This window comes from Bacteroides ovatus (assembly GCF_001314995.1).
Taxonomy (GTDB): Bacteria; Bacteroidota; Bacteroidia; order Bacteroidales; family Bacteroidaceae; genus Bacteroides; species Bacteroides ovatus.
This window is the reverse complement of the sequence record NZ_CP012938.1, coordinates 4033428-4148770: the sequence shown is the minus strand read 5'-3', so window position 1 is coordinate 4148770 and position 115343 is coordinate 4033428. Positions and strand designations below refer to the sequence as shown.

Sequence of the window (115343 nt, the reverse complement as noted above, 5' to 3'; positions counted from 1 at the left end):
GTTCGTCGTAAAACTCATCACTGGCAGGGATATAATATCCTTTTCCGGCATAGATGTACGACAGCGTTTCTACCAATGTGGCAAAAGCGGCATCACCTTCCCGTTTCATGACACGACGCACTATACGGTCGTGCATGAAACTGGTGCTCATGGGGAAATAATCCAACCCCTGTTTTATTCTTCCCATAGTGCGCGTAGTTTTTCCTTTTCCTGCTTCCGGCGGATACTGTCCGACACCACTTGCCGGGCATGGCGGATAAGGAACATTCGCAAAGCGTAGTCCTTCACCTCGGTTATCACCGGATAGGAAACAGATTTGTTTTCAAATAATGTACTTTTATCCTGATTGCGATGTCTGCGTGCGTTTGCCTTACGACATTCTTTGCAGTAACTATCCGTAGTACGGGTACGCTGATTCATATAAAAGGCTTCCTGTGGAAGCTCCCGCTTGCAACATCCGCAGATGCATAGAGATTTGTTCATAATGGTTTCCATATTGCTTTTCCATTTTTATAGTTTTCATATTTAAATATTTGTTTGTATATTGAAGATATATCGCTGGCGCGCAGGACATATAGTTGCTGTATATTGGAGATATATCGGCTGCACATTGGGTATATAGATGCTACACGCAGGATATATAGATCTTATATGCAAGATATATAGACGCTGCAAGCAGACTTACTATTACTTTCGCGCGTCCGGCACGGTTTCCTTAAAAAGGCGGTGAATGAGGTATTTTGCAACCTTTCGTAAACTTTTTGCTGTTTCTCATGGTTTTCCTATTTAATATTTATATTTTTGAAACATATTTGTGATTTCGTTGCTACAAATATAAAATAGTTTTCATAAAGAAAACAAAAGATTTTGGAAATTAACTTTCAAAAAGTAGATAACAGATTATCAATGAGCAATTAACGAGTTTATGAATTTTTACATCAAAAATAAACGATCATAGAATGGATACATTTTTAGATGTCACAGGAATCGTGAAGCGTGCCAAACAGGTGCTAAACTTCAAGAACGACAGCGAATTAGCTGAATATTTAGGAGTCTCACGTGCCACAGTATCCAACTGGGGTGCACGAAACAGCATTGATTTCCGCCTGTTACTCGACAAATTCGGGGACAAGGTGGACTACAACTGGCTATTATTAGGAAAAGGGAATCCGAAACATCAGCCGAGACATTGCGAAAGCGAACTGGTAAAAGGAGAAGTGGAGATTATACACAATCCGAAAACAGCGGAACCGACAGATGACCGCAGCGTCATGTTGTACGATATCACAGCGGCAGCCAATCTGAAAACATTATTCACCAACAAACAGCAGTATGCACTGGGGAAGATATTGATTCCCAATATATCCGTCTGCGACGGGGCGGTCTACGTCAACGGAGACAGCATGTACCCTATATTGAAATCGGGAGACATTATCGGATATAAAGAAATCAGCAGTTTCGACAACGTCATTTACGGGGAAATATACCTGGTGTCGTTTATGATTGACGGAGACGAGTATCTGGCAGTAAAATACGTAAACCGTTCGGAGCAAGAAGGTCATCTCAAACTGGTGAGTTACAACACACACCACGAACCGATGGATATTCCATTCGCGTCCATCAACGCAATGGCGATTGTGAAGTTCTCCATCAGGAGACACATGATGATGTAAGTTTCACCACCGAGGACGCAGAGGACACAGAGGAACACTGTTTTTTTATATTAATCCTCAAAGCCCCCACAGGATGTGTTGTATAAGCGCAGTTGCCACATACCGTACAGGCAGTCACAACTACAAGACAGCCACGACTATGAGAATAAGACCTCTGCGTCCTCTGTGGTGAATCAGATTTCTTCCCCTTTCAGCGTAGCCGAACTAGCCTCCGTGACACGCACATTGACGAAATCACCGACACGATGCGTACCTCTGTCGAACACCACCACACGGTTTTGTTCCGTACGGCCGAACAGTTGATCGCGCGAACGCTTGGAAACACCTTCCACAAGCACTTCATACGTCTTTCCGATGCAACGCTGGTTGGATTCGGCAGACAGACGGTTCTGTAAAGCGATAATCTCATTCAGGCGGCGGACTTTCACCTCTTCGGGCACATTATCTTCAAGATGTTTGGAAGCATACGTTCCCGGACGCTCGGAATATTTAAACATGAAAGCAGCATCGTACCCACACGCTTCCATCAGCGAAAGCGACATGGCATGATCTTCTTCCGTTTCAGAATGAAAACCGGAGAAAATATCGGTAGTCAGTCCGCAATCGGGGATGATGCGTTTGATAGCTGCCACCCGGTCCAGATACCATTCACGGGTATACTTACGGTTCATCAGTTTCAGGATGCGGGAACTACCGCTCTGCACAGGCAGATGAATATGTTTACATACATTCGGCACTTGCGCAATCACCTCCAACGTTTCGTCACTCATATCCTTCGGATGGGAAGTCGTGAAACGAATACGTACCCCCGGAGCGGCTTCGGCCACTGTTCGGAGCAACATCGGGAAGGTAACCACTTCTCCTGTCGGTCTCTCAAAACGGTATGAGTTGACATTTTGCCCCAACAGGGTGACTTCTTTATAACCTTTTGCCACCAAGTCCGCCACTTCATTGAGGATGCTTTCCACGTCACGGCTACGCTCACGTCCGCGAGTATAGGGAACGATGCAATAAGTGCAGAAATTGTTGCAACCACGCATAATGGACACAAAGCCGGAAATATGATTGCCACAGATACGCGACGGAATCACATCCCGATAAGTTTCGGTAGTAGAAAGCTCCACATTGATTGCTTTCTCGCCAGTCTCTACGGCAGCAATCAAATCGGGCAACGTCAGGTAAGCATCCGGACCGACTACCAGATCGACATGATGATTCGTTATCAGATCATCCTTTACCCGTTCGGCCATACAGCCCAGTACACCCACAATCAGGCGCTTTTTCTTTTTCTTCAGCGAGTGGAAAAACTCCAGGCGGTTCAGGATCTTCTGCTCCGCATTGTCGCGGATAGAACAAGTGTTCATAAACACAGCGTCAGCCTCTTCCAGCGTTTCAGCTACGGAATATCCCGCCATTTGCATCACCGATGCAATCACCTCACTGTCGGCCACATTCATCTGGCAGCCGTATGTTTCGATAAACAACTTCTTGTTGTCATCAGTCATTTCAGTTGCGGATTTAAAGTCCGCTCCCGTTAATTCGTTCATACTCAAATCTTAGTTTAAAAATTCGGATGCAAAGATACGGCTTCACTTTCAATAAGTAGTTAATTGACACAGAAATAACGCAAAAATTGATGATTTGGCAAGCAAATTTGTAATTTATGTTAAGAGGATAAACATTTTCCATCCATATACTTGGCAAATTTAAATTTATTTTTCACATTTGTGCAATGAAAGAAACATTAGATTTTTTCATAGTTAAGGTTTAGGTTAAAAAAATTAAGGGGAGCTGTGAAGCTGCCCTTTTTTCATGCCCAAATGTTAGTTCAAACCAGATAAAATGCCTACCTTTGGCGGATAACTATTTAGATGTGAAGCACAATGGAAGATTTTTTGAAATTTCTCTTGATAGCAGGCGTCATTCTTGTGGGAATATTCAAAGAGGTGAATAAAAACAGCAAGGCAAAAAAGGCTAAAGCCAAGCACCCCGTTCCCCCAATGCCATCTCCGGTTGAAGTAAACCCCGATACCACTCCTATGCCCGAAGCTTGGGGCAGGCCCAAATCCCTGGAAGAACTGTTCCAGCCGATTCTTCGCGAGCAACCGGTCGCCAAACAACCTTCCAAACAGCAAACTTCGAAACAGAAAAAGAAAAAAGAAGAAGTATCCGTGGCTGCATCCCTCGCGAACAGTGTCGCACAGGATGAACAAAACAGTCGGCAAGGTGCTCACTATAATACTCCTCACGATTCACCCGACAATAAAGAAGACTTTACGATTCATTCGGCAGAAGAAGCACGCCGAGCCATTATCTGGGGAGAAATACTTCAACGGAAATACTGACCGACAGTCGGAGGAGACTTCTTTTAAGTATTAAGTATTAAACATGGAGTATCAGGTGTCAACCTGTATACATACATTTTGAGCGAATTTTCAACTAATTAGATATCAACTGTATTTAACACGAAATTTACTATTTATGTCACTCAATCGTATTTCGGCAGCGGAAGCTGCAAGCCTGATTAAACATGGCTACAACATCGGCCTAAGCGGATTTACTCCCGCCGGAACGGCCAAGGCTGTAACAGCCGAACTCGCAAAAATTGCTGAAGCAGAACATGCGAAAGGAAACCCGTTTCAAGTAGGAATTTTTACAGGAGCATCGACAGGAGAGTCCTGCGACGGCGTACTGTCACGTGCCAAAGCGATCCGCTACCGCGCCCCTTATACTACCAACTCTGATTTCCGCAAAGCTGTGAACAACGGAGAGATTGCCTACAACGACATACACCTCTCACAAATGGCACAGGAAGTACGCTACGGATTCATGGGCAAAGTGAACGTAGCCATCATCGAAGCCTGTGAAGTGACTCCGGACGGAAAGATTTATCTGACTGCTGCCGGTGGTATCGCTCCGACCATCTGCCGTCTGGCCGACCAGATCATCGTAGAGTTGAACAGCGCACACAGCAAATCCTGTATGGGTCTGCATGACGTGTACGAACCGCTCGACCCGCCTTACCGCCGCGAGATCCCTATCTATAAACCGAGTGACCGCATCGGACTGCCTTACGTTCAGGTAGACCCGAAAAAGATTATTGGCGTAGTAGAAACCAACTGGCCGGACGAAGCCCGTTCTTTCGCCGCTGCCGATCCGTTGACCGACAAAATCGGACAGAATGTTGCCGACTTCCTCGCTGCCGACATGAAACGCGGCATCATTCCGTCTACTTTCTTACCCTTGCAATCGGGTGTAGGAAACATCGCCAACGCCGTACTCGGTGCATTGGGACGTGATAAAACGATTCCTCCATTCGAAATGTACACAGAGGTAATACAGAACTCCGTGATCGGACTGATTCGCGAAGGACGTATCAAATTTGGTAGTGCCTGCTCACTGACTGTAACAAACGACTGTCTGGAAGGCATTTACAACGATATGGATTTCTTCCGCGATAAATTGGTTCTCCGTCCGTCGGAAATCTCAAACAGCCCGGAAATAGTACGTCGTCTCGGTATCATTTCTATCAATACAGCCATCGAAGTCGACCTGTACGGCAACGTAAACTCTACCCATATCGGCGGAACAAAAATGATGAACGGTATCGGTGGTTCGGGAGACTTTACCCGCAACGCTTACATTTCTATCTTCACTTGTCCGTCTGTGGCTAAGGAAGGTAAGATCAGTGCAATCGTACCGATGGTATCCCACCACGACCACACGGAGCACGATGTTAACATCGTTATCACCGAGCAAGGTGTTGCCGATCTTCGTGGCAAGAGTCCGAAAGAACGTGCACAAGCCATCATCGAAAACTGTGCTCATCCTGACTACAAAGAGCTTCTTTGGGATTACCTCAAACTGGCCGGCAACCGCGCGCAGACTCCACACGCTATTCAGGCTGCACTTGGTATGCACGCAGAGTTGGCTAAAAGCGGCGATATGAAGAATACCAATTGGGCTGAATACGCCAAGTAAATAGAATATAGGATTTACAATATTCGATTCTAAACAAGTATAATTGTATTCTCTGGTAAACAAAATCCAACGATTTTTGCTTATTAGAGAATACAATTATCTTTTTATAGAAAAATCAATAAGTTATAGAAGAATCAATAAGCCCTCCATAAAGAGTAGAAACTTAACCTATGACAACATAGAAATCGGATTCAACAACGAAATTCCACTTGGGTTGTTTTTGGGGGTGTCAAAACTCTTTTCTTTAGGAAAGTGCTTCTGCTGTACATAGCTGTAGCAGGGGTAAGTCTTTCAATTTGGGTATTATGACACCATCTATTTCCCGATAATCACCTCACACACCTTATCCTGAAACGCCCGTGCCTTAGCTGCCGAAAGCACATTCTGGTTCATAATGGCAAAGGCTACTTCATGTCCGTTTTTCATCTTCAGATAGCCCGCGAGCGCATTTATTGCCGTAAACGAGCCTGTTTTGGCATGAACATTCCGGAAGGCAGGAGTACCTTTCATCCGGAATTTCAATGTTCCGTCCACCCCGCCAACGGGAAGAGATTTATATAACATCTGAAACACCTCTGTTTGCGAGTACGCATATTTCAGAAAGTCCACCAGCAGGGCAGGAGAGAGGTAATTATAATTGGACAGTCCGCAACCGTCGGCAATCTTATAGTCTTTCGGGTCATGCCCCAGGCGACGGATCAATTTCATAATCTCGACAATACCATCTTCGGCAGCTACCTGCTTCTTTCCCGTAGCCTGCGCCCCTAAGCGACAGAGCAATGCTTCCGCATTGAGATTATCACTCTCTTTCATCAACTGGTTCAGCGCTTTCTGCACGGGAGTATTCCAGCAAGCCATCCGTTCTACAGTCACACTATCACGAGGCAATTCGGCAAAGCCATACGACTGGGGAGTCGTGATTCCTTTCCCACGAAGACGCTCCAGGAAAGTATGCATAAAGAAACGGGGAGAGTCATAGATGTTTACATCGTCCTTTCTGATCGAAGTGACATTGCCCGAAACGAGGAGATTATTGCCATTCGTCAGCCAGTCTCTCGTGAAAGAGAATCTTCCGGCAGAAGAGGTACGTGTTTTCGTCTGATTCGTCACTGTATAATAGGAGGATACAGGTTGACAGGAAACACTCGCGGTATCTCCCTGCACCGTAGAGGGAACAACAGAAACCTGTACAGTCCCCTTGCAAAACATCAGTGGAGACAAATAGGGCTGATAGCCCGCAGGAGTATCGTCCCATGCCCATCCACTACCCCAATAAAGGGAGTCTTTCATCGAAACGTCACCATATACCTGTCCGTTAATCACCGAAAAAGGGAAAGTGATTACCTCTTCTATCAATGAATCCATCGACTGGCTGTTAAATTCAGGATCGAATCCGCCCACTACATACAGGTTGCCTTGCAAGGTATCATGCTCTATCACGCCATCGTGCCATACTTCCGTGCGGAAAGGCTCGTTGGCTTCGGGGCGGGAGAGTGCGGTAATAGCCGTCAGCAGCTTCATGGTAGAGGCAGGACGGGAAAGTTTCTCCGCACGATAGTTATAAAGCGATTTCTTAGCCGTCAGATCGTAGACGGATATGCCGACCTCGGATGCTTCGGGGAGCATCTTCTTGATAAGCGAATCTATCCGGGAGAAATTTTGTTGTCCCCAAAGTGGCAACAAACAAACTGAAAGGGCGACCAACAAAAGACTTTTTTTCATACAATACAGTTTATGACATCAACAAATGATAGTATCTTACCTCTATATCTATTTCAAGTTTTTCTCTACCTGTCCAAAAAGCGAACCGGAGCCATAGCCGGACCATACATCCTGAATTTTTCCATCAGGGGCAATCAATACATAATGAGGGATACCCCGTACCTGATAGTTTAGGGCAAGACCGGTGCGTCCTTTACGAAGTTCGTTCCACTGGTTACCGCCCATTCCTTTCGTCTTGATATACTCTTTCCAACGTGCTTTCGGGTCCTCACTAATACTAATTACAGTCATTTTATCCTTATACAGATCCATCACCTTCTCCATTTCGGGTATCGACTCCACGCAAGGACCACACCCGCTACTCCAGAAATCGAGTAAGATGAATTTTCCTTTGAATTCGGAAATATGACGGAGAGAATCATTCGCATCATACAAGTCTCCATCCACCATCATATCTCCAACTCCTACGGTAGTGGGAGGATAAACATAGGCTGTAATCTCCTGTCCGTCATCTGTTTGTTTATCGGATTCGGACATTCGAGCATAGAGGTTTTTCACCTCTTCTTTATAAGGCATGATGGTTTTATATTTCATCATGGAAGCAAAAAACAATAATCTATCCATCCACACCGGGGAGACGGGAGCTTCTTCCATGTATTCCATTTCCTTTTTCCAGATTTCCTGCTGCAACGGCATTGACAGTTTCCGGATAGAATCTATTTTGGCCCAGGCCTGACTTTCAAACTCCCGGTCGCCCGGATGGTCTATGAACATCATCCGTTGCCAGTCATATTCCGCTGCCATGTATTGCATCAGTTCTTTCTGTTGAGCCATCGTACAAGCCGTAAAGCGGTTTTCTTCCTGCTGTTCCGGCACATCGCTTACTACTTCCCATGTTTTCACTAGTTTGTCCTGTCCCTTGATTTCGATGTATTCTCCCGGTGCGATCCACACTTCCAGCCATGTACCCGGGAAGCCCCGATTATCAGACATTATCAGCATTTTCCGTGTGGTAGAAACCGTGTCGCGAAAAGAGAACTGTCCATTCATAAGCGTATCTCTCAAGACACAGTTAAGAATATTTCCGTCTTCTTCATACAGGCCGATCACAATGCTGTCGGGAAGATTGGCCAATTCGCCCTGAATCAAATATTCATTGGCGGCAACTGACGCTTTACGATTAAATGTACAATGACACATCACCATACAAACTATTGCCAATAAGACCGGAGTGATTATATATTTTCTCATCATATATTTGATTTTATCAGTAAGATACCCACATCAATGAACGATCGCAGATATCAGAATCCGTTTATAACACTTCCCGGAAAATCTCTCCTACCGTAGGATGTGGGAAAACAATCTTTTTCCATTGCGCTGCCGTCAATCCGAGCTCAATGGCAGTGCCCGCAAGAGTGATAATCTCCGAAGCCGGATTGCCCAATACATGAGCGCCAATCACCCGCTGCTGTTCATCCAGCAATACTTTGCAGACTCCGTTCACGCCTTCATTCTCCGCCACAAAACGGCCGGAGTAAGCCATCGGAAGTTTGATAACCTGATAATTGATTCCTTTCGTTGAGGCCGACTCCTCCGTTTCACCCACTCCGGCAATCTCCGGATTGGTATAGACTACGCCCGGAATAGCCCGATAACTCATGGCATCTTCCTTTCCCAAGATGGAATGTACGGCAACTTCCGCTTCACGAACAGCCGTATGGGCGAGCAAAGAGAATCCTGTCAGGTCACCACAAACATACACGTCCGGCACAGAAGTCTGCATCTTTTCATTAACTCTGATAGCACCACGCTCCGTCTGCTCCAAATTCAGGTTTTCGAGCCCGAAACCTTTCGTCACAGGACGGCGACCGACGCTCATCAACAGCTTTTCTGCAATGACACTGCCGTTTCCCTCCGCGTTCTCATAAGAAACAACAGCCCCTTCTCCCGTTTGCGACAAGTCGACCACTTTCGTACCAAGCAGGAATTTAATACCTCGTTTTGCATATTCCGCACGGAGCAAAGCGGAAAGCTCTTTATCCATTCCACCCAGGATTTCGTCCATCATCTCAACCACCGCCACTTGTACTCCCAAACTGTTGAAGAACGATGCAAACTCCATCCCGATCACTCCGCCACCTACAATAGCCAGAGAGGCCGGCAATTCTTTACTGTCCAAAGCATCCCTGTGCGTCCAGTAGTTCACCGCATCCACTCCCGGAATAGGGGGAATGAAAGTTTCCGAGCCTGTACAAAGTATCAGGTTCTCCCCTTCGTAAATTTCCTCCCCGCAGCGAACCGTATTTTTATCAATGATCTGCGCTTCTCCCGATACGATTGTAACATTGTTGGCAGTCAGCTTCGCTTTCACTCCCAGCACCAGTTTACGCACTACCTTACTCTTACGAGCTATTATCTTAGGCAAATCGAAAGAGACTTCCGGGATATTGACTGCATACTTTGATGCATGTTTTGCACTGTCATAAGTCTTTGCCGAATACAGCAACGTTTTCGTAGGAATACAGCCTTCATTCAGGCAGACGCCACCCAGACTATTCTTTTCGATAAGCAATACGCTCAAACCGCCTTTACCAGCAGCTTCGGCAGCCGTATATCCCGCAGGACCGCCACCGATGATAATCACTTGATATTTCATAGTATATAATCAGTTACTCTTTTATCTTCTTTTCAAACATTCTCTTTTCGAGTAGTTCTGCAAATTCCTGTTCCTTGACAGGCATCACCGAAACAAACTTCCCTTTTCCGTATTCTATCAAGATATAATCCGTCACCGAGAAACTACCGAACTTCATGGAATGGTATTTCCTGACTGTGGTGATTTCGGAAAGCGGAATAACCTTCTTACGAATAAAACGGCCGCGTGAAACCTCCAGGTTACCGTCTGTAGTCAACGTATAAGTAGTATGTATAATCTGTTCGATCACTACAATCAGCATCAGCATAAACAGTACCGCTACCAAGATATATTTGCACCACAATGCGCCAACAGCATTTACAGTAAGCACCACCAACAGGAAATATTGGTACCAGGCGATGCGGGCATGAAAAATTCGATTCATTTTGTCAGATTTTTGCCTGCAAGGTAGCAATTTTATGAATTAGTGACAACGAAAAGTACAACGAAGTAACTTATTTTGTAGCTTTGCGGTGAGAAATAACAAGATTATGGTAAGAAAATTCGATTTCCTCGTTATCGGTTCCGGAATTGCCGGTATGAGTTTTGCGCTGAAAGTGGCGCACAAAGGTAAAGTTGCTCTTATCTGTAAAAGCGGGCTGGAAGAAGCCAATACGTACTTCGCCCAGGGAGGTGTAGCCTCCGTCACCAACCTTCTGGTGGATAATTTCGACAAGCACATTGAAGACACAATGATTGCCGGCGACTGGATCAGTAACCGTGCCGCAGTAGAAAAAGTAGTGCGCGAAGCTCCCGCACAAATTGAAGAACTGATTAAGTGGGGAGTGGATTTTGACAAGAACGAGAAAGGCGAATTTGACTTGCACCGCGAAGGCGGACACTCGGAGTTCCGTATTCTTCACCATAAAGATAATACGGGAGCGGAAATTCAGGACAGTCTGATTAAAGCCGTACAACGCCATCCGAATATCACGGTCATCGAAAACCAGTTTGCCATTGAAATCCTGACACAGCATCATTTGGGTGTAACCGTAACCCGCCAGACACCGGACATCAAATGTTATGGTGCTTATATCCTCGATCCGAAAACGGGAAAAGTAGATACCTATCTTGCTAAAGTGACGCTAATGGCTACCGGTGGAGTAGGAGCCGTTTATAAAACAACCACTAACCCGCTAGTCGCTACCGGAGACGGTATCGCCATGGTTTACCGTGCCAAAGGTACGGTGAAGGATATGGAGTTTGTACAATTCCACCCTACCGCCCTGTATCATCCGGGAGACCGCCCTTCTTTCCTGATAACAGAAGCGATGCGCGGCTACGGAGGCGTACTGCGTACAATGGACGGCAAAGAGTTCATGCAGAAATATGATCCCCGTCTTTCACTCGCTCCCCGTGACATCGTGGCACGCGCCATCGACAACGAGATGAAGAACCGTGGAGACGACCATGTATATCTGGACGTCACCCACAAAGATCCCGAAGAAACAAAGAAACACTTCCCCAATATCTACGAGAAATGTCTTAGCCTGGGCATCGACATCACGAAAGATTATATCCCGGTAGCCCCGGCCGCCCATTATCTCTGCGGAGGTATCCTTGTCGACCTGGACGGACAATCTTCCATCGAACGTCTTTATGCCGTGGGAGAATGTTCCTGCACAGGATTGCATGGAGGCAATCGTCTGGCTTCCAACTCACTGATAGAAGCAGTCGTATATGCCGACGCTGCCGCCAAGCACAGTCTACAAGTGGTCGATCAGTATTCTTATAATGAAGATATTCCCGAATGGAATGACGAAGGAACCCGTTCGCCGGAAGAAATGGTGCTCATTACGCAAAGTATGAAGGAAGTGAACCAGATTATGAGTACGTATGTAGGTATTGTCCGCAGCGACCTCCGTCTGAAACGTGCTTGGGACAGACTCGATATTATCTACGAAGAGACTGAAAGCCTGTTCAAACGTAGCGTAGCGTCCAGAGAAATCTGCGAATTGCGTAATATGGTGAATGTGGGTTATCTGATTATGCGCCAAGCAATGGAGCGTAAGGAAAGCCGCGGATTACATTATACGATAGATTATCCGCACGTGAAGAAATAGGATTTACAGTATTATTCTTATTAAAAAGAAAAAACAAGAGGCTTCCTCAAATTATATTTTTGAGTTTGGCCTCTTATTTTTTTATCTTTATATGTTTCTTTTGCACTCCTCAAAGAAACTATACTATACACTTATGAGAATATAATACACTTCAACGAAGTGCACATCCATCTATAAATCAAGCTTTTAAATAGTACAGCATATAAATACGAATATCTCTGCCTCTTCTAAAATCATTCCCTAATATCATCCTCTTAAAAACATGTTCTTGAGCATGTGTACACCTCTTTGAGAATATAGTAAACGCTTTCCTGTCTTTCATCTCATACTTTTGTTCACAGAAATAATCACTAATCGAAATATTATGGATATAGCTAAAAGATGTGAGCAGAACCCCCTACTGGCTCCAAAAGATTTAAAAGCGGGAATCAACGGAATGGAAATTACATGTTTGTTAAATCCCGGAGTTTTCAAATATCAAGGCAAAATTTGGTTACTTTTGCGCGTCGCAGAGAGACCTATACAGAAAGAAGGAATTATCAGTTTTCCTATATATAATGAAAAAGGAAAAATAGAAGTGGTTTCGTTTTTAAAGAATGATCCCGATTTAGATGCTTCAGACCCACGCGTTATCGGTTACAAAGGAAAGAATTATCTGACTACGATGTCTTACTTACGATTGGTTTCAAGTACCGACGGTATTCACTTCAAAGATGAACCGGAATTTCCACCTATTTTCGGAAAAGGAGAGCTGGAAGCATTCGGCATTGAGGATTGCCGTGTTGCAACAACCGAAGATGGTTTTTACCTTACTTTCACAGAAGTATCGTCGGTAGCTGTAGGGGTTGGACTGATTCACACCAATGATTGGAAAAACTATACACGGCATGGAATGATATTCCCACCGCATAATAAAGATTGTGCATTGTTCGAACAGAAGATAGGTGACAAGTATTTCGCTCTTCATCGCCCGAGCAGTCCCGAACTTGGCGGCAATTATATATGGTTGGCAGAATCGCCCGACCGCTTGCATTGGGGAAACCACAAATGTGTGGCAACCACTCGTGACGGAATGTGGGATTGCGCACGTGTAGGGGCAGGGGCAGCTCCAATAAAGACAGAAGAAGGCTGGCTGGAGATTTATCATGGAGCCGATTTTAATCACCGTTATTGCTTGGGGGCTTTATTACTCGATTTAAATGACCCGTCGAAAGTCATTGCAAGAAGCGAAGAACCTATCATGGAACCTATCGCCGCTTATGAGCAAACAGGTTTCTTCGGAAATGTAGTTTTCACTAATGGGCATTTAGTGGACGGCGATACGATAACCATGTATTATGGAGCAAGCGATGAAGTGATTTGTAAGGCAGAGCTTTCCATTTCAGAGATATTAAACGTATTAAAACAGACACAAGAGAAGTAATGAATAAACTGAAAAAAGAATATCTGTTCTTTAAGCAACAGGAACCTAACATGAGAACACTGTTGGTTACCAATATGCTTTATGCATTGGTACTACCGATAGTAGAAATCTTTGTGGGAGCCTATATCATGAGAAACACGAGTGACCCCGTGATGGTTGCTTTTTATCAGCTGGCAATGTATATAGGCATCATTACTACCTCTCTTGTTAACGGTTATCTGCTAAAGAAATACAGTGTGAAGACACTTTATTCGGTAGGAATCCTGGTAAGTGGCATTTCCATGTTCGGTATGATGACTATCAAGTCACTTGGCTTCGTCGAACTTGGTCTGGCCGGCTTTTTAATGGGAGCAGCTTCTGGTTTCTTCTGGACCAACCGATACCTACTGGCTCTCTATAATACCAACGACAACAGCCGTAACTATTTCTTCGGACTAGAGTCTTTCTTCTTTTCTATTACCTCCATCGGTGTTCCTTTAATTATAGGCGCATTTATCAGCCAGATAGATGGAAAAGAAGTTTTCGGATTCCTCTTCAATATCAATACCTCTTACTGTGTAGTTACGATGGCAGCAGTAGTCATTACCGTTATCGCCTGCATGACACTGTGGAAAGGTAAATTCGAGAACCCCAAAGAAACGAACTTCCTCTATTTCCGCTTCAACATACTTTGGAAAAAGATGCTTTGGCTAGCCGGATTGAAAGGAATGGTTCAAGGTTTTTTAGTAACGGCACCGGCTATATTAGTATTGAAGCTGGTAGGAGATGAAGGAGCGTTAGGATTGATTCAGGGAGTTAGCGGGGCACTGACTGCTGTCCTGGTGTATGTATTAGGACGTATGGCCCGCCCGCAAGACCGTTTGAAAATATTTGTAGGAGGACTAATCGTATTCTTTGTCGGTACACTATTCAACGGTATTCTCTTCTCTGCTACAGGAGTGATCCTTTTCGTCCTTTGCAAAGTGATATTCCAGCCTTTGTTCGACCTGGCTTACTTCCCCATTATGATGAGAACAATTGATGCAGTTGCAAAGATTGAGAATAGAAACGAATATGCATATATCCTAAGCCATGAGTTCGGCCTTTTCCTTGGAAGAGCTTTCGGTTTACTACTGTTTATCTTCCTTGCTTATTGTGTATCGCAGGATTTTGCATTGAAATATGCGCTGGTGATTGTTGCCGGATTACAATTAGCGGCATATCCTTTAGCTAAGAATATTACTAATCAAACTGATACTATTGAACATGAAAATGACAAGTAAAGGTGTTTTTGTACTTATGACCGTTTGTCTCCTGGCATCTTGCTCGGGCAACGAAAATAACTTTGGTGAAAAGGTAAAGCAGGTTTCCATCCATAGGGTAGACTCTATGCCTGATATGCCTGAAACTTATAAAATGCTGGACTGGAAGCAAAAAGCCCAAAAGTATGACCAGTTTATCTTTGACTGGAATAATAAAAGCGAAGTCGGACCATTAATCTGGTTAGATGACGCCCGCAGAAATATGGACCAGACTACATTTGGCTTATATACTGCCATTAAAGATATTCGTCAGGGAAAAAATGCCAATAACGGAGAGTTCCATGAAAGTCTGAACTCATTGGCAGCTATTCTTGGTGCCGGCCTTGTAGGGATTGACAAGACGAATCAAGACGGATATAACTATGTAAAAATGGTGCAGAATTATTTCAACTCTGATAACGGCTGGAATATAGTCATGAACAATACGACTCCGTCAGTAGCCCTTTTAGGAGGAGGCTATGGCCGCGACTGGTGGTATGATGTATTACCCAATGCCTTATATTATGCTATTTGCGATGTTTTCCCCAATGTAGACGGGGCAGAGAAGATACAAAAAAGTATTGCGGAGCAGTTTGTTAAAGCAGATTCTGTATTGAATGGAAATTACGACTATTCTTATTTTGACTATGCACAAATGAAAGGAATGGTTAATAATATTCCATTGCAACAAGACGCCGCCGGTGGGCATGCTTATGTATTGTTGTGTGCTTATCATAAGTTTGGTGATCCACGTTATCTGCAACATAGTAAAAGTGCCATCGAAGCCCTGCTTGCCCAAAAAGAAAGCCGTTTTTACGAGGCCCTTTTACCACTCGGAGTTTATACGGCAGCCTATTTGAATGCAGTAGAAGGAGCCAACTATGATGTAGCCAAACTTCTTGATTGGGTATTTGACGGATGTAAAAGCCCTACAGGAAGAACCGGTTGGGGAATTATTGTAGGAAAATGGGGTGACTATGATGTAAGTGGTCTGCAAGGAAGTATCACAGACGGCGGAGGATATGCATTCCTCATGAACAGTATCAAACCTGCCTGGCCTTTCATTCCGATGGTGAAATATCAGCCTCAATATGCAAAAGCTATCGGCAAGTGGATGTTGAACAATGCAAGTGCATGTCGTTTGTTCTATCCGGGGGAAATAGATGAAACACATCAATGGGCTCCTGAATTGAAGGACATTACTTATGATAATGTTTCTTATGAAGGTTTACGAAAAACGGATGACTATGGAAAAGCATCATTAAAAGGGGTTAATCCGGTTGCAATCGGCGATGGTCCCAAATGGATAAAAGGTAATCCGACGGAGAGCATGTTCAGCGTTTACAGTTCTTCTCCTGTTGGTATTTTAGGGGCCATTGTTTGTCAAACGAATGTGGAGGGTATCCTCCGGCTGGATTGTAATGTCACAGACTTCTATACAGAGAAACCTTATCCGGTCTATCTCTATTATAACCCTCATAAAGAGACCAAAACCATTACTTATCAAGCTACCCAACCATGCGATTTGTTTGATATTGTTGCCAAAGAATATATAGCAAAAAATATAAAGACAAATGGCTCCGTTGAGATCCCGGCCAACGACGCAAGAGTAATTGTGGAACTTCCCGCCGGAACAGAATTAGAACTGAAAGATGGTAAGATTATTGCGAATAAACAAAATATCATTTCATATAATTAAATCTAAGTGTATAAACTATGAGTAAGCATTTATTATTCATTCTTATTCTTGCTGTTTGCACAAATGTCTTTGCACAGCAAACCAAGAGTATTTCGGGTGTGGTATACGACAGTAATACCGGAGAGGCTTTAATTGGAGTTTCTGTTCTTGAAGTGGGAACGACCAATGGTACTATCACTGATTTTGACGGTAAATATACATTAAAAGTATCGTCAAATAAAGTTTCATTCTCGTATGTAGGTTTTAAAACAGAAATTGTAAACGTAACAAATAGCGGAACGTACAATGTAAATCTAGTGTCCGATAATGAATTGGATGAGGTTGTAGTTATTGGTTACGGTACTCAAAGAAAGAGTGACCTTACCGGTGCTTTGGCTTCTATAAGTAGTAAGGATATTAAGAACTATGCAGTATCCAATGCATCCGAACTACTTACAGGTAAGGCAGCCGGCGTATTTGTTGCCGCCAGTTCCGGCCAGCCAGGATCGGATGCAGTGATCCGCGTGAGAGGTTTAGGGACCGTCAATGACAACAACCCATTGTACGTGGTTGATGGACAGTTCATGGATAACATCAGCAGCCTGAATCCATCTGATATTGAACGTATGGAAGTATTAAAAGATGCTTCAGCCTGCGCTATCTATGGTTCGAGAGGTTCTAATGGAGTAATCCTCATTACTACCAAGGGAGGGGTGAAAGGTGAAACGACTGTAACATTGGATGCTTATGTAGGTGTAAAAAACAGTTATAAAGCATTGAACATGATGAACAGCGACCAATACTACAACTTCATCATGAAAGCGTATGAAAATGATGCAAGCTTTCAAAACTCAATGAAGGATAAGTTTACCAATCAGTATCAGAAAGGTTATAATACCAACTGGTGGAATGAAGTAACCCGTACAGCTTTCAACCAGAACTATAATCTAAGCATCCGTAAGGGGACAGATAATTCGAGATCTTCTTTAAGTTTAGGATATGTAGACGATCAGGGTGCAATCATCACTACTGAATTCAAGAGACTTTCACTTAAAGCGAATCTTGAATATGATATTAACAAATTTATCACTGTTGGCGCCAATGTCAATCTGGCAAAGATAAGAAAACGTGACGCAGGAGCAATTCCTTCATTCGATTTCATTCAAAAAGCTGATCCTTTTACCCCTGTTATCAGCCCGTTGGTAGATCCGTCTTCTGAAAATTACGAATATAACAAATATGCGCCTACCGAGTGGTCTTACGACCCTAATCCGGTAGCCATGCTCGAACTTCCTAATAGATACAATGACATATTCAATGTATTTGGTAATGTGTTTGCCCAAATCAAATTGTATAAAGGATTGAGCTATCGGGTACAGTATAGCTTCGAAAGATACCATGATACTTTCAAAGACTTCCGCCCTGTCTATTCGTCTACTTTTTCGGAAGATAACTTAGCGAATCAGGAAAGTAAATATAATAAAGAAACTCAATTGAATAATAATAGCGCTGTTACTTCTAATTATCAAGTGGAACAACGCCTTAACTACAACACGACAATAGGCAGGCATAAACTGGATGCAATGGTTGCCATGACTTATGAGAAGAACAGCAGCGAAGGCATTAATGCATTTAAGAGAAAGGCTTTAGGTAACGATGAAATCTATCAGATACTTGATGCACAAACAGCCGGAGATAACACCTCGGGAGGTAAAGAAACATCTTCTATGTTGTCATACCTGGGACGTATCAACTATGTATATGATGATAGATACCTTGCTACAGTCAATTTCCGTGCCGACGGTTCTTCAAGATTTGCCAAACGTAACCGTTGGGGCTATTTCCCATCAGTCTCATTAGGTTGGAGAGTGAGCAATGAAGAATTCTTTAAGAACCTGAACATTGAAAATACAATTTCCAATTTAAAACTGCGTGTAGGTTGGGGACAGAATGGTAACCAACGAATCGACAGAGACGCACCTCTTACGTTGATTGGTACCAATAATGAAAATCAATGGTACTTTGGAAACGGGTACTCACAAGGTTACGTTCCGACTTATGTGGGAAATGCAGATATTAAATGGGAAACCAGCCAGCAAACCAATGTCGGTTTAGATATGTCTTTCTTTAAAAACAGCCTTGATGTAAGTATGGACTTTTATGTAAAGAAAACAAGTGACATGTTGCTGAATATGCCTATTCCTTCTTTTGGCGCCTTCCCTAACAGCCCCTTCTTTAATGCGGGAGACTTGAAGAATACCGGTTTTGAAATAGTAGTCAACTACCGTAACCAGATAGGAAAAGACTTTAATTACAATGTAGGGCTGAACATGTCTACTTATAAGACAGAGGTAACCAAACTTACATCGGAATATTTGAGTGGAAATACTAGCCGTACGTATGTAGGAGGTCCTATCGGACGTTTCTGGGGGTACAAACAAATAGGAATATTCCAGAATCAGGAAGAGATAGACAATTATGTGGATAAGAATGGTACCAAGATTCAGCCTAATGCACAACCGGGTGATTTTAAGTTTGCCAAATTAGGAGAATCAGGCGAATTGAATGATGATGATGACCGTACTTTTATCGGTGATCCTAATCCGGACCTCATTTATGGTTTCAACTTAGGATTCAGTTATAAGAACTTTGATGTAAGTATGGCATTCCAGGGAACTATTGGAAATGACATCTGGAACGTTGCTAAAGGAAGCCTTGCTTCAGCAGGACGCCAGAATGCGTTGGCGGATGCTTACACAAAAGCATGGACAAAAGACGGGGATTTGGATGCTGTATATCCACGCATAACCAACTCTGACTCTAACAATAATATGAGAGGTTCTTCTTTCTATGTGGAGAACGGTTCTTACCTGCGTTTGCAGAATATGCAAATAGGTTATACACTGCCGAGTCACATTTGCCAGAAGAGCAAACTGTTTTCAAGTTGTAGATTCTATGTGAGCGGTCAGAATATATTTACTTTAACCGGTTATTCCGGACTTGATCCGGAACTGGGTATCAATAACCCATTGGATATGGGAGTGGATACTACACGTTATCCGTCTTCACGTACATTCACTTTTGGAGTTAATTTGCAATTTTAAATCTAGCTAAAAAGACATTACATTATGAGAAAAATATTATTTATAATATGCTGGGCTCTTGCCGGAGTGGGGTTGTATAGCTGCTCTCTCGACGAACCAAGTTATGGTAAAACCACAAGCGATAATTATTATCAGAAGGAAAGCGATATTGAACAAGCCTTGACAGGAGCTTATCTTCAATTACGTACAACTTGGAATGAATATGCATTAAATCATTATTTTGTGGGTGATTGCAGCACTGATGATGCTCTAAAAGGAGGAGGAAATGACGGTGACCGTGCCGAAGTACGCGACTTGTCCGACTTTACGATCTACACAACCAATGGTGAAGTAGGACGTCGTTGGGAGATTCTGTACAGATTAATCAATCGCTGTAACGATGTGATTTATTATGCTCCTGATGCAATAGGAAACGAAGAACTATTGAAACGTTATGCAAACGAGGCAAAAGCATTGAGAGCATTCGGGTACTATTGTCTGGTCACTACATTCGGAGAAGTGCCTCTAATCACTACGCCGATGCAACCCGCTGAAATACTGCAAATACCCCGCTCCCCATTGGAGAAGGTATATGAATGTATTGTGAATGATTTAACCGATGCCTCCGCACTTCCTGCAAAAGGAGATTACTCTGAAGATGATGCTTATCGTGTAACACGCGGCTTTGCAAAAACAATGCTTGCTAAAACATATATGTTCAAAGGTGATTTTACCTCTGCCGAAACGGTACTTCATGATATTATTGAAGTGGACAAAGACTATGCGTTGTTGAGTGATTACGGCATGAACTGGCGCACTGAATATGAAAACAGTTCGGAATCAGTATTTGAGATTGCCAACAAAGTATATGACAAAAACATAGCCACAGGTACCAATGTCCCTCACTTCTTCACAAGCAGACGCATCTCCGGTTATCAGGGATATGGATTTCACGTACCGACCCAAGATCTCCATGATGCCTTTGACGCAGATGACCCACGTATTACTTATGTATTCACACAAACTGGTGATAGATATAAAGGTGATACTGAAGCGCAGGACAATGCTGAATCTCCAAGCGGTTATCATGATTACAAGATGACTGTGCCAGCAGTAGAAAAAACTGGTTTCGACGTCTGGATGATTAGTTACAACATTCGTTTGATCCGTTATTCCGATGTTCTCTTGATGTATGCCGAAGTATTAAACGAAAATGGAAAACCAGGGCTTGCACTTCCTTACCTGAATGATGTAAGAGAAAGAGCCCGCAAAACTAATCCGATAGATCCGAGAAGAGATCAACAGGCGTATATTCCTGCTACAACAACTAATACACTGCCCGACATAACAGAAACCGACCAAGAGCGCCTGAAAGAAATCATCTGGAAGGAACGTCGTTGTGAATTGGCAATGGAAGGATGGAGACGGGATGACCTGATGAGACAAAAACGTTTCGGAACCGTTATGCGTGCTTATGCAACCAAATATAATACATCGAAAGGTGCCAATTTTAGGGACGACAGAGATTATCTGTTTCCGATACCGCAAGGTGAAAGGGATAAGAGCAACAATATTCTTTCCCAAAATCCGGGTTTTTAATATGAATAAAATGAGGGGGCGGATTTTATAATCCGCCCTTTTTTAACAACCAACTGACCATGAAAAAGACATTATTATTTCTCGTAGCAGGTTTTTTCTTTCTCAACAACCTGCCGGCACAAAAGCCGATAGAACAAAAAGAGATCCGCTTAGTACAGTATATGCCCAATATACCTTTCCCCTATAAAATGAAAAACTGGAAAGATATAACTACGAAGCAGGATAAACTATTTTACGATTTCAACGCCAAAGGACAGAACTTACCTCTTATCTGGTGGGACGACTCTCAAGTAAACTTTCCATTCCGCACTTTCGGACTTCCAAGCTACGTAGATAAAAGACGTTTAGGAGGAAACTCTTATGAGTCTCTTCCCACTATGGGATCACTCATTAGTGCAAGTCTGATAGGAGTAGACAAAAGCAATGATGACGGAAAAGATTATGTATCAATGATACGACAATTCTTCAACAAGAAGAATGGAACCAATCTTATATTGAACGGACTCGACAGGAAAGCCGGAGAAAGTTTCTGGTATGAAATATGGCCGGCAATGGCTTATTCGATGCTAGTAGATTTATATCCTCAAAAAACAGAGATGCAGGAGCCGATGAAGATCACTGTCGACAATTGGTATACTGCTATCCAGGACCTGAGTGAAGGTAGAGAATATCCGGACTTCAACTTCACCGCCTTCAACTTTAAGAACCGTAAAGGGTACCATAATAAAGTATGGCGTGAACCGGATGCAGCCGCAGGACTTGCTTGGTTGCAATACATCTCCTGGATTAAATACGGAGATAAAAAGTATCTGAATGCTACACGCCAATGCATGGCATTCTTGCAAAACCGTCCCCAGAAAGAAGGTACTTTCTATGAGATAATGATGCCCTATGGGGCTTATCTGGCAGTGCGCATGAATGCAGAACTTGGAACTGCTTATGATGAGCTGAAAATGCTGAACTGGTGCTTCGACGGTAATAATTCAGACCGTGACGGATGGGGAGTGATGTGTGAGCGTTGGAACAAATACGACGTACACGGATTGGTAGGACAAAAAAAGGATGAACAATATGCTTTTGCCATGAACACCTTTTCACAAGCTGCCGCACTTGTCCCAATTGTAAAATACAACCCGGCTTATGCTTCCACAATAGGCAAGTGGATGCTGAACCTGGCAAACGCCTGCCGCTTATTTTATGCAGACGAGCACCCCCGCAACCGTCAGTCAAGTTCTATCTGGGAAGGTGATCCTCAACACGTCATTTGTTATGAAGGATTGAGGAAGGATTTGTATCATGGCAATCACTTTGAACCGTTCCAGGGATTATTGTCCGATGAGGGTCCCTATGCTATTGGGGATCAAGTAAAAACCATGTCTTCAGCTACAGATATTTGCTTGTATGGCTCGGCCTGGGTGGGTATGCTAGCCTCTATTGTAGATACTACTAATGTGGAATGTATTCTTCAATTGGATTGTAATGCCACAGACTTTTATTCCACAAGAAAATATCCTACTTATCTTTTATTCAATCCTTATTTTGAAGCCAAAGAGGTAACTTTGAATCAACACTTTACGGAACCGACGGACTTGTACGATCTGGTATCCAAAAAATACATAAAGAAAAATTGTACCGGCGAAACAAGCATTATCCTGAACCCGGACAATGCCGTAACTATTGTTTGTATTCCTGCTTCCGCTAAAAAGACAAAGAAACATGGTAAATTGATTGTTGACGGTGAAATCGTAGATTATCGTTTGTAATTTTGACTATTCCACAATTGTATAAGTCCTCCGTTACCGATGAAAATATGCGCGGAATAAAATAAATTCCTTATATTTGCTATTATCCTAACCGTATAAATAACATTCATTTACATGAGAAACATCTTATACGCACAATTATTTTTTATTCTGATTATTGCATTTGTCACTTCCACAAAGTCTTATGCTTTTAATGTGGCAAAACACATATCAAATGTTAACGGACTGACAAATAATTCAGTAAACTGTATTTTGGAAGATGCAGAACATACAATCTGGATTGGGACATGGGATGGACTGAATGCATATAATGGAAGAGAAATTACGACATTCAGATATAGCAAAAACAATCCGAATTCTATAAGTAATAACGTTATCCGCCAGATTATCGAATGTAAGGGCAGTTTATGGATAGCAACAGATAATGGAATCAATCGGTTAGATAAACGAACCCGTCAGATAACAAGGTATTATTTAAGAACAGATAATAAAGTACCCAATCAGGAAAAGTCTTTTATTTTAGGAAAGAGTGCGGCAGGAGATATTATCTGCCTCATAAAGGGGCTGGGGTTCTTTGTCTACAATGATTCTGAAGATGAGTTTAATCCGATTAACACAGACTTTGCAAGTCATATAAAGGATTATTCCGTGAGTGATTCCGATCGTATGCTTTTCCTTTTAAATAATGGAAATACCGTGCATCTGACTTACAATCTACTCGTTAACGGAGGAAAACAGAGTGATTTACGCACAGTCGACATACAGACGCCTGTAGATAAGATATTTCTGTCGAAAGACAGATTTATCTTAAACAAAGACAACAAACTTTTCCTTTTAAATCCCGACTTTACAGTTTCCCAATGCATTGAGCTGGATAGTAGCAAACCTGTATCGCAGGTTATTTTAGCAGAGAACAAGATGTACGTCAGCTTTATAGAAGGGGGATGTATTCATTATGATTTAAAAAAGAATACTTTTACCTACCTGAACGAACTATCCAGTCAGTTATCAGTCTTCACTCTTTATTCCGGTAGTCAGAACATATTGTGGATAGGAACGGACGGACAAGGATTAATTCAACTTTATCATTACGACTCTTTATTTGAAACCGTTCACACCAGTCACCCTGTGAGATGTTTTTGTGAAGATGAAGATGGTAATATTCTGATAGGAACAAAAGGAAGCGGAATAAAACTGTTGAATCCTGCAACGAAAGAATTGACAGATTATCTGAATGAGAGTAAAGGATTGATTTCCAATTCTGTCTATGCCTTGAGGAGAAATAAAGCGAATGACATTTTTATCGGAACGGAAGGAACCGGAATCAATATATTGAATGCTGCTACGGGACGATTGGAAAAGCTAGAGATACCTGACAAATACCCGCCTTTCAAGGCTGTGTACAACATTTATTTTACGAACAATGATTCTCTTTTATGGGTGGGAACATCAGGATATGGTTTAATCAAAATAAATATTTCCAGAGAGCAAGGTCGTTATCACGTTAAAGGATTCAGGCAATATAATTCGTCGGATAAGAATATCTCATTGAATAACGATGTTGTTTATGCCATTACATCCGATCCGGAAAACAATATGTTATGGTTTGGCACACGTGGCGGAGGCTTGAACTGTATCAACATGAAAGATAACAGCATAAAATCATTGGAGGATATGGACAGTCGGATTTTACTGACCAATAATGATGTATTGTGCTTACTGCGTGATGATGCCAATATATGGATAGGAACAAGTTATGGACTGAACGAATTGAAAAAGGAGGAGAATGATTTTCGCCTGATACAATATGCCGACGAGAAATTGAATAATAAAACAATTCATGGAATATTAAAAGACCACGAAGAAAAGATATGGATCAGTACCAACCAGGGATTGTCTAGCCTGAATGTAAAAAACAATAAAATAGATAATTATACCTTGAATGACGGATTGCAGAATGATGAATTCTCGGATGGAGCTTTCTTCAAGGATCATCGTGATTTCTTGTACTTTGGAGGAGTAAGCGGGTTTAGTTATTTCAATCCTCGAAATATACATTTGCGCAAGTTTAATCCTCCACTTATATTAAGTAGTTTGAAGATATATAATACGGTACAGGACATTAATGAACGTATCAGAAAAGGAGTGTTAAAACTTAGCTATGAAGAAAGATTCATGACTTTCAATTTCATAGCCAAAGACTTTATTAATAATGAAAACTGTGAATATGCTTATCGCTTGAAAAACCACTCGGATGATTGGGTGGGGATGGGTAATAACCCGAATATTATCTTTACCCAACTTCCTCCGGGTGAGTACCAGCTTGAAGTGAAGAGCACGAATGGCGACAAAGTATGGGGAAATAACATTTATCGCTTAACTATAAAAGTAGGTTATCCGTGGTGGCTTAGTGTTCCTGCATTGATTATCTATGCCATATTGTGCATTATTATCTTCTACATCACAAAGTCTGTTATCAAAAATCGCATACGGTTAAGCCGCCAGGTTCTTATAGCCCAGGTAGAGAAACGGCATGAACAGAAGATTTATGAATCCCGGCTCAATTTCTTCACCAATGTGGCACATGAATTCTTTACCCCCCTAACTTTGATTTATACACCTGCACAGCACTTGTTGGAACAGGACGGTGTAGATGGTAGTACAAAGAAATATCTCCAAATAATAAAGAATAATGCCGAAAGGATGCAGAAGCTGATTAGTGAGTTGATGGAGTTTCGTAAAACTAAATCGAGCAATATGGATTTGCATCCTGAAAATGTGAACGTAAAATCATTGATGGAATATGCTTCCAACAATTATGTGGATATCCTGAAAGAGAATAAAATAGACTTCAAGGTAGAGACTCATGATACGTCAGAGATCTATTCCGACCGCAATGCTTTGGAAAAAATTATATTCAATTTACTGTCGAATGCGTTCAAATATACTCCTCGTTATGGATATATTCATGTTGAAATATCACAAAATGAGCCTGATAAAACCTTATACTTGCTCGTAAGAAATTCCGGCAAGGGGTTAACCGAGCAACAGATGGCAGAGATATTTGATAAGTATAAGATATTTGATACTCCCAAATTGGGTAACTCTGTAAGCAATGGCATAGGTTTAAATCTAACCAAGAGTCTGGTTGAATTATTAGGCGGGCAGATAAGTGTAAATAGTGAACTGGGAAAAAGTGTTGAATTTTCAGTCGTGATTCCTTCTCTACCATCCGATCATTCACTTGTTGTAACGGATGAAAAAGATTCGTTGCAGAAAGAAAAGAACGGGCAGGATCACTTATCCCCTCGCAAAGATACTGTCATACTGATAGTGGAAGATGAAAAGAATATCAGAGACCTGCTGAAAGATGTCCTCTTTGATTATGTGATACACGAAGCAAAAGACGGCGTGGAGGCTTTGAAAGAGATAGAACATAATCATCCTGATATTATTATAAGTGATATTGTCATGCCCAATATGGACGGCTTGAGCTTGATTAATAAATTGAAATCCGATTTGAAAACAAGTTATATTCCGATCATAGGAATATCGGCAAAGGCTTCTGTAGAAGACCAGATTAATGCCTTTAACCATGGTGCGGATGCTTATATCGTCAAACCATTTCACCCGAGGCAGGTGATATCCACCATAGAGAATCTGCTGTCGAGACAAATGCTTTTAAAGGACTATTTCAATTCCAGCATGTCTTCTGTGAAAGTGAAAGACGGGATTGTTCTTCATCCGGAAGACGAAGAGTTAATACAGAATGTAACAGACTTCATAAAGAATAATATAGATGATGAGTTATTAAGCCCTTCTTCTATTGCCGAATTTGTAGGAGTGAGCAAAGCTACCTTATATCGGAAGTTCAAAGAAATAATAGATAAGACTCCGAGTGAATTTGTACGAGGCATCAGACTGGAATATGCAGCCAAGTTATTAAGGACAACCAAGTTGACCGTATCCGAGATTATGTTTAAATGTGGATTCTCTAATAAATCTTATTTCTATCGGGAGTTTTTAAAGCAATACGGTGTATCTCCCAAAGATTACCGGAATCAATAGATAATACAAAAAAGGCTATCCGAAAAATAGGTAGGGATATTCCTAAAATAAGAAAATTTAAGGCAACTAACTCATTGCAAGTCAGTTGCCTTTTTTGTATCTTTAAGCAGGGATATTCAGTAAATGTACCTTTTCCATATAAGAACTATCCATCCTATTTATTTTTCTAATATTGTAAATTCAAGTATTTTACTTCAATTTTATTTATCTTCTAAAGAGATAGCATGAACATTAATGCTGTAAATCCTAGAAAGAAAATCTGCACGAACCTTAGGAAAATCCAAGTCTTTTCTCCGTAGAATACTAAGTTCAAGGTACTTTTGTTCAATATCAATACCAAGAAATCGACGTTTCAAAAGATTAGCCGTGACACCAGTAGTACTACTACCGGCAAAAGGATCTAATATCCATGCCCCAGGCCTAGTACTAGCTGCAATAACCCTAGCTAATAAATTTATCGGTTTTTGAGTAGGATGTTTACCGTGTATCTTTTCCCATCCCTCAATAGCAGACAAATTCCAAACATCTGTCATCTGATGATTAGCATTACTCATTTTCATAAAATCATAATTATAATAATGAGAAACATTATTATTTTTACGAGCCCAAATAATGTATTCTGCCGAGTATGTAAAATAACGACACGAGATATTAGGAGGAGGGTTAGTTTTCACCCACGTAATGCAGTTAAGAATTTTAAACCCAAGTTCAGTTAACTGATTAGCTACAGAAAAAATATTATGATAAGTCCCTGATATCCAAATTGTACCATTATCTTTAAGTTTGTCACGACAATCAGCAATCCATTTATAATTAAAATTATCAATGGATTCTTTGCCAAAACTACGATCCCAATCTCCTTTATCTACACAAACAATTTTACCAGATTGTACAGAAATCCCTCCATTCGAAAGAAAATAAGGAGGATCAGCAAAAATCATATCAAATTGAAAATCAAACTGTGACAAAAGTTGTCGACAATCGCCAAGTAAAAGAGTAAATGCTCCATCCGATGATTTATAATATGATTTTAAGGGCATTATACGAATTTATTCAGTACGTAAATTAAGTACCCAATTTATCCAACTAATCACTGTACTGGAACGGCGATAATATAAATTTTCAGACATGCGGTAAAGTTCGCAATGCCTCATGATATCTATTACCTCCTCTTTAGATGGGATATTAGCATTATCAATATAACTCTTCAATGTCTGTCTAAAAGGACTATGGCTAAGAATCAATTCTGCCACCCGAAGATGTCGGCTTCGCAATGGCAATTTAAAAATTTGTTTCCCTAAATTCGATAGTTTATAATTGTAGATACTCCCTTTTTTATACCGCTGAATTAAACCCAAATAAACACCTGCATTCGCATAATAATCTGACTGGCGCTCATCAAAACTATATATTTTTGCTATACCATATTTATTAAACGCTTTATTATCCGAATTCATAATTTCACAAAGGTTGATAATGCGTTCCAACGAATCTGCTTGTGGGAATTGAATTTGCGGTTCCTTGACAACTGGAATACGCTTTGGTATCTCAAGTATATCCTGTAAGGTTATCACATCGTTCTCAATACGATATTTTTTATATTGCACTCTCTTTAAGGAATTATAATTACCTATTTCTTCAAAAGCATATTCAAATAAATAATATGTACCATTACTATACAATAAAAATACAGGTCTGATAGGCTTAGTTATCTTATTAGTCCATAATCTAAAAGGATAGTAAAGTTGGCGTACCAAAAAATCTGTAGAAAGAGAACTTTTAGCTTCAATCAAACACAAAGAATTTGTTCCTTCATAACCTCCATCAATCTCTATCTGTGAGTTACTTACATCCACTAAAAGAGAAGTATCTTCACCTGACAAACAATTGACACTAAATGAGAAACTTCCAGCTCCCATTCGCCCATTTACCGTAGGCAACAAGGTCGGTTCATTCAAGAAATCCCTGAGAATATCCGAAACATATATGCTATTAATAGCCGTAGCCTCACTTGTGATATTATTAAAATCAATAGACTCAATAAATGCAGGTGAAGAAACAGGCATACTATCTGTACTATCAAAGACTTTCTCTCTATCAGATAATGCAAAATCATGATACAAGTCCATTGCACCAATAATATAGCTTCCTCGTGTAATTGGCAAAATAGACAAAGAATTATCTATAAATATCTGGGGTCTATTGACACTATGATCGTGTTTAGTCATCAAACGAGGCTCCCAAAATTCTTTAATTTGTTGTGCTGTTATAATATACTTTCCTTCATCTTTTATAGTTTGCAGAATAGGATATTTATTAAAAATTTTCGTCCAATTAGTGTCTATCTTACTTGCATTATTCATAATTTCTTATTAATACTTCAGAGACCTGTCCCCTCTTTTCAGCATCTGAATTGATGGATCGAATGGCCTTTATTTCAGTTATGTTATAGTTCTTATATAAATCAAGAATCAAATCAGTACATGAGTTTGATAAGAGAAACTTTGCCTTCTTTGCATGCAGCCAATCACAAACATTTCTCAACCGTTCTTGTTCTGTACGATCAAATCCTCCCTGAGTATATCCCGTAAATGAAGAACTGTTTGATAACGGATCATAAGGAGGATCGAGATAAACGAAATCACCTTTAGAAACGTTATGTAAAGCCTCCTCGAAATCACCATTCATTATTAAGACATTGGAATTATTCAAATATAAGGAGACAGCTTTTATAGTTATCTCATTGACTATATTAGGATTCTTATATCTACCAAAAGGAGTATTAAATTCCCCAGAGCTATTCACTCGAAATAAACCATTATAACAAGTTTTATTTAGAAATATAATTCGCGAAGCTCTTTCTATGTTTGTTAATGCCGAAAATTTCTCTCTATCTCTATCCAGACTCCGAATCTCATAAAAATAGTCTGCTTCATTTTTATGTTTTTTCAAATCCGCTATCAGTTCTAATGGATTTTCTTTTATTACAGTATAAAGGTTTATTAATTCAGCATTAAAATCATTGATAATGGCATTTTTTGGCTGTATATGAAAAAGTAACGCTCCTCCACCAATAAAAGGCTCGTAGTAAGTTGCAAATTTTGAAGGCAAATACTTTTCAATTTCTGAAAGTATCTGCCTCTTTCCTCCAACCCACTTTACAAAGGGAACTACAAGTTTATTAGTTCTTCTTGATGACATACAACTGCAATTTGTAGCAAAGATAGATAATCCATTTGAAACTTGGAGAGTTTTAATCTTTTTATTTCTGAATCGTATAATATGATTTCCATAGTAACATATAAAGAGGATATACCTAATGGATATATCCCCTCTATCTAATTCATCCGTAGATTAATAGTTTTCCTTCTTCACCTCGAAATAAGCCTGTGGATGCAGACATGCCGGGCAAACTTCAGGAGCTTCCTTACCGATTTCAATGTAACCGCAGTTACGGCATTGCCATACCACTTCGCCTTCTTTAGCGAATACAGTCATATTTTCGATGTTATTTACGAAGGCAAGATATCTTTCTTCGTGACCTTTTTCTGCGATGGAGATATTGCGGTACATAGCAGCAATCATCGGGAAACCTTCCTGTTCTGCCACGTCGGCAAAGTGAGGATAATCCAGTGACCATTCTTCATGTTCACCCGCTGCGGCAGCGCGAAGATTTTCAAGTGTATTACCAATTACACCGGCCGGATAGCTGGCAGTGATTTCTACCATACCGCCTTCGAGGAACTTAAACATACGTTTTGCATGTTCTTTTTCCTGATCGGCAGTTTCAGTGAAAATAGCCGCAATTTGTTCGTAGCCTTCTTTTTTAGCTGCACTTGCGAAATAAGTGTAACGCATTCTAGCCTGTGATTCTCCTGCGAATGAAGTCAACAGATTTTTCTCTGTTTGAGTTCCTTTAATACTCTTAGCCATAATTCTATATATATTTTAAATTGGTTGATTACCAAACGTAACTTGTCGTACTATTTATAACGCAAATATAAACGATTTGTTCACAATAAACCACCTTTTCTTAATGAATAAAAACTATCACCTCATTGATGAAATCTATCAACAGACAAATAGTATGTTCAAAAACATACTTATTTCGATTATTTTATCTAATTTTGCAACCTCTACTTTGCAAAAAAGTACAGAGTACACGTATAATAACATCTAAAAATGAAGCTATTTGAATTTAAACCCAAACTGGTTTCTTGTCTAAAGAATTATTCGAAAGAAACGTTTATGGCGGACCTGATGGCCGGCATCATCGTAGGTATCGTAGCGCTTCCACTGGCTATCGCTTTCGGTATCGCTTCGGGAGTTTCGCCCGAAAAAGGTATTATCACCGCTATCATTGCGGGATTCATCATTTCCCTGTTGGGAGGCAGCAAAGTCCAGATCGGCGGTCCTACGGGAGCATTTATCGTCATTATCTATGGCATCATACAACAATACGGCGAGGCCGGACTGATTGTAGCCACGCTAATGGCGGGCGTACTCCTTGTATTATTAGGAGTGTTCAAGCTGGGAGCTGTCATCAAATTCATTCCTTATCCTATCATCGTCGGATTTACCAGCGGTATCGCCGTCACTATTTTCACGACCCAGATTGCCGATATTTTCGGTTTATCTTTCGGAGACGAGAAAGTGCCGGGAGACTTCGTCGGGAAGTGGCTGATTTATTTCCGACACTTCGACACGATCAACTGGTGGAATACCATCGTTAGTATTGTCAGCATTATTATTATCGCCATCACTCCGAAGTTCTCAAAGAAAATTCCCGGCTCGCTGATTGCCATCATCGTAGTCACGGTAGCCGTTTACCTGATGAAAACTTTCGGAGGGATCGACTGCATCCAGACAATCGGCGACCGCTTCACCATCAAATCGGAGTTGCCCGATGCCGTTGTGCCTGCGTTGGATTGGGAAGCTATCAGGGAACTGTTTCCGGTGGCTATCACCATTGCCGTATTGGGAGCTATCGAGTCGCTGCTGTCTGCCACGGTAGCCGACGGTGTGATAGGCGACCGCCACGATTCCAATACAGAACTGATTGCACAGGGAGCTGCCAATATCATAGCTCCTCTGTTCGGAGGTATTCCTGCCACCGGAGCTATCGCCCGTACCATGACGAATATCAACAACGGAGGTAAGACACCGATAGCCGGAATCATTCATGCAGTAGTATTACTGTTGATTCTGCTCTTCCTGATGCCACTCGCACAATATATCCCGATGGCATGCCTTGCCGGAGTACTGGTCATCGTATCTTACAACATGAGCGGATGGCGTGTATTCAGAGCTTTACTGAAGAATCCGAAATCGGACGTTACCGTACTGCTTATCACGTTCTTCCTGACCGTTATCTTCGACCTGACTGTCGCTATCGAGGTAGGATTGGTGATTGCCTGCGTCCTCTTTATGAAACGTGTCATGGAGACTACCGAAATCTCGGTGATTACCGATGAGATTGACCCGAACAAAGAATCGGATATTACCGTACACGAAGAAAACCTGATGATTCCCAAAGGTATAGAGGTATACGAAATCAACGGCCCTTATTTCTTCGGCATCGCTACCAAGTTTGAAGAAACAATGACACAACTGGGAGACCGCCCGAAAGTACGTATCATCCGTATGCGCAAAGTTCCGTTTATCGACTCCACAGGTATTCATAACCTGACTGCTCTCTGCGAAATGTCGCAGAAGGAAAAGACTACCATTATTCTTTCGGGAGTCAACGAGAACGTGCATAATGTACTGGAAAAAGCCGGATTCTACGAGTTGCTGGGAAAAGAGAATATCTGCCCGAATATCAACGTAGCATTGGAAAGAGCGAAAAGTCTGGTAGAATAACGCTGTTTATCAGCTACTTGCAAGCTATATATACCGTGTGTATTGGACATATAGATTCAATGTGTTGGGCATATATGACCAACAAACGGGCTGCCACAGAATCACTTCTCCGGCAGCCCTTCTTTCATTAAATTAGAAAACAGAGAGTATGATACAGTTTATTCCTGACCTCCTCCTAAAGCACGGTATAGGTTAATTAAACTTTGTATTTCAGTAAAATGATTGGCCGTCTGCGACAGTTGCGCACTAAGCAACGACTGCCGGGAGGTAAGCACTTCCAGATAGGTTGTATTACCATGCTCCATCAACAGAGTAGTGCTTCGCAGAGCCGTTTGCAGGGAAGTGATCTGTTTATCCAGCAAGATTCTTTTTCCCTGACTGGTTTGATAGGCAATCAACGCATCATTCACCTCACTACCGGCATTGAGCAACGTTTGCTGAAAACCGAGCGCCGCTTCTTCCTGTTGCGCACGGGCAATGCGGTATTGTGCCACCACCTGTCCTCTGTTAAAGAGCGGCTGCGTAAGCGAACCTACCGCCGACGCGAGAAACTTGCCCGGATTGATAATCATCGCCCCGGCGGAGTTTGTCCATCCGGCACTCCCGCTCAAAGTGATGGAAGGATAGAAAGCCGAACGTGCCGCATTGGTGCCATAGAACGCCGCTTCCAGCGTCCGCTCTGCCGAGCGGACGTCCGGACGGGAAGAAAGCATCCGGACAGGAATCCCTATCGAGAAGTCAGCAGGAAACTGTTGCTTTGCCAATATACCGCGCTCATAGTTGCGTGGCGTCTCCGCCAATAATAAGGCAAGACTATTCTCCACCTGACTGATCTGCTGCTGCAAATCGAGGATCGAACCCTGCACCTGATAATAGGCCGCCTCCATCTGCGACACAGCCGATTCGTTTGCCAGTCCCGCATTCATCAATGCACGGGTAGACGCAACGGTTTCTTTCCATGCCTCTTCCGTCTGACGGGAGATGTCGAGTTGTTCGTCCAGCATCAACAGGGTATAATAGGTATTGGCTATACCTGCTATCAACTGTGTACGGACTGCCTGACGGTAATCTTCGCTTTGAGCATAAAGTGCTTTCGCCTGTTTCTTGGAGTTGCGCATACGCCCGAAAACGTCCAACTCCCAACTGGCAGTAACGGGCAACGAATAAGCCTGCGTAGCCTTCTGCGTATCAAAACTGCTCACTGTTCCCTGCGGAGCAAGAGCAAAAGCGGGCAGAAAAGCAAGTTTGGCGGACATCAGTACGGCCTGTGCTTCTTCCACACGGAGCTGGGCGGACTGATAATCGGTATTGGTCTGCAATCCCACTTCGATGAGGGATTGCAGATAAGGATCGGTGAAGAGTTCCCGCCAGTCCATATTACCCAGACCGGCAGTGTCTTCGGTCACCACTTCCCCGCCGTAAAGATCGTCGGGAACGACAGTGGCAGGTTCGTATTTGGTATAAATGCCACAACCGCTCAACGACAGACTGATGGCAACTAATGTGATGATATTCTTCTTCATTCTTTCTTTCATTTATTTACGTTCGCGTTCAACTTCACTCTTTTCTTTCTCTAAAAGCACCTGCACATCTGGTTCCTCTTCCATCGGTTTGCGGATTTTCTCCTGCAAAAACTCAAAGATGATGTAGAAAACCGGAACGACAAAGAGCAATGCCAGTGTCCCGACTGCCATACCGCCCACAACACCCGTACCCAGCGAACTGTTACCATTGGCACCTGCACCGGAGGAGAACATCAGCGGAAGCATACCGAAGATCATCGTCAACACCGTCATCAGGATAGGACGCAAGCGGACTTGTGCGGCAGAGTAGGCAGACTCCACAATACCCATTCCCTTGCGACGACGTTCTATGGCGTACTCCGTAATCAGGATGGCCGTCTTAGCCAGCAAACCGATCAACATAATCACACCTGTCTGCAAATAGATATTATTCTCCAACCCGAGTATTTTGGCGAAAAGGAACGACCCCATCAGCCCGAACGGCACGGAGAAGATAACGGCAAACGGCACGAGGAAACTCTCGTAAAGACAGGCCAGAATCAGATAGATAAGGAAGATACAGATGGCGTAAATGAAAACCGTCTGCGCACCGCCGCTACTTGCTTCTTCGCGTGCCATACCACCATATTCATATCCGTAACCTGCCGGCAAAGACTGCGCAGCCACTTCTTCAATCACTTTCTGCACCTCGCCGGAGGAGTAACCGTCGGCAGGATTTACATTGGCGGTGATAGTGCTGTAAAGATTGAAACGGTTGGCCGTTTCCGGTCCCAGCACTTGCTTCAGCGTCACGAACTGGCTCACCGGAGCCATCTGCGTACCATTGCGTACAAACATATTATTCAGCGCCTGCTCGTCGAGACGATATTCAGGCGAAGCCTGCATCATCACACGATATACTTTACCATACTGGTTATAGTTGGAGATATACGCGCCACCGCAATAACTGCCCACCGCATCGAGCACCGCACTCGGCGAAATTCCCGCACGCTTACATTTGGCAGCGTCCACTTCCACCGATATCTGCGGGAAGTTGATAGCATACGATGTATACGCCATTGCTACCTCCGGACGCTCGTTCAAAGCACCGAGGAACTGTATAGCCGCCTCATAGAACGTAGCCAGTTCTCCACCCGTCATGTCCTGAAGGTTCAGTTCGAGGGAGTTACCCATACCGTAACCCGGAATCATGGCAGGCTGGAAGCTGAATATCTGTGCTTCCTTTATAGACTGGAATTGTCCGTTGAGGCGGGACACCACAGCATCCGAGCTATGCTCCTTGCCCTTTCGTTCGCTCCAGTCTTTCAGGCGGATAATCATCGTACCGTACGAAGTTCCCTGACCGGATATCAGTCCGTATCCTGCTACGCGGGCATAGTGTTCTATTTCGGGCGTATCTTTCAGGATATTTTCCAGGCGGTCCATCACTTTCGTGGTTTCTTCGAGCGTGCTTCCCGGTGAAATGCTGACATTCACCATAATGACACCCTGGTCTTCCTGCGGCACAAGTCCCGTTTTAGTGGTACTCATCAGGTAAACCAACAAGGCAACGGCAACAGCCAGTGAAGTCCACACCATCCAGCGATGGCGGATGAAGAACATCACACCTCTCTTATATTTACCCAATACGGCATTGAACGAAGCATTGTAAGCTGCACGTACCCGTCCGTTGATGCTCTTGGCACTCTTCGTTCCGTCCGACGGACGCATCATGATGGCGCACAAAGCGGGACAGAGCGTCAAAGCCGAAATCATCGAAATACCTACGGCAGTTGCCATCGTGATACCGAATTGTGTATAGAACACACCCGAAGTACCTCCCATGAAGGTTACAGGAATAAACACAGCCATAAATACACAGGTACAGGAGACAATAGCCATCGTCACGTCGCCCATTGCATCTTTCGTGGCAAGGTAAGGAGACTTATACCCGGCATCGAACTTGGATTGCACGGCTTCCACCACCACAATGGCATCATCCACCACCGTACCGATGGCAAGCACCAGCGCAAACAGTGTCAGGATGTTCAGACTGAAGCCCGCAGCTACCAGACAGGCAAACGTACCCACCAACGACACAATGATAGAGATGGAGGGAATCAGCGTACTCTTCAGATCCTGCAAGAAGAAATAGACCACGAGGATGACTAGAATGATGGCGATAATCAGCGTCTCCACCACGTTGTGTATGGAAGCGAAAAGGAAGTCATTGGAACTCATCATCGTGACGAACTCCGTTCCTGCCGGCAGATTCTTCTCCATCCGCTCTATCTGCGCAGTGATTTCTTTGTTGACAGCGGTAGCATTGGAACCAGCTGTCTGGAATATCATATAAAGAACGGCCGGCTGACTGTCCATTTCACTGCGGAAACTATACGTCATCGTACCCAACTCCACCTCTGCCACATCTTGCAGGCGAAGTATGGAACCGTCTTCCCGCGAACGGACAACCGTGTTCCGGAATTCTTCCACGCTTTTGAGGCGTCCGCGATATTTCATTGTAAACTGGAAAACATTCTTCGAACTCTCGCCCAGTGAACCGGTAGGAGCTTCGATGTTCTGCTCACCCAATATGGCGGTAATGTCCGACGGAACCAGTCCGTATTGCGCCATCCGTTCCGGTTTCAGCCAGATACGCATACTGTATGTATCGCCCAGCTCCATCACGTCTCCCACTCCCTCGATACGTTTAATCTGGGGAATGACATTGATGTCCAGATAATTGGCAAGGAACGTCTGATCGTATCGACCGTCCGTGCAGACCAAAGCGCCAATCTGCAAGAAGCTGGTCTGCCGCTTCATTGTGCTGACGCCGACTTTCGTTACTTCAGCCGGAAGCAATCCCTGTGCTTTAGCCACACGGTTTTGCACGTTGACTGCCGCCATATCGGGGTCTGTGCCCTGCTTAAAATAAACTTGTATAATAGCCAGACCTGCATTGGAAGCACTGGAACTGATATACATCATGTCTTCCACACCGTTGATACTCTCCTCCAGTGGCATGATGACACTGTTCATCACTGCCTCGGCATCGGCACCCGTATAACTGGCAGTTACATATACCGTTGGAGGCGCAATGTCAGGATATTGCTCCACCGGCAGCGTGAAGAGCGAAATAAGCCCTATGGCCAGAATCAGGACAGAGATGGAAATAGCCATCACCGGCCGTTTTATAAACACATTTCCTTTCATAATCAATCTCCTTCTTATTTAACTTGCGTGCCTTCACGCACCAGTCCGGCGCCTTCCGATACGATTTCATCACCTGCTTTCAGTCCGTCCAGCACCACATATTCGCGTCCGTCATTGTTTTCGGCCACTGTTATCAGGGTAGAGACAGCCTTCCCGTCCACTACCTTATATACAATCGTCTTATCCTGCATCTTCACGGTGGCCGTCTGCGGAATGGCGATACAGTCTTTATAAATGCTTGGCACTACCACCGTGCCCGAGGCTCCGCTATGAAGCAACCGCGATTCGTTGGGAAACACCACGCGCGCCACCACAGTACCCGTTTGCCGGTCGATGACGCCGCTGATGGATTCGATGACACCTTTCTTATTATAAACCGAATTATCATTGAGGCGCAATTCCACTTCCGGCATGTTCTTCAAAGCTTCGTCCATGTCGCCATACTGGCGGGTGAGGGCAAGCAACTGATTCTCGGTCATGGAGAAATAGACATACATATCCGAATTGTCGCTGACCGTAGTAAGCGGATAAGGCATATTGGCACTTACCAATGCGCCTGCACGATAAGGCAATGCACCTACGACTCCGTCACTGGGACTTTTCACTTCGGTATAAGAGAGATTGTTGCGGGCACTGATCTCCTGGGCTTCGGCCTGCGACAGTTGAGCTTTGGCGGTGAGATAAGAATTCTCGGCCGTTTTCAGACTGAATTCCGAAACTACTTTCTGCGCATACAGTTCTTTGTTGCTCTTGTAGGTCAGTTCGGCAGTACCCAGCGCGGCACGTGCTGCTTCCACATTGGCAGTGGCGGTTTTCAGTGCGGCCTTGTAAGGCACTTGGTCGATAATGAAAAGCGATTGCCCGCGGCGTACTTTTTGCCCTTCGGTCACACAGAGTTTCTCAATCGTTCCCGACACCTGCGGATAAATATCAATATCCTGTCGCCCACGTATGCTCGCCGAATAGGAAGAAGAAAATTCCTTATCCACCGCTTCTATCTGCATTACTGCATAAGAAGAAGATTTCACTCCCGCATCCGATGCCTGCTTGCAAGATGCCATCCACACTGTACAACCGACAATCCCTATCAGCCGTATCCATTTTTTGCTTACTGTAATCATACTTTCTCTTTTGGTCTTTTGTTAAATCCTGGACAAAAGTAGGAGAAAAGAACAAGGCAACAGTGACCAATTTCCCTCCATAAATGTCCCATTCTCGCCATTTACGTTTATTATAGCTAACTATTTGGCAATAAACGACATATCAAACAAATCTGAAGAAATATGGGACATTCTGTTTTCCCGATTATTCACCAACTTTGCAAAAAGTAAAAAAGGAAAGAACATGGAAAAAGAGAACATTATTACGGTGGATATAGAGGATTTTAAGGACAGTCAGCACGTCCTTGATTATATAGATGATGACTTTGCGATAGTCAACAGTCTGGAGGGGACTCCTTATAGTAATGATACAATCAAACTGAATTGTTTTCTCATCGCGGTTTGCATAGAAGGGTGCATCCAGCTGGACGTCAACTACCGGACCTACAAGTTGCAGGCGGGCGAGCTGCTGCTCGGTCTGCCCAATACGATTATCAGCCATACGATGCTTAGTCCTAAATATAAGGTCAGGCTTGCCGGATTCTCTACCCGTTTCCTGCAACGTATTATTAAAATGGAAAAGGAAACGTGGAATACTGCCATTCATATCCACAACAATCCGGTGAAGTCGGTTGGCAACGGGGAGGATAAAACTTTCTTCGGATTCTACCGGGATTTAATTATAGCCAAGATAAACGATGAGCCTCATTGCTACCACAAAGAAGTGATGCAATATCTCTTTTCTGCTATCTTTTGCGAAATGCTGGGGCAGCTTCATAAGGAAATGGAAGCCGCCGGCAATACGGAAGGTTCGAAAGAAGGCATCAAACAGGTGAATTACATTTTGCGGAAGTTCATGGAACTGTTATCGAAGGACAAGGGTATGCACCGTTCGGTGAGTTATTTTGCCAACGAGCTTTGCTACACTCCGAAGCATTTCTCGAAAGTCATCAAACAGGCGTGTGGCAGGACTCCGTTGGATTTGATTAATGAAACTGCCGTGGAGCATATCAAATACCGATTAAAACGTTCGGAAAAGTCTATCAAGGAAATTGCGGAAGAATTCAACTTCCCCAATCAGTCCTTTTTCGGGAAATACGTAAAAGCGCATTTGGGAACATCACCGGCCAATTATCGGAACAGAAAAGAAGAATGACAAAAAGAACAGATTCTTATGTTAGAAAAATCTTTTTGGGAGTCTTGCTCATCTTACTATAAAAAATGAGTAATAATGTGCACATTATTACTCAATAACACTAAGATAACTCCCGATTCTTGACTTATACATAAGTCTATATTGCTGTTTCAGTTCTTTAGAAAGGAAAGAATGTTCAATCAGTTTATCTGTTAATTCATATACCTTAGTATATTTCTCCAGACAAGAGTTTACCAAACGTTCGGGTAGGCCTATTTTCAAACCAAAATAATAGAATGTTTTTCCTGTAACCGCCGATGCAGCACCGAAATAATCCGATTCAGGATTAACAAACAGACCTTTGCTCATGGCAAAGATACCATCGTTTATATGGAGATGAGTATTCAATAAATCGTATGCAGGAGATAGGCGGAATCTTCCTTTTTTCTCTTCCAATAAAGAAAAGTTCTTTAAATGAGCGTCGCCGTTAGAATAGACAAAATTGAATAAAACAAGTTCAAAGAAACGTAGTTTATCTACTTGTGGCACAGAACTGTATTTATCTATAATTCCTGCGAACTCTTCATAAGCCAGATTATCATATTTATAATCGGAACCTCCATTTTTCCTGGTAAGCCCGGCTAAAGAAGCAAAATCCTCCTTTTGCAACTTTCCTTTCCCCGACAAATCAAAACGTCGTACAAAATAAGCAGGGGTTCCGTCCTGAAAAAAGCATAATCCATTAGGAGCTGTCGGAATCCCATATACTTGCGCAGCTATCTGCATTGTCAAATGTTCGTTGGCAGGGCAAAACTCCTTGTTACGAAGATTATTAGGGACAGGCTTTAATATGAATTCGCCCTGTTCTCCCTCTTTGGTTAATCGCAATATCCCGTCATCGGCAACTAAAGAATACTTAATCTGGACTCCTGAAACAGATATGCGTTTGCTATTGTTATTGAAGATATCAATGCCGACATTATCATCAAAATGCTTATAAGGCAATTCACAAGATATATTTTCTCCGTCAAAAAGCAGTTTCAAGGCTTTGGGTGAGTATCCGCTTTCTCCGCCAGTCTCCCGTAAAAGTGAGGGACAAATATGAGTATCTGTTTCCATTATCATATTCTTTTAACTGTTATTGCTCCGATTGTATCTGTATGGGCAGTAGCCAGAAGAATACCAAAATCATCCTCTTCATCAATATGCAGGTTTCTAGCTTGAATAATACGATTATCCCCTTCAGATGTCATATTAAAAAAGACAGGGAAAAGATAGGAAGAGGTATATTCCTGCTGTGTCTTGGGCATGGTCAGTGAGACAGCTGGGAGTTGTGGATTATTATAATAGTCCGTATCATAACAGAATGAATAGTGTTCACGATCTATTTCTGTTAACAGACCGGCATAAATACCTTTTATATAGACTTTGGCAGATCGACTCATATGCGTGTCTATTATTGAATATGAATACTAAGTCCTAAAGTTTTCAGGACATTAAAAAGGACATCGAAGCGGGGATTACCACTTCCACGTTCCAAGCGGACCAAAGCGTTAATCCCTATTCCTGCAAGAGTTGCCAACGTAGCCTGATCCAAGCCCAACTCTTTACGCCTTTCGCGAATATGTTTTCCTATCTCTATTAAATCCATAATTCACCATATATAGTGACTTTCTCACAAAGATAGAATCTTTTTAGTAGAAAAACAAGCTAATTCACCATATACAGTGAATTTACGCATAAATAGCATAGTATAAAAGCATACTATCATGCTTTTCACCATATATGGTGATTTAAGAGAGATACATACTTATAGAGAAAAGACATTGATCGCTGAAAAAAGTGCCAACATGAAGAATTGTATATTTTATCTGTCCTGCTCTTCATCATTCGAGCCGTTTCCTTGCACTTCATGAAAAACGCCCTCCATTTAGAGTTACAGATTTCGCAAATAACACCAGATAGGTACTATTAGCAAACAAGTTGCAATAAAAGTAGCCATTCAAAAACACAAACAGCTATCATTTCACAAGAGATGCATCAGATTGCTATTTATAAATCAACAGTAGAAAAAGACAAAGTAGCTCAATACATCCTCTTCAAAAACCAAGTTTAGCTTCCTTTAAAAGAAACGAAAGGTTTGATTATAGCAAACGGACGGTTTGTTTAAACCAAACAGAGGGTTTGATTACGGCAAACAGAGCGTTTAATTACACCATATCGTGCATATTTCAAGGAAATAAATACAAAATAGAGAGATATAATGTATATTCTTGCAATTGTTCATGCAGTTTATTTTCTGTTTGGCTCTTTTCTTTCTTTCCTTTTTTCGTGAATATCTTAAAAACAGAACAGATTCCCCGTTATATGAAAGTTCCTTGTATCCGGAGACAGGCAGAAACTTTCATATAGCGGGGAATTCTATTTCATATTCTCAATGAAGAGAATCAACGAAGAGAATCAACGATTCTCGGCATCCTTCATACAACGCACGGAGAACGCATGGGAACGACCGGAGGAATGTGTCCAAGTCTTATCGGAAACTTTATAATACAGAGAAGTAGCTCCCTGATCCTTGTCATTTCCATAACTGCTTGCCGATGAGTTAGACCAATAGCAAGCGGCACCCTTAGCGGTATCCAATCCTGTATTGTTGCCATTATTACCGCCGTTGGAACCCCACTTACAACCTGCCAACGGCCAATAAGCATAGTTCGTACCGTCATAGCAATATTTAAATACCGCAGTTGCGCTCTGTTTCACAAATTCACCTTTCTGTTCTATCTCATCCAATACGCGGGGAGATACAACCCGGTAACCTTTCGGACAAGGATCATAAATAGATTTATGACCGTCAGAAGGATTGAGATAAGTGCTCGATTCGTTCGGGTTACCCCAGAAGTCATCTTTACGATCGGTACGTGCACCGGTCCATGCGCCCAGATACCAGTCGGATTTTGTATTCTCCACATTATTGGTATAAAGCAACGCGCGGGGATTTTCTATAGAGAAGCGGACGTTGGTGGCTTCGGTAGGTATATTAGTACCCACGGTTCCCGACCAGCCGACCGGCGTAGGACGTCCCCATTGGAAGTAAACACCGTTTTGCTTCCAGTTGTCTCCTTCGCACGTCATATAAGTACCCAGATTACGATCCAACACTACATATCCCGTATTACCATAAGGGTGTTCTGCCGGAGTAGGGGTCATCCAGATAATAAAACTCCAGATGACGGTAGTCTGATCCGCTCCATAGATAGCCACCTGACCGCAACCGCCGTCATAGCCTCCACTTACTTTATAGGTGTTGATCGTAATATTGTAATCACTGCCAATAGGAGAGATGTCCGTAGTAGAGCCATTCACGGCAATCATCTTATGATTAACGTTCAAATCGCAACCCAGAATAGTTTTGGCATACTTGGGTTCTTCCACTTCCATAAAGTTACCACGTGCTTTCACACTCATCGTATTGCTCACGCCACTGGTAGAAATATTCGTCAACAGACAGTTGGACTCGCCATAAGCCCATCCTCCAGCCAGCAGACGTGTCTCTACCGGCTCGTACCATTCGCAGGAATTATCCGAAAGTTTCAGGTTGTTGATAGCAATCGTATTGACAGCATTGGCTTTCAGTTGCTTTCCTTCTTTGAGAATAGGAATTGTAATAGTCTGTTGGTCATTCTCCAGAGTGATGACAATGTACACTTCTTTGCCGCTCAAATCAGCAGGATACGTAGTCAGGTATATATCCTGTGCGAAAGCGAGCATTTCGGGAGTAGTCAGTGAAACAGTAGCATACGGTTTCACATCCGTACCGTAGGTCAGTTCGTCCGTATCCAAATCTGCTGTGAATACACCGGAAAGAGGAGTCTTTGTCTCCTTGTCATATAAAGAAACACTCTTGAGCTTGTATGTAGAAAGCTCCTGGGACGAGATACTGAACTTCACATACGCCATCGCATGGTTCAACGTAAACTTAGCAAGCATATCCGGACCGCTGACCGTAGCCTTGGCAAACGCAAAACCATACTTTCCAATATGACGGCTATCGCCGGGACGGCTTTGTTCCTGCTCAACGGACAGGGTAGAAGTTATCTTGTTGCCATTTTCGGCTAGTTCCGTACTTGCCCGGTAAGGATAGTAAATAAGAAGTTCCGTAGCTCCTTCTTCCGCCATCTTCACGTCGTCCGAAGTAAAGACACCGGAGTTTTGTCCGATCGACTCATCACTCAATAAAGACTGCACATTATTGATATCGGTCCCTGCCGTACGGGAGAAAACGCCCAAGGCATCCCCTTCGCTCCAGAGCACCGGATAAACGTCCCCTGTTTTGTCACCGATAGAAACACGCGTCTGCGGAGACGAGAGTCCAACCAACGTCAGACATGAACCTGCCGTTGCCGGTTCTTTGCCCTTATCGGACGAAATAAGTTCGTCCTGCGTGCAACTTGTCATCATGAGAATCATTGCACCTATTGCAAATAATCTATTTTTCATACCATTCATTCTTTTGAGTTACACCATTTTTACCATTCATTCTCTTCCAGATCACCGGCAGAACCGCCGTCACTCCATGCTCCTTCCGTTCCTGAAGCTTTCCAGGTCTGGAAAGCGGAACACACGGCACGTCCTTCGGCATTATAGGCGATGATCGCACTGATGTAATTCACTCCCGGACGCAATCCTTCGGTGATTTTGCGCGTATAGGGCAGAGATACGGGTTCTCCGTTCTCTTCTACGAATTTCACCAGCTTCACTTCAATGTTATAGTCAAAACCGATGTCCGCCACCGGATAGAATTCAATGACTTTTGCTCCGAACGTAGTACCTGTTTGCTGCTCGGAAGTAATCAGAGCCGTATTGTCTGCAATCTCCGAAACTGTTAGGTTCATGGTGGGGATGACACGTGGAGCCGAATCATCCTTGTCCGAACAGGAGGCAGTTATCAGCAGTAGTACGAAGATAAATGCCATATTTATATGTAAGTTCTTCATAATCATATTGTATTAGTCTTATTTTTGTAAATTCTTATACCGCAGCAATGCTTCTAAAAAGTAATAATCGGCATACGTCAGGGGGACATCTACTTCGCTTTTATCAGGAAGTGCACCCACGCTGTGCTTCAGGATGAAACATTCGTTCGTACCCGGTTCTGCCAGATACTCTTTCGAGGCAAGCGTACGGAGTTGCTTTTCTGCCATGGCAAGATAAGATTCCTTGGCTTCCGTGCCGGGGATATAACGGCTTAGTTCGATAAAGGCGGAGGCCATGATAGCCGCAGCGGAAGCATCCCGATAGGTCTGTTCTTCTACCGGAGCGTCGAAATCCCAGTAAGGAATACCGTCGGCAGGTAGACGGCGGAGCAGCATATCGGCGATATGCCCGGCTTGCAACAGATAATTCTGATACCCCGTCAGGCGGAACATCATCGTATAGCTATACAAGGCCCATGCCTGTCCGCGACTCCAGGAGGAATCGTCCGAGAAGCCCTGCACTGTTTGCTTGCCGCGCACCGCACCCGTTTCAGGGTCATAATCCACCAGATGATACGTGGAATAATCATCCCGGAAGTGATGCTGGATAGTGGTATTGGCATGCGTACAGGCAATGTTCTGCAAAGAGTCGTCGGCGTAGGCTTTCGACATGGACAACAGCAGTTCAAGGTTCATCATATTGTCAATAATCACCGGAAACTTCCAGTCGCAGCCTTTGCGTACAAAGTCCCAGCTACGGATCACACCGGTAGCAGGATTGAAGCGGGTTGACAAGGATTTGGCACCCTGATAGAGCACTTGTTTATAAGCCTCATTACCTGTCAACCGGAAAGCATTGCCGTAACTGCAATTCAACTGGAAACCGACATCATGATCTCTGGTCACGTATTGTATAGAGTCGAGTTTCAGCGTGTTCTTCTCGGCCAGTGTTTTCACTGCGTCCTTCCGGGTATATTCGTAGATATACCAAAGGGAACCGGGATAGAAGCCGCTGCACCACCAATAGATATTCGAGGGAACAAACTCACCGTCGGCAGAGAGCGTGCGGGGAAGTGTCTTTTCTGTCAGGTGGGTGTCCATAGCCGTGTATTGTTGCTCCGCAACGGTAAATACACGGTCAATCAACTCCTCCATCGGCTCCTGCTTCGTGCAGGAGGCCAATGTCAAAAGTCCGAGTATAGATATTAATAGGATTCTCATACGTTCGATTCTTTTTATTTAGGGGACAGGGTTGTGGTAAATGTGGCGGTCTGATTGGCGGTGACCGTTGCTTCAAAGCCGACCATATAGGTGCCCGGATTAGCCTGGTCATAAAAGTTCTCACTGGTGGTACTCCATTGCTTGTAGGTAGGCTTCACGCTTCCGCTGGCTGTGAGATACATCACTTTGCTTCCGTTCGTTAGTACGATGCGGTTACTTTCCACCGTCGGAACGGCAGGCGTCACCATGCACCAACGCACTTTGGCGGATTTATCCGTTCTTGCCTTGATCTCATCCATGACCACTAAATCTTTATCGTTCACGATTTTCACGGTACGGGTAGCGGACGCAGCCTGATCGGACACTACTTCTGTCAGATCGAAAGTGGCTCCCAATTCCGTAGCGGTATTGATAGTAGTAGTCAGCGTAGCCGCCCCATTTACCCGGTGACGGGCGTCATTGATTGAAATCGTGCTATGATTCAAGTTATTCAAACGAAATACATCCCAACGCATCGAGTTCTGTCCCATATCCCAAAGATTACCGCCTAAGCCGGCTAATACCGACTCGAGCGTTGTATAACTTTGCAGACCGAAATCCATCGACCAACGCACTCCATACGCATCGTATACAAATGAACCGGCATCCATGTGTCCGTGGCTCGAACCTGCCTTGCCGCCTTTGATTCCGAGGTATTTGTCCGTATCGGTGTATGTCCAGTCGGTATGTACCATCACCACGGGCGTTTCCCCTTTTCCACTCCATAGTTTATTGGAAGGAGCGGAGATTGCGTCCAGATTCAGATTATTGGCAAACGCCATAATCATCGGCAACAGGCGGTTTTCGGCACAAGAAGCGTATTCGCCGTTCTTCAGCATTTTCAGCTCATTATATAATAAGGACGGATTACTGTATTTATCGGCAAACCACCACGAAGCCAATGCCGCAGTAGAGGAGGGAGCACAGTCGGAATAATTAAAGAACTTGCTGTTCAAGCCTGTCATATACAGCATATATTCTGCCGTCTTGGAGAATCCCGGTGTATCGGAAAGCCCGTTATCCGTACCGAGCGTACTGTTGAGGGCGGCAAGCATCAATACCTGATAGAGCGTGCCGTAACACCAGTAACCGCTGCCCTCCGGATAGTTGCCGTCGGGAGAATACATCACTTCCAATGCAGGTTTGTTGGATTCCAATGCCTTTTCAATCATGTCCTTTGCTTCGGAAGGATTGTTTTCATAAGAAGCCAGTGCCGCACAGACCAGTCCGCCATTACAAACCTGGTTCCAGTTGTTGGTGGCTTCGTAGAAGTTGAGGTTCCAGTTCTTGTTCTGCGCCTGTTGGAAGGCAAACTTCAACAGTGCGTTGGCCGCTTTCGTACGGGTGGCTGCACTTAGTTCGTTGTAGAGCCAGTCGTAGCCGAACGCAACAGCCGTAGCCATTTCGCCCACATCGAGAAAGTGACGTTTCGAATTCCAGTCGGGAAAGTTGCAGACAGCGTTCATATCCGTTTCCGCTTTAGTCAGGTATTTGGTATCGCCGGTCATCCGGTAGGCATAAGCACAGGTGAAAATACGCAGTAACGCATCGCGGGATACATCGAGAATACGTTTGTTGCTGGCATCCAATTTATAAGTCAGTGCCGTGGCGTTCATCCCTTTGCTGTTGCACACTCCCATAATGGTATTATGGAGCAAGGTCAGATTGGCACTCGAATTGGCATCCACTTTGGCTTTCAACGCAGTGAAGGCCTCGGCGTTCATCAACAGGCGGGGATGATTGTCCGCAGTCAGTTTGGAATAATCCAGTCCGCCCTCCGGCTCCGTGGGATTCGGTTTCTCATGGGTAGATCCCGGACGGAATCTGTTCTCATCTTCATCGGAACAACTAACGGCTGTTCCTACAAAGAAAGCTATGATGATTGTTTTAAAAAGAATCGTTTTCATGGTTCAATGAATTTATTTGTATTACTACTTCAAAGGAATAAGTCGTACTTTCAGTTGCGAGGCACGATTGGCAGGAATCACCGTCTCAAAGCCCACGCGGATGGTTCCCGGATTGCGGAAATCATATTCATGCGGGGGCACGTTCGACCAGGTTTTCATTTCTACTTCCGTATCGGCATCTACCGTCAATAGCATCCGTTGTCCGTCTTTGGTTAATTCCATCCGGTTCTTGCCCGTTATTTTGGCTTCCGCCGGAGTGACCATTATCCAGGATACGGCAGCTTCCTTGTCCCCCGTCTCCAACCGGTCGGTTACTTCCAGATGGTCTTTCTGATCCAATATCACGGTGCGGACGACTTTCTTTACGCTGTTGGCAAACACACTCGACAGGTCTACTTCCGCCCCTTTCTGTTTCTTCGACTCGAAAGTACGGGTGATCGGAGCATTACTCTTTACCAAATGGCGTTCGCCGTTAATCGTCAGGGTGTTGTGAGCGATATTGCTTAGCCGGAATACTTCCCAGCGTTGTCCGTTCTGCGACATATTCCACAGGTCTACTCCCTTACTTTCGAGCGTGATGTAACTCTGCATACCCAAGTCCATCGCCCAACGCACCCCGTCTCTCTCGAAGATAAATGAACCGGCATCCATGTGCGCATGAGAGGTAGAGGGCGAACCGCCTTTCACTCCCAGATAGGTATCTTCCTTGCTGTCCCATCCGCCACGGTAGATAAACACAGGTGTATCTCCGCGACTGAACCAGAAGTTTTTCTTCGGCTTGCCGATATTCTTCAAATCGAGCTGCGAACAGAACACCATCAGGCTGGGCAGTAAACGGTCTTCGGCAAACGGCATATCCGGCCGGTCGAGATACTGACGTTCGATCCACAACAGGGAAAGGTCTTTCGCTTTGCCTGCAAACCAAAACATCATCATGTTGCACTCCGCCTCTACCGGAGAATCCGAGAAACAGAAACAGTCTCCACCCGGAGCCGTCATATACTGCATGAAACGGGCAGACTCCATGAAGCCGGGGGCTTGGGAGAGCCCATTGTCTGTGCCGAAAGCACTTTCGAGCGCAGCAATGAGCATTACCTGAAAACTTGTTCCGTACCCCCAATATCCGAACCCTTCGGGATAACCTCCGTCGGGGCCATAACCTACCATCGCTTTCGGATTTGTCTCCATGCATTTCTCAATGATGCCTTTCGATACTTCCGGAACCTCTTCAAAAAGAGCCAGCGCGCCATACGCCAATCCACTATTACATACGGAATTCCAGTTGTTCTTAGCTGTATAGAACCAGGCATGACGGGTGTTCTTTGCCGCGTCGAAGCCTTTCGCGATGATTGCTTCGCGCACTACCCGGCGGGTGTCGGGCTGCAAAGAATCGTACAGCCAGTCATAACCGATAGCCAATGCCATTACCATCTCACCCACATCCAGGAAATGAGTGGGGTTCCAGTCGGTGAAACGACTGACGGCCAGCATCTCCTGTTCCGCACGGTGAGCATATTTCTTATCTCCCGTCATACGGTAAGCGTATGAGAGGTAATAGATACGCTTCAATGCGATGCGCGAAATCGCCAGCAGGCGTTTGCCCTCCTTGATACGTTCCACAGGTGGTTCCGTAAGTGTCCGGTCGCAAAGTTCCATGATCCGCTGGTGAACAGTGGCCAACGGGGGATACTCCGCAATGGCTTTCCTGATGGCTTCTTCTCCTCCCGCCGGCAATAACAACCGGGGATGAGGCGCTATCTTGCCATAATCAAACTGTTGCGCAACTACACCCGTGCAACCGGATACAAAAATGAGTAATAGTAAAAGTATTTTCTTCATCCTTATTCAAATCTTTATGATTAATACGCCCAACCGCTTCGTTTAGTCAGGTTCGGGTTCTTTTGCGTTTCAACGATAGGAGCAGTCCACGGCCATATATAATCGGCATAATACCAGTTATACTCTACCATATCGCCCCACCAGGACTTGCCGCCATTCACGTCTTTTCCCTGGAATTTGGTTTCTTTGTAGGTTCCCCAACGTACTTCGTCGAAGAAGTTAATTCCCTCCAGGCAGAATTCCACGCGACGTTCGTAACGTATCCTTTCGAGCATGTCTTCTTTTCCGTTCACTGCGCACGGACCACTTCCGCCCTCTGTCAGTGCGGGCATGTGGGCACGGGTACGTACTTTATTCACCAGGCGGATGGCTTCTCCCAGCTGATCGGTCTGTGCCAATGCTTCGGCATACTGCAACAGTACATCGGTATAGCGAATCAACGGCCAGTCGGTATGGCAACGGCTCCGGCTAATCAAACGGCCTTTCTCAAACTCATTGTACTTGCGATAGCAGTAGAAAGCAGAAGTACGTTTATCGAGCCAGAAGTCTCCGCCATTCGTTCCCTGTTCCTTCAACGGCCAACGGAGTTGTTTACCGATCTGGTTGGCATCTCCTGCATAATTAGGCTTGTAGCAGTCCACCGGCACATAAGGAGTGACGACGGTCTGTTGCAGACGCGGGTCACGGTTGTCATACGCCTTTTTGATACGGGCTTCATTACCACTGTTGAGGTAATATTTCTGATAGATATCTTCGCCTACCCGTTTGATAAGGGCATTTTTTTGTGAGGACATGGATTCCAATCCGTCACGGCAGAAAAAGATTTCACGTTGTTGCGGAGTCAGTAAGTCCCAATCTTCCAAGCCGTCTACTTCCGACCATTTGAAGTCCGATCCGTCCGCGTTCTTATAGTAGTCCACAAAGTCTGCGGAAGGTTTTATTTCCGTCCAGCCATCATACGTATCGCGGGCACCGGTCATTTGCTGAATGTTATCACAATAACCGGTTTCTTCGCTGAACTGGAGCGAGAAGATCATTTCTTTATCCTTTTCGTTTTCATATTTGAAGAAGTCGGCATATTCGCCTGTCCACAAGCCATAACCGCACGCTTCCACTTCTTTGAAATCGTTGCCTGCTTCCTTGTATTGCTTCTTCCACATATATACCATACCACGCAGGGCATAAGCGGCTCCTTTAGAGGGACGACCGTAGTTTTCATTCAGCGTGTTATTGGGGAAGTCGGGATTGTTGATGCAATACGTCAAATCATCCAGAATGACTTGCCATACCTCATCTACCGAAGATTGACCACGGGTACAGTCTTCGTTATTGATGGGTTCCAGATAAACGGGGACGCCCTGATAAAGCATATTCAGACGATTGTACGCCCAGGCACGGAGGAAACGGGCTTCGCATTGGTAACGCGCCAGTTTATTAGCGCTCATATCTGCTTTATGCAGATTGGCAATCGCATCGTTACACGCATGGATGATGGTGTAACAGAACTTCCATTCATACCACACCTGAAAGTCATTGGCAGGCTTGGTAGCCAGCGAAAGCAGTTCCACCGGATAGTTATTGGAATAATAATCGGTTGCAAAGCTCATAGCTTCGATTCCCTGACGGTTCAGTCCGTCGGCACGGCGAAGCTGGGTAGAGGAGAGTTGGGTGGCATAGAACGGGAAGTAGAGTCCTGCCATTCCCTTGTCGGCAAGCTCCTCCGTGGTCCACATGTTTTCACTTGCAATCTGGTCTTCCGGAGCCACATCGAGAATATCCATGCAGGAGGTAGCCGCCAGCGCCATCGTTAAAATCATTAATATCTTTTTCATATCAGATTCTGTTTTTTTAGTTCTACATCATTAAAAGGTAATCTGTCCGCCAAAAGAGATCTGACGCATCAACGGATAACCGATGGCAGTTCCTATTTCCGGATCGAGTCCCGGATAACTGGTAATCGTCAGGATATTGTCCATCGACACGAAAGCACGGAGTTTATTAACAAAGAACTTGCTGGAAATCCGTTGCGGCAACGTATAGCCGATTTGGATATTCTTCAACTTGAAGTAGTCGCCCTTATATTCGTTCCAGTCGCTCTGGATTCTGTTATTATAGGTAGTACCGTATGTCAGGCGGGGATATTTGCCCCACTGGTTGGTGCGCGGATCGTCCGGGTTGGAAGGATCGAAGAAGTAATGGTTATCGGCGATATGCTCGATAATGCCATATCCGTGGCTGACCAGTGTCGAGTTGTAGTAATCCGTATTCCAGTTGAGGTAATGCCCGAAAGCTCCCGACCATAACATGGAGAAATCAATGTTCTTGTAAGAGAAGGCACAGTTGAAGCCCAGATTGAATTTCGGGACACTGGTGTGTCCGGAGAAATCCCGGTCGTTCGTATCACCGTAGTTCATATCACCGTTGCTGTCGGCATAGAGTATGTCACCATACCAAAGCTGGTCTTTGGCAACCGTCTTCATTCCTCCGAACGAATAACCGGAGTCAATCATGGCCTGCACCCATACCATATCTTCTTTCGTACGTATCATTCCGTCCTTCGGTCCCGCATGGATATCCACCGCACCTCCGGTATAGCCTTCGCCGGAACCTCTGTACACCTTATACATATAGGTTTCTCCCAGTTGGCGGCCTTCGCAGATGTAGCCTCCGAAACCAGATTCAGACACATCACTGAAGTTGTTGACATAGCTCACTTTGTTTCCCTGTGCATCATACGTCCAGTATTTCTGGAGTTCGCCTTTGAACTTCATCACTTTGTTGGCGTTGAAAGAGAAGTTCATACCCACTCGGTATTCGAAATCTTTTCCGATACGGTCGTTCCAGTTGAGGGTAAATTCAACACCACGGTTGCGCACTTCACCCAAATTCTCGGGAGCAGAGCCTACAACACCCATCGAAAGATAGAGTTCGGGATGGTAGAGAATGTCCGAAGTATACTTATTATAATAGTCTATCTCACCCGTCAGGCGGTGGTTGAAGAAGCCGAAATCAAGTCCGATGTCGGTGGTGGCGGTACTTTCCCAGTGCAGCTTGTCGTTGCTTAGTTTCTTGCGTACCAGTCCTTTGGTTCCTTCACCGTCGATAACGACATTGCCTGTGGCGTAGTTTGCCTGCCAGTCGTAGTTGCCCGTAGAGTTGTTACCTGTCTTTCCCCAGGAAACACGGAGTTTCAGGTTAGAGAGATAGTCCGATGCGCCCTGCATGAATGATTCTTCCGAGATACGCCATCCGCCGGAAAACGAGGGGAAATATCCCCAACGCTGGTTCACACCGAAACGGGAGGAGGCGTCGGCACGAAGGTTGGCTTCGAAGAGATAACGTCCTTTATATCCGTAGTTGACACGGCCGAAATAAGAGAGCAATCCCCATTTGGCAGGCGATGAGCTGGAAGAGCTGACGAGCGTCTCATAAGTGCTTAGTTCGTTCAGCGTCCAGTCCGTAGCGCCTTTACGGGAAACAGCAAAGCTCTTGCTGTAATATTCCTGTGCGGAATATCCGAGCAGTGCGCCCAGGTCGTGGTCTTTCTTGATGGTTGTATTGTAGCGTACCAGTATTTCGGCACTCTGACGCCAGGTGCGTGCGCTCGTATTGGTGATGGAAGCGTTCTCCAACGCGCTTTCGCTGACACGCTGGTCGGTGACGTAGTCCCAATAACCATTTTGGCGGCTATAAGAAGACTTGTCGGTGAATGTCGGCGAATAGTTGAATGTACCTTCAATGTTGAGCCCTTTATAGGGAGTGATAATTCCGTAGACTGATGCGTTGAGACGCCAGACGGTATTGAAACCGGTGGCTCCTGCCATCTGACCGAAGATATTATTGGCATTGGAAGATTCTTCGCTGGCCAGTGCGGCACGTCCCCAGTAGTTAGGTTCGCCGGGGTATACACCCGGAGTGGTCTGATAGAGATACTTGAATCCGTTGCTGATATTAGCCATCCCGTAATCTTGCTTTTGTCCGTAGAGACGGGTGCCGACGGTCATCCATTTCACTATCTTGGCTTCCAGGTTGGTACGGAAATTGATTTTCTGCGTACTTGAGTCGAGGTTCCAGCGGTTCATGACTCCCTGATTGTCAAGATAGCCCGAAGAAAGCATGTATTTCACTTTCTCCGAACTGCCGGAGACAGACAGATTGTGCTCTTGCGAATATCCGGTGTCGAATACTTCGTCGAACCAATCGGTGTTGGGATAAGCTACGTAATTGGGTACTCCGTACTCGTTCAACCCGTTCGGATCGGCAGAAGCAGCCCTCCAGCGGTCGATGCTTTCCTGCGAGAAGATACCTTTGGTATTCACATTGTCGCAAGCCTCGTTCACCAGTCCCATATAACGGGCATAGTCGCTTACGAAAGAGAGGTTATTGTAGGGCATCTGCACGACTCCCGAATAAGAATAGGAGATTTGCGGTTTGCCTTTCCCGCTTTTGGTGGTGATAAGGATGACTCCGTTGGCGGCTCGCGTACCATAAATAGCTGTGGAGGCAGCGTCTTTCAGTACGGAGATGCTTTCGATGTCGTTGGGGTTCACATTGTCCATGCTCCATTCGATACCGTCCACCAGGACCAATGGGGAGTTGGTATTGAACGTACCGTTACCGCGGACGCGGATGGTGGCACCGTCCGAACCGGGTTGTCCCGAAGCCTGCGTGACGTTCATACCGGCGGCAAGTCCCGAAAGGACGGAAGAAACACTCATGATGGGTCGTCCTTCCGTCTGGTCGGCAAAGTTGATGGAAGTCACAGAACCGGTCAGGTTCACTTTCTTCTGTACACCGTAGCCCACTACCACTACTTCATCCAGCACTTTCGTTTCCACTTTCATCTGTACATCAAGTTTCGTACGCCCGTTCAGGAGAAGCGTGGTGGTCTGATAACCAATGTAACTGAAAGAAACGGAAGGTTTGGCAGAAGTTGTTTTTAAGGTGTAGTGTCCGTTCAGGTCTGTCAGGACACCGTTTGTTGTACCTACTTCGACGACGGAAACACCCGGCAGGGTTTCTCCATTCTCATCGATCACTACTCCACTTACTGTGGCAGATGTTTGTGCCCACACCACATCTGTCAGTAAAAAGAGCGAAGCCAATAAAAATAATAAATAATGCTTCTTTTTCATTTGATTAGATTTAATGAAACAATTAGGTTGTTAAATACTCACAGTGCAAAGAAATGGGATATTTAGCCAATCTAATAATACTGTTTAGGCGATTGATGCCACTAATTAAGATAATTCGGCGGAGAATGGAAAGGAAAAACAAGCTTTTAAGATTTCGACCAGCTTTTATCAGAAAATGACTAGCTAGTTTTATTCCATATTTAAAAATAGGTTGTATTTTTGCCTGATACCTATATAATTATTCGTCGAATATCTAATAAAAACAGTATGAAAAAACATTTTCTACTTCTTATTTTATCACTTTTATTCCTGCCGATTGCACAAGGCAAAGTAAAACTCCCTGCAATGATGGGAGATCACATGGTACTTCAACAGAACAGCTCCGTTAAGTTATGGGGGTGGGCGGACGGCAAAAAAGTAACCGTCACCACTTCGTGGAACAACCGGACTTATCAGGCATCTACGGATAAAGACGGGGCCTGGCTGGTAAAAGTAGACACTCCCGAAGGGGGTTATACACCTTATTCTATTACTATCAGTGACGGCACTCCGGTCACTCTCTCGGATATACTGATAGGGGAGGTGTGGATCTGCTCCGGACAGTCGAACATGGAAATGCGCATGATGGGAAATGCAGCGCAACCCATTGACAACTCGCTTGAAACGTTACTGAACTCGGGAAATTATCGTGACCGTATCCGTTTTATTACCGTACCGAGAACCAATGATACAGAGCGCCGCACGGATTTCGAGAAAAGAAAATGGGAAGTATCGTCACCCGAAACGACCATTGATTGCAGTGCCGCCGCCTATTTCTTTGCCCGCCAACTGACTGAAAGTCTCCATCTCCCGGTAGGGCTGGTTATCAACAGTTGGGGAGGTTCGGCGATCGAGGCATGGATGGATGAACCGACATTGAAAACCGTTGAAGGTATGAATATTGAAGCTGCCAAAAATCCTAAAAGAGGAGTGCACCAACGTCTGGAATGTCTGTACAATTCGATGTTATGGCCTGTTAAGAACTTCACGGCAAAGGGTTTCCTCTGGTATCAGGGAGAATCGAACATATCCAACTATCAATTCTATGCTCCGATGATGACTGCCATGGTGCAGCTATGGAGAAATGTATGGGAGGCTCCCGATATGCCTTTCTATTATGTGCAGATTGCTCCTTACAAATATGAAAACAGCAGCAATACGGGGGCTGCTTTATTGCGTGAAGCACAGATGGAAGCACTGAAAACGATTCCTAATTCGGGCATGGTCCCCACTACGGATATCGGTGATGAATTCTGCATCCATCCGCCACAGAAGGATGTAGTAGGGCTTCGGTTAGCTACACTTGCATTGACTAAAACATACGGTATCCGCCGGTTGCCATCCAACGGTCCGACGATGACCAAAGTGGACTATGCGGACAAAAAGGCTATAGTGACATTTGATAATGCACCTGAGGGGTTGTTTCCTACTTTTTCCGAACTGGAAGGATTCGAGATTGCGGGAGCGGACAAGAAGTTCTATCCGGCGAAAGCAAAGATTGTAGGACGTACCAACACAGTAGAAGTGTGGAGTGAAGAGGTAACCCAACCGGTTGCCGTGCGCTATGCTTTCCGTAATTATGTGGGAAATATCACGCTGCGGAATACTTTCGGATTGAGTGCTTTCCCGTTCCGCACAGATACGTGGGACGACGTGAAATAAAGGCTTCTACAAAGGGGGTAATTACCCTGTTTACAGGAGCTATAGATCCAATCTGTTGGGTATATATGTGCTGCGTGTTGGGTATATAGATCCAATACGCAGCACATATAGCTCTTGTAAACAAGAAATATATCCCCCATAAAACAGGCTCTCATAGCTTGTGGAGCGGATAACTGCCAACGAAAACTAAACGGTAGTAAACCGGAATGAATAGAACTAAACTGAACGGAACAAAATTAAACTGAAAAACAGAACGGAACAGAATTAAGCTGGACAGAATTGAATTGAATTAAACCGAACCTAATAACAAAGAAAGGAAATTATGAAACGATTCATCTTATTCATAGGTATACTGCTTGCATCCGTTTCTCTGGTCTTCGCCAATATCTACAAGAAATATGACGTTAGATCGGGGTTATCGGGCAATTGTGTCCGAAGCATCCTTCAGGATAGCATCGGATATATGTGGTTTGCAACACAGGACGGATTGAATCGTTTCAACGGTATCGAGTTCACCAACTACGGACATTCGTCAGAAAACGGTGGAAACAGTTATATGAATATAGTAACGATCTGCCGCCATCAGGATAACAATCAGATTTGGGTGGCCAGTACGGAAAAACTGTATTTATTCGATTCGCGGGAGGAGAAATTCTCCGTATTCGATACACAGACGGAAGACGGAGTGACAGTCAACAGTGTCTTCGGAATGGCATACGACAATGACAGGCAGTTATGGATCGGAACAACCAACGGACTGTTTGTCTACAACGAGAAAAAAGGTACGTTGAAGCAGTATCTACATTCTCTTTCCGATCCCCATTCATTGCCGGACAATCACGTGTGGGTGATCTACAACGACTCGTTCGGAACTATCTGGATAGGTACCCGGAATGGTTTGGCGAAATACAACCAACGCACGGACAACTTCACAGGGTATATATCCGAGGACACTTCTTTCGGACGTCCTGCCTGCAACGAGATTATCTCTTTGATGGAAAGTTCGCAGGGAGTATTATGGGCGGGCACATGGTACGGAGGACTGGCACGGTTCAATAAGGAAACGGGACAATTCCGCTATTATTTCGGAGAAGGGGACACGCTTACCATTCCACGCATCCGCACCTTGTTTCAACGGACGGCCAACTCTTTCTATCTCGGCTCCGACGACGGACTTTATACATTCAACACCACGACAGGAGAATGTCTGCCTACCGACGACGAACAAAATAAAGAAAGTATCTATGCCTGTTATCAAGATAGGGAGGGGGGAATTTGGATCGGGACTTATTTCAGTGGAGTGAGTTACCTGTCTCCCAAGCATAAGGATATCGAGTGGTATTATCCCAATGGTACGGAAAATTCTCTTTCGGGAAATGTAATCAGCCAATTCTGCGAAGATCCCAACGGCAACATTTGGATTGCCACCGAAGACGGGGGACTGAACCTCTTTGATCCCCGCACGAAGAAGTTTAAAAACCATCTGTTGAGAAGCAATAACCCTAATATCGGTTATCACAATATCCATGCACTGTTGTACAATGAAGGGAAATTGTGGATTGGCAGTTTCTCCCGTGGATTATATATCCTGGATATTCAAACGGGAAAAATGAAAAACTATCGCCATAACCGCGCAAACCCACATTCAATTCCTAACGATCATATCTACTCCATTTATCAAACGAAGGATGGCAGCATTTATCTGGGAACGCTTTCCGGATTCTGCCGGTATGACCCGGAAAGTGACTCTTTCCGGACATTGGAACCTTTAAGCCATATCTTTATCTACGATATGGTTGAAGACCAACATGGGGACATGTGGCTGGCAAGCAAAAGGGACGGCATTTGGCGTTACAACCGCCAAACCGGTAAATTGCACAACTATCGCAACGACCCAGTAAATCCTGATTCTCCTTGTAGCAACTGGGTAATCCGTGTGTATATCGATCATAAGCAGCATCTATGGTTCTGTACCGAAGGCGGTGGTATCTGCCGTTATCACTATCAGGAGGACCGTTTTGAAAACTTCTCTACCAAAGAGAATCTGCCAAACAATATCATCTATGGCATACTGGACGACCAATCGGGTAACTATTGGCTTTCTTCCAATAGGGGACTGATCCGGTATGAGCCGCAGAACAAACGGGCACAGCTCTATACCATCGAGGACGGATTACAAAGCAACCAGTTCAATTTCCGCTCTTCCCTGCAAGCCAGTGACGGGAAATTCTATTTCGGTGGAGTGAACGGGTTCAATAGTTTCTATCCGTTCAAATTATCGATTAATAAGGTAAGACCTACGGCGTCTATCTCGGCGGTATATATGCACAGCCCCGACGACAAAGTAAGCCTTAGCAAGCGTATACCTGCTCTTAGCGGACAAGTAACGATTCCTTATCAGGTAGTATCGTTCGACATCGCATTCGAAAGTCTTAGTTATGTGGCTCCCAGCAAGAATTTATATGCCTACAAACTGGACGGTATTCACAAAGAATGGATATATACGGATAAACATAACGTATCTTTTCTCAACCTGCCTCCAGGTGAATATACTTTCCGTGTGAAAGCCAGTAACAACGATGAATATTGGAGCAATGACGACTGTTGCCTGCATATTGAAATTCTTCCTCCACCCTGGAAGACCATTTATGCCAAGATTTTCTATTTACTAATAGCGTGTGGCCTCGCATATTTCCTGATACAGCTTTATTTGCGTAAACAGCAGGCTGTGAAAGCAAGAAAGATGAAAGAGATGGAACAAATCAAGAATCAGGAATTGTTCCAGTCGAAAATTACATTCTTCACCCAAGTGGCACATGAAATCAAGACTCCGGTTAGTCTTATCAAAGCTCCGCTGGAAGCGATTTTGGAAACACATGAATGGAACAGTGAAGTGGAAAGCAACCTGTCTGTGATACAAAAGAATACCAACCGGCTGATGGAGCTTATCAAACAATTGCTCGACTTCCGAAAAGTGGACAAGGAAGGTTATACGCTTTCATTCCATGAAGTGGATATCAACCGGATGATAGAGGACATCATCGACCGTTTCCGTGCCATCTCCCTGACCGGAATCTCTTTCAGTGTCTCCCTGCCGAAAGAACATCTGCAATATAATGTAGACCAGGAGGCGCTGACTAAAATTGTCAGCAACCTGCTGACGAATGCCATGAAATATGCCCGCACCCGCATTATGGTGATTTTGGACGAACATCTGTCTGCAGAAGGGCGTACGCTCTCCTTGTGTGTACGCGACGACGGTCCGGGTATTCCGCAAGAGGAATGCAGCAAGGTTTTCGAACCGTTTTATCAAGTGGGAAACACAGGAAACAACGGTTCGGGAGTAGGAATCGGATTGAGTCTCGTCAAATTGTTGGTGGAAAAGCATAAAGGAAAGGTTTATATCAATCCCAGCTATACGGAAGGGTGCGAGGTATGTGTGGAAATTCCGTATTTGGAGAAAAGCATCTCTGTCAGCCCCTCCATTACTTCCATGCCCGACAAGGTTCCCGCTTTGGAAGAAGAAGGCGAACCCGCCGGTTACTCTCTTCTGGTAGTGGAAGACACGACGGATATGCTGGAGTTTCTGGCTAAGAATCTGGGAAATACCTATACCATCCATACAGCCGCCAATGGCAAGGAAGCCTTGGAATGTCTGGAGACAACAACAGTAGATCTTATTATCAGCGACATCGTCATGCCTCACATGGACGGATTCGAATTATTAAAGTCCATCCGTTCCGACAATATGCTTTGCCATATCCCGTTTATCCTGCTTTCGGCACTCGACAGCATCGATTCAAAAATTGCGGGTCTTGACTATGGCGCGGACGCTTATATAGAAAAGCCTTTCTCGCTAAGTCACATGAAAGCCACCATCAATAATCTGCTGGAAAACCGGCGCATGCTGTTCAACCACTTTACAACTGTTCCGAATATGTCATACGACCAGACATTAATGAACAAAACAGACGTGAAATGGCTGAACACGATCAATGAAATCATTACCCGCAATTTCACCAATGAAGAATTTACCATCGATAAGATGGCAGAGGAGATGGCTATCAGCCGTTCCAACTTACAGCGCAAATTGAAAGGGCTGACCGGAATGCCACCCAATGATTATATCCGGTTGATACGGCTCAAAACAGCCGGAGAACTGCTGCGTGAAGGAGAATACCGGATCAATGAGGTTTGTTTCATTGTAGGATTCAATAATCCTTCGTACTTTGCCCGTTGCTTTCAGAAGCAGTTCGGGATATTGCCGAAAGATTATGTGAAAGGTGGTGACATAACCCATTCCCAAAAGGGAACAACTTCAATATCCCCATAAGTTTCCTTCTGGTTGTAAGTAAGCAGGGTCTTCTTTTCGAGCATCACATTTTCCAGTTCGAATCCGTACAGTTCACGTTTCAGGTTCATGTCATTCAGTTCATAGCAAACCTGAAAGCCATAAGCTTTCCCGTTTTTATACGCCAAAAAATCACATTCCGTCTTACTATTGTCGAATGAAATATTCATATACCCTTTATTTCTCAGCTCATTATAAACAAGATTCTCCAAGGCACTACCACTTTGCGGAGAATAACGAAAGACATTGGCTGAAACCAAGCCATTGTCAATGAAATAACACTTATGCTGGGAACGGGAAGTCTCTTTCAAAGAATAAGAAAAGTTACGTACATCGACGCAAATATAACTGTCACACAAAAAGTTGAGATAGGACGCAACTGTATTTTCATTGCTTTTCAGTGCCTTACCCACAGCCGGTATAGAAAAACGACTCCCCATATTCTGCATCAAGTAACTGACCAGACGAAAGAACAAATGGGTGTCACGTATGCCACTATAAACGATGCAATCCTTCTGCACAATGGATTCGAAATAGCTTTTCAATAATTCCTGTTTGATGTCCTCATCAGCATCACCCAATACGATTTCAGGAAAACAACCTGTAGAAAGGACATTGTCCATGATACGCAGAACTTTCGGTGTTTGGGTATAACAATCAAGCAAAGTCGTTATTCCTTGCGAACGAAAAACTTCCCGAACAGAAAACGGACGCACTTCATTCTCGAAATAACGACCGGACAACAAGGCGGAAAAACGGTTCTGTAACAATTGCGAGTTAGACCCCGTAATATATATCTTTTCAAATATCTCAGTGTCATAAGCACTCTTTATGAATATCTCCCAATCACATAAATGTTGTACTTCATCCAAAAACAGGAATTTCACTTTCTCTCCCGTCAGACGTTCTGCATTTTCAATCACGCCGAATAATTTGGAGGAATCATCCCAAAATGGAATGAACTGCGGATCATCCAAATTAAGTACAAGAATCGACTTACCGCTCACTCCTGATTGCAACAGGTCATTAATTAATAGTTTGAAGACAGTAGATTTGCCACAACGACGTACACCGGTCAGTATCTGAACATGACGCATCGTTTTCTTTTTCAAAAGATTGTCCATGATGTCTCTCGGACACAAGTGATCAAACATTTTGCCATTCCATTGGGCATTCTGGCGTATCAGGGTCTTTTCCATACCAAAATCAGTTTTTTAATAACCTTCAATTCATGCAAATATAAGAACTTTATTTTGTTTACCTAATTATGTTTCCTGTAAATAATCATTTTACCGAAACATAGTTAGGTAAACAAGTCCTTTAATCTGAAAAGAGTGTTCTTTATAAAGAACGTTTTGCAGATAACACTTGGCGTAAATACCGGATCAATGAGGTTTGTTTCATTGTAGGATTCAATAATCCTTCGTACTTTGCCCGTTGCTTTCAGAAGCAGTTCGGGATATTGCCGAAAGATTATGTGAAGAAAGGAAACATTATCAGGGAAGTACACATTCTCAAGCATTCTCACTGCGATGAGAAAAAATACTCATTATAATGAGAAAAAACTCTCACTGCAATGAGAACTTTTTCTCATCGCAGTGAGAATATACCCTTGTCAGAATAGGCTGAAACAGCTCATGAAGCCAATAAAAAGGCGAGCAATAGAATAGGAAGTATAAAACTTCTGAATTCTATTAGTTCGCCCTCTTATATTAATTTTCTTACGTATTATCAAGAAGAAATATATCCCTGTTTAAATTATATTTTAATAAGAAGCTGTTGCCGGAATACCTTCCTTTTCCAATAAAGCCACAATACGGTCTAACTCTTCATGCGTAGCCTTTTGCAAATCGTGGTCGGGAGTCTCCCGGTCAATCGTATATATCATCACTTGACGGGGAGCGATTTCTTTCACTGCTTCTATCCAGGGGAGCACATACTTGTCGGATGTATTATCCATGTCTTTTCCCTGATAACCTCCTTTCAGAAACATCGTCTGTACGATGCAGTTTCCTTTGAACTCTTTCATTCTTTCGATGATCTTCTTAACAGAATATTTTCCGTTAGGACGGTCCAACAGATGAATGTATTCTTCATCCACCGTATCCAGTTTCAGGATATTATTATCTATCTTGTTCAGTGCTTCGAATACAGCAGGGCGATCAATAAATGTAGAGTTACTCAATACGCTTACTTTCGCTTTTGGGAAATACTTGTCGCGAAGCGCAAGTGTATCTTCTATGATTTCCGGGAAATGGGGATGCGCAGTCGGTTCACCGTTTCCGGCAAATGTCAGTACATCGGGAGCAGGGCCGTTTGCCTGCATGTCTTTCAGTTTCTCTTCGAGAGCCGTGCGGACTTCTTCACGGGTAGGAAGAAGTTTCTTCGTACGATGTTCGGCATTGAAACCACACTCACAATAAATGCAGTCGAATGAACAAACCTTACCGTCGTCCGGCAATAAATTGATTCCCAAAGAAACGCCCAAACGGCGGGAATGAATAGGGCCGAAGATGGGTGAAGGAAAAATAATAGTCATCTTATTCTAATTATTTATTCATAAATCATAGCAAAGATAACCCAAAACTTATAGGTTATTCTATCTGTACGACCATTTTTTCATCATCCCAAACAAATTATTACTCTAACGCCACTCAAGAAACCACACGGAAATATTGATCCATTCTTCTCAAAAGCAGAATATACATATCACGTACTTCCCTTTGGGAATGTGTCGTGCTAAGCTCCTCCAGTCTATCGTGCAGACTATGCAATTCGTTCGTTAAACGTTTCTTTATACTATTATGTTCAGTAGCTTCCTGCATAATATCCAGCCACGCTTCCAAACATATCAGCTGAATATCCATCTGTTCATAACTAACGGCAGACTGCGGATCAAAACCATTAAACAATCCTTTATAAAGATCCCGGAAAAAATCAATATCGTCATACCCCTTCCGGTCACTCTGCAACGCCTGCAATCGAAGAGCTGAAATTGTCTTTACACTCAACAATTGTTTGAACAACTTCGCCAGTTCCGGATACAGAAGATTGTTTCTTGTTTCCAACAAATTCTCTTTTACATAGGTACATTCCATCTTTTTAACAGAATGAAATAAATAGTTGTCCAAATCAAGCATTGCCTGACGCTGCGCATCTGCCGGTTGAGAACTACCCACCACCTTTGCTATTTCCATCAGATAACTCCCATACAGACGAATAGCCTTTCTGTATATATCAGTGAGCGAACTCCCTTTATCGTATTTCTTCCCCTTATACACAATCTTGTCCAACCGACTCACTACAGTCTGTAAATCCGATATTTTGACCGTATAATCTTCTGGAAATGAAGAATTAGAATTCTCCTTCCCTGATGGTTGGAATAAACGAATGTGATCTGGTAAATTATGCTCTATCCATTGGCGGAGCTTCTCCCGTTCATCATAACAATTTTGGTCTCCTTTGAAAGGATGATAACCAAAATAAATAGTACGGCAATCATCATCTCCAACTTTTAAAGTCTTTCCACACGAACTTTTCGATAAACTTCTGCGCAAACCTAAAAGATATCCAATTTCTTCCGTTATTTCATTTTGCAACAATTCTTTTTCCACTTCTTTAGAATAACGGTCAGCCAGAATACGCGAATCCGAGGCACCGCAACTTAACAGATAGTCGTCTAATTTTCCTTTTAGGAATCCATGTCCGATATTCAGACGACATGAAAGTATTTCTCCGGTACGAGGATGACAGATAAAGTCACTTTTGATCCCCGGTATTCTTAAATCATAAGATATAAAAGCACGTTGTTCCGCCGGAATTATCTTTCGGTCTGCATACCTTACTTGTAAAGCATCATGAATACCTGCTTTATGGAAGGCGGTATTCCATGCTTCCACTCCTTCCTTTACTGCCTGGAAATATTCCTTCGGAAAAAGGGTATCTACATAGAAAGTAAGCGGTTGTGACATATCCCAACGAAGAATCAATGAATCTTCTACCATACAATAAGGATTTTGCGAGTAATCTTTGAAACTCAATGTCCGGTAGGGTATTCTGTAATCTGCCAGGCGGATCTGATCTTTTTTCAGAGGTAGCAAGCGTACTGCACAAGTGACTTCCAAAGGCATACTACCTTCAGGCAATAGAACGGCAGAACTGGACAGCATATATCTTTCCGCTTCAACTCCATGATAGCGCCTGACCGTAAACGACACACCTTCCTTAAAAGGATGTATTTTCATTATTTCCGACAGTTCCGGAACCAAGGAACGAATAAAACTATCATTATAGCTGAACCAGTCATCGCCAGTCATCAGATACTCTGTTATCCGAATAATAGCTCCCTGCTCTTTTGAATAGGCCACCACTGAATAACTTTTACCGGCAGGTTGCATATTTGACAACGAGAAAGATTGGTGATATGTGCTTTTTTCATCTAAAATACGCTCTGTATAAAACGGTTTTTGAAAGCAAATTGTAGCTTTATCCGGAGATATAATACGCACTACTCCCAGTCCGTCAACCGGACGATTCAACAAATCAAACCCTCGGTCTATCTGTCCACTGACTTCAATTTCCCGCCCGATATATTTTTCGGGTATTTCCAAATAGATTTCTTTTTCCGCTACATACACAGGAAACACACCGTCGATCTTATCCATCCCGGCAACAAAAAACTCGTCAAATGACTTGACGGAATCCTGTGCCTGAAGCAAAGCTGTGACACACAACAATATACCAATCACATATCTTCTTCTCTTCATGAATTTCTTTATTTACTTTTCATCATTAAAACAAAATACTATCTACAAGAAACATTGCCCGTTTTTTGGCAACCGGATCCGTAATCTTATGGCTATAATCAAGACTTTCCTCCTTTATTCTATTCAAAGCCTGCATAATGGAAACCAATAATCTCGACGAAGTTATCTTTTCTGATCTATCCAACAATTTAACAAGTTTACTCACATAAAGCAGCTGCACTTTATACTTAGCGTCACTTACAGGAATATTGTCAGCCCATTCGGCAAATAATTCTTTATGTATGCTTTCCAAAAACTCATCTACAGACAACATATCCTCACAAACATTCTCCGTTCTTTCCACTTCCCGGAGGGAACGAATCATTTCCGACATCAGCTCTTCATAAAAGCGATCGAACTCCCGACTACCGTTTATTTCTAACTTAGCGGTAAGTTTTTCATCAAACATCCACACAGGCGGTTGTAATATATAAGCCTGTATAAAGCTCATAACCTTCTTATTGTAATCGGCTTTTTCGGGTATGTAAATATTCTCATCATCCGGCTCAGCAAGACGTTTCCCGCCCAAATGAGACAAAACGTGCTGTACCCACTGTTTATAATGCTCCAATACCGCTTCATAACGCCCCTGTAATACACGCAAAGACGTTTTATCCGTCACATTCCAGACATCCGGATGTTCACACAAATATTTCAAGTTCTCTATTCCCTGTGTATTAACCATAACATGGTCATTACCCAAATCTTCTGCCTGAGCCCTTACATCCATTCTGCCCGAAAAATGTAATGAGGGATCTTTCTGTTTTTCCTGATTCCAAAGGCTCCTGTTCTTTTCTCTTTCAGAAGCATCTTTACCCGGAAATATACGATAGCCCCATTCAATAGCCCACTTATCATATTCACCGACACGTACCCTCCTGTTTCTCAAATCAACTTTATCTTGAGGACGCAAAGCATAATTACACCTCACATAATCCATAATGGAACTACCAATACTATATTGACTTAAAAAGTCATTATCACGTAATTGATCGATGGAGTAATGAGAACTACCCAGAAAGTTATGTTCCAATCCTAATGTATGACCCACTTCATGTGTCAGCACTTGTTTTATCTGTTCGTATTGCAAAGAGTCCGGCAGCTCTATATTCCATGCCTGCGGATCATTCGCTCCACATTGAGCAAAATACCATTTCTGTTCCAAATTCAAGACACTGCAAAAAATACCGATGTGGCAAGCAATAATCTCACCGGACCGGGGTTCGCATGGAGTCGGTCCATAAGCGTTATTTTGTCCTGATATCTTCCATGAGATGAACGGATAAGTACTGTCATAAATACTAAAATCAGGATTTTCCTCAACGGTAGGAGCCAGCCGCGCATCAATGGCGTTCTTAAATCCAGCTTTCTCGAAAGCCGGACGCCAGTCACGCACCGCTTCAATGATACAGTCGATGTACTTTTCCGGTGTATTACGATCTATATAAAAAATAATAGGTTGTATGGGTTCTACCAGTTCCCCCCTCATGTATCTTTCTTCATCTTCCGCCCTTATTTCCAGCCGCCATCGTTTGACAACAGATTTCCGAATAGCAGGCTGATTCCCTTGAAAACACTCCTTGCTGATAGAAAAATAAGCTCCGGTATTTGCAGCAACTGCCTCCAACGGTCTTTTTGACAGTAATTTTATGCAGATACCTGTATCCCAGTCTCCAATATAAGGAGGTGCAACAGGCTTACCTGGTATTTTCATTGACGAACTTCGATAAGCTCGTGATGCGTGTATCAACAAGCGGTTGTCATATCCTTTAATTTCCTTAATATAATCTTTCTCTCTTAAACGCGTACCTATCAATAAATCAAAAGATACAATATCAAGAGTAAACAAAGGAAAATCTTTTAATACTTCACCAATCTCTATCAGGCTGCTTCCCTGATTCCTAGCTTTAATCGGTAATATTTTATAAAGCCTTTCATTCCCACGTTGGGCGGCGATTTTTGCATACGTTCCTTCAGGATTTTCTATCACCCTTTCATATCGTGGATCCATCATCCACAACTCGTCACCCTGTTTACGGAAACTGAAAAATACCGGACCTATCATGTCACCCGCATATCCGAATTTCTTTTCCATATCCCGGTCCGGACGGGCAGGAGCTGTCAGGATAGTTGTCGTTACGGCAAACTCACGTCCAATCAATGAATCCGGGATTTCCCAATAGATATGTTTATCACTTCGGTAGGTAATAAACATACCGGGAATAACTTCCACTGGTGCTTCTTCTTTAATAAAAGTTGTAATACTTTGCTGTTGCCCGTACAGACAAGTACAGACAACAGCAAGAAATACAGCACCGATAATTCCTTTTAGCATAAAGACCGGTTTATACTATTCATAATTATAGCTAATATCAACAATCTTCCCAATAGGCTGATCGGGATCTTCGTAAACACAAATGCTGTTTTCTTCACGAGCTACATCACCCGCCACTGTCAATTGCAATTCTACAACTACACCTTTATCAGCAGTATTGATACCCAACCCGAGAGACATGCCTAGTTTCTCCTTATATTCGCCCGTTTCCTCATCGTCACCTTCCTCTCTCACACTTTCAGGGTCCTTAAATTTTAAACTAACTATCTGTGCTGACGGATCAGTTTCATAAGTATAAAGTTCAATTGCCCTTCCGCGATCAAGATCAATGCGATATAATTTATTACCCGATGTCATAAATATAAGGTTTGCCGTATACGCGTAAGAAGCTGCAAATTTTGCTGTTTCTACATTTACTTCGGACGGTAAAGCAATCGTATACCGGGCAGCACAAATAGGATCTTCATCTTGCGCACTGAATTTAAACACAGTCAGCTCTTTTCCGTTCCGGGGAGAAGCAATCGCATAAGCAAAATTTCCCCAATTTCCACCCGTAACAATATCATGTACTTCTAAAGACGGATCAATTACATCCGGATCAAACAAATTAGATTCGTCTGACATTGAATACGTGGATACAGGCTTCTGGTCACTCCATTTAGTACCATAATTACGTATACTTTGAGTAGCCTGATTCCCCATATAATCACCAACCCCCGGAATAGATGCACTAAGAAAACGATGATTTTCAGAATCAAAAAACAAAAAGCCTCCTCCATACGAACCATAAGCGGAAATAGCAGGAAACTCACTTTCTTTTTTTACCGAGAATGGTACACAAAACCCATCCATAGGAGCACAATATGCTTTTCCACTATTTACAAACAATTCACCATGAGTACTCATTTTATAAAACTCAATATTCAACGGTTCCCCTTTTCCAGTCGGTTCAAAAAGTATTTTATTCGACGGATATCTCGTTATTAAAGTACTTGGAGTCAATAAGGCCAAGTCCTGATCGGTTACCACCATTAACGCCGGACTTACTTTAAAACCAAAAAAACCCAGCATACTACTTAAAAACGAATCTCCATAGTTTTTTCTTGCACTTACCGCCAAAGGTTTTCCTTCTAACGGAAATGACTGATTCAGTTCTGATTTAAAGACATCCGGATAAACATAATATCCTTCCGGAGTACCCTCTATCGCTCCTAATACTCCCTTTCCTTCTTTTTCCTGCAATACAAACCAGCAAGGATTTAAAGGACGAATAATTGCAACTTCACCTATCTGATACCAGATTGTTCCACTCTTTTTATCCGTAATGACCAACATTAAACCTATATTTTCCGATTCATAAGGCTCGACTGTTACTTTACATTCTTTGCCTACGGAATAATCTTTATAATCACTAAGTCTGTCCGACCCCGCTTTCTTTCCTTCGATTGTTTTCTTCCATTGAAACACAAGGTTTTCCTCATTTTGCTCCAAAGTCTGAGAAATCTCGGGTATAATTGAAACTTCCACTGCTTCCTCTTTAGGCATACGTACCTTCGTTTCAGGTATTACGATATCCATCGTATTTACATCATGATAATCGTAATCTCCCTTGTCATCGTAACAGCCTGTTTGCAATAAAGCCGCTCCGATAAAACTTACTATACAGATGATATATTTCCTCATAACGTTTCTTTTTAATCTTATTCATATTCTATTTCATCACCTTCTTCACCTAAAATCGGTGGATTCCCCGCCTCCTTATATTCTCTATAAGCTTGCTTGATTACATCAATATCTTCATCTTCCAAGTCATCCCATACACGTTGGCATACATCCATAATAAACATATATTTAGCATCGCTATAGCTACCAAATCCCACATAATCACTCCATTCGGTCGGTTTCAACTCCCATCTGACATTTAAAACGATTTGATTCTTTTCTACCAGACCTTTATCAAACTGATGAAGAGGGTTATTCAAATCAAACTCCAGATAACAACCATAAACATTTCTACCTGCCTGTACTTTCGGACGATTTATTTTATAATAGAATATCTGGCAAACTGTATCAAGGTCAGTATATGTATACTTGCTTTCCAATAATACATCCACTGAATTCTGATAATCATTATTCGGAGTTACTTTCACACAGAAATCACGATTCTCTTTCAAAAAATCTCCTTGTATTCTTACCTCGAAACTGTCTACAGCATAAGGTTCTTTCTTCACATAATCCGTATCAACCAAAGTACGGACATGCGTAGTGCTACCATAGAAATTGATACGAGGTGTCTGGTCATATAAGTCTATCTCGTTTTCACTGCATCCTACATAAATGCCGCAAACAAGAATAGCTAAAACAAAATATATAATACGTTTCATAATGCTTCATCATTTAGAGTTGTTTCCAAAAATATACTCATCATCCGGCAACGTCATCTGATAATGGGCTTCAGTCATCGTTTCAATCCCACAACCATAATAAGTGCTATAATTATGCGCTTTCAAGAAATAGAAAAGTTGACCTTCCGCGAAATATTCTTTCCTATATTCTTTCATTATCTCATTAATACGTTTAGTCTGGTTTTTGTCTTCTTCCGAAGTATTATCAAGGTCATCATATCCGATAGACGATATCTCATCACTATAAGAAATACCACGTGCAAAACGTACGGTATTTAGTGCATCAGCACTTTCCGATGCAGAAGGAACACATTCTGCAACAATATAATACATTTCGGGTAAGCGTATCAAAGGGATAGCGTCAGCACCGGAATAAGCATATCCGCCATTCAAAGGTTTCTGATTATATTTTCTACAAAAAACATCTGTCCGACTTGCCCCATTAATAACCTCAAACATTTCCGTATTTTTTCTCCAGTCAGTATTCCCTGCATCGGCAGTTTCATAGAAGAATTTAAATTTATCTCCATCCAGATAGAAATGTTGCTGAGTATTGGTATTCTCCATATCCATATAATTTCCAATAAGCAAATTGGAGAATTCATTGACTGTTATTCCAAAGATTTGCTCTGCGTAGCGTATGGAATTGTAATTGGAAGCAGTCTGCGATTTATACAATGTAAAATACTTAGAGGCAGCAATCACTTGTTTAGCGTACTCTGTGGCCAATCCTTTACTTTCCGCATCACCTTTGTAACAATATACACGAGCCAGCATAGCTTTAACCGCATATAAATTCATACGAAACTCACGATTGACAAGAAAATGATTTTTATCTGTAAAATCTTCATCCGTCTGATCGGTAAAGAAATCAAGAGGATCACTCTCTTTCAGTAATTTTTCAGCGTCATTCAAATCTTTGAGAATAGCGTCAACCACTTCGCTGGCTGGTAAAACAGGAGTGGCATCCTTATCAAAAGCAATACGGTAGGGTATAGCTTTGGATGCAGGATGTTCTTTATAAACAGGACCGAACATACGCAACAAATCAAAGTGAAGAAAAGCGCGAAGCCCGAGTGCCTCTCCCTTCATAGTTTCATAATAGCGTTCGGTAACTAAAACATCTTTATTTTTGTCTACGTACTCCAAGAAGTTATTAATATTGGCTATGATGTTATACATCGTTGAGTAAATCCCATTCTTCTTACTCAAAAACATGTTCTCATAATCGAATACGATACTTTGATCGAAAACAGCATTTGTATTATACCCCGGATAATCGGAATATAATCCTGCCAACTCATCCAAATAAGCATAAGTCAAGTCTCCGGCATACAATGTCGTGGTTCCCAACTTCAAATAAATACCTGTAAGCGCATCCTTAAATCCTGATTCCGACTCAAATTGCTTGTCGGTAGGAATAGAAGTCTTCGGAGATACATCCAACCAGTCGCTGCAAGACATAAGTCCCAGCATTGTTGTTGTTAATAGTATATATATTATCTGTTTCATACAAATAGGTTTTTAATTAGAAAGCAACATTCAAAGCAAATGTAAACTGACGGGAATACGGATAGTACAAACCTCTTTCGCGTTTCACTGTAGACCAATAGAAAAAGTCTTCCATATTAAACGTCACTTTAGCGGAACTCAATCCCCAATGACTAATAAATTTTGTATTAGTACGATCCATACGATAGTAAACAGACAACGAACTTCCCTGGAATATATTTTCATCCATTATAAACCGGGAAGTGGCTTTCGTTTCCAAACCGTTAGGATTAAGAACACGGAACTGTGCCTTATCACCCGGTTTCGCCCAACGTAGCTGAGTTACCCGTCGATCTACATTATATTTCAAATTAGCATTTTCCACCTTGTCAAGCAAGGTCTGATTATATACCTGACCGCCAAACTGATACCTGAAGCTGACATCTGCTCCCCAACCTCTGTATGTAAAGGAAGAATTAATATATCCTTGCCATTTAGGTTCTGTATTACCAATAGGTACTACATCATTCGCACTCCAGTTAACGGCACTCGTCATCTCCCCGTTACGTTTCAATAATATTTCATCTCCGGAAGCCGGATCAATACCTAATGAACGTACTACCCAAATACGGGAAAGAGATTCACCTTCTTCATAACGTGGCAACGGCGTATCTTTTAAATCTGATGCACTTTTATCATTTCTGTATTTCATCGCTTCCGATATTTTCAATAGTTTGTCAGTATTATGAGAACCGTTTACTGTAATTGTCCAATAAGCTTGTTTAGCAGTGTTTTTATAAGGAATAGCCGAGAGAGAAATTTCCCAACCCTTATTCTCTATCTTTCCCAGATTTTCCGGATAACTGCTGAAACCAAGAGAAGGAGCAAGACTTATATTGGCAACCATATTATCTGTTATTTTCCGATAATATTCCACACGTGCAGTAAAACGCTGATCGAAAAAACCGAGTTCCAAGGCAAGATTAGTACTTTTTGTAGTCTGCCATTTTAAACTTTCATTATGCATAGCCAAGATTTCCGAACCTGTTGCATCCGATGAGTAATAAGGAAGCAGTAAATTGGAATATGTATAATAACCATGTGCCTGATAAGGATCAAAACCTTGGGAACCGGTCGTACCGTATGTACCCCTCAAAATAAAATCGGAAATAAAAGATACATCTTTCAAAAAGTTCTCTTTTTTCAAATCCCAACGTAATCCGGTTGACCAGAAAGGAGCCCAACGGTTATTTTTTCCAAACTGTGATGAACCGTCCAAGCGTATATTAAAGTCGAACGAATACTTATATTTATAAGAATAGCCTCCAGCAGCTACCCAACCAATGGAGCGCGTTGTCCTCTCATCTCCTGTCACCTTCTCATTATATTTCTTACCAAACAACAAGTTATCCATATTATCATTCGGGAAACCAGTCACATAGTTTCCATAAGTCTCCGAATTATTCTCCAATACACTCATACGTGCATTAGCAGTCAGGTAGTGATCTTCCAGTTGCTTATTCCAGCTTCCTGTTAAATCTATGCCCCAATTGACAGCTTCGCTCTGACTTCTGCGGTAATCACCTCTTAAGGTAGGATCGGTCACATTATCAAAAAGCGTATGTTGTGCAGGACGAAAAATATCACGATGTCCTACGCTTTTGGACAAATTAAAAGCTCCTTCAAACCGTAATTCATTAGTAGGATTATATTCCACCTTGAAAAGTTCACGTACTGTAAAGTTTTTACTTTGGTCTTTACTGTTGAATGTCGTATTATACATCGGATTCAGGTAGCTCGACTCACCACCCACTCCTTCGAAATTATCAAGCCGTTTTTGTATTTCTCCGTTCTCTCCATATGGACGCAGATAAGGATTCAAGCGGGTATATTCACTAAAACTTCCCCACGGAGACTCATTAGCTACCGAATTATCCAACGTAATGCTATTCTTTAACAACACTTTTTTCAGGCGATACTGAAAATCAAGTGAACCGGTCAATACATCACGCTTACTGTCTTTCATCACACCCGGAGAACTATTATATCCGACATACATCCGATAACGCAAGGCTTCGTCACCACCTTCCAACGTAACCGTATGTCGTTGTTGGAAAGCTGTTTGCAAAGGCTTGTCCAGCCAATAAGTATTTACTCCTGCCAGCACTTCACGCAATTTAGATTGATAGAGCTGCCATTTTTCAACTGTCTCACCACCGTATGTATAAAGCCCGCTTTGCAACTCTGCGTCTATCTTCTCTCTTGCATTCATTAAATTATATCCGGTCATATCCGGAGCTTCAATACGAAGTTCCCCACCATAAGTCACCCAAATCCGTCCCGGTTTGGGAGTCTTGCTTTCGATAACAATTACTCCATTTGCCGCACGCGAGCCGTAAATAGCTGTAGCTGCCGCATCTTTCAACACAACGATAGAAGCAACACGGTCGGGATCCATATCGGCAAGTGTCTGTATGGTGATTTCAAATCCGTCCATGATAAGCAGCGGTTGATTGGCATAGGTCTCATATTCGCCCTGAACTGCTAATACGTCATTACTGGTAGAATTAAAATCTACCGCAGACTGTGTAGCCATATCCATATTTGCACCGCCACGCATACGCATATCAGGCAGATTATTCGGATTAGACCCCATATTGATATTATCCATGATGCGAAGCCCAGGAGCGACAGCAGCTATTGCTTTAGCCACATTATTCGTACTATATTTTTTCAGGTCTTCACCCTTGATAGTAACAGCAGAACCGGTGAATCCCTCTTTCTTCCTATTGAACATACCTGTCACCACTACCTCATCCAGCGCCTTTGTATCAGACTTCATCACTACCGACATATAGGATGAAGGATTCAAGAACTGGGTTTCCAAACCTACATACGATATTCTGACTCGGCTATCTTTCGAAACATCAGAGAGCTGAAAATTACCATTATTATCTGTGATAGTACGGATATTATTAGGACCTTCCACTATAATAGTGGCGCCAATAACCGGAAGTCCGTCTTCCTCGGAAAAAACTTTTCCCTTTACTTGTGAGAAAAACTTCTTAGAATCTTTTTTTGTGATATTTATGAATTGTCCGTCAATGTGGTATTTTAACGGATTTTTTCCAATAATCACTTTCAATGCTTCATCAACTGTAGCTTTTTCTACTTTTCCGGTAGAAGTATAAGAACTAATTTCATCGTAAATAAAAAGAACTTTATACCCCGATACTTTTTCAAAACGTTTAAAAATAGAGGGCAACCCTTCATTTTTAAACTCCATTGTTAGTTGCTTTTCTTTGCCTGTCTGTGCTTCCACACGCCATGAATAGGCAAAAAGGAAAAGCCAAAATAAAACAATGAACTTCTGTGCTTGATTCTTTTTCATAAGCCTGAATAGTTAAATAATATTTCATTCTTTTAATTGTATACGAAGTTTAAAAAAGAATGGTTACCCTTAAAAGAGTTTTTTTTCAGAAATATATTTTTCTATTCAGATTTATATCTTTTTGCTTGCTTTTTATTCGATAATTAGTTTTCCTGCTTCAAAATAAGCATGTATTCTCTCCATTCGATTCAATAATTCAATCAAATGAAAGATGTCTTGATGACGATTTGCAAAGAAATGCATACGAAGATCCATGATTTTGCTATTGCGGAACTCAATATCTATATTATACCAACGCCCTATTTCTTTCATCATGTCAACCAGAGCAACATCGTCAAAATAGAAAAATCCTTCCTTCCAATATAAAAATGATTCAATATCCACCTCTTTCACAGCAAATGTTCCGTTAGAAGAAAGTTGTGCACTTTGTCCCGGCATCATTTCAACACTATGAACCCCACAAGTATCGCTAACAGCCACTTTTCCTGTAATGAGCGTAACACGAACGTCAGTAGGAGAGTAGCTACGCACATTAAATTCCGTTCCTAATACGCGAACCTGTATATTTCCAGTTTTTACAATAAAAGGATGTTCTGCATCTTTAGTAACTTTAAAATAAGCTTCACCTTCCAAAGAGACGACTCTTTCTTTTCCTTTAAAAATCGTAGGGTAAGCTAATCGACTGTCTGAATTCAAGAAGACTTCGGTTCCTTCGGATAAAACAACTTTGAATGTCTCTCCCCTGGGAATACTTAATCTATGTATCTGTATTCTCTGCTTTCCCACTTCCTTGGTTTCTGTCTGAAGAAGAGCGCGACTATAATCTATTTCTTTAGAAGACAACTGTGCAGCGGAAGAAGACGAAAAAGATTCTACTACTTCTTTCAGTGGTTTTATTTCCTTCTCATCATTCACTTGTAAAGTGACTTCTTGGGCAACATGATTGGCTTGAAACACTTGAATGATTTCCGGTTGCGACGAAATCATCATTGCACGCAAAACTAAAATTATGACAACAGCTGCCGCTACACCTGTGATACTGGCCCACAACAGCATGCGTGTATTTTTTCTTCGATTGTTTTTAGAATGTTTATTATGAAAATCTGCCATTTCATTCCGGACATCAATTGCCAGCATATTTTGTTTTTTCTGCATCTCTATCACAATTTCTGCCAAATCAGAACATGCTTGCAAGCATTCCTCATCTTCTTTCAAATTATGTAATTGATCAGCAGTTATATGAGAACGATTCTCCATAATTTCCAGGAGTTCTTCTTCCGACTTACTTATATTTATATTCTTTTCATCCATAAATAATGTATTCAATATATATATTTACGTTTTAAAGTCTATTCCGGTTACCCTCTTGCCCCAATTCTTCGCGAAGAATACGCAAAGCCTTTACTATATTCTTATGAATAGCCGCAACACTTACATTCAATTCTTCGGCCACTTCTTTATATTTCTTATTATGAATATAGCATGCTTCCAATATATGATAATTATAAGGAGTCAACTTTTCCATAGCTTTACGAATACGCAAAACACGAGAATCAGAATGTTGTGAATCGACTTCTATCATTTTATCAGTTAATTGCGAAGTGAACTCTACATATTCTTCATGGATATTTTGCTTGCGAAGATAGTCAATGCAACGTGTACGAATGATTGTATAAAGATAAGTTTTAGCCGTCGCTTCTTCTATCTTTTCATAATTACGCCACAAATACTCAAAAGCATCACTTACGATATCTCTGCATACCTCAGCGTCATTTATAAAATAATATGCAAAATATACAAACTGTGCATACCATTCATTAAACATTTTGTCAAAAGTAGCCCTGTCATCCATTTAATATCGTATTCTTCTGTTATTTCTGGCAGACAAATATACATTAAAACTTAATACGCAGTTGCATTTGTACATCTGCTTTTTTATTTCCACAGATCAAATCATTGTCCGAACCGATCTCATTCCGGTCTAAATAGACTGTTTCGCCAAACTTGGTTATGAACAACCAGTGCTTATTCAGTTCATATCTGAAACGAACGGAGCAGCGAAATCCACGACCTTGGAAGGACGGTGTGTAAAACGTATAAAGCAATCCGCTTTCCGAAGCATATACACGCGAATCATAATCGTCTGTAAAAAAGTAACTGCCCTGAACGTCAGCAAACAGCCTGGCCCAAGGCAGTTGGGAGGATATCATTTGTGTAACCTGATATCCTATATTAGCAGCTCTGTCCTGAGAATGAAAATGATTATAATCTAAAGTTGTACGACTGCTTAACACATCTCCTAAAGAATAGTTCAAACGATAACGAAGTTGATGGTGAAAAATAGGAAGTGTTAGTGATCCTTTACTACCTGTCCAATCCCGTTCTTTGCGTTTATAGCGGTACTTCAGATACATGGATAGATAGCTGCGTGGAGTGAAAGTGGCTTGAAGCAATCCGTCTGTTCCGCGAGAGGGTTTATTTACTCTGTATTTTTTCCACGGAAAAGAAAATAAATCGAATGAGGCGAAGAATTTCCAATAGGCAAAAGGAGAAGTCTCCATGCCGATATAATATCCCTGTTCATTTTGTGTCGTACTTCCTTCACCAAAAGAATGGGCAAACATGGCCCAATAGTTATAAGAATAAAACCGGTGTATCAACATGATTTGAGTGTTTTGAACCGGTGAATATTGCAAACGGTTCAAAGAGGCCCAACCTTGTTTTCCGATGACCGTCTCTCCTTGAAAAGAAAAACGATGCCAGCGGTAAGCATAATCAATCCCCAGATTATAGAAGTTGTTTCCATGAAGATTGTATTTGGAATAGCCTGTTAATTCCGGTTCGTATGGTCGGTTGAAAAGGTAGTAAATACCGGTGATACCCAGTCGAATACGGTTGTGTTGATAACTCACGTGTCCACCTGTTAATTGCATGGTGAATAGGTTCTTTTTATCCGCTTCTTTTTGACTTCGGTGCAGTCCGGTTTTATAGATAGAGGTGATTTCTCCGTCAGTGATTACTCCATCTAATGAACGGTGTGAATAGAAACCGGAAAGATCCCAATCTTTAGATAAAGCAACAGTGGCGGCCACTCCCCGAAAATAATTGTATTCATCGCTGGAAGAGTGTTTCTTTATTCCGCCACTGCGATTGTTGAAAGAAGAGGCATAAATTGTTTTTCCCATCAGATAATCAGTGCTAATCACTAATCCTTGTCCGAAACTAAGCCGATAGTTACCAATAGCTAATGCTTTTAATCGTCCACAATCTTTTAATAACAGATAAAAGGAATAATAATCATAGCCGTAGCGATTGTGTAAAGCTCCAAAAGGTTCTCCAGCATCTTTTTCAGCAACGACTCCTGCATAGAGTCGGTCACTGTATCGGAAACTGTATTTCACAGAGTTATAAACAGAAGGTCCTAAATAGGTATGTTCATAACCTTTTCGCCTACAAAATGGTATATCAAAGCGAGTTAACAGCTCATTTTTTCCATATTTCGCTGCGCTTTTCAACAGACTTTTCCACCGAAAAGCAGGTTCATTGTTAATAGCTTTTATACAGACAAAAGGTAGTAAATACTGGATTGTTTGCCTATCCATCTCTTCTACCAGTTGAAGTTCATAGATGGTTTTCATCTGTCCGTGTATATAGATGTAAGCCAGCAAATGTTCAATCTGAATATCACTAAGGAAAGGAAACTGTTCGAGTTGTTCACGGGTAGCAACATTCAAATTAACTGGTTCCTGCATACGATTGGAAAGTTCTTCCAATTCATTTTCCCAATTAGGAGTATTAACAGAGTTATCAGTTCCGTTATTAACGGATAAATCTTCAAGAACATCTTCTAAAAGACTTTCAGAAAGGTTTTGAGCACTACAAGCAGGAATTATTAACAGGCTGTTTATAATACTTATCAACCGTAAAAGTTGAATAGTTTTCATCAATAAAATGGTTTATTCTTCCTGCTTTTTAACAGATAAGGCCGCAAAGATACTTTAAATAGGTTAACATCGAAGAGAAATGTCTGAATAATAAAATTTTAATTCTATTTTTGTATCGTGAAAAGAAGGCTTAACATAGTAGTAATGACGCTGTTTGCTATTGTTTGTTGTTCGTTGCGCCTGCAAGCTCAAGATAAACAAAGCATCAATGGATATTTGGTTCCGATGTGTATCTACAATGGAGATACCATTCCATGTGTCCAGTTAAGAACTGTGTATATTTTCCGTCCGTTGAAATTCAAAAATGAAAAGGAACGCCAGGAATATTACCGACTGATCCGCAATGTGAAAAAGGTATATCCTATCTCCAGAGAAATTAACCAGGCCATCATTGAAACTTACGAATATCTTCAGACTTTACCCAATGAGAAAGCCCGCCAAAAACATATCAAACGGGTTGAAAAAGGATTGAAAGATCAATATACTCCCCGAATGAAGAAACTCTCGTTTGCACAGGGAAAACTGTTGATTAAATTAATAGACCGCCAAAGCAATTCTACCAGTTATGAACTGGTAAAAGCATTTATGGGACCTTTCAAAGCGGGATTCTATCAGACTTTTGCTGCATTGTTCGGAGTCAGTTTAAAAAAAGAATATGATCCGCAAGGTGAAGACAAACTAACGGAACGTGTAGTGTTGATGGTGGAGAACGGACAGATCTAAAATCAATCAGCTTATAAGTTTATCAACTTTATAAACTAATTGATCACTACTCAACCATACTAGTTATCATTTCAAGAATTAATAAGCTTCCTGCAAGGTATTAATTTCCGGTTTCTCAGAAGTTAATACTTGAGTTCCCAGTTATTAATACGTATCATATAGGCTGTTAATACCTGACAACTCAAGTATTAACAGCCTGAAAACGAACTATCAACAACTATAATAATAACTACCCAACACCCATAGAATCAACATGGATCCATATAGTTATAAACAGAACATAGTTATTGATTATAAATGAATTAACTAAGCTATTAACTCGTTATAAACAACTTATTAACCAATCCTGTATTATGACTATTAGTGTAACTTTTTGAACAAATCCCAAATCACAATACCGGTAGTTACGGAAACATTCAACGAATGTTTTGTACCATATTGAGGAATCTCTATACAGCCATCCGAATGGTTAATAACCTCCTGCTGTACCCCTTTCACCTCGTTTCCCATAACGATAGCGTACTTCTTGGTTTTATCCAGCTGAAGTTCATCAAGCATGATGCTTCCTTCCGCCTGTTCTACAGAATAAACGATATACCCTTCGTTTTTGAGGTTATCAACAGCATCAACAGCGTTATTAACATACTTCCAGTCGACAGTGAACTCTGCACCCAGCGCAGTCTTATGCATTTCAGGGTGCGGTGGGGTAGCTGTTATACCACACAGATAGATACATTCAATACGGAAAGCATCCGAAGTACGGAACACAGAACCTATATTGTGCAAACTACGAATATCGTCCAGCACTACCACCAAAGGCAGTTTTTCAACCTGTTTAAACTCTTCGGCACTGATACGGTTCAGCTCTGTTATTTTCAGTTTACGCATACGTCTTTTCTTTTATTATGTTCTTGTCCACAAAGGTAATTCTTTTCAGTTAACAAGGTGTTGATAACGGTTTAAAACCTGTCAAAACTATCGGCAAAGATTTTGAAAAATAATTCTTGCATTATTCAAAAGAAGATATAAGAGGCCTTCATTATGAACATTCCAAAAAACTAACCCAAAACTTTCTACACAGACATAAACATATTTTTCAGCACTTATCTACCTGTTTATATCCATAAAGTTTTTAACTTTGCACTTTATCAACAGGGAGTTAATAGCAAACTTCCATTTGACGGCATTTAACGATGCTTTCATTGATAATGAAGCAAGTAGGATAGGATATCTTGCCCTTTACATCAGTTCATAACCGACTCATAAAGCAGAAGTATGGACTAATAACTTATCTGGCAAGAGAAATCGTATTTATTTGCTAACATTATTAACAGGCTATCATCACTAACAAAGGATTTTTTTTTAAAAGGAAAGAAATAAGAATATTATTATGAATGAACTCATAAAGGCTATTAACGAGCTAAAGAAAGAAAAGAATGCAATCATTCTGGGACACTACTACCAGAAAGGGGAAATACAAGACATCGCCGATTACGTTGGCGACAGTTTGGCATTGGCTCAATGGGCAGCCAAAACGGAAGCGGACATTATTGTGATGTGTGGCGTTCACTTTATGGGGGAAACGGCAAAGGTGCTTTGTCCGGACAAGAAAGTGTTGGTACCCGACATGGCGGCAGGTTGTTCGTTGGCGGACAGTTGTCCGGCGGATCAGTTTGCACAGTTTGTCAAAGAGCACCCGGGATACACCGTTATTTCGTACGTCAACACGACAGCTGCCGTGAAAGCAGTGACAGATGTGGTGGTGACTTCCACCAATGCGAAGCAGATCGTGGAAAGCTTCCCCAAAGATGAGAAAATAATTTTTGGTCCGGATAGGAATTTGGGTAATTATATCAACTCTGTTACGAACAGGAATATGTTGCTTTGGGACGGAGCCTGTCACGTGCATGAACAGTTCTCTGTTGAAAAGATTGTGGAATTGAAAGCGCAGCATCCGGAAGCGTTGGTCTTGGCACATCCCGAATGTAAGAGTACGGTTTTGAAACTGGCGGATGTGGTAGGGTCTACGGCAGCATTGTTGAAGTATGCAGTGAATCATCCGGAAAACACCTATATTGTGGCTACCGAATCGGGTATCTTGCATGAGATGCAGAAGAAGTGTCCGCAGACAACGTTTATCCCTGCTCCTCCGAACGATAGTACGTGCGGATGTAACGAGTGTAGCTTCATGCGGTTGAATACGTTAGAGAAGCTCTATGAGTGTTTGAAGAATGAAGCACCGGAAATAACGGTAGATCCGGAGGTGGCTAAGAAGGCAGTGAAGCCGATTCAGCGGATGTTGGAGATTTCGGCTAAGTTGGGATTATAAAGAAATTTGGTTTTTATTATTGTTCTTGAATGAATAACAGTTAGAAACTGTTTTAAAATAATTCAATTCTTTAAAGATAAAAAAATCCTCCCAGTTTATTAACCGAGAGGATTTTTTATTGTTGATTATTGAATCAATTATTTTTTATTTGGATTCTTCCGAACTTTGAAGCATCTGGAACAACTTATCCAACTTCGGAGCCATGATAATCTCCGTACGGCGATTCTTGCTTCTTCCTTCTATTGTTTCGTTGTCATCAATAGGCATATATTCACCGCGGCCGCTAGGCTGAATCTGCAAAGGATTTACATTGTAATTCTTGATGAGGATACGAACTACGGAAGTGGCACGGATCACACTCAAATCCCAGTTATCTTTGAATTGTACAGTATTGATTGGTTTGTTGTCCGTATGTCCTTCGATAAATACGTCGATGTCCGTCTGTTTGTTCAGTACTTCGGCCAGTTTGCCGAGAGCTTCCTCTCCACGTTTGTCCAGGCGGGCACTTCCTGACTGGAATAATAATTTGTCGGACATCGCTACATATACTTTTCCGTCTTTCTCGCGAACGGTCAGCTCGTCAGTACTAAAACCAAGTAATGCGTCTTTTACATTACTCAAGAGGTTTTGTACCTTATCATTCTGCGCCTTAATCATGTCCTGCAATTCATTGATCGTGCGTTCTCTTTCGTTCAGCTCATTTTTCTTTTGGCTCAACAGCGCATTCAGTTTTTCCTGTTCAGTCATGTTGACATTCAACATACTCTGATACTGGCGGATACTGTTCCCCATCTTGGTCGTATCACGCAAGAGGTTTTTGACTTGTGCCGATAGCTGGTTACCAACTTCGCGGGAGTTATCCAACAACCCTTGCAGACTGTCTTTGCTTGCGGTGGCTGCCATCTCTGCAAGCATGAACTTCTTTTTTGTTACACACGAAGTACACAATAGGAGCGTAAGTAAAGTAAACAAAGTAATTTTCTTCATTGTGTTTTATATTTTAAGTGGGTATGTATAATCAGCTTTGCAGAAACTCACAAAGTTTCTGTACAGCCAGTGCACGGTGGCTGATTTGGTTCTTGATATCATTTCCCAATTCGGCAAAAGTCCGGTCATAACCTTCAGGCATGAATACAGGGTCGTAGCCAAATCCGGAATCACCACGTTTTTCTTTGATTATTTCGCCTTTTATCACTCCTTCAAAGAGATACTCCTTTCCGTCCAGTATCAACGAAATAGCGGTGCGGAATTGTGCTTTACGGTTTTCCTTTCCGTCCAGTTCGTGAAGAAGTTTGAGCATATTAGCCTGGGCGTCGTGTCCTTCACCTTCTGCATAGCGGGCGGAATAGACTCCGGGAGCTCCGTTCAAGGCTTCCACTTCCAATCCCGTATCATCGGCAAAACAATCCAGATGATAGTTTTTGTAGATATAGGAAGATTTTAATAACGCATTTCCTTCCAGTGTTTCAGCAGTTTCGGGAATATCCGTTTGGCAACCGATATCATTGAGACTTAATAATTCTACTTGATCTCCCAGGATAGCGGCTACTTCTTCTAGTTTATGAGCATTATTGGTAGCAAATACAAGTTTGCGTTTCATCATCTTATTTTTTGTTTTAACAGGGTTGTTCACTACTTATCAACCGGTTCTTATTTCACTTTTAGCTTATCGAATCCTTCGCCATACACACCGATAACGGAACTTTGAGAGATAAAAGCATTCGGATCAATGCGTTTTACCAAACGGAAAATTTCGAGTGACTGACGTTTCTTGGCAAGTACTACCAACACTTTCACATTGGTTTTACTGTACCATCCCGTACCGTCGAGTACCGTTACTCCCCGGTCGGCGTCTTTAATGATACGGTCGGCTATTTCATCATATTTCTTAGAGAAGATGAAGAATTGAACCGATTGACGAGCACTGTTGATAATCCAGTCGAGCACAACACCAATAATAAACAGGGTGACAAAACCGAAAATAACCCGGCGCCAATCATGAAATATAAAGTAACAGGAGCTGATAATGAATACATCACAAATCATAATCATTCGTCCAAGCGATACATCTTTGTATTTATTGACGATGGCTGCGATAATATCTGTTCCACCCGTACTTCCATTGTAGTTGAAAGTGATACCGAGGCCTACACCGCACATGGCTGCACCAATAATACAGGCCATGAAGTCCTGTCCTGTACCGAGCAATAGCGGCTTACCGTCCGGCGTCATATCCGGTGCTTCTACATAATTGTTCACCACCAACTGGAATAACCAAAGCAGAAAAGTCAGCGTAAAAATAGCATAAGTGGTTTTTATACTAAATTTTGGACCTAATACCCGGATTGCGAAGGTCATCAGAACTGCATTAATGATGAAGTATGACCATTGGATTGGAAATCCCGTTGCATAATAGATAATAGCTCCGATACCGGTAGTTCCTCCGGTAGTTATCTGATAAGGTAACAGGAATGCAGCCCATCCCAAAGAATAGCTTATCAATCCGAGAGTGATGTAGATATAATCTTTCACTTCTCTCATTACTTCTGCTTTTGATAGTTTATGCATAGGATTTTAAGTAATAGGATTTTTAAAGTATTAGGTATAAAGTATTAAGTATTAACCTGGCGGATATATTGGGATAGCGGCTACGGATAATACTTAATACTTATTACTTAATACTTTAAATTACAACGTTTACAATCTTCTTCGGAACGACAATGATTTTCTTTGGAGTCTTGCCGTCAATCCACTTCTGCGAACGTTCGTCGGCCAATACCGCCGCCTGAATAGCGTCCGAAGCTTCATCTGCTGCAAATTCCATATTGAAACGTGCCTTTCCGTTGAAAGAGATGGTATAGTTGACAGTATCTTCTTTCAGATATTCTTCGTTGTATGCAGGCCATTGGGCGTCGCATACGGAAGTTTCGTGTCCCAATACATCCCACAACTCTTCGCAGACATGTGGAGCGAAAGGAGCGAGAGTGATAACGAGCTGTTCCAGAATCTCTTTTTTGCTACATTTCAGGTTGAAGAGTTCGTTTACGCAAATCATGAATGCGCTGATAGATGTATTGTAAGAGAACTGTTCAATATCACCAGTCACCTTCTTGATTAATTTATGAAGGCTCTTCAATTCTTCTTTTGTTGCAGGTTCGTCTGTCACCAGATATTCGTCTGTACGGCTGTAGAACAACGACCAGAATTTACGGATAAAACGGTGTACACCGTCGATTCCGTTTGTATCCCACGGTTTGGACTGTTCTACCGGGCCGAGGAACATTTCGTACATACGAAGTGTATCTGCACCGTATTTCTCAACAATCATATCCGGATTGACTACATTGAACATAGATTTACTCATCTTTTCAACTGCCCATCCGCAGACATATTTTCCGTCTTCGAGGATAAATTCGGCTGTTTTATATTCAGGACGCCATGCTTTGAATGCTTCCAAATCCAAAATATCATTAGATACGATATTTACGTCTACGTGAATAGGGGTAACTTCGTACTGATCTTTCAGGTTCAGTGAAACGAAAGTATTGGTATCTTTGATACGATATACAAAGTTACTGCGACCTTGAATCATTCCTTGGTTTACTAACTTTTGGAAGGGTTCTTCCATTACAGACACACCCATGTCATACAGGAATTTATTCCAAAAACGAGAATAAATCAAGTGCCCTGTTGCATGTTCGGTACCACCTACATATAGGTCTACATTTTTCCAGTACTGGTCAATTTTCGGATCAACTAATGCCTGATGATTATGCGGGTCCATGTAGCGGAGATAGTAAGCCGAAGAACCGGCGAATCCCGGCATGGTGTTCAGTTCCAGCGGGAAGACGGTTACATGGTCAATCTTCTCATTTTCTATGACACATTTGTTTACTGTATCCCAAGCCCATTTAGTTGCGTGTCCTAATGGAGGCTCACCTGTTTCGGTAGGCAGGAATTTAGCGACTTCCGGAAGTTCCAGCGGCAGGCTGGCTTCGTCAATCATATAGGGCATTCCGTCTTTGTAGTAAACAGGGAACGGCTCACCCCAGTAACGTTGGCGAGAGAAAATAGCGTCACGCAGACGGTAGTTCACTTTCACACGGCCCAGATTGTGCTCTTTTACATATTTCTTGGTTGTCTCTATCGCTTCTTTGATGGTCAGTCCGTTCAATGAAAGATCACAGTAAGGAGTGACATCAAGACGCGGAGAATTGCAAACAATACCTTCTTTTGCATCGAAACTTTCTTCGCTAACATCACAACCTTCTACCAACGGACGGATTTCCAATCCGAAATGTTTGGCAAATGCATAGTCGCGGCTATCATGAGCAGGTACAGCCATAATAGCTCCTGTTCCGTATCCGGCCAGTACGTAATCGCTGATCCATACAGGCACTGCTTCACCTGTGAACGGATTAATAGCATACGAACCACTGAACACACCGGTAACACTACGGTCGGCAATACGTTCGCGTTCCGTACGTTTTTTGGTACGATCGAGGTAGGCGTCTACTTCTGCTTTTTGTTCAGGAGTCGTTAACTGTGCCACCAATTCACTTTCCGGAGCCAATACCATAAAGGTAACACCGAACATGGTATCTGCACGAGTGGTAAAAATAGTGAATTCGAGGTCACTGTCTTTTACTTTGAATTGCACTTCGGCACCTTCCGAACGTCCGATCCAGTTTCTTTGGGTTTCTTTCAGAGAATCTGTCCATTCGATCGTGTCCAATCCATCAAGCAAGCGTTGTGCATACGCAGATACACGCAGACACCATTGGCGCATTTTCTTCTGGATAACAGGAAAACCGCCACGTTCGCTGACTCCGTCTACTACCTCGTCGTTAGCCAGTACAGTTCCTAATTCGGCACACCAGTTTACCATTGTTTCACCCAGATAAGCGATACGATAGTTCATCAGGATTTCCTGCTTTTCTTTTTCGCTTTTGGCGTTCCACTCTTCGGCAGTAAAGCTGATATCTTCGCTGCAAGCGGCATTGAGTCCTTCGTTTCCGTAGATGGCGAAGGCTTTTTCCAGTTCTTCGATAGGACGGGCTTCCTGTTCATCGTTACAATAATAGCTGTTGAACATTTTTTGGAAGGCCCATTGGGTCCAATGATAATATTCCGGGTCGCAAGTACGGATTTCACGGTTCCAGTCGAAAGAGAAACCTATTTTGTCCAACTGCTCGCGGTAGCGGTTGATATTGTTGACGGTAGTGATAGCAGGATGCTGTCCGGTCTGGATAGCATATTGTTCTGCCGGCAAACCGTAAGCGTCATATCCCATTGGGTTGAGTACATTGAAGCCCTGCAGTCGTTTGTAACGGGCGTAAATATCCGAAGCAATGTATCCCAGCGGATGACCTACGTGTAGACCAGCTCCTGATGGGTAAGGAAACATGTTTAGTACATAAAATTTTTGCTTCGAATCATCTTCCGTAACTTGGTAGGTTTTCTCTTCTACCCACCTTTTCTGCCACTTCTTTTCAATTTCTCTGAAATTGTACTCCATAGTGATAAAGTTTTTATTTATAGTGATTTATACTGTTATTTCTAATTCGAGGCACAAATTTACGTGTTTATTTTCAGATAACCACGCTTTCCCTATTGACTTTCTTCTTTTTATTTTGTATATTTGAGGTCAATAATAATAAAGAAATAACAATGAAATATATAAATTTTATTACATAAAGTTCAATAGGTTAATATGCGAATTGCATAATGAGGATAACGAATGGGCAAGAAACTGTGAAAGTTCTTGCCCATTTTTGTTGCAATAATTCTATTTTAGGTATTGAAAGTGTCAAAAAAGAGTTTATAATAAACTTGGATACCGTTTATAATAAACCTCTTCGTTATTTATTAAAAACTTGAATAGAGTTTATTCGATTTCGAGGGTTTCGTGTAAAGAAGAAAGAATGATTGCAATGAATAACCGGCATCTTTTTTTCTTCTTTAATAAATAATTTCTACAATATACTGAATGAGTGTATTGATTATATTATTTTACAATATGTCATTGTTTTGCTCGATAATCGATCATTCAATGTACAAAGCTCCTGTCGTCTGTTCAATCAGATCGGACTTATGAGTCAGTTCCGGATTGAATAGAAACCATCATTGAGTCAAAAAAAATGCAGAAATCGTCTGTCATATCATATAATTCTGTAATTTTGTTGTGCAAGCCCCGTAAAACTAAAACAGTATTTCTAAGTTAATCTTTTAATACTAAAAAATACATATAAGTATGAAAATGAATCTTCATTGTTTTGCGAATCTTATCCCGATAATGATTTTCGCGCTTTTCTCGAATAGCGGACTGATAAACGCAACCGAAGTCGGAAAACGTACTGACGCATTGGAAGCATCAGCCTGGAACGAATCCAAATGGATTTCCGCAGTAAACGCCCCTGTAGTGAAAGGACATAACAACGGTCGCGCAGCCGATGGAGCGAGTTGGTTCGTGTCCACCGTGAAAAACGAACAGAAAATTGTCTCTGCCAAGTGGATGACCGCTGGACTGGGAGTTTACGAGTTGTATGTGAATGGGAAACCCGTAGGCGGGGAATTTCTGAAACCGGGCTTCACACACTATGCCAAGACCAAACGTTCTTTCACCTATGATATTACAGACATCATCCGTACCAAGCCAAACGCCGAGAACATGCTTTCCGTACAGGTGACGCCGGGATGGTGGGGTGACAAAATCATAACCCCCGGAGGATATGACGGCATGATAGGCAAGAAATGTGCCTTCCGTGGTGTACTGGAACTGACTTTTTCTGACGGAAGCAAAAAGCGTTACGGTACTGACCTTAAAAACTGGAAAGCCGGAATTGCCGGCCCGGTGAAACATGCCGGTATCTTTGACGGAGAAGAGTACGATGCACGCGAGCCGATGGGCTACGAATGTGTGGACAAACTTTCCACCCCCGAAGAGAATACAGAATTCTCCGGCGACATCCTGCCTTCGGACGGAGCGGAAGTCTATCTGCGTACTGATCTCGCCCTCGCTCCTGTCAAAGCATACGTTTGGAAGAATGTAGAAGGAGCAAAGGAGAATGAGTTCGGTAAGGTAATTATCGCCCGTGAGTTCGCATCGGGTACGGAGATGACCGTAAGTCCGGGAGAGACGTTAGTGGTGGACTTCGGACAAAATTGTGCCGGCGTACCCTCTTTCGTATTCAAAGCCGCCGAGGGAACGGTGCTGACCTGCCTTCCTGCAGAGCTGCTCAATGATGGCAACGGTGCCAAGATTCGTGGCATGGACGGTCCGGAAGGAAGCTGCCATCGCGAAAACCTGCGCATCCCCCACACCAGCATCCGTCTGGATTACACCTTTGCTGGCGGAGATAACTATGTGGCCTATTATCCTCACTGCACCTTCTTCGGTTACCGCTATGTCTCCATAACTGCCACCGGGAATGTTGCCATCAAGTCGTTGAAGTCCATCCCCGTTACTTCCATCGCAAAGGAACTGGAGACCGGCACTATCACCACAGGCAACGACCTTGTGAACAAGCTCATCTCCAACACTTATTGGGGACAGCTATCCAACTACCTGTCTATACCCACCGACTGTCCGCAGCGTGACGAGCGTCTGGGCTGGACAGCAGACACACAAGTGTTTGCAGAAACCGGTACGTTCTTTGCTAACACCATGAAGTTTTTCCATAAGTGGATGCGTGACATGCGCGACACTCAAAACAGTTTGGGTGGATTCCCCGGAGTGGCTCCCTTGGCACAATACGGTGATGAGAAAATGCGTTTGGGTTGGGCCGATGCCGGAATCATTGTGCCCTGGACGGTATGGAAGCAATTCGGTGACACGCAAATTATTGAAGAGAGCTGGAACGCCATGGACCTGTTTATGAACCACATCAACGACACCAAGTATAATCACGAGACTCTCTGCGGTGAGAACGGCAACTACCAATGGGCTGACTGGTTGAGCTACGAACCACTGGAAAGTTGTAGCGGACTCGCTTTCTCTCCCCAAGGCCCGCTTCCTGATGCCGTCAGCTATTGGAACTATTTGAGCGCTTCTTACTGGGTGATAGATGCTTTCATGATGCGGGATATGGCTGCCGCCACTGGTCGCGATGCCGCCAAGTACCAGCAAATGGCCGATTCGGCAAAGGCATACATCAAAGAGAACTTCCTCAACGAGGACGGCACTTTCAAAACCGCCATCCTCAACACCATGCAAACTCCTGCCTTATTTGCCCTAAAGAACCAGCTTGTGGAAGGCGAAGCCAAAGCGAAGATGATAGACCGCCTGCGCGAAAACTTTGCACAACACGATCTTTGCTTGCAGACCGGATTTCTGGGCACATCTATCCTCATGCCCACCCTCACGGAAAATGGCATGGAAGACATTGCCTATGAACTCCTCTTCCAACGTAAGAACCCAAGTTGGCTGTATTCTGTGGACAACGGAGCCACCACCATCTGGGAACGGTGGAACAGTTATATGATAGACAAGGGAATGGGACCGCGCGGCATGAACAGCTTCAATCATTATGCCTACGGATGTGTATGTGAATGGATTTGGGAAACCGTTGCCGGCATCGCAGCCGATCCTGCCACTCCCGGCTTTAAGCATATCATCATGAAGCCCATTCCAGACAAGCGACTGGGACATGTGACTGCCGAATACCGTTCCACCGCCGGACTCATCAAGAGTGCCTGGAAATACGAAGGTGACACTTGGATTTGGGAATTCACCATTCCTAAGGGTGTTACCGCTACCGTAACCCTTCCCGGAGAGGTGAAGTCAAAGGACTATGGAAGTGGAACTTACAAAGTGACCAAATAAAGTATATAGTTACTCATGTATAAATTTGATATTTAGGCTGTATCCCGAAGAGGAATACAGCCTCTTTTCTCTTGTTTTGGCTATTTTAAAAGGGAGATATTTGAAAAACAAATCGTACATGAAAGGAGAATGTAAAAGGTTGATATATTATTTTACAATATATGGTTTACATCTTGTCTTTCTCTTCTTTTTCTATCATCTCATCGTAATATGCCATGCGTGCGGCACATTCCCGAATAGTAACTTCGTGTAGCACCTCTGTTTGTGCCAGCATATACTCATATTGCTCTTTGCTAACGGTGAATAGTCGGTTATATCGCGCTTCGACATATGCTCTGCATAATTTATCAAAGGCTTTATTATCTTCGAAAGTATGGGTTGGAAATACATTTGCGAATTCTCGTGAACAGCTTTTAACCATCGCTCCCAACACTTTCAATTCATGAGATTTAGGGCGAAAGCCGCTATACACAAGCGTAAATGTTTTGTAGAAACGCTCGCAGGCTTGATGTAATAAGAAAGAACCGTATTTAAAATTACCATTTTTGTAAGCAGTGTGTCCTGAATCTAGGAAACATTCTCCCATGTCGAAGCATTCTGCATATTCTTCTTCCGCATATTGCTTAATTTCCCGAAACGGCAATTTCTCCGGTTTGCCAATCTGAAACGTACCATCGTCATACAACAGAATACCATCTTTTATAATCTCATAGAAGAAATAATGCTTCCTTCTCATAGCCCGATTAATGGTCGTCGGATTTTCTACAATAATACTAGGGGGAGCCGGACGCCGCTTTCCTTCCATTCTTTTATCATATTTGGGGACGATAACTTCGCGCGCATGTCTCTCTGCATTAGTAGCATCTTTCGTATCACATATCACCAGAATATCCAAATCACTTTGGTAGTAAGTACTCCCGTACCCGTCGAATGTTTCATCCCAGATGACATATTTTCCTCGTGCATAACTTCCATACAGGATAATCATACGCACTTTCGAAAGATTCGACAATATCAGTTCTTGCAGCACCGCCAGCTCTTCTTGCGTGCGTTTGGGTAGACGTTTTATTGATCTTTTCATATTGTCAGCCTATCTGTTTTTTGCATAATGCGCTTGTAATGCGAGTTTCTTTTTGTATTAAACCTCTTCACATATTAAATCTCTTCGCATATCGGCATATCCATTCCTTTGTACACAACCACAATCTTATGAAGCTGTGTAGTGCCTACTGCTCTTTTCACCGTATCAGTGTCAGCATAGCGATTGGCTTGGTCAATAGCTTCCAGTCGCAGTTCTTCCACGCGGTTTTCAGGGTCTTTATACTTGGCATATTTCAGTTCCACAATGTAGCTGTGCTTCATGTCTGAATAGATATCCAGTAGCGGACAGAGGAAAATGTCGACATAGCCTGCCTGTGTGTCCTGTTCGGAAATGGGACGGTAGAAACGGTTTTGTGCCGTCATGGCAAGCGTAAAGCCGTGGACAAAAAATTCACCTTTCTGCTTGTCACGCTGGGAGGTGTAGCGTTTCAGGCAGTCAGCAATATAACCGAAATAGGCTTTCCAGTCGCCATCGTAGGCAAGAGCGCTGGCAAGTTCGTTCTTTTCGTAACTACTGAAATTGAGTTCGGCTTCGTTATAGGTACTTAGCAGATAAGTGTAGATTTGTTCGCGGACTACCTGATTAGGAATGGTGAGTTTGGTCTTTCCTTTATACGTGCCACTAATGGTGAGCATACCGAAATAGTAGAGCAGGCTCACAAAGTTGTCGGGGTTGGTAATATTGACGGCAGGAAAACCTTTTTTCAGTTCTCCGGTGACGTAGCCTTCGCTCACCAATGTTTGTATGATGGAAGCATCATGGGCAAACTCTTTGTCCTTCCGGATGAGCATACGTAATTTTTCGTAATCGATACGGATATTGTCTTCTACCATATCCCGGGGGGCTTTGCCTCGTTGAATATAATTCTTGACGAAGTAGAGCACCATATTTGAGTTGTACATGGTGGTTTCGCCATAACATTCTTCCGCAAAGCAGTAGTTGTCATACCAGGGTTTCATTATTTCTATCAATTCGTCCACACTGTGGTTGAATGGACTGGTGGTAGAATAGTAAGTGAGCATTTGGCGCACTTCTTCTTCCGTGAAACCTATCATCTCGTTGAATTCCGGCGTGAGCGAGTAGTTGGTTCCGATGTTGAAACCGCTTGTGAGGTCGTCCATTGTCACGGGGCTTACACCGGTAATGAAACAACGCTCGATACTGGAATAAGTTCCAGCTTTAATTTTATTGAAGAAGGCGCGCAGATAACCTTCGCCATGTGTTTCGTCCGTATAGCGGTGCAGGCTTTCTATATCCGAGAGGATGGCATTGGTGAAATGGTCGTATTCGTCAATAAAAAGGTAAATACGTTGGTTGGTCTTATTACATTCTGTGAATAGGTATTCAAATTGTTCGACAGCTCCTTCTTTTTTGTCGAGTTCTTCCTTGATGCCTTTGGGGAGATAGTCGGCGTAAATATCACAGAAATAGTCGAACATTGTTTGGCAATGCGCATCCAGTCCTTTGCGATAGTTGTGTAGTTCGCCTACTATTCCGGAGAAGTTGAGGTATAGTACCAGATAGCTGTTCCGATCGCGCGTAGGGTGCTTTCCGATGTAAAGGTCGCCAAACAGGGCATCGAACTTATCCTTGGCAAGTATATCATAATAGTGCTGCAACATATTTACTGTGAGGCTTTTGCCGAAACGGCGCGGACGAATAAAGAAGAAAAACTTGTCCGCCTCTTCTATCATGGGTATAAACCGGGTTTTGTCTACATAATAACAGTCGTCGCGGCGGATTACTGCAAAGTTCATCATGCCGTATGGGATACGTTTCCTGTCCGGTGCTATATATTTTTCCATAACTTATACCTTATTTTAGGAACTTTCTTTGAACATAAACAAAGGTACGGGCTTTTTGTTACTTCTCCAAACAAACATTCCATAACTTCTCGCTATCTTTGCACTCTATTAAACAAACATCACCACCATTATGGAATTGAAGCATGGATATTACCATCTGATTGCGATACTTGTAGTTGCTATCTGGGGATTGACTTTCATATCAACCAAAGTATTGATTAATCACGGACTGACCCCACAGGAGATATTCTTCTATCGTTTTCTTATTGCCTATCTGGGCATTTGGGTGATTTCTCCCAAACGTCTGTTTACGAGTAATTGGAAAGACGAACTTTGGTTGATGGCAGGAGGTTTTTTCGGTGGTTCACTCTATTTCTTTACAGAGAATACAGCTTTGGGAATTACGCAAGCATCCAATGTCGCTTTCATCATTTGCACAGCTCCCTTGCTTACTACCATTCTTTCCCTTCTCTTTTATAAGAGTGAAAAAGCCACCAAAGGTTTGATTTATGGTTCCATATTAGCTTTAATTGGGGTGGGACTGGTGGTCTTCAACGGTAGTTTTGTACTCAAATTATCTCCAGTAGGGGATTTGCTCACTTTACTTGCCGCCCTGTCGTGGGCATTTTATAGTTTGGTGATAAAGAAAATGACAGGGCGTTACCCCACTGTATTTATCACCCGCAAAATATTCTTTTATGGAGTATTGACCATACTTCCCGCCTTTCTTCTTCATCCGCTGCAACCGGATTTCGATGTACTTTTAAAACCGGTTGTATTATCCAATCTCTTATTTTTGGCCGTTTTGGCATCCTTGGTTTGTTATGTCCTCTGGAATGTGGTATTGAAACAGTTGGGAACCGTTAGAGCCTCCAATTATATCTATCTCAATCCGTTGGTAACAATGGTGGCATCCGTAATCATTCTCCACGAAAAAATCACGTGGATTACATTATTGGGAGCAGGTTGCATTATTTTTGGAGTTTATCAGGCAGAGAAAAAATAAGAAAGAATTTCTTATTTTCATATAGAAGAAACTCTTTCTTATTTCAGTTTGAATGACAGATCTGTTTTATATCTTATTTAGCGAGTAATTGGAGAATTTTATTACTAACATCGCTGTTTTCCTGAACACCGCCAAAAAGCTTGGATTGTGGACCGTATGCAAACAGTGGAACCATGATTGGTGTATGTCCTTTAGATACAAACATTGCTTTCATTTTGCCTTCTTTTATGTTTCCGTCACGTAAAGCTAATGCTCCGGTTTCATGATCAGCTGAAATAATCACTAATGTATTTCCATCTTTTTCTGCAAATCTGATGGCAGCTTCTACCGCCTTATCAAAGTCCAATACTTCACGGACAACTGCCGAATAATCATTGCTGTGCGCACTTTTATCTATTCGGGCACCTTCTACCATTAAGAAGAAACCGTTAGTACTCCTGCTCGAAAGATAGTCAATAGCCATTTGGGTGGTAGACGGAAGGAAATCTCCCCGGTTTTCGTTTACAGAAGCTGTTTTGCTCTTTGTGGGTAAGTATCCCAGTTTTTTAGATTTCTTGATAGCTTTGTCATTCGGTTCCTCTATGATGGTAAACTCTTTTTTGATTTCCTTTTGAACGTTTGGTGCTTGTTTTTCAAATAGTTCATAACTACCGGCAGAAAAGAATGTCAGCTTACTGTTAGGAAGATCTGCCCAAATTTCTTTAGACATTCCACGTTCCGGTTGGTGAGCAAAGAAAGCAGCAGGAGTAGCTCCGTCGAGATTGTCAGTGGTAACGATTCCTGAAATGTAGCCATAGCCGGATAACTTCTCCGGTAAGTTTGGAATAACTTGGTTATTTTCATCCATTCCGAGCGCTCCGTTTTTAGTTTTTTTTCCGGTTGAGTAAGCAGTTCCGGAAGCAGCTGAATCTGTTGTAAACTTGTTGGCAGATTGCGTTCTGACGAAACCGCATGTTTTTAAATTAGTGATAGTAAGCTGTCCTTGATTGGCATACATTCCTGAACAGATATGCGCCAGTCCCATGCCGTCACCTATCATTAAGATGACATTCTTCACCGGTTTGTCGGTAGCATCCATGTCAAATGAAGGAACATACGAACTTTGTGGATTTTCGTTCTTAAAATCTCCTTTGACGATTTCTTGTGCTGATAGATTATAGCAAAAGAATAAGGAGAAAATAAATAAATGAGCTTTAAATTTTACATTCATGGCTAATATGTTTTTAATTAGAAGTAAGTAATTCGGATATGTTGACTGTATCGTATGGCTTTTCTCCAAATGCGGCATAATATTCTAATTGCATCTTGTTGTTTTCTTTGTCAATAGAAAGGATGCCGTAGCCCGGTAAATCCATTTGTTTGAAAAAACGGATATGGGGAGTTTCTTTATCAATCCATTCCATACGCTGTTGTAGAGTAGAAGGTTGCCATTGTGGGTGTGCCGTTACAAATTCAGGACCATAGTCTGCAACTACATTTTTCGGAACCAGCATATTTTTATCTTTGATGACACTGTTGACGAGAATCTGAACGATAGGTCCCCAAGGAGTGTCCCGACAGACAACGGAGTATAGATGCAGATGTGCACAGAGCACGATTGCTTGTTGACTGGCAATGATTTGCAGCAATTGTTCCCTCTTGGCATTATCTTGTCGGAATACATGCCAGCATCTTTCGTTTACCGGAATCACAGGCTCGTGTAACATGACAAACTTGTAAGTTGCCTTCGAACCGGCTAGTGACTTTTCTAATTGTTGTAGCCCTTCCGGATTCCGATCCCATGGATCATAACACACAAATAATACATCATCAAGAGTAGTAGTGTAATTGGCTGACTGTAAGGATGGATGTCCTGCCAATCTTGCCATATTGGGTAAGTATACTTTTTCAAAAGCTTCTTTAGCCCCTGGCCCTGTGATATCATGATTACCTTTAGTCATAATGAAAGGTACTTTCAGATTCATTTTGTTGACAGCTTTAAAGGCACTGTTAGCCATCTGTATTGCTTTTTGTGGAGAACCGGCCAATCCTTCTGACAAGTCCCCCATTTGCAGAACGGCTTTTATTGACGGCTGGTGTTTTTGAACTTGCCCGCTGATTATCCGGGAGAATTCCGGCCATGTATTTTTCGTGAATACTGAATATTCTTTGGTAACTTGGCGCAGATCATCCGGTTTGGTGGATAACCATTCCATATCGTGATCTTCCAATAAATCATAGTGTATATCTCCCAACAAGAGAAATGAAACTTCTTTTTCATTTTGCTCTTGGGAGTATGATTGCAGAGAAATCAAAAGCGATAAAAGGACAAATAATATTTTATTCATATTCTGTTATTTATTCATTTCAAAAGAAGGGGGCACACTGTCTGCCGCCCAATTCTTATTGGGAGTGTTTCCCATTGTAAATTCCAGTTTGCCGCCATTCATCAGTTCTTTATGTTCGAACCAGGACTGGTTCCAATCTTTGCCATTTAATTTGGCTGATTGGATATATTTATTTGTCGGCGAATAGTTGTGTGCAATGACTTCGAATGATTTGCCGGCTCCTGTTTCAATAACTGCTCTTTCGAACATAGGAGTTCCGATGACATAAATAGGCAAACCAGGAGTAATAGGATAGAAACCTAGCATGGAGAAGACTACAAATGCTGACATTCCTCCGCCATCTTCGTCGCCCGGGAGTCCCATCAGGTCATTTCTAAACCATTCATCGAGCAATGTCCTTACTCTTTTTTGAGTTCTCCAGGGCTCTCCTATATAGTTGTACAGATAAGGAATGTGCATACTGGGTTCATTAGCCATTGAAAATTGACCTACATTACCCGTATGATCCGGTAATTGTGCATAAAATACATATTTGGCTTCGCCCAATGGGGTGTTATACATCGTTTCAAGATTATTTCTGAATGCTTCTTTCCCTCCCATCAGTTCAATTAAATCAGCAATATTATGGGGAACATCCCATCGGTATATCCAACCGTTATTCTCGCCGTATGCTTCACGAGCACCTAATCCACCGGCAGTGGCATAATCAAAGGGTTCTATGAATTCGCCTTTTGCATTTTTGGGATGGAAGAATTTTGTTTCAGGATTGAAAATATTCCGATAGTTTTTACTCCCTTGTAGAAAGTAGTTATAGTCTTTCTCATACCCAAGTTGTTTGGCTATTTGTGCCAGACACCATTCATCGTAAGACGTACCTAGAGTGACGGCTACCGGTTGGCGTTTTTCAAATGGGTGTACTTCGTCAGCTGTTTCTTGTTCTCCCGGTGCCAATGCCGGTAAATATCCGTTTTCCCAATAGAATTTTGTGATTTCACCTCCCTTTATGCCTGACCACGGGGCTAACGTTTTTTCTGTAATACCAAGTTTGCAGGCTTCGTAAGCAGCTGATAAATCAAAGTTACGGATTCCTTTTATATATGAATCAATAACAGTGGCTACACCGTGATTGGAATTCATTCTACGGCTGTCTCCCGTAACTTCAGGAAATGTAGGCATCCAGTTATGTTCCATTTGCTGTGCCATTCTGATAAAAGACTGAATCATGTCAGCTTCCATTTGTGGTTCGATGATAACACGTAAGGGGTGGACTGCTCTATACGTGTCCCAAATCCAATCGTCGGTATAAAATGGGACAGAATCTTTGTGGATACTATTGTCGAAAGCACTGTAATAGCGGTTGTCTTCCGAAAGGCAAATCATCCGTTCGTAAGTCCGGTAGAGGGAAGTATAGAATATTGCTTTTGCATTTTCGTCTATTCCTTCCACTTTGATTTTATTTAATGTTTGATTCCAGATGTTTTTGGCAATGTTCATCTGGTTTTCCACATCATAATCTTTTATTTCCCGCTGTAGGTTGGCTTTTGCTTGCTTTTCATCAATGAAGGAAATACCGTAGCGAACTTTGATTGTTTTTATATCTGTTGAATATAAGAGAGCGATACCCACGTTCTTGCCTTTTATGGCAGTGTGGCTGTGATTTATTTCTTCTTTGCTGACAGTCATCGTTTTTTCCGGCAGTGCGGAAGTCTCCATATAAACATATACTTTGGTTTGATGATCTATGTTCTGATAACCGGAAATGGTATTCTCCGTAGTTTTAAGCTCACCATTGGTGGTACTAAGTATTAAATATGGAGCATTGTTTTTCCGGAAACTTAGTTCATAGATTCCTGCCTGGTGGGAAGGAGCGAATTTAGTGGAAACCTCTTCTTCTTCAAAATAGGAAGAATAGGAATAGGGTTTTATCACTTCATTATCATAACAATAGTAATATACCGGTTGTAATCCGCTCTCTGCTCCCTGATAGAAAGACAGGCTGAATGCAGACTTTCCCCGATGCGAGGTGACAATGACCGGTAAGCCTTTTATTTTATCAGAGGTGTAATCTGCTCTTTCCGGATAGATGCGGAGCATACTATTGGGAAGATGGACAGTTGGGTAAGTAGGAACTAACAAATGACTGATATTCCCCATATAGGGATTTACATAGTCAACCGGAGTTAACACTACCTCTTGCTTGTTGCTGCATCCATTGACGATTAAAATCATTAACAGTACTAACGGAATGAATTTTCTCTTGTACATAAACAGATTTTTTTATTTTTCGATGGTTTTAATTAGATTTGCTGTAAATATAGGATGATTTGATTAATGAAAACTTAATGTAACCTTAAAATCTATCTTCTACAAATATTTTTTTTTGTAAAGTTTCGCCATTAAGAGAATATTAATCACCATAAAATATCTTTGGTTCATCTTTAATGCATTAATCAATACTGTATTTTTTAATTTAATAATTAAGTATTATGAAAAACTAAATACAGTATTAAAACAGGTTATCTCTTACTGGCTATTGGAAGCTACTGTTTAGTTTAGTTCATTAGAGCACCGGAATGAATCTATTTTTAAAGGTGGGGCTGCTCTGAACCGAATCTCTAGGATTTCAGGTTGGCCAAAAGAATCTGATGATTGAAAAAGAGAGAGTTCTGCTGGTTTATATCAAATAGGGACGAAGCGTATAGGCATAAAAAAAGGAGCAACGCCTTGCTCCAACCTTTGTTAACCTTAAATCTAATACTATGAAAAACACATTGCAAAGATACGGACTCTTGGGAAATTAGCAAATTATCCAAGAAAAATAGCATGTTTTATAACACGTTTTAATAGTTTTCCCCTACTTATTAAGAAATAAACTCTCCTTTTTTCAAGGTATGCAACATTTATTTTGAAAATTGAATCGGAGCATACCGTTGATTCTCTGCCGAAAAACCGTTATCTTTGCAAGGATAATTCATTATATACTCAACAAAAAAGAAAAGGAGACACCCGTGAACGAAGAAGAGATTGTCCTCACCCCGATGATGAAACAGTTTCTGGATTTGAAGGCAAAACATCCGGATGCAGTGATGCTGTTTCGTTGCGGTGACTTTTATGAAACATATTCTACGGATGCCATCGTTGCAGCCGAAATTTTAGGGATCACACTGACAAAACGTGCCAATGGGAAAGGAAAAACTATCGAGATGGCAGGTTTTCCTCATCATGCCCTTGATACCTACCTTCCGAAACTGGTTCGTGCCGGAAAACGTGTCGCCATCTGTGACCAGCTGGAAGACCCGAAAATGACGAAGAAGCTGGTGAAGCGTGGCATTACCGAATTGGTTACTCCCGGTGTTTCTATCAATGATAATGTTCTGAACTATAAAGAAAATAACTTCCTGGCTGCCGTTCATTTCGGAAAGGCTTCCTGTGGAGTTGCTTTTCTCGATATTTCTACCGGTGAATTCCTTACTGCAGAAGGGCCTTTTGATTATATAGACAAGCTGTTGAATAACTTTGCCCCTAAGGAAATTCTTTTTGAACGTGGCAAACGCCTGATGTTTGAAGGTAATTTCGGTAACAAGTTCTTCACATTCGAGCTGGACGACTGGGTATTTACAGAAACGACTGCCCGTGAGAAACTGCTGAAACACTTTGAAACGAAGAATCTGAAAGGTTTCGGAGTAGAGCACTTGAAGAACGGTATCATTGCTTCCGGTGCTATCCTGCAGTATCTGACAATGACGCAGCATACGCAAATTGGTCACATCACTTCATTGGCGCGTATTGAAGAAGATAAATACGTCCGTCTGGATAAGTTCACGGTGCGTAGTCTTGAGTTGATTGGTAATATGAATGATGGCGGAAGTAGCCTGCTCAATGTGATTGACAGAACAATCAGCCCGATGGGAGCGCGTCTGTTGAAACGCTGGATGGTTTTTCCCTTAAAGGATGAGAAACCGATCAATGAACGCTTGAACGTAGTGGAATATTTCTTCCGCCAACCTGATTTTAAGGAACTGATTGAAGAACAGTTGCATCTGATAGGTGACCTGGAACGTATTATTTCCAAAGTGGCTGTAGGGCGTGTGTCGCCTCGTGAAGTCGTTCAGTTGAAAGTTGCCTTGCAAGCAATTGAGCCGATAAAACAGGCATGTATGGAAGCTGATAATGCGAGCTTGAATCGCATTGGCGAACAGTTGAATCTTTGTATTTCTATTCGTGACCGGATTGCCAAAGAGATTAAAAATGATCCTCCTTTACTGATAAATAAAGGTGGAGTGATTCAGGACGGTGTGAACGCAGACTTGGATGAATTGCGGCAAATCTCCTATTCAGGAAAAGATTATCTGCTAAAGATACAACAGCGGGAGAGCGAAGAGACGGGTATTCCGAGTTTGAAAGTGGCTTATAATAACGTATTCGGTTATTATATCGAAGTCCGTAATGTCCATAAAGATAAAGTTCCTAAAGAGTGGATTCGTAAACAGACGCTGGTTAATGCGGAACGTTATATTACGCAGGAACTAAAGGAATATGAAGAAAAGATTTTGGGAGCGGAAGATAAGATTCTGATTCTGGAAACGCAGCTATATACGGACTTAGTACAGGCATTGATGGAGTTTATTCCACAGATACAGATTAATGCGAATCAGATTGCACGTCTGGACTGTCTGTTGTCATTTGCCAATGTGGCTCGTGAGAATCGTTATATCCGTCCGATTATTGAGGATAATGACGTATTGGATATTCGTCAGGGACGTCACCCGGTAATAGAAAAACAACTTCCGATAGGTGAGAAGTATATTGCCAATGATGTAATGCTGGACAGCGATACACAGCAGATTATTATTATTACAGGTCCGAACATGGCCGGTAAGTCGGCACTCTTGCGCCAAACAGCATTGATTACGCTATTGGCTCAAATCGGCTCGTTTGTTCCTGCGGAAAGTGCGCATATCGGTTTAGTTGATAAGATATTTACCCGTGTAGGAGCGAGCGATAATATATCAGTCGGTGAATCTACATTTATGGTAGAGATGAATGAAGCGGCTGATATCCTGAATAATGTTTCTTCCCGGAGTCTGGTATTATTTGACGAATTGGGTCGTGGTACTTCTACTTATGATGGTATTTCCATTGCTTGGGCAATTGTAGAGTATATCCATGAACATCCCAAAGCAAAAGCACGTACATTATTTGCTACGCATTATCATGAATTGAATGAGATGGAGAAATCTTTCAAGCGTATCAAGAATTATAATGTATCGGTGAAAGAAGTTGATAACAAAGTAATCTTCCTTCGTAAACTGGAACGTGGCGGTAGTGAACACTCTTTCGGTATTCATGTAGCAAAGATGGCCGGTATGCCGAAAAGCATTGTGAAACGTGCAAATGAGATATTGAAACAGCTTGAATCTGATAATCGCCAACAGGGCATAGCAGGTAAACCGTTGGCAGAAGTGAGCGAGAATCGTGGAGGTATGCAGTTAAGCTTCTTCCAGTTGGACGATCCGATTCTCTGTCAGATTCGCGATGAGATATTGAATCTTGATGTGAATAATCTTACTCCTATTGAAGCGCTGAATAAACTGAATGATATTAAGAAGATAGTCAGGGGGAAATAAGCTGAAAATGTATATAATGTCTTAGGATATGTTTTCGATTATTGTCCTGACATTAGGGAAATGGCATTTGTTTTATTGATAAAAAAAGGGATTAGCGATGTTTGAACCGCTAATCCCTCTTTTTTTGATTTAGGCTATTTTCTTTTTTTTCTTGTCATAGAAGAACATGAAATAGACGCCTATTATGATAAACGGAACGCTTAACCATTGTCCCATATTGAACATCATGCTGTTTTCAAAATCTTCCTGATTTTCTTTTAGGAATTCGATGAAAAAGCGGAAGGTGAAGATATAAGTCAGACAAAGCCCGAAGAAGAAGCCACGGTGCAGTTTCTTGCTGTAATTCTTATACAGGTAAATCATGATGAAGAATAGGATAAGATAAGCGATGGCTTCGTAGAGCTGTCCCGGATGACGGGGTTGCATATCTACACGCTCGAAAACGAATGCCCAAGGTACATCAGACGGTTTGCCGATGATTTCGGAGTTCATCAGGTTGGCAAGGCGGATGAAGCAGGCGGTGATTGGAGTAGCTACGGCAATCATATCCAGCACGTCCATATAATGGAGCTTCGTCTTGCGGCAATACAGCCAAAGGGCGATTATCAATCCTAATGTACCGCCGTGGCTGGCAAGTCCTTCATATCCGGTAAATTTCCAGTTTCCGTCCGGCATGAATTTGATAGGAAGAATCATTTCCCAGAAATGAGACAGGTAGTATCCCGGGTCATAGAACAGGCAGTGTCCCAGGCGGGCACCAATCAGAATACCAAAGAAACAATAAAAGAAAAGCGGGTCAAACTTCTTTTCCTCTATCTTTTTATCCCGGTACTGGTAGTGAACAACCACATAAGCAAAGAATATTCCTACTGCCCACAGTAATCCGTAATAACGGATAGAAATGCCGAACAGGTTGAATAGTTCGGGGTTCGGGTTCCAGTTGATGGATAATAGCATGGTATTCATTCTATATTGGATTAATGTTAATGATTAGATTTTTTGAATTTCTCCGCAACCATCCGGTAGGTTGGTATATTTATTCCCTGTTCTTCGGCTGCTGCAATCATGTCGAAGAGCAATCCCTGTATTTCCGAGTCGTGTCCGCGTGCCAGGTCTTTTTGCATAGAAGCGGTACTTTCGGGGTCAAGCTTGTCAATCACTTTCAGGTTGTAGCTGACTGGGTCTTCGGGAAATTCGACGCCCAGTTTCTTTCCTAAGGCAGCGCTTTCCGTAGAAAGTCCGATAAATGTATCCCGTATCTTTCCCGGTTTCTGCACTTCTCCCATCGGAACGTCGTAGTAAGCACCCGTCACAGCCATTGCAGAGATAAACGACCATTTGATAAACGTATCCCGGTTGATGTCTGGTGACAGGTCTACCTTTATGCCTGCTTCCTGCAAGTCTTGTTGGATGGCTTCCAGCAATCCGGGCTTCACAACCGTGCCGTGATGAGCACCATATACCAGACGGAATATTTTTCCCATTTGGGTGATTTCTCCGGTGCCGGATACGAAGCCTACGATATAGATGCAGCCGTCGAGAACGGTGACTTCCGGAACTAGCTTCTGTATGCGCGGCCCTGTGCCATATACATTCAGAATAGGGATGACAACCGTGTCTTTGTGTGCTGCTCTTTTTATCAGTTCTACGATGGAATCGACCGAATAACCTTTCACACATACAAATATCACATCTGCTTTCCCGCTAAATTCTTCAGCCGTAGTTGCCGGGATTCGGAGCGTATGTTCACCCTTTAAATCCGACTTCAGTTTCAAACCGTTCGTTTGAATCGACTGCAAATGAGCTCCACGGGCAATACAGGTTACATCTTTGCCTGCCATCGACAAGAATCCTGCGATACTGCCGCCTACACCTCCCGTTCCTGCAATGAGATATTTCATATTGTTAGCGAATTAGTAATTAATAAGTCGTCGGTGGTAACCGATAATCACACGTTGAAACGGAAATGCATGATGTCGCCATCCTGCACCACATATTCTTTTCCTTCCACACCCAGTTTTCCGGCTTCTTTCACAGCTGCTTCCGAGCCGTATTTGATATAATCATCGTATTTGATAACCTCGGCACGGATAAAGCCTTTTTCAAAATCGGTGTGGATCACTCCGGCACATTGCGGAGCTTTCCAACCTTTTTCGTAAGTCCAGGCACGTACTTCCTGTACGCCGGCTGTGAAGTAAGTTTCGAGGTTCAGGAGTTTATAAGCCGATTTGATAAGACGTGCCACGCCCGACTCTTCCAGTCCTACTTCGGCAAGGAACATCTGACGGTCTTCATACGTTTCCAGTTCGGCGATGTCGGCTTCTGTCTTGGCGGCAACAATCAGGATTTGAGCATTCTCGTCTTTTACGGCTTCGCGTACCATATCTACGTATTTATTTCCGTTTACTGCGCTTGCTTCATCAACATTGCAGACATACATTACCGGTTTGCTGGTCAATAAGAACAGTTCATGAGCAATCTTTTGTTCGTCTTTTGTTTCAAAAGTCACTGTACGTGCAGATTTTCCCTGTTCCAATGCGTCTTTATATTGAACGAGTACATCGTAAGCTAACTTTGCAGCTTTGTCTCCGCCCGTCTGTGCTTGTTTCTGTACTTTCTGGATACGGCTTTCGATGGTTTCCAGGTCTTTCAATTGAAGTTCGTAGTCAATGATTTCTTTGTCGCGGACGGGATTTACGCTTCCGTCTACGTGTGTCACATTGTCGTCATCGAAGCAACGGAGTACGTGGATAATTGCGTCTGTTTCACGGATATTGGCAAGGAACTTGTTTCCCAGTCCTTCACCTTTGCTTGCGCCTTTCACCAGTCCGGCGATATCTACGATTTCTACAGTTGTAGGAACAATTCGTTGGGGGTGCACCAATTCAGCGAGTGCGTTCAGACGTTCGTCAGGAACAGTGATTACACCTACATTGGGTTCAATTGTACAGAAAGGGAAATTTGCCGCCTGTGCTTTCGCATTCGACAAACAGTTGAAAAGTGTCGACTTACCCACGTTCGGTAGTCCTACAATACCACATTGCAATGCCATTTATCTATTTCGTTTTTATTTAGTTATCGATAATCTGACTGCAAAGATAGGCATTTTTAGATTATATACATTGGTTGGAAAACAAATACTTCTTTCTTATATCTATTTAATGAGTGAGGGATGCCGTTTTCAGGCATCCCTATAAATGTAAAGTAAACTTTAGAACGTCATAGGTACGCCTACCATGACACCAAGTGTCTTATCTTCTGCAGGAATTAGCGAGGACATCACATATTGGCTGGAATTGTTGTACAAAGCCGGCCAGCTTTTAATGAAGAATTTGTGTTTTTTAAAGTAACCATCTAAAATAGGTGACAGACATTTGTCGAACTCTTCGTGATTAGGATTGCTTGTATCGAACGGTGTATAATCTCCAAAAGTGATAGAACCATCTGAATTCTTCTGATAGTTGAATGTATAATAGAATCCGTAAGTATCGGCTCCTAATGAACCGTTTTGATATATTTTATAACCAATCTCCACTATACTTCCGTCTGTGTACATGTGTATGGCAACATACACAATATAGAATTGAGTTTGAGTGAATGCAAATAAATTCGAAACAGCAGCTTTATGTTTATCAAAATATTCGGATGACCATTGATTTTGCATATCGTTGTACACTACCATTGTCTGATGAATTGCTCCTGGAGGTGCATTGAATAGAGGAACAATTGGTGTAGTACCTCCTTTAATTTCAAGTATATCATTGCCTACTTGTGTAGTGTATCCGGTGGATGTCTTGTTGAACTGATAAATTTCGTAACCATTAAGGATTAACGGGTTCATCATTACGATATTTCCGTTCAGGTCTATTTTAGAACCTTCTATTTGTAGGGTCGGATTTCCATTGTTAGCGGATAAGAAACCTGTTTTTCTACCATTAGATACAAAATCATACGCTTGTCCTTTATAACTGAAAGTGAAGTATTTTTTTTGATAGATAGGAGCCTGATCCTGATTTTCCATTAAGGCGCCATTTTTGATGGCCTCTCTTTCCTCATTGGTAGCTTTAGTCAGTGTAGCTTCCATTTTGTTTTTTCTTCCTTTTAGGAGAAACTGATCGTTTTTGTAGGATATAATCTCGTATTCGTAGTCTGCTCCTAATCCGGTTCCTGCTTGTCCTGCACCATTCATCAGCTGGTTGGGATCTGCAAAGATAGATAAGAAAGAGTACGTATCAAATGATATAGTTGGTCCTTGTAGTGGCTTGAGTATATAGCTACTTTCAAACGGACTTGCTTTCAAGTCGCGGTAATATTCTACATAATCGAACATCATAGATACTCGATTGTCTGCAGTGAATTGCATCCATAAGGTGTGAATACCTCCTAATTGGGTATTTATTTCTGCAATCCATCCATCGGGAGCTCCTGTGAGTATATCAGTATATTCCTGCATTTTAGTTTGAATCCGTTTATCCGGGTTTTCCATATAAATGTCGGTTTCATTATTGCAAGATGAAAATATACTGCACAATGCTACACAGGTTAGAAGATAATATGTATAAACTATTTTCATAATTATTTATTCTGGAGTGTTTTCATTTACAATTTGATTAATAGCATCTTGTACTAAAGATACTAATCCTTTATTTCCCATTGCGTCGTCATAAAACTGTACGTTCCATACATTTTTAAAGTAATTGATCACAATTTCTTCTTTAGCCAGTAATCTGGTTAAAGCCGTTTGTGCCTGATTGGCAAGGGCTATACGCTGTGCTGTTTCTTCTGCTGTTTCTCCCTCTGAAGGAGGAGACGTTGTTAAACTTTCGAGCAAATTAATTCGATAGTCACGCCATTCTTTTCCATACACCATAATTAATGATGCCACTTCAACGAAATCTTCATCAACTCCCGACATTGCGTATGCGGAATAGAATCCGGCAAGTAATGCACTTACTTCCGTTTCAGAAGTCCACCCTGTCGGATTATAATCTCCGGCGGATATATCTTTGAAACTGGAATCATACATTTTGGTTTGATGGAGAATATGGGCGAATTCGTGTTCAATGGTATGCATGATAGAACGTATCCAGTCTGCATCACTCGGATTGTAGCTATTACCATCAAATAGCGTAATTTTACGAGCGCCTTCAGCCTGTCCCAATACTTGACTGCCATCTGCATTATATTCCGGGCTACCTACCAAAATGATTTTCTTAGGTGTCATCTCTCTAAGAAATTTATCTCCTGCCAATTGTTTATAAGGCTCAAACCAAACTCGTTGAATCATATCCATAGAAGGTTTTACGAAGCGTTCCATAATGGGGACTAGTTGGGCGGTAGTGTTCAGTTCATAACTGTTCCATTTATATTTCACTTCGATATTGTAAGCTTGGGTATAGTTTTCATATAACCATTTGTCCAGTTCATTTTTTTGCTCGTCATTTCCACCCAATCCATAAATCTCTTGGTCAAGATTGAGTTTGTCCTCATTACAGGCAGTGAAAATAACAGTACTAATGCAGAATAGTAGCATGAAATATGCTTGTATCCATTTGGCAATGTGATTTGTTGTTTTCATTTTATTCCCATGTATTATTTACGTTATTTCTTGGATTAAGTTTTATTCCCGAAATAGTTGCCATTTCCGGAATTTGTAGTACCCTTCGGTCGTCGTCCGGCATTAAGCTGGACTTGCTGCCGTTAGCCTGGGTATGGGTGACGGGGATATTCCAGCGTACAATATCATACCATCTAAGTCCTTCATTATAAAACTCTATACTTCTGAAATCAAGTATTGCAAGTAGGATACCTTTTTTCAAATCACTCCAAGAGTCTGTCTGATTGTACTTATTGATAAAGTGATCAGTATTATTAAGTTTGGTTTTATAGAAATTGAGTATCTTATCGCGTGTAATACATAATTCTTTAGAATCATAATATCTGCTTGATGCTGGGCTTCTTGCTATAACAAAACGTTGGCTGGCATATAAATTTAGATCAGCGATAGCTTTGTCATATTGGTTAAGCATTAGGTAGGCTTCTGCACGGTTTAATAACACTTCTTCCATTCTCAAAACAGGAATATTGGCATACGGCAAAAAGTTGGATGCGTCTAAAGATTCTTGTTTAGTAAATTGGGTAAATTTAGGTATGAAGTAGAAATTGGATGTACCGTAATAGGGAATAGCCCACATACCATTTGTAACATTATCTGCATTGATTGTCTTGCCAATGTCAGTAGAAGATAAACCATATCTTGAATAGAAGGGTAATTCTCCCCAGGCGATTGAAGACAATGCTTCTGTAATCAATAAATTGGCATTGGTGGAAGAACTGCAGAAATACGAACGCATTTCAATATATCCGCTTGCATCCATGTAAGTTGTTGCAAAAGGATGAAAGTTGTTGCTTACAAACGAAAATGCAGGATCATCTTTTGAGATATACTGTTGCGGTGTACCATCTTGATTTTTAAGAGGTTCTCCTTTACTATCCGTCAATGTCTCAAATTGTGACGGTATGGAAATGAGTTGATTGGCATATTCAAGTACCTTATCATATTGTTTCATTAATAGATAAAGACGGGTACCAAAGGCGGCAGCTGATTTCTTATTGAAATGATATTTGGGAGCTGTATAAATGCTTCCATCCGTCATAAGAGGATAGCTGTCCTCAAAATCTTGTGTGATTTTTCTATAAGTATCTGCCACTGTCTCCCGGTCATATTGTTCTACTGGCTGTGTTTCTGGTTTCTCTACATAAGGAATACCCGGATATAACGATGCAGTCGATTCGTCATATTGTTGGGCAAAGAGTGAAGCAAGACAAAAATGTGAGAAGGCTCTGGTCATGAGTGCTTCTCCCTTTTGATTGATTGTGCTTGAAGGTGTTCCTAACTCGTCGATAGAAATAAGCGCCTGGTTAGATACTGCAATAGCTGCATAGCATCCTGTCCAGAAGTTTTCGAAGGAATCATTTCCATCTTCTATCACGTCTTTCCATAAGAAATTTTCACCCATAAAGCTGAATAATGCTCCTGGTTGCGCACCAGAGTAAACACTTCCGAAGTCGGTTATGTAATCACAACGGGTATTGACAATAGCCGCATAAGAAACTTTAGGATACGCATTTACTAGTAATGCGGATACTTTATCCGGAGAATCTATTTGAGTACGTTCGTCGGGTACTTTGTCCAGAAAGTCAGAGCAACTGGTACAAAAGGACATGATTCCAATATATAAGTATATTTTAATTTTCTTCATTGTATAAGGATGATTTAGAAACTGACATCTAATGAAAAAATAACTTGTTTTTGTATCGGTTGGGCTACACCACCGGTATTGACAAATTCAGGGTCTTGTCCATTCAATTTTTTATCAGAGTATAGTAACCATAAGTTTTTGCCGGTTACTCGTAAACGAATATCAGAGAACAACTTCCACGATTTGAAAAGCTTCTGCGGAATGGTATATCCTACAGATAATGATTTAAGACGGATGAAATCTCCTTTCGCTACCCGTATATCTGAATAATTGTATGCTGAATAAGGATAAGTACTGCTCAAATCTGATATCAGATCTTTATCAGCTATTGCAGGGATATTAGTATGCTTCTCATCTCCTCTGAATTCCCATCTGTTAAAGAACTCTTTGGGGGTTGCTTGAGAGTCATTATAACTGCTGTTAAATACAGGATTCAATCGGATTACATTTCCGGCTTGGAAAGTGAAGAAAATATCTAATGAGATACCTTTCCAAGTAAAGGAATTGTTAAACCCTCCTGTATATTTGGGATCTGTCGGTCCTTCGTATTTTAAGTAATCTGTTGAAGTACTTTGGAAATTGATATCACTGGTGATAGTACCATTCTCATCATAGAACATCGGTACACCATTTTCCGGATTCAGACCGGCAAATGGTATAGAGAAAAGCCCGTTCACCGGATACCCATTTTTATTTCCTCCTGTGATTCCTACCAACGTGTTGATTTGTGGTTGTTGCATTGAATTCTTGATTTCATTTTTGGAATATCCCATAGTGAAAGAACTTGACCACATGAAATCTTTTGTTACAATAGGTTTTCCTGACAATGTTATATCGAAACCGGAGGCGCTTAAGTCGGCACTATTGGCCCATTTATATCTTTCTCCTCCAATTCCGGAGACTTTTATTACACTTAACAAGTCGAAACTGTTTCGGATAAAATAGTCAAAAGAGAAGTCGAGTCTTCCTTTAAGGAAAGTGGCATCAAAACCAAAATTAGATTGATAACTCTTTTCCCATGTCAAATCAGAATTACCTAATGTGTAAATTTCAATGCCTGATTCGATGTCCGTACTTGGTCGCGTAGTATTGGAATTTATAAAAATGGGTGTTGCATTTGATAATGGAGGCATACTGGCTGTTAATCCAACGCCGGCACGTAGCGCTAATGCATCCAGCCAGACAAAATCTTTCATAAACGCTTCATTACCTATATTCCATTTCCCACTGATATTCCAGGTAGGCAGCCAGCGGGCTGAACTGGAATTTGCCATTGTGTTGGAGCCGTCATACCGTACTGTTCCGGAAATGGAATATCGTCTGTCATAGGTGTAATCAACATTTGCATAAAAAGCGGCAAAACGATCGTATGTCAAAGCTCTTGAATAATAATCAAAATTTTGCTCGATCATTTGTTTCATTATAAGATAGTTCATACTAACAGTGCCTCCCATGTCATATTGGAATCCGTAGCCGGTGTTGCTGTTCGTTTGTCTATCGGAATATTTGATTTGTTGTCCTAATAATGCGTTGAACTCATGTTTCTCATTCCATATTTTGCTGAAACTAACAGAGTTTCTTATATCATAATTTAATAATAAGTTTTCGGCAGTATTATAGAATCCCCCTTTAGAGAGAACAACAATCGGTTCGGCTGACGGATCACTAGGGTCCTTGTAGAGGTAGGGATTGTTTTCTCGAATGGTAGAATTGCCAGCTGCACGATAAGCATTTGCCATATTAGAATTTTCGTGTATTTCATGCTCTTGCTTTGAACGTACATAGCGGATAGCTCCGGTAAAATTGTATTTTAATCCTTTAAAAATTTGCCAGTTAAATTCGGCTTGGGCTTTTAAATCTATCACATTCAATTTAATATAGTTATTATCGAGTTCTTCTAAAATATTGAATGGGGCAAAGTTGAGTGTATAATATTCCCGTTCTCCATTTGAGTCGTATGCTCGTAATGCACGGCTTGTGTTTAATGCATAATTGAACGGATTTATGTCAAAATTACGTGAGGAAATACCACTTACAACGTCACTGGAACGACTTAATGAACCGGGAGCGTTCTGCATTCTGACAGAACCTACCGTTTGAAAACTAAATCCGATTTTGTCATTTAGCTGGTAGTCATTTCGGAAGTTCATTGTGATTCGATTCACTTTGTCGGCAACAGTCCATCCCGGATCGTTCAAAAAGCCTAATGAAATGTAGGATTTCGACTTTTGTGAACCACTTGATACACTTAATGTATGTTCATTCATTATGGAATTGGTAAATAGCAGATCAAACCAGTCTGTATTAGCTGCTGCGTGTTCCATTAAAAAGTTGTGACGGGCTGCATATGTATTTTCTAAAAGGTATTGTTGCTTTGATTCATCCCATGTGTTGATTCTATTATACATGATTCCATAAATACCGGAAGACTGGTTATTTACAATGTCCGAAGTTAATAAACCTTTTCGTTCCATTTCTGCATACACAGACATTTGATCGGCTGAATTCATAATATTGAATTCAGAATAACGTGGTTTGGTCCGTACTGTGTAGTTTCCGCTATAATGAATACGTGGTTTTCCTTCTTTTCCTCTTTTAGTCGTAATTACAACTACTCCATTCATAGCTCTGGCTCCATATAATGCTGTTGCAGCAGCATCTTTTAATACGTCAATTGTTTCGATATCGTTAGTATTGATACCTGCTACGGAGGAGCCTAACAGGGTGGTAGGGTCACCGCTTGCTAGTTGGTCGTTGGATACATTTACCACATCTTCTAATACGATTCCATCTACTACCCACAAAGGTTTGTTTTCTCCATTGATAGACGTGGCACCACGTACACGTATTTTGGGGGCACTACCAAAGGTACTCGATACATTCTGAATAGATACTCCGGCTGCTTTGCCTTCCAGCATACGGCTTATGTCTGTTTCACCGGGCAAATTAATATCATCAGCTTTGATTTTAACGGAAGAGCCGGTAAAGGTTGTTTTTTTAAGATTCTGAAACCCGGTGACTACTACCGCATCCAATAAAACAGAAGATTCTGATAATAATATCGTTACTTTCTTTTGTGTTCCAATGTTAACCTCTTTAGTCTCGTATCCCATAAAACTGACGATAAGGATATCGTTATTATTGACCTTCAAGGTAAAATTTCCATTATTGTCCGTAGTTGTTCCGCTCTTGACGTTCTTTATAGTAACACTGGCAAATGGGATAGGTTCTTGGTTAGTAGCATCTAGCACCTTACCAGTAATACTATGTTGTGCACTGGCCCTTGTAAGGCCAATGCACAATATGATAAATAATAGAATAATGTGTTTATTCATGTACCTGTTTTCTTTGGTGATTTATTCTTTTACACAACGTACGCTATAACCTAAGTATCTGCCGTCTGCATTGTTAGGCATGATGGGATAGAATGGTCCGTCATATTCGTCTACTAATGCTGCAGAGAATATATGATAACTATAGGCATTATTAGGATTGTCCGGATAACTGCCCAGCCAACCATTTTGTGCAGTTTTGTATTCAAACAAACTTCCTCCCGGATATTGACCGGTAATGGCATTTAAATGTCCGCCAAACGGGTAAAATATTTTTATGGAGATATTAGGGCAAAGATAAATACCATTGTCAACATCTTCTCCGTTTATTTCACCATAAGTGTTCATCTTATAAGGCACTCTCCAGCCTGCCGGACATGGATCGTATAGTGTTTTGGTTTTTTCATCACTCTTTTTGTACCATAGTTCAGTACTACCGCTGCCTTCAATTAACCAATCTTTATAAGTAAAATGGTCTGCATCTCCCAAGAAATAGGTATCCGGGTTTTTCACAGCTGTTTCTTTAGATACGGGACCTTTTGCTGTTTTGATATGAATGGAGTAAACGTCTCCCCCTAAAGAGCTGGTTCCTAACTTAGTGATTTGGCTCCAATCAGTCATTATCGGATCCTTTCGACCGCATTGATAATACATACCGATCGTTTTCGCACCGTCAGTTGGTGTTGCACTTAGTGCGCCTAAGTTACGATCCATCATTGCCTGTGTGGATCCATCTTTCGTTTGATTGTTATCAACTCCCCCAAAACGGTAGATAGCTCCTCCTGTAACATCTGCTTTTCCTGGGTTTTGAGAAATTGCAGGAATTATTCCATTAATATCTCCTCCCGGATTATAATCTGTAATCCAAATGTGCCAGCTCCATAATGGTTTAGCGTCTTGTGCAGGTTCTCCTGCTGTTGCGTCGTAGATTCCTATTAATACATTACCTTCGTTTCCTGTAGGTTTGATTCCTATATAATCATTGGCGGAGCTTCCTTGTTGGGTGGTGAATTTCAGTAATTCCTTAGAACTATCTTTTGTTATGATACGGGCAACCCATTTAGTTACTTTTCCTTGGTTGTTTCCGTCATTCAACATATGATCTGTTTTGAAGCCGCCTTCTTCTGTTCCCCAAAATGCATTTACTCGTTTCACAGGAACCAGTAGCTCATGTTCTGAATTTGGATTCAGTATATAGCAGTTAGCTTCAGCTGCAATGCCTTCTAATGGAATCTTTTCAATAGTGATGCGTTTATCACTGGCATCTGCCAGATTAAGATTAATATTGTAATTATATGCATTATTTCTTGTTACATTGAAATCTTTTTCATTTTTCCCAATGAACATTTTGAAAGTTGCTATTTCTTTATTGCCTTCACTCATTCTTTCACCAACAATTTCAATGAAAGTCGCTAGTTTATCTGTTACCTTGTCTTTGTCTGTTGTGATACTAGAATTTGTTCCCATCAGGTTCTCAGCTATGTAATGGGTATAATTTTCTTCACCGATAGTACATGGGATTTCACTATAGTCTGCAATATTACTTTGAGATATTGTTCCCTTACTAAAGTAATACATTTTATATATATTCTTTAATGCTATGGAAGTTAACTGGAAATCAGA

73 protein-coding genes and 1 pseudogene (2 of these 74 cut by a window edge) are annotated in these 115343 nt (G+C 42.2%); 21 read left to right on the top strand and 53 right to left on the bottom strand.

Going from position 1 to position 115343, the window contains the following annotated elements:
• Both Bovatus_RS15950 and Bovatus_RS15945 read right to left on the bottom strand, forming a co-directional pair.
• A protein-coding gene (locus Bovatus_RS15950) for a DUF4373 domain-containing protein (RefSeq protein ID WP_004298853.1) crosses the window boundary here: on the bottom strand, positions 1–187 show its beginning. Its footprint begins 704 nt before the window's first position; only the first 187 of its 891 coding nucleotides appear in the window; the start codon lies at positions 185–187; its stop codon lies off the left edge, out of view.
• On the bottom strand, positions 175–495 hold the full coding sequence (locus Bovatus_RS15945; protein ID WP_004298851.1) for a hypothetical protein: 321 nt from the start codon (positions 493–495) through the stop codon (positions 175–177). The genes Bovatus_RS15950 and Bovatus_RS15945 overlap by 13 nt, the downstream gene beginning before the upstream one ends.
• Positions 496–959: 464 nt before the next feature.
• Between Bovatus_RS15945 and Bovatus_RS15940 the strand changes: the two genes are divergently transcribed.
• Complete coding sequence (locus Bovatus_RS15940; RefSeq protein ID WP_004298849.1) at positions 960–1673, top strand: LexA family transcriptional regulator; 714 nt, start codon at positions 960–962, stop codon at positions 1671–1673.
• A gap of 173 nt (positions 1674–1846) precedes the next feature.
• Here Bovatus_RS15940 and miaB read toward each other — a convergent pair whose 3' ends face one another.
• Positions 1847–3220 (bottom strand): tRNA (N6-isopentenyl adenosine(37)-C2)-methylthiotransferase MiaB, encoded by a 1374-nt coding sequence (gene miaB / locus Bovatus_RS15935; RefSeq protein WP_004298847.1) that lies wholly within the window; start codon positions 3218–3220, stop codon positions 1847–1849.
• 336 nt (positions 3221–3556) lie between these two features.
• On the opposite strand from miaB, the gene Bovatus_RS15930 reads away from it, so the two are divergent.
• On the top strand, positions 3557–4018 hold the full coding sequence (locus tag Bovatus_RS15930; protein ID WP_004298845.1) for a hypothetical protein: 462 nt from the start codon (positions 3557–3559) through the stop codon (positions 4016–4018).
• A gap of 136 nt (positions 4019–4154) precedes the next feature.
• Complete coding sequence (locus tag Bovatus_RS15925) at positions 4155–5654, top strand: acetyl-CoA hydrolase/transferase family protein (RefSeq protein WP_004298843.1); 1500 nt, start codon at positions 4155–4157, stop codon at positions 5652–5654.
• 315 nt (positions 5655–5969) lie between these two features.
• On the opposite strand, the gene dacB is transcribed toward Bovatus_RS15925, so the two are convergent.
• From dacB to Bovatus_RS15905, 4 genes are all read right to left on the bottom strand, one after another.
• Positions 5970–7376: a D-alanyl-D-alanine carboxypeptidase/D-alanyl-D-alanine endopeptidase gene (dacB, locus tag Bovatus_RS15920; protein WP_004298842.1), complete on the bottom strand. Its 1407-nt coding sequence runs from the start codon at positions 7374–7376 to the stop codon at positions 5970–5972.
• A 48-nt stretch (positions 7377–7424) separates the two neighbouring features.
• Entirely contained in the window at positions 7425–8627 is a 1203-nt protein-coding gene (locus tag Bovatus_RS15915) for a TlpA family protein disulfide reductase (RefSeq protein ID WP_052587931.1), read from the bottom strand.
• A gap of 64 nt (positions 8628–8691) precedes the next feature.
• Positions 8692–10035: a dihydrolipoyl dehydrogenase gene (gene lpdA / locus Bovatus_RS15910; protein ID WP_004298839.1), complete on the bottom strand. Its 1344-nt coding sequence runs from the start codon at positions 10033–10035 to the stop codon at positions 8692–8694.
• Positions 10036–10048: 13 nt separating this feature from the next.
• Entirely contained in the window at positions 10049–10459 is a 411-nt protein-coding gene (locus tag Bovatus_RS15905) for a PH domain-containing protein (protein ID WP_004298836.1), read from the bottom strand.
• Between the two features lie 106 nt (positions 10460–10565).
• Between Bovatus_RS15905 and nadB the strand changes: the two genes are divergently transcribed.
• From nadB to Bovatus_RS15865, 8 genes are all read left to right on the top strand, one after another.
• Positions 10566–12137 carry an L-aspartate oxidase gene (nadB, locus tag Bovatus_RS15900; protein WP_004298834.1) on the top strand — a complete coding sequence of 524 codons (1572 nt, stop codon included), beginning with the start codon at positions 10566–10568 and terminating at the stop codon, positions 12135–12137.
• Between the two features lie 364 nt (positions 12138–12501).
• Positions 12502–13560 carry a glycoside hydrolase family 130 protein gene (locus tag Bovatus_RS15895; RefSeq protein ID WP_004298831.1) on the top strand — a complete coding sequence of 353 codons (1059 nt, stop codon included), beginning with the start codon at positions 12502–12504 and terminating at the stop codon, positions 13558–13560.
• Positions 13560–14822 (top strand): MFS transporter, encoded by a 1263-nt coding sequence (locus Bovatus_RS15890; RefSeq protein ID WP_004298829.1) that lies wholly within the window; start codon positions 13560–13562, stop codon positions 14820–14822. Before Bovatus_RS15895 ends, Bovatus_RS15890 begins: the two co-directional genes overlap by 1 nt.
• Complete coding sequence (locus tag Bovatus_RS15885; protein ID WP_004298826.1) at positions 14806–16539, top strand: hypothetical protein; 1734 nt, start codon at positions 14806–14808, stop codon at positions 16537–16539. The genes Bovatus_RS15890 and Bovatus_RS15885 overlap by 17 nt, the downstream gene beginning before the upstream one ends.
• Before the next feature lie 17 nt (positions 16540–16556).
• Complete coding sequence (locus Bovatus_RS15880) at positions 16557–19622, top strand: SusC/RagA family TonB-linked outer membrane protein (RefSeq protein WP_004298825.1); 3066 nt, start codon at positions 16557–16559, stop codon at positions 19620–19622.
• Positions 19623–19646: 24 nt separating this feature from the next.
• The gene (locus tag Bovatus_RS15875) at positions 19647–21200 is read left to right on the top strand and encodes a RagB/SusD family nutrient uptake outer membrane protein (protein WP_004298823.1); all 1554 of its coding nucleotides are present in this window, start codon (positions 19647–19649) and stop codon (positions 21198–21200) included.
• Between the two features lie 59 nt (positions 21201–21259).
• The gene (locus Bovatus_RS15870) at positions 21260–22963 is read left to right on the top strand and encodes a hypothetical protein (RefSeq protein ID WP_004298820.1); all 1704 of its coding nucleotides are present in this window, start codon (positions 21260–21262) and stop codon (positions 22961–22963) included.
• 114 nt (positions 22964–23077) lie between these two features.
• Complete coding sequence (locus Bovatus_RS15865) at positions 23078–27031, top strand: hybrid sensor histidine kinase/response regulator transcription factor (RefSeq protein ID WP_004298818.1); 3954 nt, start codon at positions 23078–23080, stop codon at positions 27029–27031.
• A gap of 200 nt (positions 27032–27231) precedes the next feature.
• Here the strand turns inward: Bovatus_RS15865 and Bovatus_RS15860 are convergent, their stop codons facing one another.
• The 4 genes from Bovatus_RS15860 to rbr all read right to left on the bottom strand — a co-directional run bounded on the left by Bovatus_RS15860 (position 27232) and on the right by rbr (position 30964).
• Positions 27232–28071: a DNA-methyltransferase gene (locus Bovatus_RS15860; RefSeq protein WP_004298816.1), complete on the bottom strand. Its 840-nt coding sequence runs from the start codon at positions 28069–28071 to the stop codon at positions 27232–27234.
• Positions 28072–28080: 9 nt separating this feature from the next.
• Positions 28081–29394 carry a type II restriction enzyme gene (locus tag Bovatus_RS15855; RefSeq protein WP_004298814.1) on the bottom strand — a complete coding sequence of 438 codons (1314 nt, stop codon included), beginning with the start codon at positions 29392–29394 and terminating at the stop codon, positions 28081–28083.
• Positions 29387–30232, bottom strand: coding sequence for a DNA adenine methylase (locus Bovatus_RS15850; RefSeq protein WP_004298811.1), 846 nt, complete (start codon positions 30230–30232; stop codon positions 29387–29389). The genes Bovatus_RS15855 and Bovatus_RS15850 overlap by 8 nt, the downstream gene beginning before the upstream one ends.
• A gap of 153 nt (positions 30233–30385) precedes the next feature.
• A complete protein-coding gene (rbr, locus tag Bovatus_RS15845) occupies positions 30386–30964 on the bottom strand; it encodes a rubrerythrin (RefSeq protein WP_004298806.1) in 579 nt (192 codons plus the stop codon).
• 249 nt (positions 30965–31213) lie between these two features.
• Here rbr and Bovatus_RS15840 point away from each other — a divergent pair, with 249 nt between their 5' ends.
• The gene (locus tag Bovatus_RS15840; RefSeq protein ID WP_004298804.1) at positions 31214–32893 is read left to right on the top strand and encodes a SulP family inorganic anion transporter; all 1680 of its coding nucleotides are present in this window, start codon (positions 31214–31216) and stop codon (positions 32891–32893) included.
• Between the two features lie 158 nt (positions 32894–33051).
• Here the strand turns inward: Bovatus_RS15840 and Bovatus_RS15835 are convergent, their stop codons facing one another.
• Genes Bovatus_RS15835 through Bovatus_RS15825 form a run of 3 tightly spaced genes read right to left on the bottom strand, consistent with a single transcriptional unit; the run spans position 33052 to position 38729 of the window.
• Complete coding sequence (locus Bovatus_RS15835) at positions 33052–34416, bottom strand: efflux transporter outer membrane subunit (protein ID WP_052587944.1); 1365 nt, start codon at positions 34414–34416, stop codon at positions 33052–33054.
• A gap of 12 nt (positions 34417–34428) precedes the next feature.
• On the bottom strand, positions 34429–37608 hold the full coding sequence (locus tag Bovatus_RS15830) for an efflux RND transporter permease subunit (RefSeq protein ID WP_004298800.1): 3180 nt from the start codon (positions 37606–37608) through the stop codon (positions 34429–34431).
• Between the two features lie 14 nt (positions 37609–37622).
• Positions 37623–38729: an efflux RND transporter periplasmic adaptor subunit gene (locus tag Bovatus_RS15825; protein WP_004298799.1), complete on the bottom strand. Its 1107-nt coding sequence runs from the start codon at positions 38727–38729 to the stop codon at positions 37623–37625.
• A 223-nt stretch (positions 38730–38952) separates the two neighbouring features.
• Between Bovatus_RS15825 and Bovatus_RS15820 the strand changes: the two genes are divergently transcribed.
• The gene (locus tag Bovatus_RS15820) at positions 38953–39864 is read left to right on the top strand and encodes a helix-turn-helix domain-containing protein (protein WP_004322625.1); all 912 of its coding nucleotides are present in this window, start codon (positions 38953–38955) and stop codon (positions 39862–39864) included.
• An 87-nt stretch (positions 39865–39951) separates the two neighbouring features.
• On the opposite strand, the gene Bovatus_RS15815 is transcribed toward Bovatus_RS15820, so the two are convergent.
• The 10 genes from Bovatus_RS15815 to Bovatus_RS15770 form a co-directional block, all read right to left on the bottom strand.
• Positions 39952–40962, bottom strand: coding sequence for a type II toxin-antitoxin system HipA family toxin (locus Bovatus_RS15815; protein WP_052587930.1), 1011 nt, complete (start codon positions 40960–40962; stop codon positions 39952–39954).
• A 2-nt stretch (positions 40963–40964) separates the two neighbouring features.
• Entirely contained in the window at positions 40965–41288 is a 324-nt protein-coding gene (locus tag Bovatus_RS15810) for a HipA N-terminal domain-containing protein (RefSeq protein WP_004298791.1), read from the bottom strand.
• Positions 41289–41299: 11 nt separating this feature from the next.
• The gene (locus Bovatus_RS15805) at positions 41300–41494 is read right to left on the bottom strand and encodes a helix-turn-helix domain-containing protein (RefSeq protein ID WP_004298788.1); all 195 of its coding nucleotides are present in this window, start codon (positions 41492–41494) and stop codon (positions 41300–41302) included.
• Between the two features lie 809 nt (positions 41495–42303).
• Entirely contained in the window at positions 42304–44343 is a 2040-nt protein-coding gene (locus tag Bovatus_RS15800; RefSeq protein ID WP_052587943.1) for a fimbrillin family protein, read from the bottom strand.
• Positions 44344–44372: 29 nt separating this feature from the next.
• Entirely contained in the window at positions 44373–44846 is a 474-nt protein-coding gene (locus Bovatus_RS15795; protein WP_004298778.1) for a hypothetical protein, read from the bottom strand.
• Between the two features lie 12 nt (positions 44847–44858).
• Entirely contained in the window at positions 44859–46040 is a 1182-nt protein-coding gene (locus Bovatus_RS15790; RefSeq protein ID WP_004298776.1) for a glycoside hydrolase family 88 protein, read from the bottom strand.
• A gap of 14 nt (positions 46041–46054) precedes the next feature.
• Positions 46055–47986, bottom strand: a complete 1932-nt coding sequence (locus Bovatus_RS15785) for a heparinase II/III domain-containing protein (RefSeq protein ID WP_004298774.1) — start codon at positions 47984–47986, stop codon at positions 46055–46057.
• A gap of 24 nt (positions 47987–48010) precedes the next feature.
• Complete coding sequence (locus tag Bovatus_RS15780) at positions 48011–49825, bottom strand: heparinase II/III domain-containing protein (RefSeq protein WP_004298772.1); 1815 nt, start codon at positions 49823–49825, stop codon at positions 48011–48013.
• Between the two features lie 20 nt (positions 49826–49845).
• The gene (locus Bovatus_RS15775) at positions 49846–51657 is read right to left on the bottom strand and encodes a RagB/SusD family nutrient uptake outer membrane protein (RefSeq protein ID WP_004298770.1); all 1812 of its coding nucleotides are present in this window, start codon (positions 51655–51657) and stop codon (positions 49846–49848) included.
• A gap of 30 nt (positions 51658–51687) precedes the next feature.
• Entirely contained in the window at positions 51688–54960 is a 3273-nt protein-coding gene (locus tag Bovatus_RS15770) for a SusC/RagA family TonB-linked outer membrane protein (RefSeq protein ID WP_004298768.1), read from the bottom strand.
• A gap of 267 nt (positions 54961–55227) precedes the next feature.
• On the opposite strand from Bovatus_RS15770, the gene Bovatus_RS15765 reads away from it, so the two are divergent.
• Positions 55228–56661 carry a sialate O-acetylesterase gene (locus Bovatus_RS15765; protein ID WP_004298766.1) on the top strand — a complete coding sequence of 478 codons (1434 nt, stop codon included), beginning with the start codon at positions 55228–55230 and terminating at the stop codon, positions 56659–56661.
• A 322-nt stretch (positions 56662–56983) separates the two neighbouring features.
• Positions 56984–60994: a hybrid sensor histidine kinase/response regulator transcription factor gene (locus tag Bovatus_RS15760; protein WP_004298764.1), complete on the top strand. Its 4011-nt coding sequence runs from the start codon at positions 56984–56986 to the stop codon at positions 60992–60994.
• Here the strand turns inward: Bovatus_RS15760 and Bovatus_RS15755 are convergent.
• The gene (locus Bovatus_RS15755) at positions 60934–62211 is read right to left on the bottom strand and encodes an ATP-binding protein (RefSeq protein WP_009040671.1); all 1278 of its coding nucleotides are present in this window, start codon (positions 62209–62211) and stop codon (positions 60934–60936) included. The genes Bovatus_RS15760 and Bovatus_RS15755 overlap by 61 nt on opposite strands.
• 176 nt (positions 62212–62387) lie before the next feature.
• Here Bovatus_RS15755 and Bovatus_RS25905 point away from each other — a divergent pair.
• Positions 62388–62567: pseudogene (locus Bovatus_RS25905) on the top strand (helix-turn-helix domain-containing protein); the annotation flags it as partial.
• 210 nt (positions 62568–62777) lie between these two features.
• On the opposite strand, the gene Bovatus_RS15750 reads toward Bovatus_RS25905, so the two are convergent.
• The 10 genes from Bovatus_RS15750 to Bovatus_RS15705 form a co-directional block, all read right to left on the bottom strand.
• Positions 62778–63551 carry a radical SAM protein gene (locus Bovatus_RS15750; protein ID WP_004298756.1) on the bottom strand — a complete coding sequence of 258 codons (774 nt, stop codon included), beginning with the start codon at positions 63549–63551 and terminating at the stop codon, positions 62778–62780.
• A gap of 115 nt (positions 63552–63666) precedes the next feature.
• Positions 63667–65778, bottom strand: a complete 2112-nt coding sequence (locus Bovatus_RS15745; RefSeq protein WP_004298753.1) for a DUF5117 and DUF5118 domain-containing protein — start codon at positions 65776–65778, stop codon at positions 63667–63669.
• A 25-nt stretch (positions 65779–65803) separates the two neighbouring features.
• A complete protein-coding gene (locus tag Bovatus_RS15740) occupies positions 65804–68152 on the bottom strand; it encodes a zinc-dependent metalloprotease (protein WP_004298751.1) in 2349 nt (782 codons plus the stop codon).
• A gap of 15 nt (positions 68153–68167) precedes the next feature.
• Positions 68168–69835 (bottom strand): PKD-like family lipoprotein, encoded by a 1668-nt coding sequence (locus Bovatus_RS15735; RefSeq protein ID WP_004298749.1) that lies wholly within the window; start codon positions 69833–69835, stop codon positions 68168–68170.
• A 17-nt stretch (positions 69836–69852) separates the two neighbouring features.
• Positions 69853–70536, bottom strand: coding sequence for a DUF4843 domain-containing protein (locus Bovatus_RS15730; protein WP_004298745.1), 684 nt, complete (start codon positions 70534–70536; stop codon positions 69853–69855).
• 9 nt (positions 70537–70545) lie between these two features.
• Positions 70546–72069: a RagB/SusD family nutrient uptake outer membrane protein gene (locus Bovatus_RS15725; RefSeq protein WP_004298743.1), complete on the bottom strand. Its 1524-nt coding sequence runs from the start codon at positions 72067–72069 to the stop codon at positions 70546–70548.
• Positions 72070–72085: 16 nt separating this feature from the next.
• Positions 72086–75439, bottom strand: coding sequence for a SusC/RagA family TonB-linked outer membrane protein (locus tag Bovatus_RS15720; protein WP_004298740.1), 3354 nt, complete (start codon positions 75437–75439; stop codon positions 72086–72088).
• A gap of 132 nt (positions 75440–75571) precedes the next feature.
• Positions 75572–76750: a FecR family protein gene (locus Bovatus_RS15715; protein ID WP_004298738.1), complete on the bottom strand. Its 1179-nt coding sequence runs from the start codon at positions 76748–76750 to the stop codon at positions 75572–75574.
• A gap of 31 nt (positions 76751–76781) precedes the next feature.
• Entirely contained in the window at positions 76782–77291 is a 510-nt protein-coding gene (locus Bovatus_RS15710) for a sigma-70 family RNA polymerase sigma factor (protein WP_004298736.1), read from the bottom strand.
• Between the two features lie 43 nt (positions 77292–77334).
• Positions 77335–79383: a helix-hairpin-helix domain-containing protein gene (locus Bovatus_RS15705; protein WP_004298732.1), complete on the bottom strand. Its 2049-nt coding sequence runs from the start codon at positions 79381–79383 to the stop codon at positions 77335–77337.
• A 144-nt stretch (positions 79384–79527) separates the two neighbouring features.
• Here Bovatus_RS15705 and Bovatus_RS15700 point away from each other — a divergent pair, with 144 nt between their 5' ends.
• A complete protein-coding gene (locus Bovatus_RS15700) occupies positions 79528–80106 on the top strand; it encodes a DUF4294 domain-containing protein (protein WP_004298730.1) in 579 nt (192 codons plus the stop codon).
• 360 nt (positions 80107–80466) lie between these two features.
• On the opposite strand, the gene Bovatus_RS15695 is transcribed toward Bovatus_RS15700, so the two are convergent.
• On the bottom strand, positions 80467–80994 hold the full coding sequence (locus Bovatus_RS15695; RefSeq protein ID WP_004298728.1) for an RNA methyltransferase: 528 nt from the start codon (positions 80992–80994) through the stop codon (positions 80467–80469).
• Positions 80995–81496: 502 nt separating this feature from the next.
• On the opposite strand from Bovatus_RS15695, the gene nadA reads away from it, so the two are divergent.
• Positions 81497–82435, top strand: coding sequence for a quinolinate synthase NadA (gene nadA, locus Bovatus_RS15690; RefSeq protein WP_004298721.1), 939 nt, complete (start codon positions 81497–81499; stop codon positions 82433–82435).
• 144 nt (positions 82436–82579) lie between these two features.
• Here the strand turns inward: nadA and Bovatus_RS15685 are convergent, their stop codons facing one another.
• From Bovatus_RS15685 to leuS, 4 genes are all read right to left on the bottom strand, one after another.
• Positions 82580–83422 carry an OmpA/MotB family protein gene (locus Bovatus_RS15685; protein ID WP_004298719.1) on the bottom strand — a complete coding sequence of 281 codons (843 nt, stop codon included), beginning with the start codon at positions 83420–83422 and terminating at the stop codon, positions 82580–82582.
• Between the two features lie 31 nt (positions 83423–83453).
• A complete protein-coding gene (locus tag Bovatus_RS15680) occupies positions 83454–84035 on the bottom strand; it encodes a non-canonical purine NTP diphosphatase (protein WP_052587942.1) in 582 nt (193 codons plus the stop codon).
• Positions 84036–84085: 50 nt separating this feature from the next.
• Entirely contained in the window at positions 84086–85003 is a 918-nt protein-coding gene (locus Bovatus_RS15675; RefSeq protein WP_004298714.1) for a YitT family protein, read from the bottom strand.
• A 115-nt stretch (positions 85004–85118) separates the two neighbouring features.
• Positions 85119–87953 (bottom strand): leucine--tRNA ligase, encoded by a 2835-nt coding sequence (gene leuS, locus Bovatus_RS15670; protein WP_004298710.1) that lies wholly within the window; start codon positions 87951–87953, stop codon positions 85119–85121.
• Positions 87954–88688: 735 nt separating this feature from the next.
• On the opposite strand from leuS, the gene Bovatus_RS15660 reads away from it, so the two are divergent.
• Positions 88689–91259, top strand: a complete 2571-nt coding sequence (locus Bovatus_RS15660; RefSeq protein WP_004298705.1) for a family 78 glycoside hydrolase catalytic domain — start codon at positions 88689–88691, stop codon at positions 91257–91259.
• Between the two features lie 166 nt (positions 91260–91425).
• On the opposite strand, the gene Bovatus_RS15655 is transcribed toward Bovatus_RS15660, so the two are convergent.
• Together Bovatus_RS15655 and Bovatus_RS15650 are read right to left on the bottom strand one after the other, a co-directional pair.
• The gene (locus Bovatus_RS15655; protein WP_004298698.1) at positions 91426–92340 is read right to left on the bottom strand and encodes a HEPN domain-containing protein; all 915 of its coding nucleotides are present in this window, start codon (positions 92338–92340) and stop codon (positions 91426–91428) included.
• Between the two features lie 74 nt (positions 92341–92414).
• Complete coding sequence (locus Bovatus_RS15650) at positions 92415–94166, bottom strand: AAA family ATPase (RefSeq protein ID WP_004298696.1); 1752 nt, start codon at positions 94164–94166, stop codon at positions 92415–92417.
• 130 nt (positions 94167–94296) lie between these two features.
• On the opposite strand from Bovatus_RS15650, the gene Bovatus_RS15645 reads away from it, so the two are divergent.
• Positions 94297–95172, top strand: coding sequence for a DMT family transporter (locus Bovatus_RS15645; RefSeq protein ID WP_004298693.1), 876 nt, complete (start codon positions 94297–94299; stop codon positions 95170–95172).
• A 73-nt stretch (positions 95173–95245) separates the two neighbouring features.
• Here the strand turns inward: Bovatus_RS15645 and Bovatus_RS15640 are convergent, their stop codons facing one another.
• The 3 genes from Bovatus_RS15640 to Bovatus_RS15630 are packed head-to-tail and all read right to left on the bottom strand — an operon-like array spanning position 95246 to position 99764.
• Entirely contained in the window at positions 95246–96382 is a 1137-nt protein-coding gene (locus Bovatus_RS15640) for an alkaline phosphatase (protein WP_004298690.1), read from the bottom strand.
• Positions 96383–96395: 13 nt separating this feature from the next.
• Positions 96396–97499 (bottom strand): metallophosphoesterase family protein, encoded by a 1104-nt coding sequence (locus tag Bovatus_RS15635; protein WP_004298687.1) that lies wholly within the window; start codon positions 97497–97499, stop codon positions 96396–96398.
• Between the two features lie 6 nt (positions 97500–97505).
• Positions 97506–99764 (bottom strand): GH92 family glycosyl hydrolase, encoded by a 2259-nt coding sequence (locus Bovatus_RS15630; protein ID WP_004298685.1) that lies wholly within the window; start codon positions 99762–99764, stop codon positions 97506–97508.
• A gap of 773 nt (positions 99765–100537) precedes the next feature.
• Between Bovatus_RS15630 and mutS the strand changes: the two genes are divergently transcribed.
• Positions 100538–103126, top strand: a complete 2589-nt coding sequence (gene mutS / locus Bovatus_RS15625) for a DNA mismatch repair protein MutS (RefSeq protein ID WP_032846723.1) — start codon at positions 100538–100540, stop codon at positions 103124–103126.
• A gap of 129 nt (positions 103127–103255) precedes the next feature.
• On the opposite strand, the gene lgt is transcribed toward mutS, so the two are convergent.
• The 8 genes from lgt to Bovatus_RS15585 form a co-directional block, all read right to left on the bottom strand.
• Positions 103256–104092, bottom strand: coding sequence for a prolipoprotein diacylglyceryl transferase (gene lgt, locus Bovatus_RS15620; protein WP_004298678.1), 837 nt, complete (start codon positions 104090–104092; stop codon positions 103256–103258).
• A 17-nt stretch (positions 104093–104109) separates the two neighbouring features.
• Positions 104110–105027 carry a ketopantoate reductase family protein gene (locus Bovatus_RS15615; protein ID WP_004298676.1) on the bottom strand — a complete coding sequence of 306 codons (918 nt, stop codon included), beginning with the start codon at positions 105025–105027 and terminating at the stop codon, positions 104110–104112.
• 47 nt (positions 105028–105074) lie between these two features.
• Complete coding sequence (ychF, locus tag Bovatus_RS15610; protein WP_004298673.1) at positions 105075–106178, bottom strand: redox-regulated ATPase YchF; 1104 nt, start codon at positions 106176–106178, stop codon at positions 105075–105077.
• A gap of 159 nt (positions 106179–106337) precedes the next feature.
• The gene (locus tag Bovatus_RS15605; RefSeq protein ID WP_004298670.1) at positions 106338–107612 is read right to left on the bottom strand and encodes a DUF4302 domain-containing protein; all 1275 of its coding nucleotides are present in this window, start codon (positions 107610–107612) and stop codon (positions 106338–106340) included.
• A 93-nt stretch (positions 107613–107705) separates the two neighbouring features.
• Positions 107706–108704, bottom strand: coding sequence for a putative zinc-binding metallopeptidase (locus tag Bovatus_RS15600; RefSeq protein ID WP_004298668.1), 999 nt, complete (start codon positions 108702–108704; stop codon positions 107706–107708).
• Position 108705: 1 nt separating this feature from the next.
• Positions 108706–110388, bottom strand: a complete 1683-nt coding sequence (locus Bovatus_RS15595) for a RagB/SusD family nutrient uptake outer membrane protein (RefSeq protein ID WP_004298665.1) — start codon at positions 110386–110388, stop codon at positions 108706–108708.
• Positions 110389–110402: 14 nt separating this feature from the next.
• Positions 110403–113723 carry a SusC/RagA family TonB-linked outer membrane protein gene (locus tag Bovatus_RS15590; protein WP_004298663.1) on the bottom strand — a complete coding sequence of 1107 codons (3321 nt, stop codon included), beginning with the start codon at positions 113721–113723 and terminating at the stop codon, positions 110403–110405.
• 21 nt (positions 113724–113744) lie between these two features.
• Positions 113745–115343: the 3' portion of a DUF4906 domain-containing protein gene (locus Bovatus_RS15585; RefSeq protein ID WP_004298662.1), read on the bottom strand. It continues 528 nt past the right edge of the window; only the last 1599 of its 2127 coding nucleotides appear in the window; its start codon lies beyond the right edge, outside the window; the stop codon is at positions 113745–113747.

Excerpts from the sequence above, each read along its gene's own strand:
- Bovatus_RS15945 (WP_004298851.1), bottom strand. The coding sequence starts at position 495 with ATGGAAACCATTATGAACAAATCTCTATGCATCTGCGGATGTTGCAAG.
- Bovatus_RS15940 (WP_004298849.1), top strand. The coding sequence starts at position 960 with ATGGATACATTTTTAGATGTCACAGGAATCGTGAAGCGTGCCAAACAG.
- miaB (WP_004298847.1), bottom strand. The coding sequence starts at position 3,220 with ATGAACGAATTAACGGGAGCGGACTTTAAATCCGCAACTGAAATGACT.
- Bovatus_RS15930 (WP_004298845.1), top strand. The coding sequence starts at position 3,557 with ATGGAAGATTTTTTGAAATTTCTCTTGATAGCAGGCGTCATTCTTGTG.
- Bovatus_RS15925 (WP_004298843.1), top strand. The coding sequence starts at position 4,155 with ATGTCACTCAATCGTATTTCGGCAGCGGAAGCTGCAAGCCTGATTAAA.
- dacB (WP_004298842.1), bottom strand. The coding sequence starts at position 7,376 with ATGAAAAAAAGTCTTTTGTTGGTCGCCCTTTCAGTTTGTTTGTTGCCA.
- Bovatus_RS15915 (WP_052587931.1), bottom strand. The coding sequence starts at position 8,627 with ATGAGAAAATATATAATCACTCCGGTCTTATTGGCAATAGTTTGTATG.
- lpdA (WP_004298839.1), bottom strand. The coding sequence starts at position 10,035 with ATGAAATATCAAGTGATTATCATCGGTGGCGGTCCTGCGGGATATACG.
- Bovatus_RS15905 (WP_004298836.1), bottom strand. The coding sequence starts at position 10,459 with ATGAATCGAATTTTTCATGCCCGCATCGCCTGGTACCAATATTTCCTG.
- nadB (WP_004298834.1), top strand. The coding sequence starts at position 10,566 with ATGGTAAGAAAATTCGATTTCCTCGTTATCGGTTCCGGAATTGCCGGT.
- Bovatus_RS15895 (WP_004298831.1), top strand. The coding sequence starts at position 12,502 with ATGGATATAGCTAAAAGATGTGAGCAGAACCCCCTACTGGCTCCAAAA.
- Bovatus_RS15890 (WP_004298829.1), top strand. The coding sequence starts at position 13,560 with ATGAATAAACTGAAAAAAGAATATCTGTTCTTTAAGCAACAGGAACCT.
- Bovatus_RS15885 (WP_004298826.1), top strand. The coding sequence starts at position 14,806 with ATGAAAATGACAAGTAAAGGTGTTTTTGTACTTATGACCGTTTGTCTC.
- Bovatus_RS15880 (WP_004298825.1), top strand. The coding sequence starts at position 16,557 with ATGAGTAAGCATTTATTATTCATTCTTATTCTTGCTGTTTGCACAAAT.
- Bovatus_RS15875 (WP_004298823.1), top strand. The coding sequence starts at position 19,647 with ATGAGAAAAATATTATTTATAATATGCTGGGCTCTTGCCGGAGTGGGG.
- Bovatus_RS15870 (WP_004298820.1), top strand. The coding sequence starts at position 21,260 with ATGAAAAAGACATTATTATTTCTCGTAGCAGGTTTTTTCTTTCTCAAC.
- Bovatus_RS15865 (WP_004298818.1), top strand. The coding sequence starts at position 23,078 with ATGAGAAACATCTTATACGCACAATTATTTTTTATTCTGATTATTGCA.
- Bovatus_RS15860 (WP_004298816.1), bottom strand. The coding sequence starts at position 28,071 with ATGCCCTTAAAATCATATTATAAATCATCGGATGGAGCATTTACTCTT.
- Bovatus_RS15855 (WP_004298814.1), bottom strand. The coding sequence starts at position 29,394 with ATGAATAATGCAAGTAAGATAGACACTAATTGGACGAAAATTTTTAAT.
- Bovatus_RS15850 (WP_004298811.1), bottom strand. The coding sequence starts at position 30,232 with ATGTCATCAAGAAGAACTAATAAACTTGTAGTTCCCTTTGTAAAGTGG.
- rbr (WP_004298806.1), bottom strand. The coding sequence starts at position 30,964 with ATGGCTAAGAGTATTAAAGGAACTCAAACAGAGAAAAATCTGTTGACT.
- Bovatus_RS15840 (WP_004298804.1), top strand. The coding sequence starts at position 31,214 with ATGAAGCTATTTGAATTTAAACCCAAACTGGTTTCTTGTCTAAAGAAT.
- Bovatus_RS15835 (WP_052587944.1), bottom strand. The coding sequence starts at position 34,416 with ATGAAGAAGAATATCATCACATTAGTTGCCATCAGTCTGTCGTTGAGC.
- Bovatus_RS15830 (WP_004298800.1), bottom strand. The coding sequence starts at position 37,608 with ATGAAAGGAAATGTGTTTATAAAACGGCCGGTGATGGCTATTTCCATC.
- Bovatus_RS15825 (WP_004298799.1), bottom strand. The coding sequence starts at position 38,729 with ATGATTACAGTAAGCAAAAAATGGATACGGCTGATAGGGATTGTCGGT.
- Bovatus_RS15820 (WP_004322625.1), top strand. The coding sequence starts at position 38,953 with ATGGAAAAAGAGAACATTATTACGGTGGATATAGAGGATTTTAAGGAC.
- Bovatus_RS15815 (WP_052587930.1), bottom strand. The coding sequence starts at position 40,962 with ATGGAAACAGATACTCATATTTGTCCCTCACTTTTACGGGAGACTGGC.
- Bovatus_RS15810 (WP_004298791.1), bottom strand. The coding sequence starts at position 41,288 with ATGAGTCGATCTGCCAAAGTCTATATAAAAGGTATTTATGCCGGTCTG.
- Bovatus_RS15805 (WP_004298788.1), bottom strand. The coding sequence starts at position 41,494 with ATGGATTTAATAGAGATAGGAAAACATATTCGCGAAAGGCGTAAAGAG.
- Bovatus_RS15800 (WP_052587943.1), bottom strand. The coding sequence starts at position 44,343 with ATGAAAAATAGATTATTTGCAATAGGTGCAATGATTCTCATGATGACA.
- Bovatus_RS15795 (WP_004298778.1), bottom strand. The coding sequence starts at position 44,846 with ATGATTATGAAGAACTTACATATAAATATGGCATTTATCTTCGTACTA.
- Bovatus_RS15790 (WP_004298776.1), bottom strand. The coding sequence starts at position 46,040 with ATGAGAATCCTATTAATATCTATACTCGGACTTTTGACATTGGCCTCC.
- Bovatus_RS15785 (WP_004298774.1), bottom strand. The coding sequence starts at position 47,986 with ATGAAAACGATTCTTTTTAAAACAATCATCATAGCTTTCTTTGTAGGA.
- Bovatus_RS15780 (WP_004298772.1), bottom strand. The coding sequence starts at position 49,825 with ATGAAGAAAATACTTTTACTATTACTCATTTTTGTATCCGGTTGCACG.
- Bovatus_RS15775 (WP_004298770.1), bottom strand. The coding sequence starts at position 51,657 with ATGAAAAAGATATTAATGATTTTAACGATGGCGCTGGCGGCTACCTCC.
- Bovatus_RS15770 (WP_004298768.1), bottom strand. The coding sequence starts at position 54,960 with ATGAAAAAGAAGCATTATTTATTATTTTTATTGGCTTCGCTCTTTTTA.
- Bovatus_RS15765 (WP_004298766.1), top strand. The coding sequence starts at position 55,228 with ATGAAAAAACATTTTCTACTTCTTATTTTATCACTTTTATTCCTGCCG.
- Bovatus_RS15760 (WP_004298764.1), top strand. The coding sequence starts at position 56,984 with ATGAAACGATTCATCTTATTCATAGGTATACTGCTTGCATCCGTTTCT.
- Bovatus_RS15755 (WP_009040671.1), bottom strand. The coding sequence starts at position 62,211 with ATGGAAAAGACCCTGATACGCCAGAATGCCCAATGGAATGGCAAAATG.
- Bovatus_RS15750 (WP_004298756.1), bottom strand. The coding sequence starts at position 63,551 with ATGACTATTATTTTTCCTTCACCCATCTTCGGCCCTATTCATTCCCGC.
- Bovatus_RS15745 (WP_004298753.1), bottom strand. The coding sequence starts at position 65,778 with ATGAAGAGAAGAAGATATGTGATTGGTATATTGTTGTGTGTCACAGCT.
- Bovatus_RS15740 (WP_004298751.1), bottom strand. The coding sequence starts at position 68,152 with ATGCTAAAAGGAATTATCGGTGCTGTATTTCTTGCTGTTGTCTGTACT.
- Bovatus_RS15735 (WP_004298749.1), bottom strand. The coding sequence starts at position 69,835 with ATGAGGAAATATATCATCTGTATAGTAAGTTTTATCGGAGCGGCTTTA.
- Bovatus_RS15730 (WP_004298745.1), bottom strand. The coding sequence starts at position 70,536 with ATGAAACGTATTATATATTTTGTTTTAGCTATTCTTGTTTGCGGCATT.
- Bovatus_RS15725 (WP_004298743.1), bottom strand. The coding sequence starts at position 72,069 with ATGAAACAGATAATATATATACTATTAACAACAACAATGCTGGGACTT.
- Bovatus_RS15720 (WP_004298740.1), bottom strand. The coding sequence starts at position 75,439 with ATGAAAAAGAATCAAGCACAGAAGTTCATTGTTTTATTTTGGCTTTTC.
- Bovatus_RS15715 (WP_004298738.1), bottom strand. The coding sequence starts at position 76,750 with ATGGATGAAAAGAATATAAATATAAGTAAGTCGGAAGAAGAACTCCTG.
- Bovatus_RS15710 (WP_004298736.1), bottom strand. The coding sequence starts at position 77,291 with ATGGATGACAGGGCTACTTTTGACAAAATGTTTAATGAATGGTATGCA.
- Bovatus_RS15705 (WP_004298732.1), bottom strand. The coding sequence starts at position 79,383 with ATGAAAACTATTCAACTTTTACGGTTGATAAGTATTATAAACAGCCTG.
- Bovatus_RS15700 (WP_004298730.1), top strand. The coding sequence starts at position 79,528 with ATGACGCTGTTTGCTATTGTTTGTTGTTCGTTGCGCCTGCAAGCTCAA.
- Bovatus_RS15695 (WP_004298728.1), bottom strand. The coding sequence starts at position 80,994 with ATGCGTAAACTGAAAATAACAGAGCTGAACCGTATCAGTGCCGAAGAG.
- nadA (WP_004298721.1), top strand. The coding sequence starts at position 81,497 with ATGAATGAACTCATAAAGGCTATTAACGAGCTAAAGAAAGAAAAGAAT.
- Bovatus_RS15685 (WP_004298719.1), bottom strand. The coding sequence starts at position 83,422 with ATGAAGAAAATTACTTTGTTTACTTTACTTACGCTCCTATTGTGTACT.
- Bovatus_RS15680 (WP_052587942.1), bottom strand. The coding sequence starts at position 84,035 with ATGAAACGCAAACTTGTATTTGCTACCAATAATGCTCATAAACTAGAA.
- Bovatus_RS15675 (WP_004298714.1), bottom strand. The coding sequence starts at position 85,003 with ATGCATAAACTATCAAAAGCAGAAGTAATGAGAGAAGTGAAAGATTAT.
- leuS (WP_004298710.1), bottom strand. The coding sequence starts at position 87,953 with ATGGAGTACAATTTCAGAGAAATTGAAAAGAAGTGGCAGAAAAGGTGG.
- Bovatus_RS15660 (WP_004298705.1), top strand. The coding sequence starts at position 88,689 with ATGAAAATGAATCTTCATTGTTTTGCGAATCTTATCCCGATAATGATT.
- Bovatus_RS15655 (WP_004298698.1), bottom strand. The coding sequence starts at position 92,340 with ATGAAAAGATCAATAAAACGTCTACCCAAACGCACGCAAGAAGAGCTG.
- Bovatus_RS15650 (WP_004298696.1), bottom strand. The coding sequence starts at position 94,166 with ATGGAAAAATATATAGCACCGGACAGGAAACGTATCCCATACGGCATG.
- Bovatus_RS15645 (WP_004298693.1), top strand. The coding sequence starts at position 94,297 with ATGGAATTGAAGCATGGATATTACCATCTGATTGCGATACTTGTAGTT.
- Bovatus_RS15640 (WP_004298690.1), bottom strand. The coding sequence starts at position 96,382 with ATGAATGTAAAATTTAAAGCTCATTTATTTATTTTCTCCTTATTCTTT.
- Bovatus_RS15635 (WP_004298687.1), bottom strand. The coding sequence starts at position 97,499 with ATGAATAAAATATTATTTGTCCTTTTATCGCTTTTGATTTCTCTGCAA.
- Bovatus_RS15630 (WP_004298685.1), bottom strand. The coding sequence starts at position 99,764 with ATGTACAAGAGAAAATTCATTCCGTTAGTACTGTTAATGATTTTAATC.
- mutS (WP_032846723.1), top strand. The coding sequence starts at position 100,538 with ATGATGAAACAGTTTCTGGATTTGAAGGCAAAACATCCGGATGCAGTG.
- lgt (WP_004298678.1), bottom strand. The coding sequence starts at position 104,092 with ATGAATACCATGCTATTATCCATCAACTGGAACCCGAACCCCGAACTA.
- Bovatus_RS15615 (WP_004298676.1), bottom strand. The coding sequence starts at position 105,027 with ATGAAATATCTCATTGCAGGAACGGGAGGTGTAGGCGGCAGTATCGCA.
- ychF (WP_004298673.1), bottom strand. The coding sequence starts at position 106,178 with ATGGCATTGCAATGTGGTATTGTAGGACTACCGAACGTGGGTAAGTCG.
- Bovatus_RS15605 (WP_004298670.1), bottom strand. The coding sequence starts at position 107,612 with ATGGAAAACCCGGATAAACGGATTCAAACTAAAATGCAGGAATATACT.
- Bovatus_RS15600 (WP_004298668.1), bottom strand. The coding sequence starts at position 108,704 with ATGAAAACAACAAATCACATTGCCAAATGGATACAAGCATATTTCATG.
- Bovatus_RS15595 (WP_004298665.1), bottom strand. The coding sequence starts at position 110,388 with ATGAAGAAAATTAAAATATACTTATATATTGGAATCATGTCCTTTTGT.
- Bovatus_RS15590 (WP_004298663.1), bottom strand. The coding sequence starts at position 113,723 with ATGAATAAACACATTATTCTATTATTTATCATATTGTGCATTGGCCTT.